Source organism: Desulfonatronum zhilinae (genome assembly GCF_900182865.1).
GTDB classification, from domain to species: Bacteria; Desulfobacterota; Desulfovibrionia; order Desulfovibrionales; family Desulfonatronaceae; genus Desulfonatronum; species Desulfonatronum lacustre.
Genome location: NZ_FXUJ01000005.1, coordinates 1 through 115,343 on the forward strand (window position 1 = coordinate 1; position 115,343 = coordinate 115,343).

At 59.7% G+C, this 115,343-nt stretch carries 97 protein-coding genes and 1 riboswitch (1 of these 98 running past the window's edge); of the genes, 41 read left to right on the top strand and 56 right to left on the bottom strand.

Features of this window, described 5'->3' with window-relative positions; translation table 11 throughout:
• Positions 1-53 precede the first annotated feature (53 nt).
• From AC559A_RS05855 to AC559A_RS05920, 14 genes are all read left to right on the top strand, one after another.
• On the top strand, positions 54-1,280 hold the full coding sequence (locus AC559A_RS05855) for a hypothetical protein (RefSeq protein WP_498816758.1): 1,227 nt from the start codon (positions 54-56) through the stop codon (positions 1,278-1,280).
• Between the two features lie 304 nt (positions 1,281-1,584).
• Entirely contained in the window at positions 1,585-2,214 is a 630-nt protein-coding gene (locus AC559A_RS05860) for a DUF3540 domain-containing protein (protein ID WP_498816760.1), read from the top strand.
• Positions 2,215-2,227: 13 nt separating this feature from the next.
• The gene (locus AC559A_RS05865; protein WP_498816761.1) at positions 2,228-2,623 is read left to right on the top strand and encodes a DUF4150 domain-containing protein; all 396 of its coding nucleotides are present in this window, start codon (positions 2,228-2,230) and stop codon (positions 2,621-2,623) included.
• Positions 2,624-2,687: 64 nt separating this feature from the next.
• The gene (locus AC559A_RS05870; protein WP_498816762.1) at positions 2,688-4,985 is read left to right on the top strand and encodes a type VI secretion system Vgr family protein; all 2,298 of its coding nucleotides are present in this window, start codon (positions 2,688-2,690) and stop codon (positions 4,983-4,985) included.
• A gap of 61 nt (positions 4,986-5,046) precedes the next feature.
• Positions 5,047-8,751 (top strand): DUF2169 family type VI secretion system accessory protein, encoded by a 3,705-nt coding sequence (locus tag AC559A_RS05875; protein WP_498816763.1) that lies wholly within the window; start codon positions 5,047-5,049, stop codon positions 8,749-8,751.
• The gene (locus AC559A_RS05880; RefSeq protein ID WP_498816765.1) at positions 8,748-9,824 is read left to right on the top strand and encodes a pentapeptide repeat-containing protein; all 1,077 of its coding nucleotides are present in this window, start codon (positions 8,748-8,750) and stop codon (positions 9,822-9,824) included. Before AC559A_RS05875 ends, AC559A_RS05880 begins: the two co-directional genes overlap by 4 nt.
• A 94-nt stretch (positions 9,825-9,918) precedes the next feature.
• The gene (locus tag AC559A_RS05885) at positions 9,919-10,635 is read left to right on the top strand and encodes a DUF3540 domain-containing protein (protein ID WP_498816766.1); all 717 of its coding nucleotides are present in this window, start codon (positions 9,919-9,921) and stop codon (positions 10,633-10,635) included.
• Between the two features lie 50 nt (positions 10,636-10,685).
• Positions 10,686-11,090, top strand: coding sequence for a DUF4150 domain-containing protein (locus tag AC559A_RS05890; RefSeq protein ID WP_498816768.1), 405 nt, complete (start codon positions 10,686-10,688; stop codon positions 11,088-11,090).
• A gap of 183 nt (positions 11,091-11,273) precedes the next feature.
• Positions 11,274-11,492 carry a type II toxin-antitoxin system RelB family antitoxin gene (relB, locus tag AC559A_RS05895; RefSeq protein ID WP_498816769.1) on the top strand — a complete coding sequence of 73 codons (219 nt, stop codon included), beginning with the start codon at positions 11,274-11,276 and terminating at the stop codon, positions 11,490-11,492.
• Positions 11,482-11,736 (top strand): type II toxin-antitoxin system RelE family toxin, encoded by a 255-nt coding sequence (locus AC559A_RS05900; protein WP_498816771.1) that lies wholly within the window; start codon positions 11,482-11,484, stop codon positions 11,734-11,736. Before relB ends, AC559A_RS05900 begins: the two co-directional genes overlap by 11 nt.
• Positions 11,737-11,926: 190 nt before the next feature.
• Positions 11,927-14,590, top strand: a complete 2,664-nt coding sequence (locus tag AC559A_RS05905) for a type VI secretion system Vgr family protein (protein ID WP_498816773.1) — start codon at positions 11,927-11,929, stop codon at positions 14,588-14,590.
• 6 nt (positions 14,591-14,596) lie between these two features.
• On the top strand, positions 14,597-17,137 hold the full coding sequence (locus AC559A_RS05910; RefSeq protein WP_498816774.1) for a DUF2169 family type VI secretion system accessory protein: 2,541 nt from the start codon (positions 14,597-14,599) through the stop codon (positions 17,135-17,137).
• Positions 17,134-18,138 (top strand): pentapeptide repeat-containing protein, encoded by a 1,005-nt coding sequence (locus tag AC559A_RS05915; protein ID WP_498816776.1) that lies wholly within the window; start codon positions 17,134-17,136, stop codon positions 18,136-18,138. Before AC559A_RS05910 ends, AC559A_RS05915 begins: the two co-directional genes overlap by 4 nt.
• 96 nt (positions 18,139-18,234) lie before the next feature.
• Positions 18,235-19,008 (top strand): DUF3540 domain-containing protein, encoded by a 774-nt coding sequence (locus tag AC559A_RS05920; protein ID WP_498816778.1) that lies wholly within the window; start codon positions 18,235-18,237, stop codon positions 19,006-19,008.
• 110 nt (positions 19,009-19,118) lie between these two features.
• Here AC559A_RS05920 and cydC read toward each other — a convergent pair whose 3' ends face one another.
• From cydC to AC559A_RS05950, 6 genes are read right to left on the bottom strand one after another with little or no spacing between them, the layout of a single operon-like run.
• Positions 19,119-20,825 carry a thiol reductant ABC exporter subunit CydC gene (gene cydC / locus AC559A_RS05925; protein ID WP_498816779.1) on the bottom strand — a complete coding sequence of 569 codons (1,707 nt, stop codon included), beginning with the start codon at positions 20,823-20,825 and terminating at the stop codon, positions 19,119-19,121.
• A complete protein-coding gene (cydD, locus tag AC559A_RS05930; protein ID WP_498816781.1) occupies positions 20,825-22,579 on the bottom strand; it encodes a thiol reductant ABC exporter subunit CydD in 1,755 nt (584 codons plus the stop codon). The genes cydC and cydD overlap by 1 nt, the downstream gene beginning before the upstream one ends.
• 60 nt (positions 22,580-22,639) lie before the next feature.
• Positions 22,640-23,023: a toxin-antitoxin system TumE family protein gene (locus tag AC559A_RS05935; protein WP_498816783.1), complete on the bottom strand. Its 384-nt coding sequence runs from the start codon at positions 23,021-23,023 to the stop codon at positions 22,640-22,642.
• Positions 23,013-23,297 carry a hypothetical protein gene (locus AC559A_RS05940; RefSeq protein WP_498816785.1) on the bottom strand — a complete coding sequence of 95 codons (285 nt, stop codon included), beginning with the start codon at positions 23,295-23,297 and terminating at the stop codon, positions 23,013-23,015. The genes AC559A_RS05935 and AC559A_RS05940 overlap by 11 nt, the downstream gene beginning before the upstream one ends.
• Before the next feature lie 28 nt (positions 23,298-23,325).
• On the bottom strand, positions 23,326-25,305 hold the full coding sequence (locus tag AC559A_RS05945) for a M48 family metallopeptidase (protein WP_498816787.1): 1,980 nt from the start codon (positions 25,303-25,305) through the stop codon (positions 23,326-23,328).
• A 12-nt stretch (positions 25,306-25,317) separates the two neighbouring features.
• A complete protein-coding gene (locus tag AC559A_RS05950) occupies positions 25,318-25,908 on the bottom strand; it encodes a LemA family protein (RefSeq protein ID WP_498816789.1) in 591 nt (196 codons plus the stop codon).
• Between the two features lie 291 nt (positions 25,909-26,199).
• On the opposite strand from AC559A_RS05950, the gene AC559A_RS05955 reads away from it, so the two are divergent.
• The 5 genes from AC559A_RS05955 (at position 26,200) to AC559A_RS05975 (ending at position 27,422) form a co-directional block, all read left to right on the top strand.
• Positions 26,200-26,454 carry a type II toxin-antitoxin system Phd/YefM family antitoxin gene (locus AC559A_RS05955; protein ID WP_028573271.1) on the top strand — a complete coding sequence of 85 codons (255 nt, stop codon included), beginning with the start codon at positions 26,200-26,202 and terminating at the stop codon, positions 26,452-26,454.
• Positions 26,447-26,707, top strand: coding sequence for a Txe/YoeB family addiction module toxin (locus tag AC559A_RS05960; RefSeq protein ID WP_498816791.1), 261 nt, complete (start codon positions 26,447-26,449; stop codon positions 26,705-26,707). Before AC559A_RS05955 ends, AC559A_RS05960 begins: the two co-directional genes overlap by 8 nt.
• A gap of 129 nt (positions 26,708-26,836) precedes the next feature.
• A complete protein-coding gene (locus tag AC559A_RS05965) occupies positions 26,837-27,070 on the top strand; it encodes a hypothetical protein (protein WP_498816793.1) in 234 nt (77 codons plus the stop codon).
• A gap of 17 nt (positions 27,071-27,087) precedes the next feature.
• A complete protein-coding gene (locus AC559A_RS05970; RefSeq protein ID WP_498816794.1) occupies positions 27,088-27,231 on the top strand; it encodes a type II toxin-antitoxin system PemK/MazF family toxin in 144 nt (47 codons plus the stop codon).
• A 17-nt stretch (positions 27,232-27,248) separates the two neighbouring features.
• A complete protein-coding gene (locus AC559A_RS05975) occupies positions 27,249-27,422 on the top strand; it encodes a type II toxin-antitoxin system PemK/MazF family toxin (RefSeq protein ID WP_498816796.1) in 174 nt (57 codons plus the stop codon).
• Between the two features lie 22 nt (positions 27,423-27,444).
• Here the strand turns inward: AC559A_RS05975 and AC559A_RS05980 are convergent, their stop codons facing one another.
• The 5 genes from AC559A_RS05980 to AC559A_RS06000 form a co-directional block, all read right to left on the bottom strand.
• Positions 27,445-28,356 (bottom strand): alpha/beta hydrolase, encoded by a 912-nt coding sequence (locus AC559A_RS05980; protein ID WP_498816797.1) that lies wholly within the window; start codon positions 28,354-28,356, stop codon positions 27,445-27,447.
• A gap of 10 nt (positions 28,357-28,366) precedes the next feature.
• Positions 28,367-29,236, bottom strand: coding sequence for a zinc dependent phospholipase C family protein (locus AC559A_RS05985; protein WP_498816799.1), 870 nt, complete (start codon positions 29,234-29,236; stop codon positions 28,367-28,369).
• 235 nt (positions 29,237-29,471) lie between these two features.
• Positions 29,472-30,596 (bottom strand): putative nucleotidyltransferase substrate binding domain-containing protein, encoded by a 1,125-nt coding sequence (locus AC559A_RS05990; RefSeq protein ID WP_498816801.1) that lies wholly within the window; start codon positions 30,594-30,596, stop codon positions 29,472-29,474.
• Entirely contained in the window at positions 30,593-32,140 is a 1,548-nt protein-coding gene (locus AC559A_RS05995; RefSeq protein ID WP_498816803.1) for a sodium:solute symporter family transporter, read from the bottom strand. Before AC559A_RS05995 ends, AC559A_RS05990 begins: the two co-directional genes overlap by 4 nt.
• A 1-nt stretch (position 32,141) precedes the next feature.
• Positions 32,142-32,450 carry a DUF485 domain-containing protein gene (locus AC559A_RS06000; RefSeq protein ID WP_028573277.1) on the bottom strand — a complete coding sequence of 103 codons (309 nt, stop codon included), beginning with the start codon at positions 32,448-32,450 and terminating at the stop codon, positions 32,142-32,144.
• A gap of 327 nt (positions 32,451-32,777) precedes the next feature.
• Here AC559A_RS06000 and AC559A_RS06005 point away from each other — a divergent pair, with 327 nt between their 5' ends.
• Genes AC559A_RS06005 through AC559A_RS06015 form a run of 3 tightly spaced genes read left to right on the top strand, consistent with a single transcriptional unit; the run spans position 32,778 to position 37,952 of the window.
• Entirely contained in the window at positions 32,778-34,679 is a 1,902-nt protein-coding gene (locus AC559A_RS06005) for an ABC-F family ATP-binding cassette domain-containing protein (protein ID WP_498816804.1), read from the top strand.
• A complete protein-coding gene (locus AC559A_RS06010) occupies positions 34,666-35,898 on the top strand; it encodes a D-alanyl-D-alanine carboxypeptidase family protein (protein ID WP_498816806.1) in 1,233 nt (410 codons plus the stop codon). Before AC559A_RS06005 ends, AC559A_RS06010 begins: the two co-directional genes overlap by 14 nt.
• A gap of 26 nt (positions 35,899-35,924) precedes the next feature.
• On the top strand, positions 35,925-37,952 hold the full coding sequence (locus AC559A_RS06015; protein WP_498816808.1) for a sensor histidine kinase: 2,028 nt from the start codon (positions 35,925-35,927) through the stop codon (positions 37,950-37,952).
• Positions 37,953-37,957: 5 nt separating this feature from the next.
• Here AC559A_RS06015 and AC559A_RS06020 read toward each other — a convergent pair whose 3' ends face one another.
• Entirely contained in the window at positions 37,958-39,547 is a 1,590-nt protein-coding gene (locus AC559A_RS06020) for a two-component system sensor histidine kinase NtrB (protein WP_498816809.1), read from the bottom strand.
• A gap of 91 nt (positions 39,548-39,638) precedes the next feature.
• On the opposite strand from AC559A_RS06020, the gene rimO reads away from it, so the two are divergent.
• Positions 39,639-40,985: a 30S ribosomal protein S12 methylthiotransferase RimO gene (rimO, locus tag AC559A_RS06025; protein WP_498816811.1), complete on the top strand. Its 1,347-nt coding sequence runs from the start codon at positions 39,639-39,641 to the stop codon at positions 40,983-40,985.
• 10 nt (positions 40,986-40,995) lie between these two features.
• Here rimO and AC559A_RS06030 read toward each other — a convergent pair whose 3' ends face one another.
• Entirely contained in the window at positions 40,996-42,210 is a 1,215-nt protein-coding gene (locus AC559A_RS06030; RefSeq protein WP_498816812.1) for a two-component system sensor histidine kinase NtrB, read from the bottom strand.
• A gap of 393 nt (positions 42,211-42,603) precedes the next feature.
• On the opposite strand from AC559A_RS06030, the gene AC559A_RS06035 reads away from it, so the two are divergent.
• The 6 genes from AC559A_RS06035 to AC559A_RS06060 all read left to right on the top strand — a co-directional run bounded on the left by AC559A_RS06035 (position 42,604) and on the right by AC559A_RS06060 (position 50,359).
• The gene (locus AC559A_RS06035) at positions 42,604-43,749 is read left to right on the top strand and encodes a TraB/GumN family protein (protein ID WP_498816814.1); all 1,146 of its coding nucleotides are present in this window, start codon (positions 42,604-42,606) and stop codon (positions 43,747-43,749) included.
• Between the two features lie 271 nt (positions 43,750-44,020).
• Positions 44,021-44,701 carry a DUF1956 domain-containing protein gene (locus AC559A_RS06040; RefSeq protein WP_498816816.1) on the top strand — a complete coding sequence of 227 codons (681 nt, stop codon included), beginning with the start codon at positions 44,021-44,023 and terminating at the stop codon, positions 44,699-44,701.
• Between the two features lie 15 nt (positions 44,702-44,716).
• The gene (locus AC559A_RS06045) at positions 44,717-45,682 is read left to right on the top strand and encodes a thiamine pyrophosphate-dependent dehydrogenase E1 component subunit alpha (protein WP_498816817.1); all 966 of its coding nucleotides are present in this window, start codon (positions 44,717-44,719) and stop codon (positions 45,680-45,682) included.
• 363 nt (positions 45,683-46,045) lie between these two features.
• Complete coding sequence (locus tag AC559A_RS06050; RefSeq protein ID WP_498816818.1) at positions 46,046-47,023, top strand: alpha-ketoacid dehydrogenase subunit beta; 978 nt, start codon at positions 46,046-46,048, stop codon at positions 47,021-47,023.
• Between the two features lie 130 nt (positions 47,024-47,153).
• Positions 47,154-47,975, top strand: coding sequence for a DUF169 domain-containing protein (locus tag AC559A_RS06055; protein ID WP_498816819.1), 822 nt, complete (start codon positions 47,154-47,156; stop codon positions 47,973-47,975).
• A 95-nt stretch (positions 47,976-48,070) separates the two neighbouring features.
• Positions 48,071-50,359 carry a molybdopterin-containing oxidoreductase family protein gene (locus AC559A_RS06060; protein ID WP_498816821.1) on the top strand — a complete coding sequence of 763 codons (2,289 nt, stop codon included), beginning with the start codon at positions 48,071-48,073 and terminating at the stop codon, positions 50,357-50,359.
• A 251-nt stretch (positions 50,360-50,610) separates the two neighbouring features.
• Here AC559A_RS06060 and AC559A_RS06065 read toward each other — a convergent pair whose 3' ends face one another.
• The 4 genes from AC559A_RS06065 to ilvN are packed head-to-tail and all read right to left on the bottom strand — an operon-like array spanning position 50,611 to position 54,265.
• Positions 50,611-51,633, bottom strand: coding sequence for a nickel/cobalt transporter (locus tag AC559A_RS06065; protein WP_498816822.1), 1,023 nt, complete (start codon positions 51,631-51,633; stop codon positions 50,611-50,613).
• Positions 51,634-51,669: 36 nt separating this feature from the next.
• Complete coding sequence (buk, locus tag AC559A_RS06070; protein ID WP_498816824.1) at positions 51,670-52,776, bottom strand: butyrate kinase; 1,107 nt, start codon at positions 52,774-52,776, stop codon at positions 51,670-51,672.
• 14 nt (positions 52,777-52,790) lie between these two features.
• Positions 52,791-53,741, bottom strand: a complete 951-nt coding sequence (locus AC559A_RS06075) for a phosphate acyltransferase (protein WP_498816826.1) — start codon at positions 53,739-53,741, stop codon at positions 52,791-52,793.
• 44 nt (positions 53,742-53,785) lie between these two features.
• A complete protein-coding gene (gene ilvN, locus AC559A_RS06080) occupies positions 53,786-54,265 on the bottom strand; it encodes an acetolactate synthase small subunit (protein WP_028573287.1) in 480 nt (159 codons plus the stop codon).
• 395 nt (positions 54,266-54,660) lie between these two features.
• Here ilvN and AC559A_RS06085 point away from each other — a divergent pair, with 395 nt between their 5' ends.
• Positions 54,661-56,844: a glutamine synthetase III family protein gene (locus tag AC559A_RS06085; RefSeq protein WP_028573288.1), complete on the top strand. Its 2,184-nt coding sequence runs from the start codon at positions 54,661-54,663 to the stop codon at positions 56,842-56,844.
• Between the two features lie 231 nt (positions 56,845-57,075).
• On the opposite strand, the gene AC559A_RS06090 is transcribed toward AC559A_RS06085, so the two are convergent.
• From AC559A_RS06090 to AC559A_RS06200, 23 genes are all read right to left on the bottom strand, one after another.
• Positions 57,076-57,576, bottom strand: a complete 501-nt coding sequence (locus tag AC559A_RS06090; RefSeq protein ID WP_498816828.1) for a HyaD/HybD family hydrogenase maturation endopeptidase — start codon at positions 57,574-57,576, stop codon at positions 57,076-57,078.
• Positions 57,577-57,692: 116 nt separating this feature from the next.
• On the bottom strand, positions 57,693-59,393 hold the full coding sequence (locus tag AC559A_RS06095; protein ID WP_084032138.1) for a nickel-dependent hydrogenase large subunit: 1,701 nt from the start codon (positions 59,391-59,393) through the stop codon (positions 57,693-57,695).
• A 55-nt stretch (positions 59,394-59,448) separates the two neighbouring features.
• Positions 59,449-60,408: a hydrogenase small subunit gene (locus tag AC559A_RS06100; protein ID WP_028573290.1), complete on the bottom strand. Its 960-nt coding sequence runs from the start codon at positions 60,406-60,408 to the stop codon at positions 59,449-59,451.
• 620 nt (positions 60,409-61,028) lie between these two features.
• Positions 61,029-62,231 carry an FprA family A-type flavoprotein gene (locus AC559A_RS06105; protein ID WP_028573291.1) on the bottom strand — a complete coding sequence of 401 codons (1,203 nt, stop codon included), beginning with the start codon at positions 62,229-62,231 and terminating at the stop codon, positions 61,029-61,031.
• A 67-nt stretch (positions 62,232-62,298) separates the two neighbouring features.
• Positions 62,299-62,457, bottom strand: a complete 159-nt coding sequence (gene rd / locus AC559A_RS06110; RefSeq protein WP_156932998.1) for a rubredoxin — start codon at positions 62,455-62,457, stop codon at positions 62,299-62,301.
• Between the two features lie 45 nt (positions 62,458-62,502).
• Positions 62,503-62,718 (bottom strand): rubredoxin, encoded by a 216-nt coding sequence (locus tag AC559A_RS06115; RefSeq protein ID WP_028573292.1) that lies wholly within the window; start codon positions 62,716-62,718, stop codon positions 62,503-62,505.
• A gap of 77 nt (positions 62,719-62,795) precedes the next feature.
• The gene (locus tag AC559A_RS06120) at positions 62,796-63,170 is read right to left on the bottom strand and encodes a desulfoferrodoxin (RefSeq protein WP_028573293.1); all 375 of its coding nucleotides are present in this window, start codon (positions 63,168-63,170) and stop codon (positions 62,796-62,798) included.
• A gap of 144 nt (positions 63,171-63,314) precedes the next feature.
• Positions 63,315-63,890, bottom strand: coding sequence for a rubrerythrin (gene rbr / locus AC559A_RS06125; RefSeq protein WP_498816831.1), 576 nt, complete (start codon positions 63,888-63,890; stop codon positions 63,315-63,317).
• 71 nt (positions 63,891-63,961) lie between these two features.
• A complete protein-coding gene (locus AC559A_RS06130) occupies positions 63,962-64,375 on the bottom strand; it encodes a Fur family transcriptional regulator (RefSeq protein ID WP_028573295.1) in 414 nt (137 codons plus the stop codon).
• Between the two features lie 248 nt (positions 64,376-64,623).
• Positions 64,624-66,636 (bottom strand): methyl-accepting chemotaxis protein, encoded by a 2,013-nt coding sequence (locus AC559A_RS06135; protein ID WP_028573296.1) that lies wholly within the window; start codon positions 66,634-66,636, stop codon positions 64,624-64,626.
• Positions 66,637-66,653: 17 nt separating this feature from the next.
• A complete protein-coding gene (locus AC559A_RS06140) occupies positions 66,654-67,130 on the bottom strand; it encodes a cytochrome c family protein (RefSeq protein ID WP_035261958.1) in 477 nt (158 codons plus the stop codon).
• Positions 67,131-67,257: 127 nt separating this feature from the next.
• Positions 67,258-68,031, bottom strand: a complete 774-nt coding sequence (gene trpA, locus AC559A_RS06145; RefSeq protein ID WP_028573298.1) for a tryptophan synthase subunit alpha — start codon at positions 68,029-68,031, stop codon at positions 67,258-67,260.
• Between the two features lie 109 nt (positions 68,032-68,140).
• Entirely contained in the window at positions 68,141-69,319 is a 1,179-nt protein-coding gene (gene trpB, locus AC559A_RS06150) for a tryptophan synthase subunit beta (RefSeq protein ID WP_498816834.1), read from the bottom strand.
• A 160-nt stretch (positions 69,320-69,479) separates the two neighbouring features.
• A complete protein-coding gene (locus AC559A_RS06155) occupies positions 69,480-70,169 on the bottom strand; it encodes a phosphoribosylanthranilate isomerase (RefSeq protein ID WP_498816836.1) in 690 nt (229 codons plus the stop codon).
• Positions 70,166-70,951 carry an indole-3-glycerol phosphate synthase TrpC gene (locus AC559A_RS06160; protein ID WP_498816960.1) on the bottom strand — a complete coding sequence of 262 codons (786 nt, stop codon included), beginning with the start codon at positions 70,949-70,951 and terminating at the stop codon, positions 70,166-70,168. The genes AC559A_RS06155 and AC559A_RS06160 overlap by 4 nt, the downstream gene beginning before the upstream one ends.
• A gap of 16 nt (positions 70,952-70,967) precedes the next feature.
• Positions 70,968-71,981 (bottom strand): anthranilate phosphoribosyltransferase, encoded by a 1,014-nt coding sequence (gene trpD, locus AC559A_RS06165; protein ID WP_498816838.1) that lies wholly within the window; start codon positions 71,979-71,981, stop codon positions 70,968-70,970.
• Positions 71,982-72,147: 166 nt separating this feature from the next.
• On the bottom strand, positions 72,148-72,744 hold the full coding sequence (locus AC559A_RS06170; RefSeq protein ID WP_498816840.1) for an anthranilate synthase component II: 597 nt from the start codon (positions 72,742-72,744) through the stop codon (positions 72,148-72,150).
• Positions 72,725-74,155, bottom strand: coding sequence for an anthranilate synthase component I family protein (locus tag AC559A_RS06175; RefSeq protein ID WP_498816841.1), 1,431 nt, complete (start codon positions 74,153-74,155; stop codon positions 72,725-72,727). The genes AC559A_RS06170 and AC559A_RS06175 overlap by 20 nt, the downstream gene beginning before the upstream one ends.
• Before the next feature lie 102 nt (positions 74,156-74,257).
• Positions 74,258-75,067 (bottom strand): prephenate dehydrogenase/arogenate dehydrogenase family protein, encoded by an 810-nt coding sequence (locus tag AC559A_RS06180; protein ID WP_498816843.1) that lies wholly within the window; start codon positions 75,065-75,067, stop codon positions 74,258-74,260.
• Complete coding sequence (gene aroA, locus AC559A_RS06185) at positions 75,064-76,425, bottom strand: 3-phosphoshikimate 1-carboxyvinyltransferase (protein ID WP_498816844.1); 1,362 nt, start codon at positions 76,423-76,425, stop codon at positions 75,064-75,066. Before aroA ends, AC559A_RS06180 begins: the two co-directional genes overlap by 4 nt.
• Before the next feature lie 35 nt (positions 76,426-76,460).
• Complete coding sequence (gene pheA, locus AC559A_RS06190; RefSeq protein ID WP_498816846.1) at positions 76,461-77,606, bottom strand: prephenate dehydratase; 1,146 nt, start codon at positions 77,604-77,606, stop codon at positions 76,461-76,463.
• Positions 77,603-78,574 carry a 3-dehydroquinate synthase II family protein gene (locus tag AC559A_RS06195; protein WP_498816847.1) on the bottom strand — a complete coding sequence of 324 codons (972 nt, stop codon included), beginning with the start codon at positions 78,572-78,574 and terminating at the stop codon, positions 77,603-77,605. Before AC559A_RS06195 ends, pheA begins: the two co-directional genes overlap by 4 nt.
• 9 nt (positions 78,575-78,583) lie before the next feature.
• Positions 78,584-79,378, bottom strand: a complete 795-nt coding sequence (locus AC559A_RS06200; RefSeq protein WP_028573309.1) for a 2-amino-3,7-dideoxy-D-threo-hept-6-ulosonate synthase — start codon at positions 79,376-79,378, stop codon at positions 78,584-78,586.
• A 453-nt stretch (positions 79,379-79,831) separates the two neighbouring features.
• Here AC559A_RS06200 and AC559A_RS06205 point away from each other — a divergent pair, with 453 nt between their 5' ends.
• Entirely contained in the window at positions 79,832-80,548 is a 717-nt protein-coding gene (locus tag AC559A_RS06205; RefSeq protein WP_051434770.1) for a LysM peptidoglycan-binding domain-containing protein, read from the top strand.
• 83 nt (positions 80,549-80,631) lie between these two features.
• Here AC559A_RS06205 and AC559A_RS06210 read toward each other — a convergent pair whose 3' ends face one another.
• Both AC559A_RS06210 and AC559A_RS06215 read right to left on the bottom strand, forming a co-directional pair.
• The gene (locus AC559A_RS06210; RefSeq protein WP_498816850.1) at positions 80,632-82,779 is read right to left on the bottom strand and encodes a peptidase U32 family protein; all 2,148 of its coding nucleotides are present in this window, start codon (positions 82,777-82,779) and stop codon (positions 80,632-80,634) included.
• Between the two features lie 142 nt (positions 82,780-82,921).
• Entirely contained in the window at positions 82,922-83,131 is a 210-nt protein-coding gene (locus tag AC559A_RS06215; RefSeq protein ID WP_028573311.1) for a hypothetical protein, read from the bottom strand.
• A 48-nt stretch (positions 83,132-83,179) separates the two neighbouring features.
• On the opposite strand from AC559A_RS06215, the gene AC559A_RS06220 reads away from it, so the two are divergent.
• The 3 genes from AC559A_RS06220 (at position 83,180) to AC559A_RS06230 (ending at position 88,541) form a co-directional block, all read left to right on the top strand.
• Positions 83,180-84,400 carry an aromatic amino acid transport family protein gene (locus tag AC559A_RS06220; protein WP_498816852.1) on the top strand — a complete coding sequence of 407 codons (1,221 nt, stop codon included), beginning with the start codon at positions 83,180-83,182 and terminating at the stop codon, positions 84,398-84,400.
• 276 nt (positions 84,401-84,676) lie between these two features.
• Positions 84,677-85,654 (top strand): bile acid:sodium symporter, encoded by a 978-nt coding sequence (locus tag AC559A_RS06225; protein ID WP_498816853.1) that lies wholly within the window; start codon positions 84,677-84,679, stop codon positions 85,652-85,654.
• A 304-nt stretch (positions 85,655-85,958) separates the two neighbouring features.
• Positions 85,959-88,541 carry a diguanylate cyclase domain-containing protein gene (locus AC559A_RS06230; RefSeq protein ID WP_498816855.1) on the top strand — a complete coding sequence of 861 codons (2,583 nt, stop codon included), beginning with the start codon at positions 85,959-85,961 and terminating at the stop codon, positions 88,539-88,541.
• Positions 88,542-88,708: 167 nt separating this feature from the next.
• Positions 88,709-88,899, bottom strand: a riboswitch (cobalamin riboswitch).
• A 452-nt stretch (positions 88,900-89,351) separates the two neighbouring features.
• Here the strand turns inward: AC559A_RS06230 and AC559A_RS06235 are convergent.
• From AC559A_RS06235 to AC559A_RS06245, 3 genes are all read right to left on the bottom strand, one after another.
• The gene (locus tag AC559A_RS06235) at positions 89,352-89,606 is read right to left on the bottom strand and encodes a DUF6868 family protein (protein WP_498816857.1); all 255 of its coding nucleotides are present in this window, start codon (positions 89,604-89,606) and stop codon (positions 89,352-89,354) included.
• A gap of 108 nt (positions 89,607-89,714) precedes the next feature.
• Positions 89,715-90,956 carry a hypothetical protein gene (locus tag AC559A_RS06240; protein ID WP_498816859.1) on the bottom strand — a complete coding sequence of 414 codons (1,242 nt, stop codon included), beginning with the start codon at positions 90,954-90,956 and terminating at the stop codon, positions 89,715-89,717.
• A gap of 198 nt (positions 90,957-91,154) precedes the next feature.
• Complete coding sequence (locus AC559A_RS06245) at positions 91,155-92,195, bottom strand: hypothetical protein (RefSeq protein WP_498816860.1); 1,041 nt, start codon at positions 92,193-92,195, stop codon at positions 91,155-91,157.
• An 82-nt stretch (positions 92,196-92,277) separates the two neighbouring features.
• On the opposite strand from AC559A_RS06245, the gene AC559A_RS06250 reads away from it, so the two are divergent.
• Positions 92,278-93,363 carry an IS91 family transposase gene (locus AC559A_RS06250; RefSeq protein WP_498816962.1) on the top strand — a complete coding sequence of 362 codons (1,086 nt, stop codon included), beginning with the start codon at positions 92,278-92,280 and terminating at the stop codon, positions 93,361-93,363.
• Positions 93,364-93,715: 352 nt separating this feature from the next.
• On the opposite strand, the gene AC559A_RS06255 is transcribed toward AC559A_RS06250, so the two are convergent.
• The 11 genes from AC559A_RS06255 to AC559A_RS06305 all read right to left on the bottom strand — a co-directional run bounded on the left by AC559A_RS06255 (position 93,716) and on the right by AC559A_RS06305 (position 107,711).
• On the bottom strand, positions 93,716-96,703 hold the full coding sequence (locus AC559A_RS06255; RefSeq protein ID WP_498816862.1) for a type I restriction endonuclease subunit R: 2,988 nt from the start codon (positions 96,701-96,703) through the stop codon (positions 93,716-93,718).
• Entirely contained in the window at positions 96,700-97,707 is a 1,008-nt protein-coding gene (locus tag AC559A_RS06260) for a hypothetical protein (protein WP_498816864.1), read from the bottom strand. Before AC559A_RS06260 ends, AC559A_RS06255 begins: the two co-directional genes overlap by 4 nt.
• 3 nt (positions 97,708-97,710) lie before the next feature.
• Positions 97,711-99,042 carry a restriction endonuclease subunit S gene (locus AC559A_RS06265; protein WP_498816865.1) on the bottom strand — a complete coding sequence of 444 codons (1,332 nt, stop codon included), beginning with the start codon at positions 99,040-99,042 and terminating at the stop codon, positions 97,711-97,713.
• The gene (locus tag AC559A_RS06270) at positions 99,042-100,838 is read right to left on the bottom strand and encodes a type I restriction-modification system subunit M (protein WP_498816867.1); all 1,797 of its coding nucleotides are present in this window, start codon (positions 100,836-100,838) and stop codon (positions 99,042-99,044) included. The genes AC559A_RS06265 and AC559A_RS06270 overlap by 1 nt, the downstream gene beginning before the upstream one ends.
• A gap of 101 nt (positions 100,839-100,939) precedes the next feature.
• Entirely contained in the window at positions 100,940-102,085 is a 1,146-nt protein-coding gene (locus AC559A_RS06275) for a hypothetical protein (RefSeq protein ID WP_498816869.1), read from the bottom strand.
• Between the two features lie 696 nt (positions 102,086-102,781).
• Positions 102,782-103,123 carry a helix-turn-helix domain-containing protein gene (locus tag AC559A_RS06280; RefSeq protein WP_498816871.1) on the bottom strand — a complete coding sequence of 114 codons (342 nt, stop codon included), beginning with the start codon at positions 103,121-103,123 and terminating at the stop codon, positions 102,782-102,784.
• A gap of 106 nt (positions 103,124-103,229) precedes the next feature.
• A complete protein-coding gene (locus AC559A_RS06285) occupies positions 103,230-103,385 on the bottom strand; it encodes a hypothetical protein (protein WP_498816873.1) in 156 nt (51 codons plus the stop codon).
• A gap of 517 nt (positions 103,386-103,902) precedes the next feature.
• Positions 103,903-104,118: a ferredoxin gene (locus AC559A_RS06290; RefSeq protein ID WP_498816875.1), complete on the bottom strand. Its 216-nt coding sequence runs from the start codon at positions 104,116-104,118 to the stop codon at positions 103,903-103,905.
• Positions 104,119-104,182: 64 nt separating this feature from the next.
• A complete protein-coding gene (gene selA, locus AC559A_RS06295; RefSeq protein ID WP_498816877.1) occupies positions 104,183-105,610 on the bottom strand; it encodes an L-seryl-tRNA(Sec) selenium transferase in 1,428 nt (475 codons plus the stop codon).
• A gap of 39 nt (positions 105,611-105,649) precedes the next feature.
• Entirely contained in the window at positions 105,650-106,936 is a 1,287-nt protein-coding gene (locus AC559A_RS06300; RefSeq protein ID WP_498816878.1) for a bifunctional folylpolyglutamate synthase/dihydrofolate synthase, read from the bottom strand.
• Positions 106,914-107,711 carry an MBL fold metallo-hydrolase gene (locus AC559A_RS06305; RefSeq protein ID WP_498816880.1) on the bottom strand — a complete coding sequence of 266 codons (798 nt, stop codon included), beginning with the start codon at positions 107,709-107,711 and terminating at the stop codon, positions 106,914-106,916. Before AC559A_RS06305 ends, AC559A_RS06300 begins: the two co-directional genes overlap by 23 nt.
• A gap of 329 nt (positions 107,712-108,040) precedes the next feature.
• Here AC559A_RS06305 and greA point away from each other — a divergent pair, with 329 nt between their 5' ends.
• The 6 genes from greA to AC559A_RS06335 form a co-directional block, all read left to right on the top strand.
• A complete protein-coding gene (gene greA / locus AC559A_RS06310; protein WP_028573324.1) occupies positions 108,041-108,514 on the top strand; it encodes a transcription elongation factor GreA in 474 nt (157 codons plus the stop codon).
• A 30-nt stretch (positions 108,515-108,544) separates the two neighbouring features.
• Positions 108,545-109,996 carry a 23S rRNA (uracil(1939)-C(5))-methyltransferase RlmD gene (gene rlmD / locus AC559A_RS06315; protein ID WP_498816882.1) on the top strand — a complete coding sequence of 484 codons (1,452 nt, stop codon included), beginning with the start codon at positions 108,545-108,547 and terminating at the stop codon, positions 109,994-109,996.
• A 101-nt stretch (positions 109,997-110,097) separates the two neighbouring features.
• Positions 110,098-111,438 carry a sialidase family protein gene (locus AC559A_RS06320; protein WP_498816883.1) on the top strand — a complete coding sequence of 447 codons (1,341 nt, stop codon included), beginning with the start codon at positions 110,098-110,100 and terminating at the stop codon, positions 111,436-111,438.
• Positions 111,435-112,067, top strand: a complete 633-nt coding sequence (locus AC559A_RS06325) for a hypothetical protein (RefSeq protein WP_498816884.1) — start codon at positions 111,435-111,437, stop codon at positions 112,065-112,067. The genes AC559A_RS06320 and AC559A_RS06325 overlap by 4 nt, the downstream gene beginning before the upstream one ends.
• Positions 112,068-112,158: 91 nt before the next feature.
• Positions 112,159-114,186, top strand: a complete 2,028-nt coding sequence (locus AC559A_RS06330; RefSeq protein WP_498816886.1) for an LTA synthase family protein — start codon at positions 112,159-112,161, stop codon at positions 114,184-114,186.
• A 48-nt stretch (positions 114,187-114,234) separates the two neighbouring features.
• A protein-coding gene (locus AC559A_RS06335) for an O-antigen ligase family protein (RefSeq protein WP_498816887.1) crosses the window boundary here: on the top strand, positions 114,235-115,343 show its 5' portion. It continues 199 nt past the right edge of the window; only the first 1,109 of its 1,308 coding nucleotides appear in the window; the start codon lies at positions 114,235-114,237; the stop codon falls past the right edge of the window.

Genomic DNA, 115,343 nt, shown 5'->3' on the forward strand with positions numbered 1-115,343 from the left:
ACAAGGGCACCGAGGTGCTCCTGACCTTCCTCGACGGCGACCCGGACCGACCCGTGATCCAGTCCGCGGTGCCCAATAGCGAAACCCCCAGCGTGATCACCTCGGCCGGACAGACCTCCAGCAGGATCGAGTCCGGCTCGGGCCACAAGGTCGTGCTCGAGGATCAGGAGGGCAAGGAGGGCGTTGGCCTTTTCGCCTCGGACGGGGCGGGTGACGGGAGCTGGATATGGATGGGCAAGCAAAGTCCTGATAGTTTTGAGGTCAAGTCCAAGGGCAACAAGCATGAACTGGTCATCGGCCAGGAAGATTCCTTTGTCCTGGGATCGGAGAGCTACTACACCTTAGGCTCGAAACTCGATTTTATGGTTGGAATGGCCACGGAAATCACTTTTGCTGAAAAATTCGCCTTTGAATTGTCCGAATCCCTGGAATTCAAATACGGCACCCACCTCGAATTCGGGAAATCCTCCGAGACCATCAAGGATTCCTCCGACTTACTGGGGGTGGACAAGGTGGAAATCAGGGCCGGGCTCGACCCGGCGAAAAAACTTCTGTTGACCAAGGTTCGAAAAGGCATGATGGGCGCTCTGGCAGGGGTCGGCGCAGCTTCGGCTATTATTGGGGGGGATATGGCCACATTAATCTTCCCGAAAGAAAAAGAGGGTAAGGAGGCATTCAACACCGTAGGCTGGACAAGTCTTGGATTTATTTCCGTGGGAATAATAGCCCAGGTAATTGCCATGCGCTCCATTTTGAAAAAATTGAACACCGCACTGGAACATGCCTATTCGGAGATTAATCTGGATAATAGCGGAATAAAAATTCACACCACGGTTGAAGCTAATCAAGGAATACACCTTGGGGCCGGAGGAGGAATCACACCTGAATCGTTTATTAAAATTAATCCCGCAAGCAACGACTCGATAGTCATCCAACGCCCTGAGACAACTCAAGGAGCCGGAGGAGGCAAGATCATCGTGGAGAAAGTAGGGGTGAGCCTGGAGAAACAGGGCGGAGGCTCGATCAACGTCAGCGAGGACAATGTCAAGCTGGCCAAAGGAACTGGTGATATCATCGTGAGCGACGGATTCGTGATGGCCGAGGCTGGCACCGGAACCGAAGGCCGGATTACCTTGGCAAGAACATTGGCCGAGATGGAACAGGGGGGGAAGAAGGTTTCCATCGACAATGGCTCCATTAAGATGAAATTCGGAGCCCAGACCTTTACGCTTAGTTCGGAGTCCATTGGTGTTCAAGGCAGTTTCATCAAGCTGGGATGAGCACATCCATTTGATAATCTGAGAGGGCCTAATGAAAACTTTTCTCCCAGACGACATGAATCTGACGGGCCGTAGTTTCCGTGAGTGAGAACGCTGTTACTCTCCCTGGCCGCATCGGCCTGCTTTTCACTGCCCGAGAGGCGGCAGGTCTTTTGACTTCCGCATCTTTCCAGCGGAAGTCAAAATCTCTACTTGGCTACCCTGGCGTCTTTAGCGAAGCGGGCGGTTCGATTTTGGAAGTGTCAACAGTTCTGAACCATCCCCCGAAAACGGACGGATAAAGACAAAAATACCAGGAGACCAAATGCTGAATGCAGTTGCTGTGGAAACCAACCGGGAGACCCGCCCCCTGACCCTGTCGCACGGACGGGTCAGCGGACGCGTGGAGGAACGCTTTCGTGTTGAAACCAATACGGGGTATGCGGTCTGGGCCCAAAAGGCGGACGGATGCCTGCTTGAACCGGCAATCCACGACCTCGTGCTCGTGGCCGAGGGCAGCGGGGCCGAAGCCTTTATTCTCAGCGTCCTGATCAAGCAGGGAGAACGGTCAACGGTCGTCCTGCCCGGACAGGCCGTGATCCAGGCCGACGGGATCAGTCTGGCGGCCCGGGAGTCCCTCTCCCTGGAAGCGCCCAGCGTGGAATTGGCCGGGGTTAACGGCAGGGTCAGCTTCCTGGACCTGTGCCTGCGGGCCGAAACATGCCGGGCAGAAGCTGGAAAGGCCTCACTGGTTGTTCGCTTTTTCGATTCGGTCATGGAACGGGTCACGCAGCGGGTCAAAAACTGTTTCCGGACGGTCGAGGACACGGAAAAAATCACTGCCGGAAGAATCTGTACCAAGGTCAGGCAGCGCTTTGCATTGAAGGCCAAACATGCCTCCGTCCAGGCCGAGGAAGAGGTCAGCGTGGACGGCAAACACATCCATATCGGATGACGAGGGACGCCCTATGTTCGCCACCACCAAGGAAAAGGGGCAGGCCTTCGCCATGCCCGACGTCTGCCAAACCCCGACACCCGCCGGGCCCGTACCGATACCCTACCCGAACACGGGCATGCCCCAGACCGGCAATCCCGCGTGCACCAAGGTTCTGATCAACGGCATGCCGGCCCTGAACAAGGCCTCCAAGATGCAACCCACCAACGGCGACCAGGCCGGGACCGCCGGCGGAGGCGTGGTGTCCGGCAAAATCATGGGACCGGCGGAGTTCATCATGGGCAGCACCAAGGTCAAGCTGCAAGGCAATCCGGCCGTGTTCATGGGCAACCCGACCAAGCACAACGACGGCAATGCCGTGGGCAGCAATGTCGCGCCCAGCCAGAACAAGGTCATGATCATGGCCTGACCACGGGCCGCGGATGGGTTATCCCCGGGAAGCCCGGATCGAACTTCAACCGACGAGGAAAACCATGCCGACCCTGAAAGAAAATGCCTTTACCTTTGTCAGTCAGGCCCTGCCCGAGGACACGTTCACGGTGGTCCGTTTTTCCGGAGAGGAGGGACTTTCGACGCTGTATTCTTTCGATATTCTTTTGGTTTCCGAACGGGAGGACGTTGACCTGACCGCGGTGCTTCAGAACCCCGCCACGTTGACCATCAAAGGTTCTCTCACCGGAGCCGGTGATCTGCCCTATCACGGCATTCTCTCCTCCTTCGAGCAGATGCATCAGGCCGGGGAATATGTCTTTTACCGGGCCGAATTGCGTCCCAGGCTGTGGTGGCTGACCCTGACCCATCACAACCAGATTTTTCTGAACAAGAAATTGAACGAGTTCCTGCCCGAAGTGCTGGAGGACGGCGGCCTGTCCCACGGGCTGGATTTCGAATTTCAACTACAGGAGAAAGAAACTCCCAGGGAGTACGTCTGCCAGTACGGCGAGTCCCATTTCGCATTTGTTTCGAGGTGGATGGAGTGGGACGGCATCTATTACTGGTTTGAGCAGGGCGAGCAGGGCGAGAAACTGATCGCCTCGGACACCTTGATCGCCCATGCCCCGCTTCCCAGCCACGAAACCATGACGTATGCGCCGCCGTCCGGCCTGGACGCTTCCGAGGCGGACCACGTGATCAAGCGCTTCACCCTGAAGCAGAATCCTCTGCCCAGGAACGTCCTGCTCAAGGACTACAACTACATGAAGCCCACCCTGGATCTGGAGGGCAAAGCCCTGGTTCAGGACAAAGGGCGGGGAGAAATCTATCTCTATGGGGAGCATTTCCAGGACAAGAGCGAAGGCGACCACCTGGCCAAGGTTCGTGCCGAGGAATTCCTCTGTCGGGAGAAGGTGTTCCGTGGCCTGTCCTCCATCCCGGCCCTGCGCCCGGGATACACCTTTCAGCTGCAACGTCATTACCGCGAGGAATTCAACCAGGGCTACCTGACCACCCATGTCCGGCACGAAGGCAGCCAGGAGCGCTATCTGCTCAGCGGGCTGGGGCTGACGGACCTGGATGCCAAGGATGATCTGTTTTACCGGAACACCTTCCAATGCATTCCCGCCTCGACCCAGTACCGCCCGGCCCGGGTCACGCCCAAACCGCAAATCGCCGGAACCCTTTCCGCCAGGATCGACGCCGCGGGATCGGGCCAGTATGCCGAACTGGACAAGTACGGGCGGTACAAGGTCATCCTGCCTTTTGACCTGTCCGGACGCAGCGGCGGCAAGGCATCGGCCTTTCTGCGCATGATGCAGCCCTACGCCGGGGAAGGCATGGGGTTTCATGCCCCGCTGCACAAAGGTACCGAAGTGCTGTTGTCCTTCATTGACGCGGATCCGGACCGTCCGGTGATCTCCGGCGCCGTGCCCAACCCGGAAACGCCCAGCCCGGTCCGGGACGAAAATCAGACCCAGGTCCGTCTGGTTTCCGGCAGCGGCAACGTCCTGCATATGGAGGATGAAAAGGGCAAGGAACGTATCCTGATGCACTCGCCCACGGCCGGGTCCTTCATCCGCGTCGGATTCAAGAACGACCCGGGCGACGACCACGAGAAAAACAAACTGGATGACGTGGAAGACCCCCAGGGCGACTGCATGCACGACAACACCCACGGCATCAAGATCAAATCCGAAAAGACCCTGACCTTCGAATCCGGCGATTCCTGCACCATTGTCCACGGCGACGAGTATATCCGTGTTGATGGAGAGGAGCGGTACATTATTGACGGAGCAACAACGGAATTCGTGGGTGGCGCCGAGACCACCATGGTCGCGGGGAACTCCTTTGACGGCAAGCTGCTTTTGGCTGAAGAAGTTTTTATCGGCGATAAAGTCGAATTGTCCCTGGCCGAGGCTTTTGCACTTGAAGCCGGTTTGAAAGCCGAGGTGGGGCTCGGCGTGAAGCTCACCTTCCATGAAATGGAGGAGGAGTTCATTCCCAAGAAGGATCAGCTGGAGGGAGTCAAGGAACATCTGCAAGGGGAAGTGAACAAACTCATCGCTGACCACAACAAGCTGGTCGGCAGCATGGCCAGCATGTCGGCATCTTCTGAGCACCTTTCCGCCCAGGTGTCGCGGCTGACCATGGCCACCCAGGACTTGAACGGCCAAGTCAGAAGAATCGCGGCGGAAGAGGATCAGGTGCTTGCGACAAGAACAGCCATGATCGGTGAGGCGTTATCCTCCATCCTCGATGAAACGGAAACCGCCGGAGCAATGATGCAGATTACTGGCGACAAAACCCAGCTGTTGGGCATCGAAGAGAAAATTTAAACTCTGAGCGCCCCCGGTCATCATTACCTATACTGTGGGGGATCAAGGAAACCGTGGAGCCATGAAAATCTTCAAGGAACGTCGGCACGCCCTGATCAATCGCCCGGTGGAAATCCTTGGCGTGAACTACTTAAGTCTTGGACTGATGCTTTATTTCGACCTCACGGCCCCGGACACCCTGCATACGGAACAGGAACTGTGGCAGGAATTGAGCCCGCTGCTGGGCAGGCACTGTCTGGACCAGGGCTGGCCCAAGCCCCACGGCGAAGTGATCTGCCTGGGGGCCTGCCATGCTCCGCGAGGGACCTCCGTGCCCGCGGCCCTGGTCCGGTTGCGAATCGGGCCCGTGGACAAACTGTTGCATGTCTTCGGCGACCGCTACTGGCTGGAAGGACCGGGAGGCCTGCCCCGGATGACCCAGGCCAGGCCCTTTGCCCGGATGCCTCTGGACTGGGAGCATGCCTTTGGCGGCAAGGAGTTCAAGGATAATCCCCTGGGCAGGGGCATTGAGCAAATCCAATTGTCGGACGGCGACACGGCAGTGCCCCTGCCCAACATCGAGGGCCGGACTCTGATCGGCGCGCCCACGGATCGGCCGGAACCGGCCGGCGTTCTGCCTCTGGACGTGATGTGGCCCGAGCGGGCCAGAAAAAACGGCACATATGACGAAACCTGGCTCAAGGAGCGCTGGCCGGCTTTGCCTGACGACATGAACATGGAGTTCTTCTGCGTCGCGCCGGAGGATCAGTTTCTGCCCGGGCACTTTGCCGGGGATGAAAAGATCCTGATCACGGGCATGCACCCGGATATGGCCGAAATCCACTCCCGCCTGCCGACCAGACGGGTGCGGGCCTTTGTCACCCGCCGCAGCACGGAAACTCCTGAAGACTTGGCCAGGGCAGCGTTCGAGGAAGTGGGGCTGAAGCCGGAAACCCTGTGGTTGTTCCCGGACGTGCTGCGCGGCGTGCTGCTGTTTCGCGGTCTGGTCCGCTGCGCGGACGATGAATATTCTGATCTGGCCCGGCTGTTCACCGCGGACGAAGATCCCTCGCAACCGCCCAAGCCCATTGAACACTACCGTGACGAGCAACTGAAGAAGGCCGATCTGACCGTCCCCTTTGACCCGGCCAAGCAGCAGATATACCAGCAGGAAATGGCCAGGGCGGCCAAGAAGGTCCTGAACCTGCCCAAGATGATCAAGCAGCGGTTGTCCGCGCACCAGGGCCGGAATCCGACCATGCTTTACAGCCCGGATGATCTGGGCCGCTTGATGGACGCCAACCTGACCCAGGTCCGCCAGACCATTGCCTCGGTGGAAATCACGGCCACGGACCTGCGCGGTCGGTTCGGGCACATGGTTCCCATCGACTTCTCCATCTTCGACCGCTTCCGGGCAAGGGCCGACGCCATGCAGGCCACGAGCGCCAAACTCGTGGCCATGGGCAGGAAGATCGAGCAGCAACGGGACGAAATGGTGGGCAAGACCAAGGACATCTTGAAAAGACCGGAAATCCAGCCATTGATCGTCAAGGGCGAGATCGATCCGGAGTCAATCCTGGGCAAGTCCGGTGAACCTCCCTTCCATGCCCGAGGCTTCCCTCTGCTGGTATCCTGGCGGCTGAACCTGAAGTTGGACCAGGACAAGCAGCGCCAATTGCGGGATCTGGGGCTGGAGCGGGAAACCATCACCAACCGCTGGCTGGCCTGGAACCCGGAACCGCTTCAGGAGCAGGCTCGTAATTGGGGGCTGGAAGCCAAGCCGGGCCAGGAAACCTTCACCATTCCCGCCGGTCTGGTCCTGCCTCGTTTCGACGGTCCGCATCTGGTCCGCCTGCTGATCCGCCCCGAGCCATTGGCAACCGCCCGGGAAGAACTGCTTGTTCCGGGATCTCTGGAAGAGCCGTTGTTTCTGGAAGCGGCCACGGAGCAAGGCGTGGTGGTCATCGTGCCGGACGAACTGTCCGCGGCCTTCGCGGAGCAGGAAGTGGGCGATTTCGCCCATGTCGCGACCTGCTCCGAGCCGGGCGGGACATTGCCCAAACCCGCGGACGATGCCCTAAAGAGCGGTGCCCTGGTGGTCGCGGTTTTGGCTGAACAGGGGATTTGGGCCGGATTGGAAAACGCCTTCCTGGAAGCCCTGCCCGGCTGCCGCTTTGCCCTGCTGCCCGAGGCCGGAGGGTTGCTTCGCCCCCACCACGGCCCCAAGGACCTGCGGCAAGCCGTGGTGGAGCAGTTGTCTCCGGAATTGGCCTCCCGGCATTCATTGATTTTTGACGCTCCGGGTGCGCCCAAACAGCCTGGAGCCAAAAAGCTGGAAGACGTCATTTCCGCCGATGGCATCAGCTCCCAGATCCGGGGCGGCTATGCCCAGGGATATGCGGCCAAGCAGGCAACATTCGACGCCCGCAAAGCCGACCTGCTGCAAAGGGCCGACGCTACCAAGGCCAGGATGGCCAAGGAGGGTTTTATCCCCCCGGAGACGCTGCCCGCCACCGCCCCCCGCTCCATGACCGAGGAACTCAACGCACGGGCCGATCAGGTTGAGGCCATCCGCGACAGGATGAAGAGCATGGCCGCGTTGACCCCGGAAAAGGAGGCCGAGTTCAACAAGGCCATTGCCAAAATGCGTGGGATAGGACCGCAGTGGGACGCCCAAAAATCCGACGGCATGGCCCGGCTCAAGGCCTTTCAGCCGCCGTCCGAGGCCCAGGCCGCCTTTGCCAAGGCCGGAATCGATCCGGCCAGGTTCCGGCCCCAGCCTCCGGAAATGGTGGCCAAGGCCATGGCCGGCGAGGCGGACATCAAGGGCGCGACCCTCAAGGGCCTTGATCTGTCCGGGCAGGACCTGACCGGCCTGGACCTGACCGAAGTCCGGGCCGACGCCTGCCTGTTCAAGGGCGCGACCCTTAAGGGCGCCAGGATGGATGGGGCTCTGTTCCAGAACTGCGATTTTTCCGGGGCCGACCTGTCCGGCGCGATCCTGGGCCGAACCGTATTCAAGCAGTGCGTGTTTGCCCAGGCCAGGCTGCGGGAAGCGCGCGGCGACATGCCCGTGTTTCAGACCTGCGACCTGAGCGCAGCGGATCTGACCCTGGCCCGACTGAACCAGGCTATTTTCCAGAAGGGCGTGTGCACGGGCCTGATCCTGGAACAAGCCGACCTGCGTCTGTCCGTGATCTCGGAAGCTGATGCCGCGGGCTTGCGGGCCAATGGAGCGCGATTTGAGAAATGCGTGTTCAAGAAGGTCAGCCTGAACAAGGCTTCTTTCGTGGGCATCACCACGGACGCGACCCTGCTGCATACCTGCACCGGGGAAAACGTGACCCTGTCCGGCTCGAATCTGTTCAAGTTTCGCATCTCCCACGATTCGGCCTTTCCCGGTCTGGACCTGACCGGCGTGACCTGGAAGCAAGGGTACTGCCGGAAGTCCGACCTCTCCGGAGCGGATCTGCGCGGCTCCAGCCTCGAACGGACCATTTTCGAGTCCTGCGATCTGACCCGCTCCAATCTCAGCAAAACCGGCTTGCAGCGCTGCCGCTTCCTGAAATGCAGCCTGGAAGCCGCGGACCTGCGCTTCGCCAACCTGCATCTGGCCTCGCTGCGCAAGTCCCGCCTGGTCAACGCCGACCTGCGCGGGGCCAACTGTTATGGCGTGGACTTCTGGCGGGCCGTGCTCGGTCAGACCGACATGGAGGGCGTGAACCTGAAACGCAGCCTGCTGGCCACCCATGAGCAGGCATTGCAGCGGGAGGGCCTGAGTCGATGAGCAGCGAAAAACAACGCATGAGTCTGACAGCCCTGCGCCAGGCCCTGGCCGCCAGGCAGGCCATCCTGGACGCGGACCTGTCCGGCATGGATTTGAGTCACGAAGACCTGCATCTGGCCAACTTCAGGGGGTGCAATCTGAACAAAACCCATTTTACGGGCATGCGCCTGGAAAAGACCGGATTCGCGGATTGCACGTTCCAGAACGCGGATTTTTCCGAATGCTCGTTCACGGACATGTTTTTGCGCCGCCTGGACTTTACCGAGGCGAACCTGAGCCATGCCTACTTTCTGCGCTGCCACTGCTCCGGCTCCATCTTTTCCCGTGCTGATTTCTCCGAAGCCCGTATCCACTGGACCTTCCTGGACAAGACCAATTGCGCCGGGGCCGTGTTCCGGGCCGGACGCTTTTTGAAATGCGTGGGATTGGAGGCCGATCTGACCGGGGCGGACTTTCAGGACGCCGTGCTGGAGCGGATTACCCTGCGCAAGGCCGTTCTGGAGGGCGTCAACCTGCGCGGGGTGACCTTCGACCGGGTCAACCTGTCTGCGGCCAAACTGGCCGGACATGACTTTTCCGGCCAGAAACTACGCTCCGTGAATTTCATGGGCGCGGACCTGACCGGCGCGTCATTCCAAAATGCCGATGTTTCAACGTGCGTGTTCCAGGGCGCGAACCTGACCGGCGCGCTCCTGGAAGGCGTCACGGCCCGGCAGTGCATGTTCTCCGGTGCCGTCCTGGCCGGGGTCCGGGCCAGGGGCGGCAATTTCGAACAGTCCTTTTTCGGCGAGGCAGACTTGACCCGTGCCGATTTGCGCAAGGCAAACCTGGCGGACGCCAAACTGCCCAAGGCCAGGATCATGGAGTCCCTGTTCATGGACGCCAACTGCTTCAACAACGACTTCAGCCATGCCGACCTGAGCGGTTCGAATTTTTCCGGGGCCAACCTGTTCCTGTCCTGCATGCACGGAACCATCCAGGACAAGACCGTGTTCACCGGAGCCAACACGCTTTACCAGCGAGGCCCGGACCCGGATCTGGCGCAATCCGAGGCATTTGCCCCGCCCGCGTAAGCCATCCTGACCGGAATTTTGCAATGCCGACAACCGCCCGCCGCCCCAGACGCCTATCAGACACCCATGACGTGCGGACACAAAGGAGACCGTGATGCAGACTTCATATTTCCCTGAGTATGCCCCGGACATCGACCAGGAGTTCAAGTCGTTGGATGACCCAACGCCGCAGGAACAGGAGCCGGCCCAATCCTTGGTCCGAACCCGGATTCTTGTTGCGGAACACGGCCTGCTGGTGGCCATGACCGAAACCGGTCCGGTCTCTTGCAAGGTCGCGGCCAGCTGTCTTGTTCAACCGGAGGCCGGGGATCTGGCCCTTGTCTCCCTGTCCGGGCGCCGCAAGGACGCGGCCTATGTGCTGGCCGTGCTGGAACGGGCCGCCCCGGACACGGTGATGCACATCGACCTGGCCGCTGGCGCGCGGATGAACGCCGCGCACGGCCCCGTGGAAATCATGGCCCGGACCGACCTGCGCCTGCGGGCCGGGGACAACCTGGAAGCCGAGGCTCCAAGCATGTCCTTTGCGGCCACCACCGCCCGCTGGCTGACGCATACCTTTTCCCTGCTGGGCAAGACCGTGGAAGCGGTCTGTTCGGTCTGGCGGGAGTCCAGCACGGACCGGGAGACCACTGCGGAAACCTGGACCCAGCGCCTGGGAGACTGCCACCGTCACGTCCAGGACCTGGACGAAACCCAGGCCGGAACCAGCCGCACCCTGGCCCGGGACACGGCCTTGCTGCACGGTCGCGTGAGCTATGTCCAGGCCGAGGAATTCGTCAAGGTGGACGGCCAGGAAGTGCATCTGGGCTGACGCCGCCAAGCCGGACACCAATCCCGAACCTCCAATCGCAAGGAGCAATCATGTTTCAACTGAACATGGGCTGCGGCATGGACATGGCCTTTCCCGACGTCTGCCTGACCCCCACGCCCGTGGGCCCGATTCCCATTCCCTATCCGAACATGGCCTATTCCGTGACCTCCGCGCCCGCGGCCTACAACATCCTCGTCGAATGCATGCCCGCCCTGAACCAGCTCTCCGAGGGACTGGTCAGCGTCGGCGACCAGCCCGGCGTGGCCCTGGGCGTGGTCTCGCACCTGGAGGCCGGGGAAACCGCATACCTCCTTGGCTGCTTCACCATTTTCGTGGACGGCCCTCCCGCGCAACGCCTGACCTCGGTCACCGGCCAGAACGCCATGGGCATGCTCCCCAACGCTCCGGGCATGTGCTCCGTACCCAGCCAGTTCACCGTGCTGACTCTGGGGTGACTTTCGGGCGGCGATACGCCGCAACCAAAATGGCCCCCTCTGACTGCCCATGCGCGGACTGCCGCAATACATGGGTGTGTCTTGGGTTCTCTCGATGACGGGACTGTTTGCGCTTTTCCTGTTCAAGTATTACATTGTATGACATTTGGATACAGCAGGGTCTGTTGATACAGGAGGAACCCGATGAGTGTAGCCGTTTCTGTTCGTCTTCCAGAGCGCCTGGCGGCCGAACTCGGTGAAGTCGCCAGCGCCACCGAACGTTCAAAGTCTTTCGTGATTCAGAAAGCGCTTGAAGCCTATCTCGAAGAGCAAGCGGATTTGCAGATTGCTCTCGATCGCCTGAACGATCCGACCGATGCGACCATCTCGCTTGAGGACATGAGGTCCGAGCTTGCTCTATAGGATCACATTCAAGAAGTCCGTTTCGCGTGACCTACGGAAGCTGGGCAAGACGGAAGCCGAACGGGTTCTGAGCGCGTTGGCTTCCCAGCTGCCGGAGGCCGCGGATGATTGTCCTGAGCTGAAGGGCAAGTTCGCCGGACTGAGGAAGTTCCGTGTTGGTGATTATCGTGTCATCTTTGCGATAGTCGGAGACTCAGTGTGCGTGACCCGGATCGGACACCGTCGGGATGTCTACCGGGGATAGCAGAAGAGATATGGCCGCACACAAGAAGGCAAACTTGGGTAAACATATTGATTCAATCGACATACGCGTGAAACTAAATTTTTTCCCGACCATGAATCAGTCAACGAGGCGCTTCGCAGCTTGACGACAATCATCAAGCGACAGAGAAGAACTGAAGTCCCCATGTAGTGAAAGGCGGTAACGAATCTCCATGCCACGTAAAACAGACAGCGCGTTCGCCTTTATCAGCCAGGGCTTTTCCGAGGAAACCTTCGACGTGGTCAGCTTTTCCGGTGAGGAGGAGTTGGGGGCGGCGTATCGGTTTGAGATTTTGTTGCGGTCCGGGGTCGCGGATGTGGACCTGGACGCGGTGATGCGCGAGCCGGCCCGGTTGGTGCTCAGAAGTCAGGTCACCCACGGGCCGGACATGGCCTATCACGGCATTCTGGCCAGCTTCGAGCAGCTGCACCAGGACGGAAAGACGGCCTTCTACCGGGCCGAGTTGCGGCCCCGGTTGTGGTGGCTGGGACTGATCCGGCACAATCAGGTCTTTCTGGACAAGCGGGTGGATCAATTCCTGGCCGAGGTGCTCAAGGACGCCGGGCTGGCCCTGAACCAGGATTTCGAGATGCGCTTCAAGGAACGCCAGCTGCCCTGGGAATACGTCTGCCAGTACAACGAATCCCACCTGGACTTCTTTTCCCGCTGGCTGGAGCGAGAGGGAGCCTATTACTGGTTCGAGCAGGAAGAACGGATGGAAAAGCTCCTGGTGGCGGACACCTACATCGCCCATGTACCGCTGCCGGGCTACGAACACCTGGATTATCACCCGCGTACCGAACGGTCCGACGCGCCCACGGGCAGGCACGTGAGCGCCTTTACCCTGAAGCAGACCTGTCAGCCCAAGAACGTCCTGGTCAGGGACTACGACTATCGCAAGCCCAGCCTGGAAATGGCCGGGCGGGCCCAAATCCAGGAACACGGGCGCGGCGAGGTCTATCTGTACGGGGAGCAGGTCCGCAGCCGGGCCGAGGCCGAGCGAATGGCCAGGGTCCGAGCCGAGGAGTACGGGGCGCGGCAAAAGGTCTTTCACGGTCAAAGCTCCCTGCCGGCGTTGCGGCCCGGCTACCTGTTTACGCTGCGGCGGCACTTCCGGGAGTCCTTCAACCAGCAATACCTGACGGTTTCCGTGCGCCACGAAGGTGGTCAGGGCGGGGGCCAGGGCGGCGGCACTCAGGGTGGCATGACGACCGGCCTTGACGGTGCAGAGCCCTCTTACCGGAACACCTTTTCCTGCATCCCGGCCACCACCCAGTTCCGCCCGGTCCAGGTCACGGCCAGGCCCCGGATCGCGGGGACCATCTCCGCGACCATCGACGCGGCGGGGTCCGGGCAGTACGCCGAATTGGACGAACACGGCCGCTACAAGGTCCGGCTGCCCTTTGACCGGGCCGAGCGCGGCGGGGGCAAGGCGTCCACCTGGCTGCGCATGGCCACGCCCTATGCCGGAGAGAACTGCGGCCTGCATTTTCCGCTGCTCAAGGGCACGGAGGTGCTGCTGACCTTCATCGACGGCGACCCGGACCGCCCGGTGATCGCCCACGCGGTGCCCAATTTCGAGAAGCAAAGCCCGGTCCGGGACATGAACAGCCCGGCCAACGCCATCCGCAGCGCCGGGGGCAACCAGATCGTCCTGGGCGACAAGAAGGGCCAGGAGTTCATCGGCCTGTACTCCCCGTTTCACGACAGCGGTATCGTCCTGGGCTCCCACGTGCCCGGAGGCGGGGGCAGCATCGGCGTGAGCACGGGCGGCGGCTACGAGCTGTTCGTCATGGGCGCGGCCAACCAGGCCGTGCTGGGGGCCAAGAACAACCTCACCGGCGGGGTGGTCAACGATATCTGCGCGGGGCTGAAGAGCGACCTGGCCGTGGCCATGCGCTTCGGGGCCACCCTGGCCACCCGCATCGAGTACGACAAGGGGCCGGAGTTCTATCTCGGGGAAAAGGCCAGCACTCTGAAGCAGGAAATCGCCACCGCCGGGATGAAGTCCTTCTCCATCTCCGGCGGCTACTCCGCCGAGATGAACAAGCAGGTCAAGGCGGCCCAGAAGGCCCTGGCCATGGGCATCGGCGGCACGGCCGCGGCCGGGCTGGGGATCATGGGCGTGTCCGCGCCCTTTGACGAGCACTTCCTCAAGGACAGCAGCATGATGTGGAAGAACGCGGCCTTTTTCGGGGGTCTGGCCGCGCTGTTGGCCGGGGGCTGGTTGTCCATGCAGGCGGCCAAGGAGGTCAAGAAGCTGGTCCAGGCCGTGGTGGATCAGGCCAAAGCCTTGAGCACCGCTGAACTGACCCTGGACCCGGCCGGCGCGAATATCGCGGTCAATTGCGACGTTAGCCCGGACGCGATCTTTTCCACCCGGGTCGCCGTCACGGACAAGTTCGGCCAGATCCAGGAATCCACCCTGTCCGTTTCCCTGGACGAGGAAAAGGCCGTGGTGCTCAAGAACACCATGAAGGCCGACGCCGAGGACGACGGGGAGGCCGCGGCGGTGCAGATCATCCTCGGATCCAAGGGCATCACCCTGATCAAGCCCGGCGGGGCCCAGGTGGTGCTGGACAAGACCGGGGCCGTGATGGAACGGCTGGAACCGGACGACGAGGACGCCAAGCAGCTCGTGGCGGACCTGGGGCTGGAAGACGTGGCCCTGGTCCCCGGCATCATCAGCGTCAGGCGCAACAGCGCCAAGATGGAGTGCGGCGAAAACTCCGTGGAGGTCACGCCACAAGGCGTGAAGATCGTCAGTCCCGTCCCCCCTGACGGAGCCATGAGCAACGTTCAGATCGACGCCGACGGCTTCATCAAGCTGGGCTGATCCGCCATGAAAGTCGTCAAGCCCGACACCCTTTCCCTGCTCTACGCCGCCCATCCCCGGCCATCCAACCAACCGAGGGCCGACGGGGACTTTTCGCTGGTTCTGGGGGCCATGGCCTGTTTTTCCTTTGCCGATCACGAACTGCTCCGGGAGGACGTCCTCTGGCGGCACGTCCAACAGAGCCTGCCCGAGGGCGAGGCCCTGGACTTCGGACTGCCCAAGCCCAGGGCGGAGTATCTGGTCTACGGCGCGTGCTGCTCACGCAATCCGGTCCGGGGCAAGGAAGTTCTCGTCCAGGTGGGAGGCCTGCAAAAGCGCCTGCACGTCTTCGGACCCCGCTTTTGGCGATCTCACGGCCCCACCGCCCCCCGCCCCTTCACCCGCATTCCCATGGACTGGCGGCATGCCTACGGCGGACCGGAATATCCGGACAATCCTCAAGGCCTGGGCCACGGCAGGCTGAAGCAAGGCGTCCATCCGCTGCCCCTGGTGGAAGCGCCCGGTCATTTTGTGGCCTTTCCGCGTCAGAAAACCCCGCCAGCCGGCCTGACGGCCATTCCGGCCCAGTGGCCCGCGCGGCAGCGTCACCTGGGTACGGTGGACGGTGCGTGGCTGGAACGCGACTGGCCAGGGCCGCCCAGCGACCAGAACCCGGAATACGCCTGCACCGCGCCTCCGGACCAGCGCTTTCCCGGTTTTCTGCGCGGCGGCGAACCGTTCCTGATCAAGGGCATGCATCCGGGCAAGGAGGTTCTTCACGGCCGACTGCCGGAGCTGCGGGCGCGAATCTTCCTGCTGAGGCGACCGCAAGACAGCGGAAAATTCATCGAAGCGCCCTCCCGCCTGGAAACCGTGTGGCTGTTTCCGGAGACCGAAACCGGCGTGGTTCTGTTTCGCGCGGTGGCCGGGACCAGGGACGAGGAATGCGCGGACATCGCCGCGGTGATGGTCGTGCTGGAAGGGCTGGACCAGGAACCGCTCCCGACGGAGGAATATAAAGAGCAATGTCTGGCGGCCTTGATCCCAGGGGGCAAGCTCCGAACCGAGTTGGACGTTCCCAACCCCGCGCCCGAGCCCTCCGCATCGGCGCCCCTCGTCGCGGCAGGCGTTGTGGGAGCAACCGGGCTTGGGCCGGCCGCCGCGTCGGCGAACGCCGGGGAGTCCAGCCTGCAAAGCCTGGTCGCGGTATTGGAGCAGGAGGTTTCGGGCTATCTGGACTCCATCGGCGTCAGCCGGGACCAAGTGGAGACCTTGCTTGCGGAAAAGGCCGCGGAATCAGGGGAAATCGAGGCCGGGACGGTGCCCGACGATCTGCTCCAGGGGCTTCAGGAGACGGCCCGGGCCGTGGAAGCCGAGACAGCGGCCCTGCTGAGCCGCCACGGTCTGGATCCGGAGATGGCCCAGCGGATGCTGAGCGACGCGGCCACCACGGCCCAGGGTTCGGAGGACGACTGCCTGGCCGGGCTGCACGCCCTGATGGCCAGGGATGACCTGCCGCCCGAGGTCCGCCAGGGCGTCGGGTCGGCCCTGAGCGGTTTTCAGGAAGTCCAGGCCGCGTTGGGCGTTCTGGCCGCGAAGCTGGGCGCTCCGTCAGGGAAACGCGCTGAGACTCCCTCTGTCGCCGAGAAAACAGGTCCGGACGACCTTGGCCGCCTGACCACGGAACAGGCCCTGGAACGGCATGTCTCCGGCCAGGGCCTGGCCGGTTGCGACCTGAGTGGGTGCGATTTCGCGGGCCATGACCTTGCCGGGGCGGATCTGCGCCGCGCCATCCTGGATGGGGCGGCCTGGCCCGGAGTGATCCTGACTGGGGCGGACCTGACCGGGGCCATGGCCAGGAAGGCGGACCTGACCGGGGCGGACCTGAGCCGGGCCAGGCTGAACGGCGCGGTCTTCGAACAAGCCCGCCTGACCAGGGCGAACCTGCGGGAATGCCTAGCGCGGCGGGCGCGATTTCAGGGCGCGGACCTCTCCGGGGCCGACCTGAGCCAGGCGGACCTGCACGGTGCTGACTGCACCCAGGCCAATCTGCGCAAGGCCAGGATGGATAGCCTTCACGGCCGGGACCTGCGCCTGAACGGGGCGGACCTGCGGGAGGTGGAGTGCAGTGGTGCGGCCTTGCCCGGCTCCCGGGCCGACCTGGAGACCGACGGTACCGGAGCCGTGTTCCGGGACGCGGACCTCAAGGACGCCCGCTGGTCCGGCGCGATCCTGGCCCGGACCGATTTCAGCAGGGCCGATCTGGACGGGGCGGACCTGTGCAAGGCCGACTTGTCGGAGGCCGATCTGTATCAGGCCACGGCCCGTCGCGCTCGCCTGATCAAGGCCATACTCCATCGCGCCCGCCTGGTGGGCGTGAACCTGTTTCAGGCCTCGCTGCGCTTCGCGGACTGCACCGGGGCGCGTATGGAAGACCTGAACCTGTTCGGCGCGGACCTGTACCGCTGCGTCCTGGATCCTCCGACGCTCCAGGCCCTGCGGTCCCGCTCGGACGTCAACCTGGACCGGACCCCGCTGCGACCGGGAATCCTGGAGCAGACGGCGTGAACACGGCGGACGTGCTCAAAACACTGCGTGAACAGCGCCATCTGGAGGGCGTGGACTGCTCGGGAATGGACTTTTCCGGCCAGGAACTGCGCGGGGTGGTCCTGGAGCGGGTCCGCCTGGACCGGGCCGTGTTCCGGGGCGCGGACCTGCACGGCGCGCACTTCACGAACTGCTCGGCCCAAGGGGCGGTCTTGGCCGAGGCCCGGATGAGCCAGGTCTGCATGCTCGGCGTGAACCTGGAGGCCGCGGACCTGAGCGGATGCCGGGCCCGCTTGGCCTCCTGGCGGCGCGTGGCCTGCGACCGGGCCGACTTTTTCCGCGCCGACCTGGAGCGGGTCGTGCTCCAGGGCTGCACCCTGGCCGGAGCCCGTTTTTCCGGCGCGAACCTGCACCGGGCCAGCCTGATATCCATGGACTGCACCAGAACCATTTTCCGTGATGCGAACCTGTCCATGGCCCTGCTGGGTGGTTCGGACTTCTCGGGTGCGGCCTTTGCGGGCTGCGACCTGCGCAAGGCCATGTTCGCCAAAGCCCGGCTGGACAGGGCCGACCTGAGCGGCCAGGACGTCACCCAGTGCGACTTCAGCAAGGCTTCGTTGCGCGAGGCCGATCTGCGCACGGCCCACGGGCGATACGTCGCCTTCATCGAGGCCGATCTGACGCTGGCCCGGCTGCAAACCGCCCGCCTGCACGGGGCCGACTTTTCCGGAGCCGTTCTGGTCAAGGCCCGGCTGCGCGACGCCCGCCTGGAGGAGTCCCGGTTGTGCGAAACGGACTGCACCCAGACCGACTTTCATCACGCCGGACTGGATTTCGCGGATTTCTCCCGGGCCGTGATCACCGAAGCGAATTTCACCAGGGCCCGGATGCACAGGACCAACATGCACCGCACGGACCTGCGCGCCGCCTTTTGGCAGGGCACGGACGCCTCCACCATCCGCCGCACCGACGATCCCCTGGCCGCTGCCGAGACTTGGCGGTCCAAACCGTTGAAGCCGTAACGCCAAATCTCCATTAGCCCCTGTTTTTCCGTGATTTTCCGTGTATTCCGTGGACAATCAAAACGCATATCCACGGCAACCCTTCAGGAGGAACGCATGCCCAATCCCGCCGAATCCCTCGACCACGGCCAGGAAAGCCCGTCCCAATCCCGACCGTCCTCCCGCCCGGCCCTGCGGGTGGTCCAGGGACGTCGAACCGCGGTCCCGCCGACTCGAACACGTCCCCAAAGCCATCCGGCAGGACCGGAACTCCAGGTCTGCGTGATCCTGGACGGCCCTCACGACCAGGACGGCGGACAGGTTTGGCGGGTGTCCCCTACCGACGCTTCGGCGGAACTGACGGCCCGGCGGGCCGACGGCTGCCTCCTGGAGCCGGCCTCTGGAGACGTGGTGCTGGTGATGCGCCATTCCGGCGGCGTCCATTATGTGCTCAATATTTTAGAAAAGAAGGAATCGGCCCGGGCCTTGCGCTTTCCCGGAGACCTGGAACTGGACGTCTCCCGGGGGCGTTGCGCCTTGCACGCCCGAAGTCTGGACCTGACGGGCCGGGAGACGGCCATGGTTTGCGGGGAAGAGGTGACCCTGGCCGGAAAGGAGGGCAAGCTGCGCTTCGCCCGCCTGGATGTCCTGGCTAAGGCCCTGGAGGCCAGGATGCAGTCCGTTCATGCCCTGGGCCAGACGATCCGCCTCGCCGCCGCGCACCTCACGTCACGCCTGGGCCGGGTGCTGCGCCTGACCGGCTTCGAACTGCACCGAGCCGAAACCATCCGCACCGAAGTGGAGCAACGTTTCACGGTCCAGGCCGGACAAGCCGACATCCTGGCCAGGGAAGAAGTCACGGTGGACGGAGAGAAGATCCATCTGGGGTGAAACGGAGCGGGGAGGGGCGAGCCTGGATCGAGCCCGAGATCCGGGGGGTGGAATATTGCCCGGTGGGATTGGAGTTGGCGGTGGTAATCGGCCTGTCGCAAGCCGCACAGCTAAATATTCCGGCGGAAGGGAACCAACCGTCCCTGCTCCAGCCGATACACCCGCTCCATGTATTCCAGCCCCGCCGGGCGATGGGTGATCAGCAGCACGGAACGGCCCTGCATCAGAGGGAGCAGTTCCGCCCACAACTCGGCCTCGGTCCCGGCGTCCAGCCCTTCGGTGGGCTCGTCCAGGATCAGGATCGGGGCGTCCTTGAGCAGGGCCCGGGCCACGCTCAGCCGCCGGGCCTGACCGCCGGACAGCCTGGCCCCCAACTGACCGACCCGGGTGTTCAGCCCCTCTGGCAAGGACGCGGCGAACTCATCCAGCCGGGCCGTGCGCAGTGCCTCCCAAAGCTGGGCCTGCGTGGCTTGGGGACGCCCCAGGCGCAAGTTCTCGGCAATGGTGGCGTTGAACAGGAACACATGCTGGGAGACCACGGCCATCCGGGCCCGGACTTCATCGCCGGATACGCTGCGCAATTCCCGCCCGGCAAGCCGGATCTCGCCGTGGTCGTACTCCCAAAATCTGAGCAGAATCTGCTGCAGGGTGGTCTTGCCGGACCCGGCGGATCCCACGATGCCGACCCGCCCGCCCTGAGGCAGGTCAAGATTCAAGCCGCGCAGCGTCGGTTTATCGCGGTCTGAGGTTCCTCCTGGATAGGTGAACCACAGATCGCGAATCACCAGATCTCCTTCCGACGGCATTTCCCGCGGCTCCAGAGGTTCGGTCACCGGAGCCCTGGCCTCGGTGATCTCCAGGATGCGTCCCGCGGCCATCCGGATTTGGCCCCACATCCGCCACGCTCCGGGCAGGGGCAAAATAGCCTCGAAGCTGACCAGAGCCAGGACGGCCAGCATGGGCAACGTGGCCGGGGACCAATCTTCCGAGCCCACCAGGGAAATGCCTGACAACAACACCAGCCACATGGCCAGCCCGGAGGCCAGCCCCACCATGCCCTGAGCCATGCTCTCCAGCCGGGCCGTCCGGGTTTGCAGCCGGATCAGCCGGTCATTCTCCCGCTGAACCAGTTCCCGGTGCCTGGGTCCGGCTCCGTAGACCAGCAACTCCTCCATGCCCCGCAGGCCGTCCACCACCAGGCAACGCAGCCGGGAGGCCGCCTGCACCTGTTCCGCGCCGTCCGCCGCGCCCCGATACAGACAAAATGCCGGCAGAACGGCCCCGGCCAGCAGCCAGAGTCCGGCCACGCCCAGAGCCAAGCCCGGATCAAAGAAAAAGAAAAAAAAGAAAGCGACCCCGGCCACGCACACCGCCGTCCCGGCTGGCAGGAGCAGACGTAGATAGAAGTTGTCCAGCAGGTCGATGTCCGCCCGCAACCGGCTGAACAAATCCGCGCTGTGCATCCCTCCTCGTCCGTCTTTTTTGCTCAGGCCAGCGGGCACCAGGGGCACCAGACGCTGGAAAAACCGCACCCGCAGATCGGCCAGAAGGCGCAACGTGGCGTCATGGCTGACCAGCCGTTCGAAATAGCGCCCCACGCTGCGGACAATGGCCAGGGTCCGGATGGCCCCGGCCGGCAGGAAATAGTTGAACAGCACTCCACTGACCCCGGCCAGGGCCATGGAGGCCAGAAACCAGGCCGCCAGGGCCAGCAAGGCCATGTTGGCCAGCACCGTGACCACGGAACAGAGCAGACCCAGGAGCAGCCAGGGCCACTTGGCCCGAGCCATGGAGAGCAGGAGTCGAAAAACGCGCATCACCCACCGTCCCGGCATGCTTCTTGTGAACGCGCATCCTTCGGCGACGCGAGTTCCACCACCATGTCCGCGAACTCCCGAACTCTGGAATCATGGGAAGCGACAATCACGGTCCGTTTGCCCGAAAGTCCGCCCAAAAAACCGCCTGAAAGTCCACCGGAAAATCCACCGGACACTTTGCACAGCGCGTCCAACACCACCTCGACACCCTGGTCGTCCAGGTGCGCCGTGGGCTCATCCAGAAGCAGCAACGGCGCGGGGTTGGCCAGAGTTCTGGCCAAAACCCGGGTCAGGGCCAACCGCTGGCGCTGCCCACCGGACAACCCGGTCCCACCCTCGCCGACCCGGGTTTGCCAGCCCTGGGCCATGGCGGTCAGGTCGCGATCCAGGCCGGTCAGCGCGGCGATCTCGTCCAGGGCGTCCCAGTCCACCGTGTCCTGCATTCCAGGCTGTCCAGCCGGTCCGGAAGCACCACCCGGCAGCACGTTCTCCCACATCGTGGTCGGGGCGATATACGGATTCTGAGGCATCCAGGCCACATGCCGCAGCCAGTGTCCCAGGTCCATGTCCGCCAGATCCGTCCCGTTGGCCAGGATGCGTCCGCCCTCCGGGCGGGCCGTGCCCAGAAGCAACCGCAACAGGGACGTCTTGCCCACGCCGCTGGGCCCGATCAGGGCCACGCGGCTTCCGGGCGCAACGCGCAGGGAAAAGCCGCGCAACACCGGTCGGTCCGGTGCATGACTGAAATCCAGATTCTGAATGTCCAGGTCCACGGAGGACCATGCCGGGCAGCGCTCAGATTGGCGGCCAGACACCTGAGGCTGCTCGGCCAGCAGGGCCGTCAGCCCCTCGGAAGCGGCCATGGCCGAAAGCCGGGAATGATAATGAACGCCCAGGGTGCGCAGAGGGAGATAGAATTCCGGGGCCAGCAAGAGGATGAAGAACCCGGCCTGGAAAGGCATGGTCCCGGAGAGCAGCTTGAAGCCGATGATCACGGCCACCACGGCCAGACTGACCGTGGAGAAGAACTCCAGAACCAGGGCGGAGAGAAAGGCGATCCGCAGCACGGACAACGTCGATTCCCGGTAATCGTCGGTGATCTCGGCGATGATCCGGGCTTCCCGACGGGTGGCGTTGAACAGCCGCAGCGTGGTCAGGCCTTGCAGGCTGTCCAGAAACCGGGCGCTCAGCAGCGCCAGCCGCCGCCACTGGCGCTGGTTCAGCTTCTCGGCCCGGGAGCCGATCAGGAACATGAACAGGGGGATGAACGGCGCGGTGAACAGCAGGATCAGCCCGCTGATCAGGTCCAGAGGAAAGACGAAGGCCAGGACGGCCAGGGGAAGCAAAGCAGCCAAAGCGGCCTGCGGCAGATACCGGGCGAAATAGGCCTCCAGCCCTTCGATCCCGTCCACCACGTGATGGGCCAGATCGCCGCTGGAGCGCCCGCGCAGCCGTTCCGGTCCCAAAGCCGCCAAGTGGTCCATGACCCGCATCCGGAGCTGGCTCTTGACCCGCATCGCGGCCCGAACCCCGAACTGCTCCCCGCCCCAGACCAGCCCGGCCCGGATCAGCATCAGTATCGGCAGGGCCACCAGCGCTCCGAAGACGTCCTCCAGCCCGGCCGCCTCAAACAGGACCTGATGCACCACCCAGGCCAGCAACCCGGCCTGAACGATCACCAAAACCCCGGCCGCCGCCGCCAAGCCGATCCCCGCCAGCAACAGCCCGCGCACCGACCGTGCATTCGCGCGCAACCAGTCCTTCGGAGCCGGATGGTCGGCCCTTGTGTCTGTTTTGGAAGCGATCACGAGAGGTCAAGCGGAAAGGTTCGATGACGGATGGACTGACTGAAGAACGAGGGCGACTTCTCTCAGGACTTCATGCAAGTCAGCCCCCTTGGAAGGCAAGACATCAATTACTCCATCACGAGCAACGTGCTTGTGATGAGGAAAAGTGGCGACGTCAGGCCAATGTTCCGCGTTGTCCCAGCGGATGATTAAGGCATCACCCTGTGTCTGCCAATGGTAGGCATATTTAAGCATAGCCCCATTGACCACCACCTGACGAATAAAGAGCAAACTGCCGTCAATAAAAACTATTGACGCCTTCAATCGAAGGTTTGCGCCTTCCCTGTCGAAATGCGTTACTGTCCAGGATGCGATAATCTCCTTGTGCTGTTCGACAATGTCAGCCAACATGGCGAATTTCTTCCAACTTGTCTTTCCACCAGGACAGGGCGGTGTGAGCGAATTCCCAATCCATCAAGTCGTCATCCATCTGAAAGTCTTCTTCGTTCAGCATCGACCGAACACGTTCCTTGAAGGCATGGAATGGTTCCGCGTATTTTTCCTCGAACAGCGCACATTCTGCTTCATATCGACTCATTTTAGACAAAGCCAGTAACGTCGCGTGCTCTCTCAAGACATGATCCTCACACTCTCCGGCTTGCTTCAAAATTTCCACGACAGTCATGGTCTTCTCCGGCAGATGATTAAGGATTTTATGCCCCCGCCACCTGCCCGGGCAACAGCGGCGGCATGGGGCATTCCAGGGCGTCGCTAACGGCCCGCAGTATTTCGGCCTGGGCGATGGAGACCTGGCCGTCGGCCACGATGACCGCGGCGCAGGCCGTGATCAGGTCGCGCTTGGAAGATTCGCGCAGGCGGACCAGCTTGGTCAAAGCCGTGTCCAGGGCCTGGATGCCGCACTGTTCTCGAGTGCGCAGCCCCAGGCCGGGCAGGCGCAGTTCCTTGGCCCCGGCCTCGAAGGCCATGGCCGTGTCTTCGGCCCGGGCCCCCACATGGGCCAGGGCGGAGAGGATCAGCGAGGTCTGATCCACGGCCTGGTGCAGGGCCACGTGACCAAATGCCGAGGGCCGACCCGGCTCGAAGGACGGCTCCAGATGGCGCAGTACGGCCCGGTGTACGGCCCACTCAAACAGCCCGACCCGTCCATCGGCCTGAATCATCCCGTGCAGCGCGGAACGAAACGCCGGATAGCGATCAAACGGCATCCGGCGCAGGGCCGGGAAGCAGATATCCATCAACGGAAGGCGCAGTTCCCTGGGAAGTTCCAGGCGTGCCAGATTGGCCACCTCCCGGGCCAGGGACGGCCCGAAAATCTTGTCCAACAACGCAAGCTGGGCCTTGGCCACGCCTTGATCTCGACTGAGCAGCATGGCGAACAACACCCAATGGGCCTGGGACGTGTCGTGGGCCGCGTCCAGGAATACGCTGGGGATGCGCTCCCGGATTCGACGGGCCTGGGCGACATGGACATCGTCCAGCCGCCCCACCGAGGCGGTCAGGTCACCGGCTGTCGGAGCGCTGGACCGGGCCGCTGTCCGCGGGGAAGGGGGGCGTTGTTTCGGGTGCTGTTCCGAATTCAGGGCGGAAAAACCGAACTCGTCGGCGGACACGCCCGTTGACGTTCGCGCTTGTGATCGGGGAATGTCCGACGTGACTGCTGGCAGGACCGGATACGTTCCGTCCCAGCCCGGTTCCACCCGCCGGATGCGCTCCTCCAAGGGGGGGTGGGTGGCGAACAGGGAGGTCATGAGCACGTTCACGCCCTGGGCGAAAAACATGTGGCTGGCCTGGGCCGCGTTGGCGTGCTCCAGGCGCGACCCCTGGGAAATCGCGCCGATCTTCTTCAGCACCCCGGCCATGGCCCGGGAGTCGCGGGTGAACTGGACCGCCGAGGCGTCGGCCAGGTACTCCCGTTGCCGGGAGACCGCGGCCTTGATCATGCTCCCGAAAAACATCCCCAGGGAGCCCACCAGGATGAAGCCCACGCCCAGCACCAGGGGCAAGGCAGCACCCCGACGATCCCGGGACCGCCCGCCATAGACGGTCATCCGCAGGATCACCCGCCCGGCCAGCCCCAGGATGATCAGCCCGTGGATCACGCTCATCAGCTTGATGTTCATGCGCATGTCCCCGTTCAGGATATGGCTGAACTCGTGCCCGATCACGGCCTGCAACTCCGAGCGGGTCAACAGCCGGGCGGCCCCGCTGGTCAGTCCCACCACCGCGTCGCCGGGGTTCTGGCCCGCGGCAAAGGCGTTGATGCCGCTCTCCTGGTCCAGCATGTACACCGGAGGCACGGGCAGACCCGAGGCAATGGCCATTTCCTCCACCACGTTGAGCACCTTGCGCTCATCCGGGTTGGCGCTGTCCGGCATCACCAGCCGTCCGCCCAGCAGTTCGGCCACCGCGGCCCCGCCACGCCGGAGCTGGACCATCTTGAAAATGGTCCCGAACCCGATAATGGCCAGGATCAGCGCACCCAGCATGGCCAGCAGGTCGGCCATGCTCTTGAACTCCCGCCAGGCCTGGGCCGCGTTGGGCGCGTCGGTCAGTAGCAACAGATAGATCAGGGCATAGACCGTGAACACGATGCCGATGGTGGCCAGAATGAACAGCACCACCAGCACCGCGCTCTTGCGTCGAGCCCGTTCCTGGCTCTCAAAAAAATCCATGATGTACCCAGCCTAGAATTGAACCTTGGGCGCTTCCCGAAACTCCCGACCCTCGAACTCCAGCAATGTAGCCGGGCTGAACCCGAACATCCCGGCAAAGATGGTCTGGGGAAAGGACTCCCGGTAGGTGTTGTAGGTCATCACTCCGTCGTTGAAGGCCTGCCGGGCGAAGGCGACCTTGTTTTCCGTGCTGGTCATCTCCTCGCTGAGCTGCATCATGTTCTGATTGGCCTTCAGGTCCGGATAGCTCTCCACCAGGGCGAAGAGCTTCCCCAGCGCCCCGGACAGCATGCCCTCGGCCCCGGCCAAACCGGCCATGGCCGCGGCCTGCCCCGGATTGGCCGACGCTGCCTGCATGGCACCGTAGGCCTGGTTCCGGGCCGCGATCACGGCTTCCAGGGTCTCCCGTTCATGGGCCATGTAGGCCTTGGCCGTCTCCACCAGATTGGGAATCAGATCGTAGCGCCGCTTGAGCTGCACGTCGATCTGGGCAAAAGCGTTCTTGTACCGGTTCCTGAGGGCGACCAACTGGTTGTAGATGCGCATCACCAGAAAGCCCAGGGCGACAATCAAGACAAGGGCGACGATCAGTGACGTGGACATGATGGATTCTCCTGTTTGAAGGGCGAAAAGGAAGCGGCAAGCGTAGCCAATCGGCTGCTTCGGCAAACACCTTGTGAAGTTGATGAAAACGACGGGATTGTCAACGGCTGGGATTGACCGCTCCTCGGAGTCTTTCGCCGGGATGCCGATCCGGCCTCTTTCCAGTCATGTCCAGTCGAGCGCTCCCACACCCGACTGGACATACCTCAACGTCACTGTCGGGCAGGGATGAACGTTGACGCGAGCAAAGGCCATGTACTATATCTTGTACATCAACTAGGAGAAAGAACCATGCGCATCGTATCCTTTTCCGAGGCCCGCAACGGATTGAAAGCCGTGCTCGACACCGTGATCAACGACGCGGACTGCACCATTATCAGCCGGCGAGACGCACCTGCCGCCGTGATCATGTCCATGGACTCCTACAACAGTTTGATGGAGACCGTGCATTTGCTGAAATCTCCGGCCAACGTCGACCATTTGCGGGAATCCATCCAGCAGTACAGGGAGGGTCGGCTGGTCGAGAGAGAGACGACCGATGAATAGGCGCCTGGCCTGGACCATCGCGGCCTGGACTGACTATGTGTTCTGGCAAACCCAGGATAAAAAGACGCTCAAAAGGATCAACAAACTCATTGCCGATGCGCAACGCTCTCCATTCGAAGGAATCGGCAAGCCTGAAGCACTCAAGGAAAACCTGGCCGGATTCTGGTCACGGCGGATCGATGAGACGAACCGCTTGGTTTACGCGGTGGACGACACCTTCATCACGATCATTTCCTGCCGGTATCACTACTGAGACGCACCGCAAGGTCAAGCTGCCTATCGAGCAGGTCGTTTACACCGCGAAACTGCTTGACGGCCCAACTTCGGGGGCCTAAAATCGGGGTTGTATTTTGGCCTCTCAAGGCAACAAGAAGGAGGATAAATGCTTCAAGCCAAATTCAGCCTGGACAAGCCGCAACACAGTTTCATTGAGCAATACAAAGAGTTGGGGTTTAAGGACAAAAGTCAGTTGGTCCGGGTAGCTCTGGACCGCCTGAGCAGTGACTTGGAGCAGCAGCGGCTGCGGGAATCCGCGGATCTGTACGCCGAGACGTATTCCCACGATGCGGAAACACGAGAATGGAACGATGACGTGGTGGTAAAGTGGCCGGAGTGATGCTTTTGAAACGAGGGATGGTCATCGACGTCAACCTTGATCCTGTCAAAGGTTCGGAGACCGGCAAGGTTCGTCCCTGCGTCATTGTCACCAATGATACCTACAACGCCCGCGTTCCGGTGATTCAGGTCACTTCGATCACTGCTTTCACCGAGAAATAGGGCGCATCGTCACCAACGTGATCATCGAACCCACGGAACAAAACGGACTGTCCAAGCAATCCGTGGCCGACTGCCTGCAAACCCGTCCAATCGATTATCAATCCCGTTTCGTGGCCGTTCGCGGCGAACTGGCCGCGGAGGTCATGGCCCAGGTTGATCAGGCTTTGCGGCGGGTTTTCAGCCTGGCCTGATCGCGATTTCCGCTCACCTCCCTCACTCCACCTCGTACCGCTCATCCCGTTCATCAGCGTCTGATAGCTCTTCAATATCCAAACCGCCAACCGCGTCACCGTACTTTCTCGAAACCTGCCCTTCCAGAAACGACCGCAACCCCTCCACATACCTCGCCCCGGAAGTCAGAAAACCCGCATTGTGCCCTCCGGAGATTTCCAGGAACATCTTTGGTTCGGGCGCGGCGGCGAAGAGGGCCTGGCCATGGGCGTAGGGGATGATGTCGTCTCCCGGGCTGTGCACCACCAGCACCGGTGAATGGACGTCGCCCAGTCGGCCCAGGGTGTTGTAGCTGTATTTGGCCAGCCAGCGCACCGGAAGGAAGGGATAGAGCCGGGCGGCCATGTCCGGCAGGGAGGTGAAGGTGGATTCCAGGATCAGAGCGCCCGGAGCCTTCTCCCGGCCCATCTGTGCGGCCAGGTACGCGGCCACGGCCCCGCCCAGGGAGCGTCCGAAAATAATAATCCGCTCGGGCTCGACGCCCTTTTCCTCGACCAGAAAGGCCCAGGCCGCCTGAGCGTCCAGATAGGTGCCGGCCTCGCTGGGCCGTCCTTCGCTGCGACCGAAGCCGCGGTAGTCGAAGATCAGCACGGACAGCCCCAGGTCGCGGAAGATGCGGATCGAATCCAGGCGGTGGCCGATGTTTCCGGCGTTGCCGTGGCAAAAGAGGACCACGCCCCGAGCTTCCGGGGCCGGAACGAACCAGGCGTTGAGGTTCACCCCGTCCGAGGCGGTGAGGGTCAGATCCTCATAGTCCAGGCCATAGATCGCCGGGGTCTGGGTAATCTCGGCCATGGGATGATAGACGAGGGCGTCCTGGCGAACATAGACCCATCCGGCCAGCCCCAGGTAGAGCAGAACCAGGATTACGGCGATGGTCAGGGTTGAATGCATGGCCGACTCACTAGTCGCAGGGTTGGTGGGGAAGGCCGCGTCGGAATTCTGATTCGTTTAGGCGATTCGTCCAGTATCCGGAACAGAGACCGAAAAGCCGCCAGGCTTCCAGTTCGGCCCGTTCAAACAACTTCGACCAGTTCACGGCATGAAAGTCACGCCAGAACCCCTCCCTTCCGTCGTGCCCCGGGTCCGTGAAACCGGGCTCTCGGTCCAGTTGCGCGTAGCACAGATTGAGCAGAACCGAGAGATCCAGCACCGGCGGATGGTGCAGTGCGCGGACCAGGGCGTGGGCGGTACGCCCCTGGACGAGTCGATTGACCAGGAGTTGAACGGACAAGGCCGCGTGGACGTCGCCGCGTCGCAGGCCGACCTCCGCGGCCAGGCGATGCAGCACCCCTACTCTTTTGGCCGGATAGGGCCAGATAATCCGCGGATAACGGCAGCAGCGGTTGATTTGCTGATCCAGGGCCGTTTCCACCAGCCGGTGCAGGGCGATGCTTTGTCCGGTGGAAGCCTGGCCGGGACGCTTGCCGGACAGGGCGTCCACCACGGGATGCATGACCCTGTCCAGGGCCACGTGGGACAGGTAGCCCAGAATAAAGGCCTTGTCCCGTCCGAGATCGTCCTTTTGCGCCCAGGCCGCCATGCGGCCAAAGGCCTCGGTCCGGGTTCGAGGGTCTGAGCCGTGCAGCACACGGGCCATCCGCCGCCCGCGAGAGAGGGGGTGATAGAAAAAGGCATCCGGGATGATCGAGCCCAGGGAGAAGAACAAGGGGTAGGCCTGGACCAAGGCCTCGGCGGATCGAGCGCCCTCGCCTGTTCCAGCCGAGCGCCAAAGCCGTCGGGCGAACCAGAGATGGGTGTTTTCCTTGGGCATGCGATACCTCCGCGGCGCATCGAAATCGCAGGTTCCAATCGCGCGGCTGAGCAATTATACCATTTCTAATTCAAAGCTTCTCTTTCGGTATCGGTATCGGTATCGGGGTCGAATTAGGATTATTGGCGAACAAACAGTATCTATCCCGATCCCGATCCCGATACCGACGCCGACCCCGATAACTGCATTTTCTCAAGCGAAAAACGCATTGCCGAAGTAGAATTGGTATTACGTGTCAGGTCAGCAAATGCAGTCCGTACTTTTTGGACACCAGGGCCTGAAATTCCGTCACGGTGGCGAAGCAGGCCTTGAGCCTCTTCCGCTCCGCCGCGGAAAGCCGATCCGGCATGATGAAATTGTCCGGCTTGTCCCTCTTTTCGATCATTTCGGCCTGATTTCCGGTGCGCAGAACGTGAAAAAAAGCATAGGCCTCCCGCATCCTCGCCCCAAATTCGGCGGATAATGCCCCTGCCTCCAGCAGACCCGTGATTCGTTCCTCGGTGGAGGTCGACAAAACGCTGTGCTCCGCGGCCAAGGTTCGGATTCCCTGGGTCAGGGGAAAAATTCCGCCTTTTTTTACGTCCACCCCCCCCTTATGTGCCCCGCTCTTCTGAACGACGAAATTGTTGAACAAGCCCAGGGGCGGGCTGAAGCGCACGGCTTCGCGGGCCAGGTAGCGCAAGATCAGAGGACGTTCGGCGATCCGCCGAAGCAAATGCCGCCGGAGCTTCCAGCCCGGTTCCGGGGCTCCGGCCACGGGGCGCATGTCCAGCAGCACGGACATCTTCAGGATGCCCTGCTCATCCATCTCGTCGCTCATGTGGTCCACGGCCCGCTCCCAATCGGCGGCGCTCAAACGCCACTGCGCGGCGTTGATCATCACCCCGTGCGGACAGGGAGGAACGCCCAGCTCCAGAAGCATCCGGACGAATCGATGGGCGAAGACCTCGAAAAAAATCGCCGCCTCGTCCCCCTCTTCATCGTCATAAACCAGGGCGTTGTCCTGGTCCGTGGCCAAATATTGCTCCTTGCGCCCCTCGCTGCCCAAGGCCAGCAGACAAAAAGCCGCCGGAGGCGGTCCGGTCCCGGCCAAAACCAGGTCATGCACCCGGACCAGGATCATGTCGCGCAAATCGGCGATCCGCCGACCAAGAGCGAAGACCCCATCTCCACCGTCGGAGAAACGGCCAAGGCAGTGGACAGCGGAACGGGCCGCGAACTCCTGGACCGAGCCGAAGGCCCGGGCCAGGTCCGCAAGGCTCTCGGCCCGGGCGATTTCGCCGGACAGGTTGTCCGGGTCATCGCTCCGAGCCGAGGGCCGTCGTCGTTTTTCGTCGCTGTCTGTGGGTTCGTGGGTCATTCAGCTCCGACGCCCAGATAGTTCCTGATCTTCTGTTCCTCGTACCTGCGCGACGCTTCCGGGTCGGGCCTGAGCTTGGAGCCCAGATATCCGGCCGCGAATGCCGCGGTCATGGAAATGATGGCCGGGTTGCGCAAGGGGAAGATTGCCATGGGATTATCAAGGATGTCCACCCAGACCGTGGGGCTGATGATGATCAGGCCCACGGCCAGCGTGGTGCCCGTGCCGATGCTCAGGGCCGCGCCGAAGGTGGAGAAGTTCCGCCAGAGGATGGACAGCAGCAAGGCCGGGAAGTTGGCGCTGGCCGCGATGGCGAAGGCCAGGCCGACCATGAAGGCCACGTTCTGACCCTTGAAGGCCAGGCCCAGGGCAATGGCCACGACTCCCAGACCCAGGGTGGCGATCCGGGCCACCTTGACCTCCTCTTCCTCGGAGGATTTCCCGGAGCGGAAGACGCTGACGTACAGATCGTGGGACAGCGTGCTGGCCCCGGACAGGGTCAGCCCGGCCACCACGGCCAGAATGGTGGCAAAAGCCACGGCGGCGATGAAGCCCAGGAAGATGGTTCCGCCGGTGGCCTCGGCCAGCAGCAGTGCGGCCATGTTGCCGCCGGAATCCATGGCGGCGATGACATCCTGGCCCACGATGACCATGGCCCCGAAGCCGATGGTGAAGGTCAGAATGTAGAAGTAGCCGATCAATCCCGTGGCGTAGAACACGGATTTTCGGGCTTCCTTGGCATCGGGCACGGTATAAAAGCGCATCAGGATGTGCGGCAGCCCCGCAGTGCCGAACATCAGGGCGATGCCCAGGGACAGGGCGTCCCAGGGGTTGGTCACCAGTCCGCCCGGAGACAGGACACCGTCGCCGTAGGTCAGGGCCGCCTGCTTGAACATCTCCCCGTAGCTGAACCCGAAATGGAGCAGAATCAGAAAAACCATCAGCGTGGCCCCGCCCAGCAGCAGGACCGCCTTGATGATCTGCACCCAGGTCGTGGCCAGCATGCCCCCGAACAGCACGTACATGATCATGACCATGCCCACGATGACCACGGCCAGCTCATACGGCATCCCGAAAATCAGCATGATCAACGAGCCGGACCCGACCATCTGGGCGATGAGATAGAAGCACACGGTCATCAGCGAGCCGATGGACGCGGCGATGCGGATCGGCTTTTGGGACAGCCGATAGGCCACCACGTCCACGAAGGTGTACTTCCCCAGGTTGCGCAGCGGCTCGGCGATCAGGAACATGATGATCGGCCAGCCCACCAGAAACCCGATGGAATAGATCAGGCCGTCGTATCCCCGCAGGGAGACCAGGCCGGCAATGCCCAGAAACGAGGCCGCGCTCATATAATCCCCGGCCAGGGCCAAACCGTTCTGCCAGCCGGTCACGCTTCTGCCCGCGGCGTAGAACTGGGAGGCGGAGCGGCTTTTCTTGGCCGCGTAATAGGTAATGACCAGGGTGGCGCAGATGAAGAAAAGGAAAAAGACGATGGACGTGATGTTGGGCTGGCCGATGGAGGTGACGATCTGGTCCATTTTAGTCCCTCCTCATGCTTTTCAACACGTCCTTGACGGACTTGTCGTAGGAGGAGTTGGCCCAGAACACGTAGACGCCGGTCAGGACCCAGGCCAGGACAATGAGCAGCATCCCCACGGGAATGCCGATGGTCAGATGTTCTCCGATCTTATACGCCAAAACGTCCTTGGCGAATGCCAGGACGAGAATGAATCCATAGTACGCGACCAGCATGATCGCGGCCAGAGTGAGGGAAACCTTCCATTTGCGGACGACCAGTTTCTGGAACTTTTCGGCGTCCAATGAGCCTTTGGGACGATCAGTGGGCATGGGCAATCTCCTTGAGAGGTGAAATACGAACAGGATTGTTCGGGTACAAAACCCACGAACCATGAACCCCCTTGTTCGATTTTGCACATGCTCCTCGCCGAACGGCGCGATTGGGAAGGTCAGGGAACGGGAGACCATAAACCTACCGATCCCGACTCCGACCCCGACAACGGCATTACTCTATGCTGAATAGTTACAGCTTATTTTGAACAAAAATATCTCTCTCGTCCGTGGATAGCATGCTGGGCAATCACCATGCCGTAATGATGAATTTGCCTCGCCAGGCCTCTCTTCCAGTCCGTTCGTTTGTGGTGTACACGCCATACCATGGCTGCGCCGATTCTCATTTCCTTCACCGGTCTGACCAAGGCCTTTACCGCCCACCCGCTGTTCACCGGCATCACCCTCGGCCTGTTCGAAGGCGAGCGCACGGGGTTGATCGGTCCCAACGGCTCCGGAAAATCCACCCTGCTCAAAATCATCGCGGGGTTGGAAGAACCGGACCAGGGCGAGGTGCATCGGCGCAAGGACGTGCGCGTGGTTTATCTCGCCCAGGAAGAGCGCTTCGCTCCTGGAAGCACGGTGGAACAGGTTCTGCTGGAAGCCCTGACCGAAAAATCGCCTGGAGGGTCAGTCGAGAAACCACCTGAGCGACTCCTCGAAAGCCATTCAGCCCCGGAAGCCTTTCAGCGCGTCTGGGAGATATCCAGCCGCCTGCATCTGCCCGACGGCTCCACCCCGGTGGACACCCTGTCCGGAGGCTGGCGCAAGCGCCTGGCTCTGGCCCGGGCCCTGATCCAGGAACCGGACCTGCTTCTGCTGGACGAACCCACCAACCATCTGGATCTGGAAGGCATCCTCTGGCTGGAAAAGTTGCTGCTTCAGGTTCCCTTCGCCTTTGTCCTGGTCAGCCACGACCGGGTCTTTCTGGAAACCGTCACCAACCGGATCGTGGAACTGAACCGCGTTTATCCCGAAGGGTTCCTGCGGGTGGAGGGCAACTACAGTACGTTTCTCGACAAGCGCGAAGCTCTCGTCGCGGCCCAGGAGGTTCAGGAGCAGGTTCTGGCCAACAAGGTCCGTCGGGAGATCGAATGGCTGCGCCGCGGGCCAAAGGCCCGAACCACCAAGGCCCGGGCGCGCATCGACGAAGCCCATCGCCTCCAGGACGAACTGGCCGATGTCGGCGCCCGCAACGCCCTCAAGCAGACCGTGGATATCACCTTCGACGCCACGGGCCGCAAGACCAAACGGCTGTTGGAGGCCCGGGATGTGAGCCTGTCCATGGGAGGGCAAGTGCTTTTTTCCGACCTGGATATCCTGCTCTCCCCCGGAACCCGCCTGGGAATCATGGGACCCAACGGCGCGGGCAAAAGCAGTCTGATGCGGCTGCTGCACGGTTCGCTTCAGCCGGACCAGGGGACGCTGCGCCGGGCCGACGGTCTGCGGATGGTCTACTTTGATCAGAAGCGCGAACAGCTCGATCCCGAAGCCACCTTGCGCCAAGCCCTGGCGCCCACCGGGGACACCGTGGTCTTCCAGGACCGCGCCCTGCACGTGGTCACCTGGGCCAAGCGCTTTCTGTTCCGGACGGACCAACTCGGGCTGCCGGTGTCCCTGCTTTCCGGCGGGGAACGGGCCAGGGTGCTTATCGCCCGGCTGATGCGCACCCCGGCGGACGTCCTGCTCCTGGACGAACCCACCAACGACATCGATATTCCGACCCTGGAAGTGCTCGAGGAAGGGTTGCGGGAGTTCCCCGGGGCCATCGTGCTGATCACCCACGACCGCTATTTGCTGGATACCCTCTGCGACCGGTTGTTGGCCCTGGAGCCGGGAAAAGACGGACACGGTCAGACGCGCTATTTTTCGGATTATGCTCAGTGGCTGACGGCGCGTTCATCCTCCGCCGTATCCGCCGTATCCATCGAATCAGGGGACAAACCCGTTGCTGCCAAGCCGTCCGCCCCCAAGCCGCGGCGTCCGGTCAAGCTTTCCTACGGCGAACAGCGGGAACTGGACGGCATGGGGGAACGGATTCGGGAGGCCGAGGTTTTGGAGCAGGAGCTGCGCCAGGCTTTGGAAGCTCCCAAAAACGTCTCCAACGCCGAGGTTCTGGCCGACTTGGCCGCCCGACTGGACCGGGCCGAGGCCGACCTGCTCGGCCTTTATGAACGTCTTGACGAACTGGAAACCAAGCAACGGGAATATGAACATGCCCCGACGTGACCAATTCGCAGTACCGCTGTACCGGGCCGCGCGGGTCGCTTTTGCGACGGCGCTTTTCCTGTTCTTGAGTCTGCTTCCGGGCCTGCTTCCGGGCCTGCTTCCGGGGGTGAGCACCGCCCAGGCCCAGGGCTTCATCCCCTCGTCCTCCGCGGCGGCGGCCGCCTATCTGCTCATGGACGCGGACAGCGGGCGACTTCTGGTGGCCCAGGACATCGACGCCCCGAGGGAGCCGGCCAGCCTGACCAAAATGATGACCGTCTACGTGGCCGGACAAAAGTTGCTCCAAGGGGCCATCTTCATGACCGACGAAGTCCGGGTGAGCCAAAATGCCTGGCGGATGACCGGATCCCGGATGTTCCTGGATCTGAACTCCACCGTGTCCGTGGCCGCGTTGCTGCACGGGATCATCGTCCAGTCCGGCAACGACGCCAGCGTGGCCCTGGCCGAACACATCGCCGGTACTGAGGCCGAATTCGTCGAGCTGATGAACCGCACCGCCCAGGAACTGGGCATGACCCGGACCACCTTCGCCAACGCCACCGGGCTTCCGGCTCGGGCCGAAGTCCAGACCACGGCCCAGGACATGGCCACCCTGTCCCTGGCCCTGATGCGCGACCATCCCTACCTGTACAGCCTGCATTCCATCAGACACTTCGAGTATAATAACATCAACCAGACCAACCGGAACCGCCTGCTTCACCACGACCCCACCGTGGACGGCATCAAGACCGGCTACACCCGAGCAGCGGGCTATTGTCAGACCACTTCGGCGATGCGCGGCGAAATGCGGCTCATCGCCGTGGTTCTTGGCGCGGGCTCCACGGCCGCCCGCACCCGACTGAACCAGGAACTTCTGGACTACGGTTTCAGCCACTACGAAACCCATCGGCTGCATACTCGCGGAGAGCCCCTGGGCGCGATCAGGGTCTGGAAGGCGCGTCAAAGCGAGCTGCCCTACGGCCTGGACACGGACATCGTGGTGACCATCCCCAGGGGACGACTTCCGGATCTGGACCGACGCGTCTCCCTTTCCCTGACCGAGCCGGTGCTCGGCCCGATGCTTCGGGGCCAGAAGGTCGGCGAACTGCAGATCGTCCTGGGCGATCAAATCCTGGCCAGAGAGGACCTCTTCACCCTGGCTGAGGCGGCTCCCGCCGGTTTTTTCAGCCAAGTGGTGGACTCCGTCCGCCTGCTTCTGTTACGCACCAATCTGCTCTGACTCCGCTGACCACATCCCCGCCAGCCATGGACCAGGACCACGCATCTCACCTCCAAGCCGCCTTGGATGAAGCCCACGCCGAAATCGCCCGTCTTCGCGACCAGCGGAAAGACGACCGGCGCGAACTGGAAGCGTTGCGTGAAGCGCGGGACAACCTGCATGCCCTGTTTCACCACGGTCCCGACGCCATATTCATCTGTTCCTCGGCCGACCGAATCATCGACCTGAACCACAGGGCCGCGGACCTGTTCGGTTTGCCCCGCATGGAACTCATGGCCCTGAGTCCGCGCGCGGATCTGCTTCGCCCCCGCGGCCCGTTGGACAAGTTCGAGGACATCCGGGCCAAACTCCCGGACGGGGACGTCCTGAACTTCAACTGGGTGGCCAAGCGCCCCGGAGACGGCAAACTGTTTCCGGTGGAAATCTCCCTCGCCAAGACCATCTGGGACCGCCAAGACGCCATGCTGGTCTGCCTGCGGGACATCACCCAGAACCGCCGGATCAAGAATCTGCTCCGTCGACGACGCAAATTGCTGGCCGTGATCCTGGACGGCACCCCCATCGCCACCTTTGTGATCGATACGGAGCACCGGGTGATCTTCTGGAACAAGGCCTGTGAAATTCTGACCGGCGTGCCCAGGAGCGAATGCCTGGGCAAGCCGGTGGACTCTCGTATTTTCTATCCCGAGCCGTCCAGGCCGGTATTGGCCGATCTTGTTCTGACCATGGACCGACCAAAAATCGCCGCCCTCTACCGGGATAAAAATCTTTCCCCCAGCGCGTTCATCCCGGAGGCTTTCGAGGCCTCGGACCGGTTGGCCATCCAGGGCGCGGCGCGTTCCATGTACTTCCTGGCCGCCCGGTGCCGGGACGAACGCGGCGAAATCGTCGGAGCCATCGAGACCATCCAGGACATTACCGAACGGACCCAGGCCGAAGCCGAGCTCCGGGCCAGCAAGCGCCTGCTCACGGAGATCACCGCGAACATCCCCGGAGTGGTCTACCAGTATCAGGCTTCCGGCGAGGAACAGGGGAGCTTCACATTCATCAGCGAGGGCATCTGGAACCTGTTCGGGCTGCCCGCGGAAAGTACGCTCCGGAAACCGGAACTGTTTTTCGAGCGCGTCGATCCCGAAGTTCGCAAGCGCTTTTCCACGTCCCTGACCTGCTCCGAACCTCCCGAGCACCCGGTGGAGTTCGAGTTCTCCATGCGTCGGGACGAAGGCGGGATACGCTGGTTCAAGAACAGCTCCCTGGCGTCCAGAAACCGGGATGGAACGGTGGTCTGGAACGGGATGCTCACGGACATCACGGAAATCAAGCGCGTCGAATCGTTGCGGGCCGACGTGGAGCGGATGGTTCGCCACGACCTGAAGTCGCCCCTGACCGGCATAGGCGGACTGGCCAAGGTGTTGCTGCGCGAGGAACTTCCCGACCGCCAGCGGGAGATCGTGTCCACGATCTACCAGAGCGCCATGAAGCTTTTGCACATGCTCGGCCATTCCATGGCCCTGTTCAAGATGGAGGAAGGCGCTTACGAACTCCAGCCGGAACCCTTCGACCTGATCCGGATGCTGCATGGCCTGCACGAGGAGTTTCTGCCGTCGGCCATCGCCAGGTCCTTGGAGTTCGCCTACCTGTTGGACGGCAACCCCCTGCCCTGGGACGACCGATACATGCTCTCCGGAGAGGCGATCCTGCTCGAATCCCTGTTCGCCAATCTGATTCAGAACGCCGTGGACGCCGCTCCGGAAGGCACCCGGATCACCATTGCCGTTCGCTCTCCGAAGAACAACGGATCAGACCGCCATCAAGGGAGTCTCCGAGGTGCGATGCATGAAATCGACATCCACAACTTCGGCGCCATACCGGAAGACATCCGCGATCATTTTTTCGATCGCTACGTAACCTACGGCAAGGAGCACGGCTCCGGCATTGGAACCTACAGCGCCATGCTCATCGCCAAGACCCACGGAGGGACCATCCGGTTCACCACCTCCGAAGCCGAAGGGACCCACCTGGTCGTCTCCCTGCCCCGGCGCCATCCCGCCTGACGTTCTTATCTGTTCCACGTTTCTTGTCGCGGTTCTTGGTCGAAATGCCCGGCAACAGGCGTTTCCATGTCCACGTAGGGTTGCAGCAGCAGGTCGACCTGGGTGCCCTTGCCGGGTCGGCTGCTCAGGCGCAGGTCGCCCCCCAGGTCGCTGAGGATTTTCTTGGTCATGGCCAGCCCCAGGCCGGCTCCGGACCCGGTTCGCTTGGTGGTGAAGAAGGGGTTGAAGATCTTGTCCTGGATCTCCACCGGAATGCCGTGACCGGTATCTTCGATGCTGATCAGGACCTGGCGGCGTTCCATGGCCGTGGTCACCGTGAGCCGCCCGCCATCGGGCATGGCCTCCAGGGCGTTCTTGATCAGATTGATCAAGCACTGTTTGAGCAGTTCGGCGTCGGCCCGGATCCTGGGCACTTCCTCCCCGAGCCGGACGTCCAGGATCACGCCGCGTTCCTGACTGCCGATCCCGAGAACCTGTACGGTTTCGGCGACGACCTGATTGGCGTCCACTTCCGCCAGTTCCGATGACGTGGGGCGGGCGAAGTTGATGATGTTCTTCAAAATTTTGTCCAGGCGTTTGGACTCTTCCAGAATGATCCGCACCTTTTCCCGGCTGTTCTCGGTCAGTTCCTGGGAGCGCAGCAGGGAGTTGGCGAACCCGCCGATGGCAAACAAGGGGTTGCGGATTTCATGGGCGATGTACGTGGACAATTCACCGATGGCGGCCAGCTTTTCGGCCTGCTGCAAGCGCTTCTCCATTTCCGTGCGCAACGTGACGTCCCGACGCACTTCGATCATCCGGTGCATCCGCCCGGTTTCGTCGAACACCGGGTAGGCGGTCACCTGGTAGTAGTGGACCCGGCCCTGCTCATCCATCCAGGTCTGCAGCGTCTCCTGCTCCCGCCGATTCGCAAGGGTCGTCAACACCGGCCAGTCCCGGCGCGCCGGACCGCAGGCCACCTGGCCCGGTCCGGCGGGGACCGTGCTGCTGGATTGATGCAGCAACGCCTGCTTATCCACGCCGTGCCGCTGGCAGACCTGTCTGTTCACGTCCAGAATGCGGCCCTGGTCGTCCAGAAAGAAAATGTCGTCCGGCAGTTCGTCGACAATGGTGTTCAGCAGGGTTCGGCTGCCGCGCAGATCGGTCTGGCATTGACCGGAAACCTCGTTCATCACCAGCAGACAGCACAGAAAGATCGCGCAGGCGCGGTCCAATAAGGCCACCGAGGGCGGCAATATCCGGCGCAGGGTGCGCACGGTTTCCGAGTCATCCGATAGATTCACCACCAGATTGATGTCCGGATGGGCCGCCATCATGGCCGCCGGGTCCGTGAACCGGAGGATGCGCCGCTTCGTCAGTTCCTGCTCGTGCGCCGCCGGAACCTGACCTATGCACGCCGCGAGGCGCATGCGGGGAAGATGCGTTTCGTGCGCCGCATGGTCCAGCAGTCCCAGGATCGCGGCAAAGATCGACGAGAGGGCCGCGTCGTCTCGCGAAACCGATCCAGCCTCCGGGCAGACCAGTCCGACCAGAAAGTCTCCTTGGGCCGCTTCCAGGACGCGAACGGCTTCATTGTAACCTGCTGAAAGATGCATGGATTCCTCGTGGGGTTGACGGGCCATGAGTTCCGTGCCAAGCGCTGGGCGCAATTCCCAAAAGTCCTCAAACCGTGAGCAACGGACCCGAATGCCAAGCCATACCCTCAATCCCATTCCGACTTCAAGCGACCCCGCGGACTCCGCCGGGCCGGGCGTCTGGTGCGTCAGCCTGGGCTGTCCCAAAAACCGCGTGGATACGGAGCGCATGCTCGGAGCGCTCGGCCCCGGGCGGGAGGTGCAGGACATCCATCAGGCCCAAATCGTGTTGATCAACACCTGCGGCTTCATCGCCCCGGCAGTAGAGGAGTCCACCCGCGTGATTCTGGAAACCGCGCAGGACATCGCCGGCCTTCACCCCCGGCCCCTACTGGTGGTCGCGGGGTGCCTGGTTTCCCGGTTCGGGGCGGAACTGCGCGAAGCCGTCCCTGAAGTGGACCTCTGGCTGAACGTGGACGAGGAAGACCAGTTGATTCCACGTCTGGCCGATCTGGGCCACGCTCTTCCCCATGCAACGCCGTCCGGCCGGGTCGTCAGCACCAGGCCGGTCTACGCTTATCTGAAAATCGGCGAAGGCTGCGACCATCGCTGCCGCTTCTGCACCATCCCGTCCATCCGCGGCCCGCTGAAAAGCGCGCCGCCGGACCTGATCGTGGCCGAGGCCCAAGCGCTTCTGGGGCAGGGCGTCCGGGAACTGATTCTGGTGGCCCAGGATCTGACGTCCTACGGCCGGGACCTGGGCTCACGAAACGCCTTGGAATCCCTGCTCGCCCGGTTGGCCGGACTGCCTGGACTGGACTGGCTGCGGCTGATGTATCTCTATCCCGCCGGCCTGACGCCGCGCCTGCTGCGTTTTCTGGCCGAACTCGGACCGCCTCTGCTGCCCTATTTCGACATCCCCTTGCAGCACGCCCACCCGGACATCCTCCGGGCCATGGGCCGCCCCTTCACCGGAGATCCGCGCTACGTGGTGGACCGGGTCCGGGAGCATTTTCCGGAAGCGGCCCTGCGCACCAGCCTGATCGTCGGCTACCCCGGCGAACGGCCCCACCATTTTCAACAGCTCTCCGATTTCGTCGCCGAAACCCGGTTTCACCATCTCGGAGTCTTCGCCTTCTGCCCGGAGCCGGGAACCAAGGCCGCGGCCCTGCCCGGCCAGGTCGGTGCCAAGACCAAGGCTCGACGCCGTGAAGGGCTGATGAAGCTGCAAGCCGACATCAGCGCCGAAATCCTCGCGCAATACCAGGACCGGGAAATGGACGTGTTCGTGGAACGTCCCAGCCCTGAATGGCCGGGACTTCATGAAGGCCGGGTCTGGTTCCAGGCCCCGGAAGTGGACGGCATCACCTACATCAGCGGCGAAACCATCCGCCCCGGCGAATTGGTCCGGGCCGAAATCACCGATACCAAGACCTATGATCTGGCGGCTTTGGTTTGATAAGGAGGCGTCAATCTCGCGCTTGTTCCCACGCCCTGGGAAAAATCATGGCGACCCTGGCGCCTTTGCCCGGTGAACTCGTGATCTCCAGATTGCCTCCGTGCAGGGCCATGATCCTCTGCGCGACAGCCAATCCCATTCCGGTCCCCACCGCCTTGGTGGTGAAGAACGGGTCGCGGACAAAGGGGATATCCTGCTCGGAAATTCCTCGTCCTTTGTCCACAACGAGCACGACGAGGGCGTCCTCGTTTGCCCGTGCTTCGATGGTCACAATCTTGTCTTGATCGGGCGCTCCGCCATAGGACTCGAAGGCGTTTTCCAGGATCGCGTCCAGGGCCGCGGCCACTTGTCCGGAGTCGGCCTGGATTGTCCAATCCGGGGAAAGCGAGTCGGATACTTCGAGTATTCTTTCGGGATGCGCGGCGCACTCGTGAACACGTTGGACGGCTCCGAGCAGCACGTCTTGCACGGCAAGACGCTCGAACGTCCCCGGGACGATGGAGACGTACTCCCGGACGGCGGCGGCCATCCGCTCCAGACGCTGGGCCGACTCCATCACGCTTCGGAGATACTCCGCGACCTTGTCCGGGTTGTCCGTGTGCTTTGCGGCGAGCCCCGCGAACCCGCCGATGGTCATGATCGGATTGCGGATTTGGTGGGCAATGGACAGGGCCAGGTTGTTCAGGCTGTCGGCCCGCTGCTGCTCCGCGAGACGCTTCTCTTCCAGAGCGGCCTTTTCCCGCTGGTGCATCAGGTGCAGCTCGGTCAGGTCCTGAACCAGGACGACCAACCTCCAGTCGTCCCCGCCGAAACGCAGGAACGAAGAGGTGATCTTCAAGAAAAACCACTGGCCGTCCGGCCTCGCGTACCAGACTTCCCGGCTCTCCCGAACCCGCGCCTCCTGAATCACGTCCAGGATCGCGTCGTTGAACTCGTTGTTCTCGGGATGGTCGATAAACAAAACGCTCCATCCCTGCTCCAGCAGCGTGTCTTTGGAAAAGCCGAGAATGGCGGCCAAAAGAGCGTTGACCTGAAAAACCCGTCCTTCCTTGCCCACGATCATCAAACCGGCGGGCATGCTTTCCAGCACGTTTTCGACAACGCTCTCCCGGATCAACTCATTCGGATCGTTGTCCGGGACGACGCTCCGCTTGCCGGATTCTTGCCAGACCTCGGAGGGAGACGTTTTCGGCTCCAAAAGGGATTTTCGAGAAGGAGGGGGCATCGGGAATTTCTCCATTCGACTCGTCCAAGATCGGCAAGCCGCGGTGAAGGTCGAAGTCGACCCTATATCGCAACCTCGGCGTTTGCCAAGACAATGCTCGGGGAATGTTAGGGGAAGCGTCCTCGAGCCTTCTTTGTGGAGCAGCGCCTTCAACAAAATTGCCAGGGCCACATGACGTTTCTAAAAACGGCGCCGTGCCGCCCGCTTGCCCTCCAATCCGGCACGGTGTAGACAATTCCATTTTTTGCCGTGCTCAAAATGAACTGCTGCCCGGCTTCATCCCTCTTTCCAGAACCAAATCGAATGCACCCAGAATCATCTTCCCCGTCATCTCCCCCTGTCGAAGCGGCCGAAACGGACCAACAGGCCCAACCCCTTGAACTTCCGTCCTGCGTGAAACACATTCGGGTGGGCGGGAAGGACGTGTATCTCGTGGGCACGGCCCATGTGTCCAAGCAGAGCGTTGAGGACGTCCGGACCACGGTGGAGATGGTTCATCCGGACACCATCTGCGTGGAACTGTGCCCGTCCCGGCATCGGGCTTTGATAGACCGGGACGGCTGGCGCAAGATGGACATCATGCGGGTGATCCGGGAGCGTAAGACGCCGTTTCTGCTGGCCCAACTGGTCCTTTCCTCGTTCTACCGCAAGCTGGGCGACCAACTGGGCATCCAGCCCGGAGCGGACATGGCCGAGGGCGTGCGCTTGGCCAAGGAGACCGAGGCCCATCTGGTCCTGGCGGACCGGGAGGTGGAGATCACCTTGAAACGGACTTGGCGGCATCTGGGCTTTCTGGAAAAATTCAAGATGGTCGGGCAACTGCTGATGGGCCTGCTCTTTGCGGGCAAAATCGACGACAGCGTTGTCGAATCCCTGAAGCAGAAGGACCAGATGGAAATCCTGATGGACGCCTTTGCGGACGAATTCCCCCAGGTCAAGCGTCGGCTCATCGACGAGCGCGACCTGTTCCTGGCCCAGAAGATCCGCGAGGCCCCAGGCCAAACCGTGGTCGCCGTGGTCGGAGCCGGGCATATGGCCGGGATAGAAAACCACATTCACCAGGATACGGACCTCGGCCCTCTGACGGTCCTGCCGCCAAAATCCAATATCGGCTCCTTCCTGAAATGGGCCATTCCCATCGCCATCGTGGCCCTGATCGCCTGGGGATTCCTGAAAGAAGGCCAGGCCCACGCCATGGAATCGGCCATCATCTGGGTCGCCCTGAACAGCGTTCTTGCCGGGCTGGGCGCGGTGCTGGCCTGGGCCCATCCGTTGACCGTACTCACGGCCATGGTCGCCTCGCCGTTCACCAGCCTGAATCCGATGATCGCCGCCGGATTCGTGGCCGGATTCGTCCAGGCCCTGATTCGGCGGCCCACCGTGGCGGACCTGGAAGACCTGCCCCAGGCCATCACCTCCCTGAAGGGCTTCTGGACCAACCCCCTGTGCCGGATTCTGCTGGTGGTCGCCCTGGTCAACCTGGGCAGCTCCCTGGCGGCCTTCATCTCCGGCGGCTGGATCGCGGCCCGGACGTTTTGATCAAAGGCCGCCATCCCCGGCGGCCTTTCGCTCTTCCATCCGCCTCCACGCGGCGCTCACCGGACTCCAGGCCGCCTTTCCCTTTCTCCGATACCCGCGACGAATCCGCTAGCGCGCCTTGCGCGCCACTCATTGACTTCGGCCCTGATCCACATTTCGATTACGACCTGCTGATCCCGGCCTTGCGAGGACATTCTCCGAGAAGGTGTTCTTGTTGACAAATTCGAACAGTTGTTCGAAACTGCTGTTCGAACAGCATGGAGGACAAGAAATGGCAAACACGGAAAGGCGCAATGGAGACGTCAAGGAGCGGCTGATCGCAGCCGCCGGGGAACTCTTTGCCGCACGGGGGTACCAGGGCGCGACCGTGCGAGATATCTGCAGGAAAGCCGACGCCCATGTTGGCGCGGTGAACTACCATTTTCGCGACAAGCAAGGCCTTTTCGCCGCTACTCTTGAACACGCCCATCAGTGGTCCGTGCGGAAGTATCCGCCGGATGCCGGACTCGGCCCAAAAGCGTCCGCAGAAGAGCGCTTACGAGCCTTCATCCGCTCGTTCCTGCTGCGCGTGGTGGTGGGAGACGCGCCGGACTGGCACGGTCGGCTGATGGCCCGAGAAATGGCCGAGCCTTCGGAAGCCTTGAGCCGGATGGTCCGCAACTCCATCCATCCCTTGTATCTCTACTTGGCGGACATTGTCCGGGAACTGCTGGCCATGCCACGGGACGAGGACAATATCGACGAGACCATCTTCCTGTGTTCCATGAGCGTCACCAGCCAATGCCTGTTATATTTCACCAGTCGCCACGTCATCGCGGCCCTGTATCCGACGGACGTCGTCGTCACGGACGTGGAGCGCCTGACCGACCACATCACGCGATTTTCCTTGGGGGGTATCCGGGCCGTCGCCGATGGCCCGTACCGTCGCGCGGTATCGCCCGCGATCATTTAACCACACGGAGGTTTCATGAAGATCAGCGCGGAAAAGCAGAGGGAGATGCTCTGGACCATGCAGCTGTCCCGCCGGTTTGAGGACGAGCTGGCCGAGTTGTGCAAGATCGAAGGCAAAATCCCCGGAATGACGATCCTCAGCACCGGACAGGAGGCCGTGGGCTCCGGGGCTTGCGCGGCCCTGGCCCCGGAGGACGTGATCATCTCCAACCACCGCAGCCACAACCACCTTCTGGCCAAGGGGGCCGATCCCAACTCCCTGATGGCCGAGATCTACTGCAAGCGCACCGGCTGCAACAAGGGCAAGAGCGGCACGCTGCACCTGGCCGTGCCCGAGGTCAACGCGCCCTGTACCTCCACCGTGGTCGGCGCCGGGCCGCCCATAGCAGTGGGCCAGGCCTTTGCCCAACAGTACAAGGGCGAACAGCGGGTCACGGTCTGCTTTTTCGGCGACGGCGCGGCGGCAGAGGGATCAGTGCACGAGGCCATGAACCTGGCCGCGCTGTGGCGGCTGCCGGTGATCTTCATCTGCGAGAACAACGTCTACGCCGGGGCCCAGCGCTATGAAGAGCACGCCCCGAACCCGAGCATGGCCGACCGGGCCACGGCCTACGCCATGCCCGGCGAGGCGGTGGACGGCAACGACGCCCTGGCCGTGTATCGGGCCGTGCGGGACGCCAGGGAGCGTGCATTGGCCGGAGAAGGGCCGAGCCTCATCGAGTGCAAGACCTACCGCTGCCGGGGCCACGCAGAAGCCGATCCCCAGCATTATCAGCCCAAGGAAGAGATTTGCGCCTGGCAGGAAAAATGCCCCATCCCCCGCCTGCGGGACGACCTCCTGGCCCAAGGGCTGATCACCGCCGCGGACGTTCAGGCAATGGACGACCGGGTCGAGGCTCTCGTGAAGGAAGCGGTCCGTTTTGCCGAGGACAGTCCGTACCCCACCCCGGAGGAGGCGCTGGAGGATGTTCTGGTGGCGTGACTGATTGGAAAAGCCGCGGTAGAGGATCGCCCTTTCAGGGCTCTTCTTGTTGGACCATCTCCGTCCCAGGGCGTTGCCCTGGGATTCAGGAAGTATTCTACGTAGCCTTGAAGGGGCGGCCTAAAAGGAAGAGACTCTTCCAAAAAGGCAACTACTCAGCACAGAGAAATTCTGTTGCCGGGGTCGGGGTCGGGATCGGGATCGAAAACGCTGGGATGCGTTCTAAATTCTTTCTGTTTCGATTCCGACTCCGATAGCGAAGCGCCGACCCCGACACCGATTGCCGGTGCAAGATCGGACACAAAATGTACTGAGTAGTTACCCAAAAAGAACATTATGCTCCCTCATCAAAGGAAGGACACCATGCAGAAACTCGGAATGGGACAAGCCATAAATCAGGCCTTGCGTGAGGAAATGCGCCGCGACCCCAACGTGTTCATCGCCGGGGAAGGCGTGGGCGTGAGCATTCACTTGAACCCCATGTTTCCCACACACGGCCTGCTGGAGGAATTCGGGCCCGGGCGGATCAAGGACACCCCGGTATCCGAAGCAGCCATCGCCGGATTGGCCGTGGGTGCGGCCGAAGCCGGGCTGCGGCCGGTGGTGGAGATCATGTTCAATCCCTTCTTCACCCTGGCCTCGGACATGATCGTCAACCACGCGGCCAAGCTGCGTTACCTGTCCGGCGGCAAATCTACGTTTCCCCTGGTGGTGCGCATGAAATCCGGCGCGGGAATCGGCGCCGGATGTCAGCATTCGCATAACCTGGAGGCCTGGGCGGCCCATTGCCCCGGCCTGAAGGTGGTCATGCCGGCCACGGCGGCGGACGCCAAGGGACTGCTCAAATCAGCCATCCGGGACGACAATCCGGTGATCTTCATCGAGCACATGGGCCTGTACTTCGCGCCCATGCCCGTGCCCGAAGGGGAATATCTCACCCCCATCGGCAAGGCCGAGGTCAAGCGACCGGGCACGGACGTGACCGTGGTCACCTGGTCCGGCATGCTCGGCGTGGCCATGGCCGCAGCGGAAAAGCTGGCCCAGGAAGGCGTGGAGGTGGAGATCGTGGATCTGCGCACCCTGGTTCCCCTGGACAAGGAAGCCATCCTCGCTTCCGTGGCCAAGACCGGCCGACTGGTGGTCCTGCACGAAGCCACCCGCACCGGAGGCTTCGGCGGGGAGATCGCGGCCGTGGTCATGGAGGAAGGCTTCAACCTGCTCAAGGCCCCGCTGCGCCGGGTCACCGGCCCGGACATCCCGGTCCCGGCCAGCCCGCCGCTGGAACGGTTCTATCTCCCCAACGACGAACGACTGGTCACGGCCATCAAGGAGATTTTGTAACTCCGGGTCATGGACATGATGTGAATGACCACCAATCTGTTTTTCTCCTGAAAAACTAAGTAAATGAATGGCTTTTAAGGCGTTCGAATAAATTTCGCCACCCACATGTAAACAAATTGAGGTTACACAGATGAAATCGCGTATTGCTCAATCAATTGACCTGAAGCTCAATCCCGTGGCCATAATCCTGGCCGATGAGGAACCGAAACAGTCCCTGCGTTTCAAGCCCGGCAAATTTGGCTGTGTTATGTTTCTGTTCGCCAATGCGGCCAAAGGCAAAACCGTTGCATTCGAAAAAGAAACCTACGGATGCTGGGGCGGCGGAGTGGGACTGGGGTTTGGCAACGCCTATCAACAGTTTCCGGGCGGAGAGGTATGTTTCGCCCATTTTCTTTCGTCAGGCAATGAGCAATGGGAAACTGGCCGGGCCGTGGGCAAGGCTGTTGAAGAGCACGCGGGCAAGGCCTTTGCAGATGATTTCCTGAAAGGTGAACGGTATCGCAAAACTCCAGAGTTGGTCCACGACTTCATCGCCGCACTGCCCATCACCGAGATCCCGGCTAAGTATGTCCTATTCAAGCCCTTGGGCGAAGTCGACCTGGACCGGGAGACCCCGCGAACCGTGGTTTTCGTGGTTGATGCAGATCAGTTGTCCGCCCTGGTCATTCTGGCCAATTATGGCCGCAAGGGCATCGAGAACGTGATTATCCCCTGGGCTGCGGGCTGTCAGACCATTGGTATCTTGCCCTACGCAGAAGGCGACAGGGAGCACCCCAGGGCCGTGGTGGGCCTGACGGACATGTCAGCCCGCAAAGCTGTGCGGAAGACGCTGGGCAAGGACCATCTCTCCTTTGCCATGCCCTGGCGGCTCTTCCAGGAAATGGAGGAGAATGTTCCCGGCAGTTTTCTGGAATGCCGGGCCTGGGCGAGCTTGCAAGATCCGGAGCAGTAAGCGGCATCATCAGGCCTTTTGGTCAAGCCCGAAGTAAAACAGGCCTGATGGCCGACCGACAGTCATCCATCGAACCGCAACGCACGGGAGGAGCCATGCGCATCAACCGACGGAAATTTCTGCACTACTCGACCCTGGTGGCCTCGTCCCTGGCCCTGAGCGGCCTGCCCCTCTACGCCTACAACCCCCAGTCCGGGGCCGGTCCCCGGGACGGGGTGCGCCGCAGCTATTGCGGCCTGTGTCACCCGCGCTGCGGCACCCTCTTGCACATGAAGGACGGCAAGGTCTTCGAGGTCAGCGGTGACCCGGACCATCCGGTGACCCGTGGCCTGATCTGCGAGCGGGGGTTGCTCATGCCGGAGCATATCCATCACCCGGACCGGATCAATCATCCCTTGAAGCGGGTCGGGGCTCGGGGCGAGGGGAAATGGGAGCGGATTTCCTGGGATCAGGCCCTGGACGAGGTGGCCGCCAGGCTGAGTCGGCTGCGTGACGCCCACGGGCCGGAAACCCTGGGCTTCACCCACGGCACCAGCCGGACCCATCACTGGGACTGCCGCCGGTTCTACAACCTGTTCGGCTCGCCCAACGTCTGCGGGGCGAACAACATCTGCATGTGCCCGTCCTACGCCACGGAGTTCGCCACCTACGGCGGCATGGCCCGGGGCAATGCCCGGCAGGCCAAGTGCCTGGTGGTCTGGGGCAAGGCCTCGGCCAATTCCTCGCCCATCCAGGCCTGGCCGGCCACCCAGCAGGCCAGGCGCAACGGGGCGACGATCATCGTGGTGGATCCCCGGGAGATCGAGGAAGTGGCCCTGGCGGACATGTGGCTGCAGATCCGGCCGGGCACGGACCTGGCCCTGATGCTGGGCTGGATCCGGCTGATCATTGAAGAAGAGCTGTACGACGCGGACTTCGTGGCCCAGTGGACCGTGGGCTTCGACGAACTGCGGGACGCGGTGCGGGAGTACACCCCGGAAAAGGTCAGCGGGATCACCTGGCTGCCCGTGGAGCAGATCACTGCCGCGGCCCGGATCTACGCCACCTCCAAGCCGGCCCAGCTGCCCTATGCCTACGGCCTGGACAAGCAGGGCATCAATTCCACCCAGTGCGCCCGGGCTCGGGCCATTTTGCGGGCCATCACCGGCAACCTGGAGATTCCCGGCGGTGAGACCTTTGGCCAGACCCCGGAGGTGGCCCGTGTACGCGGGGAATTCGACCTGGTGGCCGCCGAGGCCATCGGGCCGGAGCAGCGGGCCAAACAGCTCGGCGCGGACACATATCCCTTTTTCGGCTTCCCCGGCTGGGAGCGCAACCTGGCCAACAACCGGAAGCTGCCCCGGGGCCAGGTCAACCCGCCGTCCATGTACCGGACCTGCGTGGCCCACATCCGGGATGTGTTCCAGGCGGCGATCACCAAAAAGCCCTACCCGATCACGGCCATGCTTTCCGTGGCCAGCAACCCGATGCTCTCCTTCCCGGACCCCAAAATGGTCTTCGACGCCCTGACCGCCCTGGAACTGTACGTGGTCATGGAATACTACATGACCCCCTCCGCGGCCCTGGCGGACTATGTCTTCCCCTCGGCCACCACGGTGGAGCAGCCCGAACTGTGGGTCACCGGCGGGTTCTGCATGGCCTGTCCTCCGGGCATCGAGCCGCTCTACGAACGCCGGGACACCTATCAGTTCTACCGCGGCCTGGGTCTGCGCCTGGGCCAGGAAAACGACTGGCCGTGGGAGAACCTGGAGCAGGCCTGCGACTTTCGTCTGGAGCCCACGGGGCTGACCTTCCGGGAGCTGACCGAGCAGTACGGTTTTTTCGGCACGCCCGAATTCAAGCGCTACGAAACTTCAGGCTTCGGCACTCCGTCGGGCAAGGTGGAGCTGTATTCCAGCATCTTCGAGGAGTTGGGTTGCGAGCCTCTGCCCACGTACAAGGAGCCCCTCTGGAGTCCGGCCGGGAATTCGGATCTGGCCCGGGAGTTTCCGCTGATCCTGATCACCGGCAGCCGGTTCATGCCCATGTACCATTCCGAGCAGCGCCAGATCACGTCGGCCCGGAAGGTGAATCCGGATCCGCTGGTCCTGCTGCACCCGGAAACAGCCCGGGAACTGGGACTGGAGAACGATCAGTGGGTGCTCGTGACCTCGCCCAAGGGCAAAATCCGGATGCGCCTGCGCACCTCCACCCGCATTCATCCGCGAATGGCCGACGCCCAGCACGGCTGGTGGTTCCCGGAGCGCAGGCAGGAGCTTCCGGAACTCTTCGGGGTCTACGAATCCAACGCCAACATGCTCTGCCCGCTGGAGCCGGAACATTGCAGCCCGGAAATCGGCTCCTGGCCGCATTCGGCGTTGTTGTGTCGGGTTGAGGCCGCGTAATACCAATTCTACTTCGGCAATGCGTTTTTCGCTTGAGAAAATGCAGTTATCGGGGTCGGCGTCGGTATCGGTATCGGTATCGGGATAGATACTGTTTGTTCGCCAATAATCCTAATTCGACCCCGATGCCGATACCGAAAGAGAAGCTTTGAATGAGAAATGGTATAACGGGTCAATCCGTCCCAACGCCTAAACGCCTGAACCGCCCGGAACCATAGGTTCCGGGCGGTTCAGGCGTTTTTGGCCGACAATCAAACATACCCGGCGCTTAGCAGCAGGCTCGCGCCCAGGATGATTATCAAGGCCGCGCCCAGGCAGGCCAGGGTGCGGTGCAGGATGGCGAAGAGGCGTTTAGAGCGACGGCTGACGCCCAGCACGGCGTTGGTGGAGCCGACGGTGATCAGTCCCAAGGCCGAGGCGGTCAGGCCCATGCCCAGGGCCAGGGGGATCATGGCCGCCAAACCGGCCCAGAAGACGTTCAGACTGAGGGTGAAGAGCAGGATCAGGGCCGCGCCGGGGCAGGGCATCAGGCCGGTGGCCAGGGACAGGGTGACGATGTCCCTGGGGCTGGAACGCGGGCACTCATCGGCCTCTTCACCGGATTTCCCCTTTGCCGCCCGCCACCAGTCGAGCAAGGTCTTGCCCAGGAGGAAGAAGCCGATGAGTACGATCAGCGCGTAGCTGATGGACTCCAGCCTTCCTTCCACGGAGTGGAACGCGGCGATGTTCGCCCGCCCCAGAGCCCAGGAAAGCCCGACGATGATCACCACCGCGGAGAGGATGTGGGTGGCGGTGATCAGATTGCCGAAAAGCAGGGCCTGTCGCCAGGTTCCCCGTCGGGAGACGAAATAGGAGCAGACGATGGATTTGCCGTGCCCCGGCCCCAGAGCGTGCACCACCCCGTACAGAAACGAGAGCAGCATCAGCTGCCAAGTGGCCGCGCCAAAAGGCCGTTCCTGGATCTGGCGGGCGTAGCTGGTCATTCGCTGGCGCAGCTCGCGTTGCAGGGCGATCATCTCGGCGAAAAACGGAGGCGTGATGCGCGGGCCCGCGGACGAAGGGCGGGCCAAAGGACGGTCCGGAGGTTCGCGGGAGGTCTGCCCGAATTGCTCTTCCATGGCCGGATGGTGGTCCTGGGAGGGCTGTTCCACGGACGGAGCGGCGGGCCGTTCCCGGGACGGAGGCGTGAGAAACGGATTTTGGGCCAGGGCTTGGCCGATCCAGAGCAACACAAGCATGGCCGTAATCAGGGCGGTTATGGTGGTGCGGATCATGCCGTGGACGCGCTTCCGGAGCGGGAAGCGGAATGGCTACAGGTGATGGGTTTCAAAATCATTGCCGACGTAATCCTGGACCTCGACCCTGCCTTCCAGGGCCGCCAGGGCACTTTCAGCCATAACCCGCGCCTCGGTCAAGCCCAGGACCACCTCGATCCGGGCCCAGGGCGCGAGCCGGGCTGTCAGCTCACGCGCCAGCAGCGCGCTGTGGGCCAGGCCGCCGGCGAGCACGATGGCGTCCAACGGGCTCGGATCGTTTGTGGTGACGAGGACCGGCAGCAGCGACGCGACGTGCTTGGCCGTTGCGTAGATAAAAGCGGCGACCACGGACTTGGCCCCGGCGTCCCCTTGTCGGACAATCTCCTCAATTTCCCGGAAATCGTTGGTCCCCAGGTGCGCGAACAACCCGCCTTCGCGGAGCACGGCGCGGCGCAGATCGGGAATATCCATGACGCCGTCCTCCAGAAGCCGGAGCAGAGGCAGGATCGGCAGAGCCCCGCTGCGCTCCGGGCTCATCGGCCCCTCGCCGTCCAGGGCATTGGTCACGTCCACCACCCGCCCGCGGCGATGTGCGCCGATACTTATGCCGCCTCCCAGATGGGCGACGATGAATTTGCCGTTTTCGTAATCAACTCCCAGACGGCGGGCCGCCTCCCGGGCCGCGCCGCGCTGGGACAGGGCGTGGAAGGTACTCCGGCGGCGGATGCGCGGCAGGCCGGTCAGCCTGGCTTCCGGGCACAGCTCGTCCGTGACCACCGGATCCACGATCAGCGCCTGGCCTCCGCAGCGCTGCGCAATCTCCAGTGCCAACGGCGCGCCCAGATTGCAAGGATGCTCCCCAAAGCGTCGCAAGCGCAAATCCCCAAGCATCTGCGCGTCAATCCGATACACCCCGCCGGGCAACGGGGCCAGCAACCCGCCCCTGCCCACCACGGCGTCCAGCCGATTTTCACCCGCCTGGTCGAGAACAGCGAGGATGGGTTCCAGGCGCAGCGCGAACTGGCTCCAGACGTCGGGAAACCCGGCCAGCTCGGCCTTGGAATGCTGAACCTCGCGGGACAACGTCGGCTCCAGGTCTTGGAACAGGACGACCTTCGTGGAGGTGGAGCCGGGGTTGATGGTCAGGATGGTCTTTTTCATGAATGTCCGGGGGGTCAGAGGTCGACTGGATGATGATGTTCCGAATCGTGGCTCACGGCTCGCACCAGATAGACCGCCAGGGCCATGGAAAGCAGCTTGGACCTGGGAGAGTCGCCGCGGGAGGGAACGACGATGGGCACGGAGCTGCCCACCACGACTCCGGCCACGTCCAGGCCGAGCAGGGTGTTCAGGCATTTGTAGAGCACGTTGCCGCTTTCGATGTCCGGCGTGATCAGAATGTCGGCCTGACCGGCGACTTCGTTCTGGAAACGCTTGCTGGCCGCGGCCTTGGCCGAGAGCGCGAGGTCCAGGGCCATGGGACCGGCCACATGGGCGTCGCCGAGGGCGCCTTCCCGGCCCATGCGCGCGATCAGATCTGCGTCCAGGGTGGACGGCATGGCCGGATAGTTGACCTTTTCCGTGGCCGCGAGCATCGCCGCCCTTGGAGCCGCAATCCCCAGGGCTCGGGCCACGGTCAGGGCGTTGCGCAGGATTTCCACCTTGCGCTGCAGGTTGGGGCGGATGTTGACCGCGGCGTCGCTGAGCAGCATCAGCTTGCCGGAATGCGGGTTCTCGAACACCGTGACATGGCTGAGAATGCCCTGGGGCGGAACGCCGCCGGTCTTGTCCAGCACGGCCTTGAGCAGCGTACTTGTGGAGACGGCTCCCTTCATGATCAGCGCGGCCTCGCCCTCCCGAAACATCCGGACGGCCTCCCGCACCGCGGCCTCGTCGTCCGGAAGGTCGACGCCGCGCAAGTCCGAAATGTCCGCGCCCAGATTCTCGGCGATGCGCCGGGTGGCGTCCATGTCGCCGATAAACACGGGCTCCACCACGCCTGCGGCGTAAGCCTGCATCGCGGCCTCCAGTACGAAGGCGTCCCCGGAACGGGCAATGGCCAACTTTGGGCTTTGGTCAGCCGTGGCCGCCGAACGGATCAGATCGTCGAGGGAAGTGATGGTCATGGGAGTCATGGGTGTCATCGGTGTCAACGAAACGGCCGAAGATATCATTCGTCCCCGCGCTTGAGGGCGATCATCCCGGAACGGCACAGGCTCTTGATGCCGTGGGGCTTGAGCATGTTGATCAACCCGTCCACCCGTTCCCGGTCCCCGCTCATTTCCACGGTGATGGTCCGTCGGCCCATGCCCACCACGTTGGCCCGGAACACCTCGAAGATCTGCATGATCTGGGTGGTGGTGGCCGGGTCCATGGCCACCTTGACCAGGATCAGCTCCCGGTCCACGAATTCCTTGCGTCGCAGATCGTCCATGCCGATAATCACGTCCATCGCGGCCATGTCCTCGGTGATCCGCTGGACGTCCTCGTCGGTCCCGTCCAGGCCGATGGTCAGCCGGGAAATGTCCGGGTCCTCGGTCTCCCCGGCGGAGATACTGCGGATGTTGACGTTGTATTTCCGGATGGCCTGGGCCATGTCGGCCAGGACTCCCGGTTTGTTTTTGGTCAAGGCGGATATGGTCTGGGTCATGAAGGAGACCTCCTTGTTCTGGCGGAATGCTGCCTGTTTAAATATTTATACATAAATGTAATATTAGAAGCTAAACTGATAAAAAAATGAGCATTGGAATACAAAAATGTAATAAAATTGTTTCCTGCCTTGCGGAGAGATTTGTAATCTCCTAATATATCATGCAATATTTTCTTGGAACGACTTTTGCTAAATTGCGTGCAAATGGAACAGGCCCTGAGGAAACAGAGGGGACGAGCCACGGGAGAGGCCTTTATGGAGAGTGCTCGTCTCCCGCGCTGGTCGCCGCGCTTTCTGCCGGGGACGATTCTGAACAGGACGTCAGGTTTGCAAGTACGTTTTTTCTTGAGGCCGGATATTTGTCAACACGAGAAGAGCTACAAAGGAGAATTTTCATGAGCGGAATCCAGTCACGTCTGAACGCCATTTCAGCGGTCACCAACTACGTACCCTCCGCGGCACCGCTGAACTTCGCGGAAACCAAGCCCACGGATCTGTTCGGCTGCAACGTCTTCAACGACAAGGTGATGAAGGAACGACTGCCTTCGGATGCTTACAAGTCTTTGAAGAAAACCATTGAGTACGGCGAAAAGTTGGACCCGGCCCTGGCGGACATCGTGGCCAACGCCATGAAGGATTGGGCCATCGAAAAAGGGGCCACCCATTTCACCCACGTATTCTACCCGTTAACCGGCCTGACCGCGGAAAAGCACGACGCCTTCCTGGTCCCGGACGGCAGCGGCGGGGCAATGGCCCAGTTCAGCGGCAAGCTGCTGATCCAGGGCGAGCCGGACGCCTCCAGCTTTCCCTCCGGGGGGTTGCGAACCACCTTCGAAGCCCGCGGTTACACGGCCTGGGACGTGACCAGCCCGGCCTACATCCTGGAAAACCCCAATGGAACCTTCCTGTGCATTCCCACGGCCTTCGTCTCCTGGACCGGCGAGGCCCTGGACAAAAAAACGCCGCTTCTACGCTCCTTGCAGGCCCTGAACAAGCAGGCCAAGCGCGTGCTCGGCCTGTTCGGCGTGGAGACCAAGCTCCCGGTGACCTCCTATGCCGGCCCGGAGCAGGAATACTTCCTGATCGACCGCAACTTCGTCTTCACCCGCCCCGACCTGCTCATCGCCGGTCGCAGCCTGTTCGGAGCCAAGCCGGCCAAGGGCCAGGAATTCGAAGATCAGTACTTTGGAGCCATCCCGCGCCGCGTCCTCTCCTTCATGATGGAAGTGGAGCGGGAGCTGTACAAGCTGGGCGTGCCCGTGAAGACCCGACACAACGAAGTCGCTCCCGGACAGTATGAAATCGCGCCGATCTTCGAGGCCGGCAACCTGGCCACGGACCACAATCAACTGGTGATGACCGTGTTGCGCAACGTGGCCAAGCGCTACGGCATGGAATGTCTGCTGCACGAAAAACCCTTCGCCGGGATCAACGGCTCCGGAAAACACCTGAACTACTCCATCGGCAACGCCGAACTGGGCAGTCTGTTCGATCCGGGGGAAACCCCCCATGAAAACGCCCAATTCCTGATCTTCTGCGCCGCGGCCATCCGGGCCATGCATAAGTTCGGCGCGTTGTTGCGGGCCACCGTGGCCACGGCTTCCAACGACCATCGTCTCGGCGCCAACGAGGCACCTCCGGCGATCATGTCCGTCTACCTGGGCGCGCAACTGACCGACGTGTTCGAGCAGATCAAGGCCGGAGCCGTAAAAGGATCCAAGAAGAAAGACGCCCTGACCGTGGGCGTGGACACCCTGCCGCCGCTGCCCATGGATCCGGGCGACCGCAACCGGACCAGCCCCTTCGCCTTTACCGGCAACCGCTTTGAGTTCCGCGCCGTGGGTTCCGCCCAGTCCATCGCCGGGCCGCAGGTGGCTTTGAACACGATGATGTCCGAGTCCCTGGACTACATGGCCACGGAACTGGAAAAGGCCACCAAGGGCGATCCCGGAAAGCTGAACAACGCCGTCCAGGCCCTGCTCAAAAAAGTCATCATTGAACACGAGGCCATTATCTTCAACGGGGACGGCTATTCCGAGGAATGGCACAAGGAGGCCGAAAAGCGCGGCCTGCCCAACCTGAAGACGACCCCCGAGGCCCTGCCCGAGATTACCAGCAAGCCGGTGATCGAGCTGTTCAAAACCTACGGCGTGCTCTCCGAGGCGGAACTGCATTCACGCCAGGAGATTTATCTGGAGCAGTACAGCAAGACCATCAACACCGAGGCCAACCTGGCCATCCGCCTGGCCAAGACCGTGATCTTTCCGGCCGCCGTGCGCTACCAGGGAGAGTTGGCCGCCACCTGCGCCAACCTCAAGGCCATCGGCCACGACGTGAAGATGATCACCCTGGAGGACGTGACCGCCAAGCTGCGTTCCCTTCAGAAAGCCGTGGGCGATCTGGAGGGTGCGCTGGGGAAGGTCCCTCATGGAGATACCCTCAAGGAAGCCAAGTATTTCTGCGAGGCGATCCTTCCGGCCATCAACACGGTTCGTGAATGGGCCGACTGCCTGGAGACGTTGGTGGCCGACGATCTGTGGGCCCTGCCCAGCTATCAGGAGATGTTGTTCATCAAATAGCCGGGACCCCACGCCTACTGGAAACGAAAAAGGCCGCCCATTGGGCGGCCTTTTTCGTGGTGAAATCAAATTCAACGACGCGGTTCCGTTTTAGAAAGTAACCGCGCGTTATACCATTCTAATGCAAAGCTTCTCTTTCGGGGGCGGTATCGGTATCGGCATCGGGGTCGAATTAGGATTATTAGCGAACAAACAGTATCGATCCCGATCCCGATACCGACGCCGATAGTATTATTGCGAAATCGGGCGATACTCGCCGCCCTGGTCCGTGATTTCCTGGAGTACGGCCTGACAGATATCTTCCAGGCGGGCCTGGCAGGGTGGGGTCAATTCGGTGCCCCAGGGGTCGAACTCCTTGGGCTCCATGCCGATGACCACGGCGTCCGGGCAGTTGCCCAGAACCTTGCAGGTGGCCAGGGTTTCCAAAAGGTCGGTCTGGTGCATGGAGTTCTTGAAGGCCACGCTCTTGCCCATCTCCACGCCGGCCAGACGGTACAGCGTTCCCGGGTCGCCGCCGTTGACCACGGCATCCACGACGATCAGCCGGTCAAACTCCATGATCGGTTCCATCAAGGCCATGCCCAATGTACCGCCATCCATGAGTTCGACGTTGGCTGAAAAGGAGTACTCGGCGCGCAGTTTTTCCACGGTCTTGACGCCGACGCCTTCGTCCTTGAGCAAAATATTGCCCACGCCAAGAACCAGAATTTTCGGAGAGTTCTGTTCGTTCATCGGATTTTCCAAATACGGAGAGCGAAGATTCCCCGACCCTCGGGGTCCCTTCGCTCTCCGTTGATGCATATCGTCCGGCGTCGCGAAAGGCAACGCCGGACGTTCATGTTATGTGGTTACAGGACCTTGAACTCGTGGACCTGGTTGGTCTTGGAGTCGATGACGTGCACGCCGCAAGCAATACAAGGGTCGAAGGAGTGCACGGTGCGCAACAGTTCCACGGGACGCTTCGGATCGGCGATGGGCGTGTTGATCAGCGCCTCTTCCACCGGTCCCAGCTTGCCCTTGTCGCAGCGCGGTCCGAGGTTCCAGGTGGAGGGGACAACCAGCTGGAAGTTCTCGATCTTGCCGTCCTTGATCTTGATCCAGTGGCTCAGCGCGCCGCGAGGCACGTCGGCGAATCCGACACCCTCGGCCTCGTCAGGCATTTCATGGTTCTCGGCGATCTTGTTGTTCCCGCTCTTCAGGTTGTCCACCAGTTCGTCCAGCCAGTCTTCCATCTTCTGGGCGATGGTCAGGGTGTGGATACCGCGGGCGGCAGTCCGACCCAGAGTGGAGTGCAGGGCTTCGGGGCCCACGCCGAGGTGGTTCAGGACCAGATCCACGGCGGCGACGGTTTCCGGCTGGCCTTTGCCGTAGGCCACCAGCACGGCTGCCAGCGGGCCGACTTCCATGGGCTCGTCATTGTACCGCGGGGCCTTCATCCAGGAGTAGCGCTCGGTATCGCCCAGCTTGGTGTACTTGGGCTCGGTCACGCCTTCGTAAGGATGCCGGGCTTCGGAACCTTCGTACCAGCTGGCGGCAACGTGCTCGTAAATGGCGTTGGGATCAACGTCATGCACGGTGGACAGGTCGCGATTCATGATCACGCCGGGCGGCAGCCAGCGGCTGTTCAGGTCTTTCTCGATTTTCGGATACTCGCCGAAGGCCAGGTAGTTGGTGCATCCGCCGATGCCGGCCCAGTCCTTGTAGTAGGAGGCCACGGCCAGCAGATCCGGGATGTATAGCTGTTCAATGAATTCCCGTGTTTCGCGCAACAGGGAGCGGTACTCTTCCAGCCGCTCGGGTCGCAGGGATTCGTAGCAGGTCACCCCGCCGCTGATGGTGAACTGGGTGTGCGGGACCTTGCCGCCGAAGATGGCGATGGCCCGGGTGGCCTTGATCTGCAGGCGCAGGGCCTCCAGGTAGTGGGCCGTGGCGATCAGGTTCACTTCCGGCGGCAGGTAGTAGGCCGGGTGTCCGCCCAGGAAGTCGGCGTTGGTGAAAATACCGAGCTGGCCCTGGTTGACGTAGGTGGTCAGCTTTTCCTGAACGGCCTTCAAGTCCTCGGCCTTGGTCGGACGCGGGGAGATGTTGTTGGCGATCTTGGCGGCCTTGATCGGGTCGGCCTGCAAGGCGCTGGTTACGTCGACCCAGTCAAGGGCGTGCAGGACGTAGAAGTGGATGAAATGGTCGGCGACGGTTTGCGAAGCCATGACCAGGTTGCGGATGATCCGGGCATTATCGGGAATCTCGACGCCCACGGCGTCGTCCAGGCATCGGGTGGATGCCAGGGCATGTACGTAGTTTCAGACCCCGCACGCGCGAGCGGTGAAGTGCTGCGCGTCTCTTGGGTCGCGACCCTTCAGAATGGTCTCCAGACCACGGTACAACTGGGAGCTGGAACGGGCGTTGACGACTTTGCCGTTGTCCACTTCCACTTCCAGACGCAGATGGCCCTCGATCCGGGTCAACGGATCGACGACGATCGGCCCGGAGTAGGCGCTTTGGGGCGTCACCGGAATGACCGGTGCGGCTTGGGGCTTACAGCCTGACATGGTATGTCCTCCTTACGATAGGTTTCGGGAATCGCGGTTTACGAATCGAGACAGCCTAGACCGGCTTGTAGAACGGGCTCAGCTGATCCCAGAACTTCGGCTCGCTGCAGCCGATACAGGGGTGGCCGGCTTCCACGGGCCAGTTGGTCTCGTTGAACTTGACCTTGGGACAATTGTTGTAGGTGTCCGGCCCCTTGCAGCCGACTTCATACAAACACCAGCCCTTTCTGGCTTCTTCGGAGTCAAAGGACGGGGCGAATTCGTAATTGAAGAAATGGTCCAGGCGCTCGCACAGTTCGTGGACCGACTCGCCGTAGAACATCTTCGGGCGATTCAAACGGTCCAGCTCGGGCATGCCCTTGGTCAGCAGGTGGACCACTGTGCCCACAAAGTTGTACGGGCTCGGCGGGCAGCCGGCGACGTTGATGGCCCGGGTCGGCAAGCCGAGGTGTTCCATCAGCTCGTTCACGCCCATGGCGGCGGTTGGGTTCGGGTCGGCGGATTGGACGCCGCCGAAGGTCGCGCAGGCGCCGATGGAAATCACGGCCTGGGCTTTGGGCAGATACTTTTGGGCCATTTCCAGCATGGTATGTCCGCCGACCATGCCGTAAATGCCGTTGTCCTTGGTGGGAATGGCGCCTTCGACTACGGCAATGAACCCGTGAGGCGAGTTCACGGCCTGTGCCAGGGCGTCCTCGGCGGCGTCGCCGGCCGCGGCCATCAGGGTTTCGTGGTAATCCAGGGAAATGGTGTCCAGAAGCAGTTCGTCAATGTACGGGTTGACCGTACGGACCACGGCCATGGAACAGCCGGTGCACTCCGCGAAGTGAAAGTAGACCACCGAGGGCCTGCGCGGATCGGTCAACGCAGCCGCCACCTGTTTGGCGAACGAGGCTTCCATGCCCATGACCGCGGCGACCGTCGCACAGAATTTCATGAAGTCGCGGCGATTCACGCCACGGCATTCGAGCCGTTTCTCGGCTCCTTCCTTTGCCAGACCAACACTGAGTCTCATAACCCACCTCCGTTTAAACGGTTAAACAGGAAGAAATCGCCTTTGGTGAAAAGCATTAAAGGTAAAGGTTTTCAGACATTGAAAAATTGTCGTTTCCCAGGGCCGGGTGGAATCGTCGTTTTACGACTCCAGGGCCTGTGAAAAAAAGAACATTTCAACACAATGCTTTTCCAAAGTATGGTGAATTACCTAGCCCCGCGACAGGAGCATGTCAACCAAAAGGGGACGAGAGCACACTTTTTTGTTTCATCTTACGAAAAAGCAACGGTTTGCCAAGGAATGATACTGATCAGTCGAGATCTCTCGATCATAAACGTGAAGTAACTACTCAGCACAGAGTAATGCTGTTGCCGGGGTCGGGGTCGGAATCGGGATCGGAATCGAAAACGCTGGGAAGCGTTCTAAAATCTTCCTGTTCCGATTCCGACTCCGATACCGACCCCGATTGCCGGAGCAAGAGCGGGCACAAAATGTGCTGAGTAGATACAACGTGAAAAGGCAACCGTCATACTCTTGGAACGCACCATGTGAAAGGGCGCTCATTGAGAGCGCCCTTTGCTTTCGTTCGATCCGCCTTCGCCCGGAATGAACGGGGCGACCGTGTATGATCCGCGAAAAAATCACTCTGGAACGCGAGCGATCACCTCCCGTCCGATCTTGCTGCCGAATTCCTGGCAGGCGTCCAGATCCTGGTCCGTGGGGACGTTTTTAACGCGCAACGGTTCGGCAACGATCTCCACCTTGGCGGATTGCAGGAACTCGGATATCTGTTTGGCCGCCTCGCCGCTCCAACCGTAAGAGCCGAAGGCCGCGCCGATTTTGCCTTGTGGCTTGAGTCCCTTCATATAAGTCAACATGTCCGCGAGTAATGGGAGCATGCCGTTGTTGTGGGTGGGGGAGCCGGCGACGATGGCCTGAGCATCCATGATAAACGGCATCACGTCGCTGTGATGGGCCGATTTCAAGGAAAACATCTGCACGCTGACGCCTTCGGCCATCATCCCATCGGCAATGGCCCGGGCCATCCGTTCCGTGCTTTTCCACATGGTGTCGTAGAAGACTACGGCCTTGCGCTGGGGCTTTTGGGCGCTCCACTCTCCATATTTGGCCAGTATTTCCGGAATATGGGTCCGCCAGATCAGCCCGTGGTCCGGTGCGATCATGTCGATGTCCCAGCCCACCTCCCCGACCTTTGCCAAAAGCTTTTGAACCAGAGGAGAGAAGGGCAGAATGATGTTCGCGTAGTAACTGGCGGCCAAGTCGAACAGCAGACTCTTGTCAACCTGGTCGTCGAACCGTTCGCTGGAAGCCAGGTTTTGACCGAAAGCGTCGCTGGAGATGAGCAGCTTGTCCTCCGGCAGGAAGGAAAACATACTGTCCGGCCAGTGCAGCATCTTGGTTTCCAGAAAGGTGACCGTACGCTTGCCCAGGCTGATGCTCTGGCCGGAGGCGACGACCTCGTAGGGCCAGTCCTCACGGTGATAATGACTGATCAAAGCCTGCTTGGCGATGGGCGAGCAGAACACCTTTTCCGGTTTGACGATCTCCATGATCTTGGGCAACGCCCCGGAGTGGTCCGGCTCCACGTGGTTGACGATAAGATAGTCGATTTGTTCCGGATCAATGGTGGCCTTGAGGCAACGTAATAATTCGTCCACATGGTTCGCCGGGACCAAATCGAACAGGGCGATTTTTTCGTCCTTGACCAGGTAGGCGTTGTAGGTGGTGCCGCGAGGGGCAAGGGAGTAGCCGTGAAAATCCCTGAGGTTCCAATCCACGGAACCGACCCAGAAAATATCCTTTTTGATTTCGACTGGCAGCATTCGTGTTCTCCAATAAAAAAGCCCTCTCCCGGACTTCTGGAGAGGGCTTGGTAGGTGATGGTCCGGGTTACCCTTCCGGCTCGAAATTGTCCTTGGACGCTCCACAGACCGGACAGGCCCAGTCAGCGGGAACATCGTCGAAGCTGGTTCCCGCGGCGACGCCGCTGTCCGGATCGCCTTCCGAGGGGTCGTAAACGTAACCGCAGATACTGCACACATATCGCATAAGCGACTCCTTAAGTTGGGCTAAAAGGTGGGCAAAAGATTTCAATCATCCTTTGGGAGCTTCCTCAACGGCCGAACCGGGCCCGGCCAAAGGGCGGAACGATTTGGTTCCGGCTCCGCAGACCGGGCATTTCCACGTATCCGGCAGATCCCGAAACGCCGTTCCGGCAGATATCTTGCCGCGCTTGTCGCCCCGGTCGGGGTTGTAGATGCATCCGCAATTCGTGACTTGGCACTGGTACATGTCTTCCGGGGTAGCCATGCTTTCTCCCTGTGTTCCCCGCCGTTAGGCGGGTTAGTCGTCAAGCGGGATGCCGAGTTGGAAATCAAGCAACTCGGCTAGGCCTTCCAAAGGCCGTGCAGATTGCAGTATTCGCGAGCCGTGACCTGTTCGGCCTGAATACAGAATTCAGCCACGGGCTCTTGGCCGGGTTGCAGGAACTGCTTGTACGACTTGCCGTCCGCGATGATTTCGATCCATTCGATGTAGTGCTTGGCTTCCATGGGGTGAAGAGTGCTTCCCACGGTCACCTTGTAACCGTTGGCCGTCTTTTCCACCACGGGCACATGCTTTTCCTTGGCGGCGTCCACGGTGTTTTCAGTCATCAACTTCATGGGTTCGCCGCAACAGACCAGCTCTCCGCCACCTCCGTGCAGGACGTCGATGATGTTGCCGCACAGGTCACACTTGTACACTTCATGTTGTTGGGCCATTCCTACGCTCCTTGTCTGATTCATGGGGAATAAGGATAAGTTGAAGCCTATTCGGATACGAACCGCCCGTCAAACCATTTCCAAATACTTTCGCCCGGCCGGTGGAGCTTCCGGGTGGTACTTCCGGCCGGGCGCGGTTGAACGCTACCAATTTTCCTTAAGGACTTCAAAATGCGACTGGGGATGGTCGCAGGCCGGACACGTGTGCGGAGCCTTGGTTCCGGAGCCGACATACCCGCAGTTGCGGCAACGCCACGTCACGGAAAGGTCCTTCAGAAAGACTTTCCCGGATTGAATGTTCGCGGCCAGTTCGCGATATTGCTTTTCGTGCTGCCGCTCGGCAATGGCGATAGCCTCCATGGCCGCGGCGATTTCCGGAAAACCTTCTTCCTTGGCGACCTTGGCGAAACTCGGATACATTTCGGTCTGCTCGTGGTGCTCGCCTTCGGCCGCGGCGATCAGGTTCTCATAGGTGTTGCCGATCACCCCGGCCGGAAAGGAGGCCGTGATTTCCACCTCGCCGCCTTCCATGAACTTGAACAGACGCTTGGCATGTTCCTTTTCCTGGTTGGCCGTTTCCTCGAAAATAAAGGAAATCTGCTCATACCCTTCCTTCTTGGCCTGCTTGGAGAAGTAGGTGTACTTGTTGCGCGCCTGGGACTCCCCGGCAAATGCGACCAGCAGATTTTTCTCGGTTTGGGTTCCTTTCAGTCCGCTCATGATGATGTCCTCCATGGTTTCGTAGGGTTTCGTGGTTTTCAAAACAGGTCGCGCATCGAGAGAACGCTTTGTCAGCCGTTTTCACGCGCTGTCATGCAATCCGCGCAAATGCCGTACAGCTCCAGCCAGTGCCCGGTAATCCGGAATTCACTCTCGGCCTCAAGGGCGGGGTCCCGGCGCATGACCACCGAAGCGGCGTCCGAAGGCAAATCTCCAACCTTTCCGCATTCAACGCAGCAGACGTGCAGATGCGGGTCCACGAACGCGTCGAAGCGCATTTGCGAACCGATCTTGTCCAGCTTGCGGATGAGTCCCTGGGAGTGCAAAAATTCCAAGTTGCGGTAGATGGTCCCCAGGCTGACATGGGAAAGGCGCTTGCGCACCAAGTCGTAGACCTCGTCGGCGGTGGGATGTGTCCGAGTCCCGCGCAGTTCTTCAAGGATGATTCTTCGCTGTGGCGTCAAACGAGGGTTGGATTTCGGCATGATTGGCGTCCTTCTGTTGCGTAAACGAGAACTATTCCTATTAGCTGTTGGTGCAGTTTGTCAAGCCCGCGGAATGAACAAGGGCCAACCTTATCGTGCTCAGCGAAGCGAAGCTCGTTCTCGTGCCCGGAATCGAGAAAAATCGAGCGGAGTGAGACCGCGCGTAAAACATAAGGGGGCGGCCCCGGCAATGTCCGGTCCGCCCCCTTCCTTTCCTTCGCGTCGAAATACGTAGAAATCGTGTCCGGTCAATTGTCCTGAAACTTCTTGACCAGTTCGTTCAGTCGCTCAGACATTTGCGCGATCTCCTGAATGCCCCGATCCGCCTCCTGAATGTCCCGGCTGTTGGCCGTGGACAATTGACTGACCTGTCCGATGCTTTCATTGATTTCGTCGCTGGTCACGGATTGCTGCTCAGCAGCGGTGGCGATGGTCCGGATCATGTCCGCCATGGATTCGGACCGTTCAACGATTGTTTGCAGGGCTTCCCCGGCGACCAGGGCCTTTTCGGCCGTGTTTTCAACCACGGACCTGGTTTGCTCCATTTTTTCCACGGCGTTCCGGGTGCTGGACTGGATCGTGGTGATCACCTCCTCCACCTGCTTGGTGGCTTGCACCGTACGCTCAGCAAGCTTGCGAACCTCGTCGGCGACAACGGCGAAACCGCGTCCGGCATCTCCGGCCCGGGCCGCCTCAATGGCCGCGTTCAGGGCCAAGAGGTTGGTCTGGTCGGCGATATCATTGATCACGTTCAGGACTTGACCGATGTCCTCGGCCCGTGAGGCCAGATCGTTCAGGGAGCGGGCCAAGGCATCCGTATCCTGAGCCACGCGTTTCACGTCATCCACTGTCTCCCGGACGCCTTGGCCGCCTTCCTGGGCGCTCTGCGTTGCCTGGGCCGCGGCTTCGGCTGTTTGAGCCGAACTGCGGGCGACTTCGATGACCGTGGCCGTCATCTGGTTCATGGCCGTGGCCGCCTGGGTGGTCTGTGACTCGGTCATCCCGATCCGATCGCTGACCGTGATCATCTGGTCCGAAAGTCTTTGGGCCATGTTCCGCAGAGAGTTCGACACCTCGGTTACATCGCGGGCCACGACAAGCAAATGGTCTTGCTGTTTCTGTATCCGAGCCTTGGCTTTTTCCTCCTGGGTCAGGTCGATGACCACACCAATGGCGCCGATCACCTGACCCTGAGCGTTTTTGAGCGGAGAAACTTCACGGTATATCGGCACAATGTGTCCGTCGGGATGGGTGTATTCCCGCTTGCCTTTGACAATCGTGCCCTCGCGAATAACCTGTGAGGCGGCGCAGGAGCCTGGGGCCACCCCCATCATCTCGCATGTTGGGTGCCCGAGGATACTTTCTCTGGATTTGCCAAGCAATTCGACTGCTTGGTCGTTGATAAAGGTGACTTTTTCTTCATGGTCCGTCACGTAGAGGGGGACGGCAATGCCCTCTAAAACTTCTTTGTTGTACTCCAGTTGATCCTGGATGCTTTTGACCATCGTCCCCAGGTTGCGGGCCAGCCGCCCCAGTTCGTCGGAACCGGTGATGTCAAAGGTGACGGAGTAGTCGCCTTGACTGATTTTTTGGCTCGCGCCGCTCAATGTCGCTATTTTTCCGACAACGGCTCTGCGCATGAAAATCAACAGGCTGGCCAGTAAAATGGCGAATCCGCCAAAGGAAAGCGCCGCTCCTTTGACTTGATGGTCCCTGAGCGTCGCCATTTCCACGCCCACGTCTTGAAAAACGAGCATGGCGCCCAAAATGGGCTGGGATCGACCATGGCAATGGTAACAGGCTGGTTCATTGGGGATTGAACGGAGGCGAACATAGTATGGCCTCTCAGCGGTATCCAAAAGTACGGCCCGGTCCGTCTCCCGGCTCAGGCCCTCTTGCAGGATTGCCCGTATTTCCTGCTGACCATACACCGTGAGCATATCCTCCCGCACCACTTTCGGCCGAGTCGCGTAGGTGATGTTGCCTCGAAAGTCGGTCAGATACACGTCGATATCAGTGTACAGGTTCTCGACCTTGGCGAACTGGTCCCGGGTCCCCTCGTCGTCACCGACGATCATCGGTTCTTCGATAGCCATTTGCAGCAGATCCGACACCCGCGTGCCCATGGAATCGATCTGATGCATGGTGTCGGTGCGTTGCCAATACGAATTGACGAGCAGGAGGGCCACGAAAACCGATGCCGTCAAGATGGTGACCAGAACGAGAATCTTTGCTCCCAGGGAGTTGCGCAGCATATTCATGATTGTCTCCCTTGCGGTCAATGCGCCCCGCTGTAGAGCAGCGGCTTGTAGTTGATCACTTGGACTCGTTCGTCTTCATGGCACGGGCGGCAGACGTCGAGGGACAGACTGCCGAGGATGTCGTCCTGGTGGCCTGTCCTGGCATGCACGGAGCCCGGGCCATGACAGCTTTCACACCCCACATGGGCCATTTCCGGAGTTTCTTCGAAGCTTCGAAATCCTCCTGGCTGCCCATACCCGGTAGTATGACACCCGTAGCATTCTCGAAGTTCCTCCGGTGTCAACTTGGGAGCCATCAGCCGGACGCTGTGGTCGGAGTTGGCTTTGTTGGCGTGCTCCATGAACCGTTCATACTCATCCGGATGACAGTATGAGCACTCCTTGGACCCCACGTAGCTTGTTCCCGACGGTCCCTGCGCGCCGATCATCAGCGGCAGAAGAAACGCCAGGGCGAACCATAGGATCAAAAAGATCCCGAACGTTGCCTTTTTCATCGTCGCCTCCAGTTTCGATCCAACATACAAAAATGCATGACAAAAATGAAAAATTTCAAAATATACAAGACCTTTTTGGTATGCCTCTAGTCAAGGTTTGTGAAAAAAGCAACGTATATTGGAATTATCAAGGTATCATCCAGGGGCTCAAAAAATCACCAACCTTACCGGTTGCTTCCAGGTGCCGGATCAAAGCGCTGCCCATGACCACCCCGTCCACGGCGGATTCCACGCCCTGAAGCTGAGTCGGGGAGTGCAGGCCGAAGCCCAAGGCCAGGGGAATGGAGAAGGTTTGTCTGGCTTGGAGCAGGGCCTCCCGGAGTTCCTCCGGCAGGGCGTCCCGGACCCCCGTGGTCCCCATGACCGAGACGAAGTAGACGAAACCCGAGGCCTTTTCAGCATGAAGTGAGAGCCGCTCCATGGAGCTGTTCAGGCCGACCAGCGGGATCAGGGCGATGCCGTGCTTCTGAAGAATATTACGAATCTCGACGTTTTCCTCCAAGGGCAGATCGGCAATGATCAGCCCGTTCACCCCGGCCTGCTCCGCGTCCCGAGCCAGTTTGGGAATGCCGTACTGAAGAAAGGGATTCATATAGCCCATCAGCACGATCCCGGCCCGGATGGTCGAGCGCCTTCGAGTCAGTTCCTCCAGTATCCAACCCAGCGTGACGCCCTGCTCCAGGCAGTGCAGGGCAGCCTGCTCCACCACCGGTCCGTCGGCCACGGGATCGGAAAAAGGCACGCCGATCTCGATGATGTCAGCACCCGCGGCGTCCAGATCCTGAATGTGCTTCCAGAAAGCATCCTTGGTCGGATATCCGGCGGGCAAGTAGGGCATCACGGCCTTACGACCCTGGGCCAGGGCCTGATTGATCTTATCGGTCAAATGACTTGTGGACATTAGGGTTCTCCGGAAAGGTTAGAAGGAGTGGGTATTCAAAAGTCAGGAGTCAGGAGTCAGAGAGAAAGGCTGTTGCATTCAACCCCTAAACCGTATTTCCTCTCAGGTCTCAGCCATCTCTCTTCGCCAGCGCCTGTCGCACGATCTCCAGATCCTTGTCTCCACGACCGGAGAGGCAGACGATGACGTCGGTGGTGGCGGGCAGGGTTCCGGAGAGGCCGAGGACGTGGGCCAGGGCGTGGGAGCTTTCCAGGGCCGGGAGGATGCCTTCGGAGCGGGTCAGGCGCATGAATCCGGCCAGGGCCTGATCGTCGGTGACGCAGACGTACTCGGCTCGGCCCAGGGCCTGAAGGTGGGCGTGTTCCGGGCCCACGCCGGGGTAGTCCAGGCCTGGGGCCAGGGAGTGGGAGGGCAGGATCTGGCCCTCGGGGGTTTGCAACAGCTTGGTCATGGTACCGTGCAGCACTCCGGGGGTTCCGGTGCTGAGGGTGGCGGAATGACAGCAGCCCGGCGAACCGTCCCCGGCGGCTTCCACGCCGATGAGGGCCACCCGATCATGGGGCACGAAGGCATGGAACATCCCGATGGCGTTGGACCCGCCGCCCACGCAGGCCACGACCCGGTCCGGCAGCTTCCCGGTGCGTTCTCGAAACTGGGCCAGGGCTTCCCGGCCGATCACGGCCTGCAGTTCGCGCACCAGCAGGGGAAAGGGGTGCGGCCCCACGGCCGAGCCCAGACAATAATGCGTGGCGGTCTGCTCGGCGATCCAATGGCGCATGGCCGCGTTGATGGCGTCCTTCAGGGTCCGGCTGCCGGACTCCACGGGCCGGACCGTCGCGCCCAGCAGTTCCATGCGCTGGACGTTGTGGGCCTGGCGGACCACGTCCTCCGCGCCCATGTACACGATGCACTCCAGACCCAGCAGGGCCGCGGCCGTGGCCGTGGCCACGCCGTGCTGCCCGGCCCCGGTTTCGGCCACCAGCTTGGTCTTGCCCATGTGCTTGGCCAGCAGGGCCTGACCCACGGTGTTGTTGATCTTGTGCGCCCCGGTGTGGGCCAGATCCTCGCGTTTCAGCCAGACCCCGAAACCGACTTCCCGCGAGAGGTTCGCGCAGTGATACAAGGCCGTGGGCCGACCGACGAAATGGGTGAGCAGGTCGGTCAGTTCGCGCTGAAACGCCACCCCGGCCATGATCCGCCCCATGGCCTCCTCCAGTTCCAACAGCGGCGGCATGAGCAGTTCCGGAGCGAACCGCCCGCCGAAATCGCCAAAATATCCTTTTTTCATGTGATGTTCCTTTGATTTTGGTTCATGAGTGTGACGAATGGAGTCCTGGTTGCCGTTAGTATCTCTCGATATCAGTGTCGAAATCGCAATCGAAATCGGAGAGAAATACGCACCACTACCGCATGTCCGCCGCCTTTGATGTTTTTTCTTTCGATTTCGATCACGATTTCGATTTCGATTTGGACAACTCGCTGGGCATGGCTTTGATGCGTTCCATGACCGCACGCAGGCGAGCCGGACTTTTCCTTCCCGGAGCCTCCTCCACCCCGGAATTCAGATCCACGCCCCAAGGACGGCACCTGCCCAGGGCTTCCTGGATATTTTCCGGGCCCAGGCCCCCGGCCAGGAGCCAAAGCTGGGGAAAAGCCAGTCCGGCCAAAGCCGTGAAATCCAGGCTGACCCCGTGGCCGCCCACCGCGGTTCCGGCATCCAGGAGCACGGCCCGGCACGAGGACGCGAACGCGCCCATGTCTCGTTCCAGGTCTGCTAAGTTTGGATAGCGCAAGGGCCAGAAGACCTTGACCACTCGTTCCGGCCCGACCTTTTCGCAGAAACGTCGGTCCTGACCTCCGTGAAGCTGGGCCAGGTCCAGATCGGCCTGGTCCATGATCTCCCGAACCTCTTCAGCGGTTTGGAGCACGAAGACCCCGACCCGTGCGGCCCGGCCTCGGGGCAGGGCCGCGACATGGTCCGGGCTCACGTTTCTGGGGCTGGGCGGGTAGAAGATGAAGCCGGTCCAGTCCACGCCCAGCTCCTCGCACAGCGCCACATCCTCGGGGCGCCGCAAGCCGCAGACCTTGACCAGGGGGCCGTCGATCCTTGAACTTCCTTGGCGGACTTGCTCACTCATGGGGACTGTTCCTTGCGCAAAGCCCGCAGCAGTCCCGCCAGGGCCTGTCCGGGATCGGGCTCCTGCATCAGCCGGGAGCCGATGAGCAGGCCGTGAAAGCCGGCGTTGCACATCCGGGCCATGTCCTGGGCCGTGCTCATGCCGCTGGCGCTGATCCAGACCTCGCCTTCGGCCTTGTGCCGAATCAGGTTCTCGGAAACGCGCAGGTCCGTGGTCAGTCGATCCAGATCCCGGTTGTTGACCTGGATCAGCGTCGAACTCGCCGCTTTGGCCTTGTCCAGATCCTCCTCGTCAAAAACCTCCACCACGGCTTCCAGGCCGAACGTCCGACATTCGGCCAGCATGGATTCCAGTTCCGCCTGGTTGAGCATCCGGGCGATGAGCAACAGGGCCGAGGCCGGAGTGGCGGCGGTTTGGCGAACCTGCAGAGGGTGAAGCAGGAAGTCCTTGCGCAGCAGGGGCAGGCCGAGGGCGGCCATGACCGGGAGAAAGTCCAGGCTGCCCTGGAAATAGGCTTCCTCGGTGAGCACGGACAAGGCCGCTGCTCCGGCCCGGGCATACCCGGTGGAGGCCTGCTCCGGAGTCCAGCTTGCATTGATCAGGCCCCGGCTGGGCGAGGCCCGCTTGTACTCCGCGATCACCGCGCCCGGTCCCCGCTCCAACAAGGCTTTGGCCAGAGACGGACGAGGAATGGTGGACGGCTCGGGCAGGCGGTCCGCGGATTCCAGGGAGATCAGCTCCCGGATTTCAGCCTGCTTGGCCTGGCGAAAGCGCTCAAGCATGGAGCTAGCCATGGAGCTAGCCATGGAGTCCCCCATGAAGTACTCGGCCGCTCACGCCCCGCTTCATCGCGGCCCGGGCCAATTCCGCGCATTCCACCAAGGTCTTGCCCTCTTCCAGCAGAAAAAGGCAGGCCGCCAGATTCAGGGCCGCCATCTGGACCATGGCCGTTGGGCCGCCGCCGCCAAGAATTTCCCGCAGCACGCCCACGGCATGGTCCTTGTCCCGGACCGCCACGTCCTCCGGCGCGTGGCGGTCAAAGCCCAGCCGTTCCGGGTTGATGGCCGTCTTTTCCATGATTCCGTCCTTGACCAGATAGCAGCGAGCCGGGCCAAAAGTGGTCAGTTCGTCGAATCCGCCGGCCCCGTGGACCACCAGGGCTCGCTCCACCCCGGTGAGCAGCAGGGCCTCGCCCATGGTGAACAGGGTCTCCGGGTCGCCCACACCGATGAGCTGATGGGTGGGCCGGGCCGGGTTGAGCAGCGGTCCCATCAGGTTGAACAGGGTCCGGATGCCCAGATCCCGGCGCACGGGCATGATGTGCTTGAAGGCCGGATGGTAGGCCGGAGCGAAGAGGAAGACGAACTTGCCGACGGCCAGTCGTCCGGCTACGTCCTCGGGATTCGTCTCCAGGGGCACGCCCAGGGCTTCCAGCACGTCCGCGCTGCCGCAGGAGGAGGACACGGCCCGGTTGCCGTGCTTGACCACCTGGTAGCCCAGCTCGGCCAGAAACAGGGCCACGGCCGTGGAGCAGTTGAAGCTGTGGGCATTGTCCCCCCCGGTGCCGCAGGTGTCGATCCGCGGCCCGGAAAGGCCGGGAATTTGTTTGGCATGGGCCAGCCCGGCCCGTACTCCGGCGGCCAGGTCCGTGGAGTCCTCGCCCTTGGTCCGCAGCCCCATCAAAAAGGCTCCGGCCTGGGCCTGGCTTAGTTCGCCCTGGAGCAGGGCGTTGAACATCCGGTCCGCCTGCACGTCGGTCAGCGGCTGTCTGCGGGCCAGTTGTTCGAGGATGTCGCTTATGCGCGTGGTCATTGGCTCTTACCTCCGGGTTCAGCGATTAATACCATTCCAATTCAGCGGTTCTTTATCGGCGTCGCTATCGGAATCGGTATCGGGGTCGAAGTCAGGCTATGCGCATTCAGACATCATCGATTCCGATGCCGATTCCGCCCCCGACCCCGATAACTGCATTACCAAATCAGAATTGGTTTAAGGCGTGCATCTTCAGGAAATTCTCCAATAATTTTGGACCATCCGGGGTCAGAATGGACTCCGGGTGAAACTGCACCCCGGCCCAGGGCCGGTCCGTGTACCGCAGTCCCATGACCTCGCCCTGGCCCTCGTCATCATCAGTCCAGGCCGTGCGCTCCAGCAGCTTCGGTGCTTCCTCCACCCGGACCAGCAGGGAATGGTAGCGCCCGCACTCCATGGGCTGCGGCAGCCCGGCGAACAAGCCTTCGCCGGTATGCCGGACCGGAGATGTCTTGCCGTGCATGATCCGCTGGCCCACCACCACCGACGCTCCGGCATGATGTCCCAAAATCTGATGTCCCAGACAAATGCCCAACACCGGAACCGAGGTCGGCAGCAGCTTCAGGAACTCCAGGCACTGTCCGGCCAGTTCCGGACGACTCGGCCCCGGAGAGATGACCACGGCCTCCAGATCCGGCCTGGTCGCCAGGCCCAACAGCTCCGGATGGTCGTTGCGCACCACGTGGGGAAAGCGGCCCAGAACCTGAAAGGCCTGGACCAGATTGAAGGTGAACGAGTCGTAGTTATCGATAAGTAAAAACATCGCTTCCTCCCTGGCGGCTGAAGGCTTCAAAGAGCACCCGGGCCTTGTTGTGGCATTCCTGCCATTCCTTGTGTGGATCAGAGTCGTGGACGATCCCGGCCCCGGCCTGAAAATGGACCTGGCCGTCGCGCACCCAGAGGCTGCGGATGGTGATCCCCGTGTCCAGATTGACTGCATCCCGGTCCGGCCCCTCCGCCGGGTTCAAGCCCAGCCAACCCACGGCCCCGGCATAGGGCCCGCGCGGCAACCGCTCCTCTTCGGCGATGATCTCCATGGCCCGGATCTTGGGCGCGCCGCTGACCGTTCCCGCCGGAAACGTGGCCTGGAGCACGTCCAGGGCGTCCTTGCCCTGGGCCAGTTGGGCCTGAACGTAGGAGGTCATGTGCATCACGTGGGAGAAACGCTCCACCTGCATGTACTTTTCCACCGTGACGCTGCCCGGCGCGGCGATCCTACCCAGGTCGTTGCGGCCCAGGTCCACGAGCATCACATGTTCGGCCCGTTCCTTGGGATCGGCCAGCAACTCCTCGGCCAGCTCCCGGTCCTGGGTTTCGGTCTCGCCGCGGAGCCGGGTTCCGGCGATGGGCCGGGACTGGAGCAGACCGCCCTGGCAGCGAACCAGCAATTCCGGAGAGGAACCCAGCAGGGTCAGCCGAGGCAGGCGCATGAAGAACATGTACGGCGAGGGGTTGATCTGGCGCAAGCGACGGTAGAGGATAAAGGGCTCGCCGGAAAAAGGGGCCTCGAACCGGGTGGACATCACGGTCTGAATCACCTCCCCGGTACGGATCAGCTCCTTGGTCCGCCGGACCCGCTCCATGAACTCCCCGGCTTCGGGAATATGTCGTACCTGCCCCATCACCGGCGGTTCGTCCGGAGCGCTTTGCTGCAGCTCGTCCACTGCGGATCGGTCCGGGTCCAGGCTGAGCACGCAGCAGCGATGATGCAGGTGATCGAACAGGGCCACCCGCCCGGGCAGAACCAGACAGGCATCGGCCTGACTTGGAGGAAGCTGCTCGGCCAGTTTGGGCTCGAACAGCCCGGCCATGCCGTAGCCGAAATAGCCGTAGAGCCCCCGGGCCAAGGCCGGCAGCCCGGCGAACTCGTCCTGGGGCGTGATCCGCACGGTGGTCAAGATTTCACGCAGTGCCGGGATGAACTCTTCCCCGTCGAGCTTTTCCAGGCTTTTCAGCCGAGCGTCCTGAGCCTGGACGTCCATGCGTCCGTCCCGGCAGCTCAGCCGCAGCCGGAAGTCCCAGGCGATCAGACTGTAGCGGCCCAGCCGCCCGTCCACCTCCGCGCTCTCCAGCAAAATCCCCTGCCGCTTGCCCACCAGGCCGAGAAACAAGCTGATGGGCGTCTGCACGTCCGCTGCCAGCCATTGACCGGTCTGGGACAGGTCGATTGACATCGATGGCTCCTTTGGTTTTTGGTTCATCAACGAAAAAAAGCCGCTCTCCCCTGGGGAGAAGCGGCTTTTATTATCTTGGCACACCCTTGCATGCACCTGGACTCACGGGCCGGTCTTCCCCCCTTGCTCTGAACTTCGCCACCACCAGCCGGCCCGCTGGGCCAGGACGTCCACGTCCCCGCCCGCGGCGAGGTTGAGATGGGAGCGAAACAGCCGGACCGCGTCCTGGCTGTAGGGGTTGGCCTCGAACAGGTCCGCGAACAAGGCCGCGTCCTCGGTGAGCATCTTGCGGGCCGCTTCCAGGCGACGGCGGAAGGACGGGGTCAGGAAATCCCGGATGTTTTCGTCCCCGGCCAGAGCGGCCAGATAGGCGCAGGTGGTCACGAAGTTCAGCCCCTGGACTGCGGCCATGGCCCGGTCGTGGGTTTCTGCGGTGGTCAGGAAAGGGATGAAGCCCAGTCGCTCCATGAGGATGGACACGGTTTGGGCCGCGGAATCGTCCCGGCCGGGAGTCACGGCCACCCGGGGATCGTCGCCGGGCTCTTGGCCGAACAAGGGATGCGTGCCCACCACCGGGCCGGAATGATGGCGGAGCATCAGGGCCAAAGGCTGGACCTTCACGGAACAGACGTCCATCACGATGGTCTCCGGGGAACAGTGCGGGCAACATTTTTTCAAAACTTCGTCCATGGCCGGGGCCGGAACGGCCAGGAGCAGCAGGTCGTGGCCGGGCACCATCTCGGCCAATCGGGCCGGCTCCAAAGGCTGGTCCGGGGGCTTATCCAGCCCGGTCACCGCGACCCCTGCGGCCTCCAGACGGGAGACGAACAACCCACCCATCCGCCCGCGGGAGCCGATCACGCAACACCGGGAAATCGTCCCGGCCTGGTTTATTGTATCCGCCTGGTTCATGTCGTTTCTCGTCCCGCACCGACAAGACCGGCTTTCAGCTCATCCCAACGCTTCCAGAACTCCGGAAAGGATTTGGCCACGCAGCCGGGCTGGTCCAGGTCCACGCCGATGCCGCCCAGTTCCAGCAGCGACAAGCTCATGGCCAGGCGATGATCCGCATAGGTCTTGAAGGCAAAGCGTTTTCCCACAGGCAACGGAGCCGGTTCGATGCGCAACCCGTCCTCCAGGGCCGTGGTTCTGCCCCCGATCCGGGCCAGCTCCGTGACCACGGCGTCCAGGCGGTCGCTTTCCTTGATCCGCAAATGGGCCACGTTGCGGATGGTGGTCGTCCCCTTGGCCTGGGCCGCCACCGCGCCCACCGTGGGCACCAGGTCCGGGCAGGCGCCCATGTCCAGATCCACGCCGTGCAGCTCGCCGCCGACCACGGTCACCTGATCTTGATCCCAGGACACCACGGCCCCCATCCGGGCCAGGATGTCCACGATGGCCCGGTCGCCCTGAAGAGACTCAGGATTCAGGCCGCGCAGCCCCACCGGAACGGCGCTCAGGGCCCCGGCAGCCAGAAAATAGGACGCATTGCTCCAATCTCCCTCCACGGCCATGTCCCTGGCCCGATACGCACCGGGCTGAACCCGGATGCGCAACCGGCCCGGAGCAATCTCGCCGGGCTCGCGCCAGTCCACGTCCATCCAGCGTTCATGGTGCAGGGTCTGCACCTGGAAGCGAATGCCGAATCGTTCCATGATGTCCAGGGTCAGACCGACATACGGCCAGGAAACCACCTTGCTCCCGCCCACCAGAATGGTCATGACCGCACGGGCCAAAGGCGCGGCCAGAAGCAGGCCGGAGAGGTACTGGCTGGATTCGTCCAGGTCGATGGTCACTTCGCCTCCGGGCAGCCCGGCGGCATGCAGCACCAGAGGCGGGCAGCCGGGCTGCTCCAGGTACTCCGCCTCGGTTCCCTGGGAAGCCAGGGCCGTGACCAGGCTGGCGATGGGCCGGGCGTGCATCTTGCCTCGCCCCTGAATCCGAAAGGACCCATGCCCGGCGGCCAGCACCGCGGTCAGCAACCGACAAGTGGTCCCGGACTCGCCCACGTCCATGACCAGCGGCCCCAGGCCGTCCCGGCGTTCCCGGCCCAGAGGGCCGTGCGGCATGCCCGAGACAACGTACCTGCCGGGAGCGTCGCGCTCGATCAGGGCCGAAGCCCGAGCCAGAATGTCACGGGTCCGCTCCAGATCCTCGCTTTCCAGAACATTGCTCAAATGTGACCGGCCAGGGGCCAGTGCCGCGGCGATCAGGGCGCGGTGGGAGAGGGACTTGGAGGCCGGGGCCTGGAGAATGACGGGGGTCGGCATAGGTTGTTCCTGAAAAAGATTGAGAAGTGAAAAGCTCACCCTTCACTGACGTCCAGATACGGCCCGGACGGGTAGCTGCCGAGGATGCGCAGGGTGTGGCAGTTATTGCGCAGGTCGGTCAGGACTTGTTGGTATTCCTGGCGACTGACGTCGCATTCCAGATCCACGAAAAACACGTACTTCCATTTTTCGCCGCGAAAGGGCCGGGATTCGAGTTTCTTCATGTTGATGCCTTCCCGTGCCAGCAGATTCAGGACCGCGGCCAGGGCGCCGGGCTTGTCCGGCAGGGTGAACAGGATGGACGTTTTGTCCTGGTTTCCGGCCCCGGCGGGAAGGGAGCCGATGACCAGGAAGCGGGTCCAGTTGTCCGGCTGGTCCTCGATGCGCCGGGCCAGGGCGGTCAGACCGAGCATCCGGCCCATACGGACATGGCCGATGGCCGCGCTGGTCGGCTCCTCCAGCACCCGACGACCGGCGGCCGCCGTGCTTTCCGCGGGCACGATCCGGGCCATGGGCAGGTGGGAGCGCAGCCAGGTCGAGCACTGCTCCAGGGCCTGGGGATGGGAGTAGACCGTGGTCACGTCGGCCAGTTGGCGGGCCGTGGAGAGCAGGGCATGGCTGATCTTGCAGTAGATTTCCGCCTGGACGTGGACCTCGAATTGCAGGAACAGGTCCAGGCTCTGGCCCACGGTGCCTTGCAGGGAGTTTTCCAGGGGGATCACGCCCAGCTCGGCCTCCCGGGCCACCACGGCCTGGAAAACCTCGTGCAGAGTGGGCTTGGGCTGGAATTCCGCGCTGTGGCCCAGGTATTCCACCCCGGCGAAATAGGAAAAGGTCCCCTCCGGACCAAGATAGACGATGGTCTGCGGGCGTTGCAGCCGCCGGGAAGAGGAGAGGATTTCCCGGTAGATGTTACGCAGGTGTTCTTCCGGGAGCGGACCGGAATTGGCCGCGGCTAGGCTGGTCAGCAGCTCCTTTTCCCGGAACGGTTTGAAAATGATGTCCCGTGAATCGCGCTTGATCCGCCCCACTTCCAGGCTCAGGGCGGCCCGGCGGTTGAGGGTGGCCAACAGTTCCTGGTCAATGGCGTCGATGCCGTGACGCAGCTCGGCCATGCGGGTCTGGGCCTCGGGTGGCAGTTCGGATGACAATTCGGACGGGTCGGAATGGTTCGGGCTCATGCTTCGCTGATCTCCTCGCTGATGGCCATGCCGAAATGGCGTCCGGCCGCGTCCAGCCGGCAGAGAATTTCATCGCCCGGAGCCAGGGCCACCACGCTCACCGGCGTTCCGTCGGGCCGGACCAGGCGGATGGTCTCCGCGTTCTGCAGAAAGATCGTGCCGGCTTTGTCCCCGCAGGTCGCGGAAATCAGGATCAAGGGCCGGATTTCCACCTTGGAGCGGCCGACCACGGCCAATGATGTCCGGCCCTCGGCGTCGACGATCAGCACTTCCCGTCCGGAGGCGACTTCACCCAGATAGGCGGTCCGGTTCCGCGGCAGCAGGGTGTAGGCATGCACGGCACCGGCGTTGATCCGGAAGGGCCGGGCCGCGACATACGGATTTTCCTCGGTCTCGGCATGCACCAGAAAGGTAAAGGCGCTGGAATTGCCCACGAGCATGCCCTGGCCGGTGCGCAGCAGGGAACAGGTGTCCACGCAGACCCGATGCCCCAGCCCCACGGGGGTGATGGCGTCGATCCGGGCCGTGCTCAGTTCCAGCCGGCCCTCGGAGAGCTTCAGGGCGGCCACGATGGCCTTCAGGTCATGTATGGCCTCGGGCACGACCACCACGAAATCCACGCCCCGCTCCAGAATGCCCGCGGCCAATCGGGCCTGCTCCAGGGAGGCCACTTCCACACCCAGGCCTTCCCCCTGAGCCAGGATGTTTTCCACGGGAATGATCTCCCAGCCCAGGCGTAACAATACTTTGCCCTGGGAGCGCATGCAGCGCGTCGCGGCTTCCTCGTCGGCCTTGCTTTCCAGGCAAATCGCGTCCACCTCGTCCTCGGCGAACACCACGACCCGCCCCAGGGCCTTGATTGCATCAACCTTGTCCGCCGGGGCGATCAGGGCGTCCACCCCGGATTCCAGGGCCAGGGTCACGGTGGTTTTGTCAAAGGGTACGGCCTTGAACCAAACTTGGATCATGATGCGCTCCTACTGTAACAGTTCCATGGCCTGGGCCACTTCCCAGTCGTCGTGGACGATGCCGTGCAGGGCCTGGACCAGCCGGGCCGGCTGGGCGGCCTGAAAGATGTTCCGACCGATGGACAACCCCGCGCCGCCGGCTTGCAAACTGTCGTAGACCATGCGCACCAGGTCCTCGCTGCTGTCCAGCTTCGGTCCGCCGGCAATGACCACCGGCACGCAGCAGCCGTCCACAACCCTACGAAAGGACTCCACGCTGCCGGTGTACGGCACCTTGACCACGTCCGCGCCCAGTTCCACGCCCACTCTGGCGCACTGGGCCACCACGCCCGGATCGTATTCGTTGCCGACTTTCGGCCCCCGGGCATAGATCATGGCCAGCACCGGCATGCCCCAGTCCATGGCCGTGGAGGTCACCCGGCCCATCTGTTCCAGCATGTCGCGCTCGGTCTCGTCGCCAATATTGACGTGCAGGCTGACCGCGTCCGCGCCCAGCTTGATGGCGTCCTCCACCGTGCCCACCAGGGTCTTGGCGTTGGGAAACGGCGACAGGGACGTGCTGGCCGAGAGATGGACGATCAATCCGATGTCCGCCCCCTTGCCTCGGTGGGAGCAGCGCACCAGCCCCTTGTGCAGGATGATGGCGTTGGCTCCGCCCTCGGCCACCCCGTTGATGGCGTCGCGCATGTCCACCAGCCCGTCGATGGGCCCCACGCTGACCCCGTGGTCCATGGGCACGACGATGGTCCGCCCCGTGTTGCGGTTGAAGATCCGTTCCAGACGGACGGCTTTTCCCAAGTGCATGTTCTGCATGATCGTTCCCCTCCCCCGGCATTGTCGCCTGGTGTTGTCTCGGGGGGTCGCTTCCACCGATTCAGCCATAAAAAAAGGGCCGCCGGCGGTTTGCCTGCGGCCCTTTGAGAGCGGTTTTGATAGAGTTTCCTACTATTTCGGATACACCGCTTCCCTCTGACCACAGGCCAAACCACGCCAAAAATAAAAAAAACCAAAATAAAAGTTCGTGGTGAGGAAAGTAGTGGAGGAATGCATGGGGAAGAGCAATAATGAAATTTTCCGAAACGTGTCAAGCGTTTTTTTTCAAGTTTTTTCGTTCGTCGGTTCGCGACATGATTCGTTCAAGGGAAAAGTTCGGCGTGAAAGGATGAGAAACAGCGGGGAGGCGGCAAAACACTTGCAAGTTGAAAGGTTTTTTGAAAACATGAGAAGAAACGTCACCGCCAATGGGAGTATAGTGTTATGGATAAGAAAAGCTGGTTGCAGAAATTGGAATCCATGGAGCAAGAGCGCCAGGAGGTCGAGGTCCCTGAGGAGGAAGAGCGGGGTTCGCTACGCGACGCTCTCGAAGGGAGAGGAAAGTATGTGATCCTGGGAGGCATCGGTCTGTTCGTGCTGGTCCTGCTGGTGATTATCGCCTCTTCAGGCGGCGGGAGCAAGTCGGATCGCGATTTTCATGACATCCTGGCCCGACTGGAGGTCATTGAGACGAAACTGGTCGGGTTGGAAAATCAAGAGAGTGGGCGGCAGCAGGCCCTGGTGCGGATGCAGGGCGATTTCAGCATTCTGACCATGCGGGTGGACAAGCTTTCCCGCGAAATGAAGGAACAGGCAGCCGAGACCGCGCCGAGCCAGGAACAGCGCCAGGAACAGCGTCAGGCCGCGGCCCAACCGGCTAGGCAACCCGCTCCGCAACCTGCGCAACAGCCGACTCAACAACCGACCCAGCCCCGACAACAGCAGCAGACCGCCGCGACCCCGGCTCCCGCGCCCCAGGCTGCCCCAGCCGAACAGCCACGTCCGGCCGCGTCCAGGCCGGTGACCCACGAAGTGCAGCCCGGCGAAACCCTGTTCCGGATCAGCCAAACCTACGGGGTGAGCGTGGACGATTTGCGTCGTCTGAACAATATTTCCGGAGATCGGATCAACCCCGGCCAAGTCCTCAAGGTGCGACCGTAATTTTCATTTTGATGGAAGATTGTCCGTCTTCCTCCAAAACCAAAACGCCGAGCACGGTTACCCATCGTGTTCGGCGTTTGTTTTTACAACAACCGCAGGTTCCAGTTGAACGGCGAAGTGCGGGGGCGTTGTCCCAGGCCGGAGGGGAGTTTTTCCTCCAGTTCCACGAATAGGCGGTAACCGACGGACTCCAGGCGGGGCAGGTGTTGGCGCAGGTCCAAGGCCCAGTCTGGAAAAACCCAGAGATTCGATCCGTATTCGCGGGCCCAGGCGATTTCCTGTTTGGGGCTGGTCAACGGGATGTCGACGCGGAGTTCTTCGGCCCGCCAGCGGGAGACGCACAAGGGCCAGAACCCGGCCGTGACGATTCCCAGGGGCAGAGGACTGTGCTCTGGAAGGTCCAGGATGGCTTGCTCGTCCAGTTCCGGGCTGACCACCGCGCCGGTGAACCCCAAATCGGCCAGCCGGTCCAGGGCCAGGGCGTTGGCCGTATTGCAGAACGGTCCGGCCCAGAGGCGGGCCGGGCGGAAACCTTCCTGGCCCTCGTTGAACAAAGCCATTTGCCAGGGGGCGTTGCACACGAACACCTCCGCGCCCGCGGAGCGAACCTTGCCCAGGGCTTGGTGCCAGACTTCCTCTTCCTCCGGCCAGATCACCGGGGGCAGCCACCAGCAGAGATCGCGACACGTGGCGCTGGTCATGTGCTCCAGGAATTTCGGGTCCAGCCACATGGCCCGGGTTGCGTCCTTGGCGCGGCGTTGCGGCCTGCGGGCGACCCGCATCAACCAGGGGCGGCCTTCCGGACGGCGCGTTTCGGGCAGGGCCGGGGTGAACGTTGAGGCCGGGATGGACGCTTCGGTCCCGTGCCTTGTCTTGGATGCGGCCATGTCCGCGACCTCTTGCTCCAACTGGTGCAGCAAACGATGCAGTTCCGGTTCCCGGCGGTCGATCAGCCAGACCGGGGTCCCGGCGGGCGGGTGGCCCGGGGTATCCATTCCGTATTTTCCGCCAGGCTTGTCGCTTCGTGGGCGTCCTCCTCTGTCCCGAACTTTTGCCCCTTTACTCTCTTGATCAAAACCGCCGATGGCCCGTTTTTTACCGGGCCCGGTCGCCAGATCGAATCGCCCGCCCTTGGGCAGTGGCCGGGTGACGCGGATGACCCGGTGCCAGGGTTGATCCTCGGAGCCCAGACGGAGCAGGTCCCCGGGAAGCAGCGGGATGCGGGGGCGGATGAACGGGCTTTTGGCGTCCTTGGGTACGTGGCCGGCCAGCAGGCCGGAGCCAAGGTGACTGTCCGGGGCCAGAGGGATGTACCGGCGTTGAGGCAGAAAGCCGGCATGGGACCCGGGTCGGCCCAGGGCCATTTCCAGCAGGGCCGCGGCCTCTTTCCTGGAGCGTACGGAAACGGCCTCGTCCCGGAGCAGGCGATAGGCGGTGGTGGTGTAGAAGACATAGTGAGCGCTTTTCTTACGGCCCTCGATCTTCCAGGTGCGCACCTGCGGGATGTCCAACAGGGTCTTGACCAGGACGTCCAGGCTCAGATCTTGGCAGGAGAAGAATCCGCCCCGGCGGTTTTCCTGGGTGTAGCGGCGGCGGCAGGGCTGGACGCATCGGCCCCGCAACCCGCTCTTGCCGCCCATGTAGCTGCTCCAGTAGCACCGTCCGGATACGGCGTAGCAGAGCGCTCCGTGAACGAACACTTCCAGGTGCATCCCCGGCGGGCAGGCCTCGGCCATCAGCTTGATTTCATCCAGGTGCAGCTCCCGGGGCAGGACCACCTGCCGAACTCCGAGACGCGCCGCGGCTTGCAGCCCGGAAACCGTGCTCATGCAGGCCAGGGTGGACAGGTGCAGTTCTCCGGAAAAGCCGCACTGTCCGGCCAGGGCCAGCAGCCCCAGGTCCTGTACGATCAGCCCGTCCGGGCGCACATGGCGTTGCAACTGGTCCACCAGCCGACCGGCAGCGGCGAGATCTCCGGGCTTGACCAGAGTGTTCATGGCCACCAGCACCTTTCGTCCTTTGGCATGGGCCAAATCCGTCAACCCGGCCAGTTCGTTCAGTGAGAAGTTCTCCGCCTCCATCCGGGCCGAGAAATGCTTCAAGCCGCAATAGACGGCATCCGCACCCGCGGCCAGGGCCGCGAGAAACGCCTGCCGGTCCCCGGCGGGGGCGAGGATTTCCGGAGTCGCGGTCAAAGAAGGGGGGGAGGAAGGGGAGGCGGTGGTTTGCATACGTGGTCCGAGGGATGAAGGGTGAAGGGCATGCATCCGTAAAACAAACTTGCCGGGCGTACAAGCCCGGAATGCGCCCCTTCAGGGCAATTTTGTACTCTGTAGAATTTCTATAATTTCGGGCTGATAAATAGCATGGTGTTCAAGGCGCCCCCCCCAGGGTGGGCCAGTAATCATCGAAATCGAAATCGTGATCGAAATCGATTTCTGGTAACTTTCCGATTTCGATAGCGATTTCGATTTCGATACCGATCCAGAACGTTCGTGGTTCGAGAACAAATCCGCCCCATGCGCCCTCGGAGTACAATGGATTGCCTTTTTGCGGGTTTCGAGCGTAAGGACGGCTTTTCATGTCAGGGGCTTCAATTGACCGCTGAAACCAGCAAGCAGGAGCATGGCCATGGATCATACTCGTTCGACGGGACTGGGGGCCGGGGCGACCATCGCGGCGGCGGCGTTGATCGCCGGAAACCTCGTGGGCGCGGGGATTCTGGGGCTGCCCATCAACACCGGCCTGGCCGGGTTGTGGCCGTCGCTGGTGGCCATGGTCGCGGGTGGGGCCATGATGTTTCTCACGGCCCAAATCCTCGGCGATCAAGCGGCCAAAAGCCGCAGCGAGACCTTCGACTATCCGTCCCTGTATGAGACGTTTCTGGGTTCCACCGGCAAATGGGCGGCCATCGCCGCGAACATGATCATCCTGTATGGATTGCTGACCGCGTACTTCACCGGCGGCGCGAAGATCGTGGCCAGCCTGCTGGGCATGGAGGCGCAACAGACCCTGGTCACCCTGCTGTTCGCCGTCCCGCTGATCACCCTGACCTGCATCAACCTCAGTCTGATCCAGCGCTTGAACACCATGCTGGTGCTGATCCTGGCCGGGACCTTTGCTTTGTTGGTGTTCATGGGCAGCGGACATATCGACGCCACCGGCATGCGCTACACGGACTGGGCCTTTCTTCCCGCGACCCTGCCGATCATCGTCACCGCGTTTCACTTCCATAACATTATTCCCACGGTCACCGCGAACCTGCAATGGGACATGGCCATGTTTCGGCGGGCGGTGTTGTTGGGAATGCTGCTGGCTTTCGTAATGAACGCCTTGTGGGTGACGGTGGGCATCGGGGTGATCCCCCTGACCGGGGAAAACAGCATCCTGGAGGCCTGGAAGACGAACACCCCGGCCACGGTGCCCATGGGCGCGATCATCCAGAGCGCGACGTTCACCCTGTTCGCCTCGTTCTTCGCCCTGGTGGCCATCTGCACCTCGTTTCTGGCCAATGGGCTGGGCCTGCTGAGCTTTCTGCGCGACCTGACACTGAACACCTTCGGGGTGAACAACCGCCTGTTGGTGGTCGCCCTGACCTTTCTGCCGCCCTTGGCCATCGGGCTGATCTATCCGGACATCTTTTTGAAGGCCCTGGACATCGTGGGCGGGGTGGGCATCGTGATCCTGTTCGGCATCCTGCCCACGCTGATCGTACTCATGGACCGGCGGCGAGGGCCGATACTCCGGCTGCTTTGCCTGATCGGGCTGCTGTTCGCGGCGGCCATTCTGGGACTGGAGGTTATGAGCGAGACCGGCCTGTTGCGCCTGCATCCTCACGCGGCTGGGTTCTGAGATCAGCCCGGTTCCTCGGGGGCAATCGTCGCTTCGAGCTTGCGGATTTCGGGGGCATGGAGCGATGATTGCGTCAGCAAGTATTTGGCGCTAAGGACACGCCCTTGGCCTTGTCATACTTCTTCTCATTCAAGCATGCTTTATTTGCTCGAGATAATGCAGTCGTCGGTGTCGGCGTCGGAATCGCTATCGAGACCGATATTTTCTATACGCCAATAACCTGGATTCGATCCCGATTCCGATCCCGATAGCGACACCGAAAAAGAATCTACCAACATGATCCCCTTCCTCAAAAAACATTGGTTCTTCGTCGGCATGGCCGTTGTTTCGGTCCTGGCCTTCGTGGTTCCCGGCCTGGGCGTGTTCGTCAAGGAACATCAGATCCTCAATTACGCCATTTTTCTGACTTTCCTGATCACCGGATTCAGCCTGGATACGCGTACCATCCTGGAACAGATCAAGAACGTTCGAGTGCTCATGGCCTCCTTGATTTCGGCCCTGATCCTGATCCCCGTGCTCACGGCCGTGCTGGCCTCGATGTTTTTCGGCAGCAACGTCGACTTCATCATCGGGTCGATCATCATCGCCGCGGCCCCGGTGACCGTGGCCTCGGGCACGGTGATGACGGCCATGGCCCTGGGCAACGTCCCCCTGAGCCTGTTCATCTGCGTTCTGTGCAACTTCTTCTCCCTGCTGACCATCCCGCTGGTGCTCAACGCCATTCTGGGATTCATGGGCGACTTTCTCCACTTGGAGGAAGCCGTGTCCCTGCCGGTGCGGCAGATTTTGATCACCCTGAGCAGCATCGTGCTCCTGCCCACGGTGCTCGGCCAATTTCTGCGACCGTGGATCAAAGATCACGTCGCGCCCTACAAAAAGGTGTTTTCGATTTTCTCCCAATCCGTGGTCCTGTTGATCATCTTCAACGCCGTATCCAGTTCCGTGGGCGTGATCGGCGCGGTGGGCCTGGGATTCATCGGTTTGTTCGGGTTCATGATCGTCCTGCACATGCTCATTCTCGTCCTGAACTACGCCATTTCCAAAGGCATTCGCCTGGACCGGCCCTCCACCTCGGCCTTTACCATCCATACCTCTCAGAAGACCTTGACCATTTCCTACCTGGTCTGGGCCGGCTACTTTGCCCACGCCTTTCCCCTGGCCATGGTCCCGGGCATCGCCTACCATCTTGTGCAAATGGTCATGGACGTCTTTGTCGCGGACTGGTTCCGGAAGCGGGCCGAACTGCAACAGTGAGGGCGTTCGATAGCCACGCTCAGGGGGATCGGTATCGAAATCGTGATCGAAATCGAAGATCCTATCCAAGATAGATGGCGTAATCACAGGGTGATGCACAACATTTTTCGATTTCGATCGCGATTTGGATTTTTGACGAGAACAGATTTGCCCTGTAACCGCGCTCGGTCACCATGGACAATTTTCGCCAAGGCGACTACGTTTCCAGCCCAAAACGTGCTACCTTCTCTCCCTCGGTGGAGATGACGGGCCGCCCTGGCGGAAAATTTCCGCCCGGCCCGGCGGTGGTTCAGGATCTTTTCGGATGTTCATCAAGACACCAGATACGTCGGAATCAAACATTCGCCTTGAGCGCCAGGATTTGATCTCCCTGGAACCCGAACTGCGCCAAGCCATGGCCGGGTTCCTGTCGTTCTCCTCCTACGGCCTGTACTTTCCGGCCCATCCGCCCCAGGACATGCTCGTCGCCGACGATCAGGGGCAACGCCTCGTTCCCGTCTATCACCCTCAGGAAAAGAAGGCCCTGCTGCCATTGCATCGCCATGGGGAGCTTTTGGGCATTTTCGTGGCCCGTAATGTGCCCGGCCGGGTGACCAAGAACACCCTTCACCTGTGGTCCTGCCTGTGCCATCAGATCATGGACAATCTGCTGCTGCACAAGAAGACCCAGGTGGACCCGCTCACGGGCCTGGCCAACGCGGCGTGTCTGGAACAAAACCTGAACCGGGAGATTCGGCTGGTGCATCGCGGACTGTGGCCGGACACTCCGGGCAGTCTGGAGGACGGGTTTTCCGAGTTCAGTGCCAGCGTGGGGCTGATCTGTCTGGATGTGGACGGTTTTTCCCGGATCAACGAGCGCTGGGGATACCAGTTCGGCGACTTGGTGCTCCAGGATTTGGCGCGGCTCGTCGTCCGCATGGCTCCGGAACAAGCCATCTGCGCGCGGTTGCGCGAGGATACCCTGGCCATCTGTTTTTCCGGAGCCACCACGACGAAGTGCCATCAATTGGCGTCGAACCTGGTCCGGGAAGTCTCGGAACTGCGCTGTGAAAACAAGATCAACGGCGAACGGGTCCGGCTCTCCGTCAGCCAGGGGTTCGTGACCTATCCTCAGGACTTTCATGGTCGGCAACTGCGGCGCTCGGTCCGGGAGCAGACCGGGTTGATGCTGGAAAAGGCCCGAAGGGCCCTGCGCGACGCCCAGGAGCACGGCCCGGGAAGAATTCGGGGCTTTTCCGGCATTCTCCGGGAAAGCGGGATCGTGCTGGACGTTTTGCCCATGAACCGCGTTCTGGTCAGCCTGGGCCGCTCCGTGGACGCCCGGGAAGGGCAGCGCTTTCTCGTCTGGGCTGCGCCCGGGGAGAATGGTTTCGGTGCCGCCGCGCCCTTGGAGCCGGGAGGAAAAGAGGTGCCGCCGTCCCGGTTCTGCAAGGCTGAAATCCAGCTGATCGAGGTCCAGGGGGAGACCTCCGTGGCCGAGATCGTCCTGTTGCACGACCCAGCAGGCTGCGCCATCTTGCCGGAAGACCAGTTGACCATCCTGCACCCGGGAAGCTGGCAGGACGTGTTCGGCACCGTGAACGAGAGGAGGCGGGAACACCGAGCGATTCGTCAGGAAGACCAGCGTCAGGAAGATCAGGTTAGGGGCGAGGGCCCGGGGCCTGTTTTAGGGCTTGGCGTCAAGGTGCGCGAACAGAAGGCTCGGGAGGCCGACGGCGAAGGTGAGCCGTCTCCCGAGGACGCGCGGGCTTGGATGCCCTTGCGGACCCAAGACTTCTCGCGGCATTGGACGGACTTTCGTCAGAAGCATGCGCGGTTTGCCGTGATGTTGGCCTTTCTGGAAGGGGGCTCCGTGGAGTCGGAGCCGCTGGACCATGGCGACGTGGAGCGCAAGATGCATCAGCTCGGGACCATGGCCGCGGAAAAACTGGGGCCGGATATGCTCCTCGGTCGGTTCAGCTTCAGCACCCTGGCCTGCCTGATTCCGGAGTCCGGCGCTCGGGACGTGGAGGATTCGGCAAAGGCCCTGGTCCGGGACGCCGAGGAAACGCTGCGCGGATCGGTTTACGTGGGCTTGGCGGAGTATCCCTGGCTGAACTTCAACAAAGTGGATACGTTGGAGAACTGCCGCAAGGCCCTGGAGCACGCCCTGATGCTGCCTAAGCCCAACGCCGTGGTCTTCTGTTCCACCTCTCTGACGGTCAGCGCGGACCGGGCATTTTCCAGCGGAGACATCTATTCCGCCGTGGAAGAGTACAAGCTGGCCCTGCTGGCGGAGGAGACCAACCTCATTGCCAGAAACTCCCTGGGAGTTTGCTATGCCCGGCTGGGCAAATACGGCGAGGCGTCGGCTCAGTTCGCGGCCATTCTGCGCCAGGCTCCGGACGACATCATGGCCACCTACAACCAGGGCCATACCCTGCTGAAGCAGGGCGAGCCCGACCAGGCCCGGCACTTTTTCGAGCGCTGCCTGGAACTGGACCCGAAACACATCTTCAGCCTGATCCGCCTGGGGCAACTGGCCGAGCAGAGCGACGACATGGAGGCCGCGCGGGATTGTTACGCCCGGGCCCGCTCGCTCCCGGGCGGCGAAGGGCTGACCCACCGTCACCTGGCCCGGCTGGAATTGCGGGAAGGCAATCTCGAACAGGCCCGAGAGCACCTGCATCAAGCCCTGGTACATAACCCCAAGGACGCCCTGGCCATGCACCTGCTGGCCAAGATGTATCTCGAACAGGGCGAGGACGCGGAAATCGCCGAAACCCTGGCCAGGCAAAGCGTGGCTCTGTTTCCGGAACAGGGCGCGTACTGGGATGTGCTGGCCAAGGCCCTGGAAAGCCAGGGACGCCACGAAGAGGCCGGTTTGGCCCGTGAACGGAGCGGTTAAGGCTTGTTCATGAAAGAGTTCTCGACGTCTCGGCGAATGAACAAAGCAATCTCTCCCTCATCAGACCGGCGAGGTGTCGCAGGTAGAAGACTGAGGAGGCTTCGAGGAAATGGGGCCGCCCCCTAAAGGGGACGACGTGAATCCGGCTTGTGCCTCGAAGCCGCGAAACAATGCAGCTCCATCAGGCAGGTCTCCCGGCTTGAGGATCATCCTACTTGCCACGCCTTCCCATCCGGCGGCAAAATGCCGGACAGTGGCATATCGTGGCGTTCGTCCCCTTTCACGGTTGCGGGCCAGCGCCGGACTTTCACCGGACTTCCCATTTCATCCTTGCGGAACCTGACGGAGGAAAACGCACGGCCGGCGTTTGCGCAGGCCGTGAGTTGCGTTATAAAATACAGGTACTTTTTTCTGTCAAGGGATTATTTTCCCACTTGCCGCTGAAATAAGAATACCATCCGCCAACCCGGATACGCATTCAAAGCCGGCTCACGCAGTTTAATGACCAGGTTCTCCTTCACTTTGCGGTTGGCCATGCAGATGTCATTGTGGGTCGCCGACAGGCAGCCGTTTCGAAATGGGATTCTTGGAATCGCGAACGCGATGATTCCAGCCGTTTGAGGAAAGCCGCTCTGCTGCCAGCCCGGCCGCTGGGCGAACAATAGTCGGCATGTACCACACCGCCCCCCTGTCAGATCGAAAAGGCTTTACCCTGATAGAAAATAGCCGTGCCAACGCGACTGGCTTCTTGAACAATGGATTGAAGCGGGCCTTCAGGTCGTGTCAATCCTTGTGGGATAGCCTTATGGGTTAGCTGCCACCACGCCCCATTAGCCAGAGGGCCAGCAGCGGGGCGGCATTGAATAGAATGATTCCGAGCTTGTAGGCACCCATGAGGCCATAGTGAATGGCGTCAAACTGCTCCGGCTGAAGCCGAAACCACTTGCCATGAAGCCTTTGAATTGAGTCTCGCGCAAACAGAAAGGCGATGAACCAGAAAAGCAGAACGCCGTAATTGATCGCCAGTGAGTACAGCAGGAAGTTCCAGAGGAATGCATCGTGCATGAGTCTCTCCTGTGGCAGTTAACGGGTTCCCGCGACGCGGAAACGTCGCGGGAACATTGCGCTTAAGCGGTGAGCGCCCTTGTGGCGCGAATCCCCTTGAAGCGCTTGTTAGACTTCCTGGACACCAGCAATTTTCCATGAGCCATTTCCCAGACTTGGTACTGCAACACCATCGTCATTGGGCTGGTAAATCAATCGGAAATTTAGTTTTTTCCCGTCTGCTTCTGCGTAAATTTCAGTAATCGCGGGCGCTTCATTAATGACTTTTTCAAATTTAAGTGATCTGTAAACTTTCCCACCAAATTCTTGCTTGATATCTGATATTTTAGTTTGTTTTGAATAAAATCTCTTCTCCCAAAACAACTCTGATAATTCCTTGTAGTTTTTCTTGTTTAACCACTTGATGAATAGGACCACAACGTATTCTGGAAGTAATTTATCGATATTCTCTTGGTTAGAATTTATTTGATGATAATATTGCTCGCTATACTCCTTTGCCTTCCATTTTGATAACGTCTTTTTTACAATTTTATTGTTATGCAATTTTAAAAACACTTCTTTCATATCTGGTGGAGCACTATCTTTTATGAATTTTTCATGTCTCTCTTCTTCAGTCATTTTTGATTGAGCCCAATCGCGTATGACGAATAGATAGTGCCAGCACTTTAAAGCGACTTTATGATTTGCGTATCCTAAATCAAGACCATGAAGAATTCCATTTCTATACGGCTCTTCAATTTCATCCTCTCTTGTTTTAAATCTTCCTTTTCGAAATACGTTATGTATTACGCCAAGCCCATTATCAATTGTTGTTATCGAATTCCAAGCATCAATATCTTCTTTATCAGAATGAAATCCTTTCCCTACTACGTCGTTTACGACACCATCAATCATCATCAAAATAATTGGTATTGTTGCATGATATCTATTTTCTTGATAATCTAGATAAGCTTTTTCGATTAGAGGAATTCTTTTCCTCGTTGTTTCGGTGTGATTTAGCCACAGTAGTTCGTATCGCATTCTTTCGGCATCATAATAGTCAGCGAAATTTGCTATTGCTTTTTCGCTCTCGCCAATCTTTGCAAGTTCGATTTGATTCTTCATGAATTCCATACTAATGGAATCATAAGCAATCCAGCCGTATTTCGAGAAATAGAAATTAAACTCGTCTGGAGTCGTTTTTATTTCTTCTAGTTGTTGCTTCAACTTTTTCATTTGCTTTTTTAGTTCCTTTATTTTTTCCCGGCCACCCAGTAGGAGCGGCATAAAGTCTGCTGCCTGTAATAGGAGATTCATGCCTACAAGTTGTTCTTCAAATTTTCTGATCGATACAAATTCTGAATATTTCATATTCTTCCGCCCGAAGGGTCAGTATAACGGGCCGGGACAGGCCGAAGTCCGGTCCAGTCGGTTGTACTCGACGCGGCTTCCGCGTCGCGGGAACGCTTAAGCTCAGCGTGGCCGGAGCGCGAAGCGCGGAGGGAACCCAAACTGCGCAGCGGTTTGGGCGTCCGCTGCAGCGCTTTGTTGGGCGCCGCCTCACGCACGCTACTGGTACTCATTCAACACCTTGCAACATTGCCGAATAGACCTGATGAACTTAGTGACTCCGCTTACTGAGCGTTGACCGTTGTGCACAACGTTCTGTCTTTGCTCAATCGCTTTTCGGCAGCCGCTGAGTGTCTCCTCAGGCAGTACTTCCTCAGGCAAGAGGAGCGGCAAAAGATACCTAATTGTTCCACTCAGCCCCATATGATCGATCTGCTTGTCGAGGTCAGCCACCCCAAGTCTGGCGCCGTATTTGGACGCAAGATCAGGGTTCTTTTTGTGCTTCCGACCAAATTTAGCAACCGCCACCTCCAAAGCTGCTACTGCCTCCATCAACGCGCTTCGATCATAACCATTGCCTACCAACTGCTCTGCGGTGGCTAGAACTTCATTGACCAGAGGGGCTTTATGGTCATTGCGCACGAAAGCGATGACATCTCCCCACTCGTCTTTTCGAATGTACTCATCCTCTGAACGCATGATCACGTTGATAGCCATCCGGTTTGTGGGCTGGAACCTGAAAGTTTTCCCCTGATTTATCGATGCAGTTGCTTCGAAATGCTGAAACTGGCTGTACATCGAGTTTCGGTCTTGCTCGTATGGTTGCAACCAAAATTGATTCTTGATTGACCTGGCGAATTCAATCAGCCTGTTGTAACGATGAACTACTATGCGAAGCACTCTCCATCCAACGTCTTCATATTTTTTCTGCAATGCCTTCTCACTTGGCAGTAAATCTCGCTTATAGTCAAAAGTCCGTATGTGGGCTGCGAGGGCGTTGTCAATGTTACGAACGGTTACCTCTGCCCAAATGTAGTGAGCTAGGACGTTGACGTGATTTTTCAGATCTTCTGCTTGCGGTTGCGACGCCCACCAAGTGGATTGCAGATCAAACCAAAGAAGTAGCTCAATACCATCTTCTTCAAGCTGGATTCCTTGATCTCTTCCGATAGGAAGCCAGCGAGAAAACGTCAGATTGGGAGTGCCAATCAAAGGTTCGGCTTTGATTGGGATTTTCATCTTGATGCGAAGAACTGCCATTTACCACCTCTGCAGCACTGGCGCCCAACGACTCGCGGCTCAGCCGCGGCGCGTCACCGATCTAAACGCTAGCATCAGCGATATCTTCCGCGAGCACGGCCCGGAGTACCTGCGGCGTTTTGCCGAAACCATGCCAAAGGAACACAAAAAGGTGATCGCCGCGATTATCAAGTGCCGCACGGAGGTGTGCGGAGCCGCGATCTATTACTGCGAACACTGCGACCAACTGCATGCCGTCCCAAGAGGATGCGGCAACAGGCATTGCCCAGGATGTCAGAACCACAAAAGCCGCCAGTGGCTCCAAACGCAACTGGAGCGACAATTGCCTGGCCATCACTTCATGCTGACCTTCACCGTGCCCGAAATCCTGCGTCCTTTTTTGCGCGGCCACCAGCGGGTCGGATACAGCGCTCTCTTCGCCGCGTCCTCGAAGGCGATCAAAAAATTGGCCGCGGACCCCAGGTTCGTCGGCGGCGATACGACGGGATTCTTCGGCGTGCTCCATACCTGGGGACGCCAACTCCAGTATCACCCCCACATCCATTACGTGGTCGCCGGAGGCGCGCTCGACAGCCGCGGTGGGCGGTGGCTTCCAAGCTCACCCAACTTTTTCCTGCCGGTGCGCGCATTGTCAAAGATCTATCGAGCCGTCTTTCGAAAGCTCATGGCCAAGGCAAACCTTCTTGGCGAGATACCCAAGGAAGCCTGGACAACCGCCTGGAACGTCAACTCACAGGCTGTCGGGAGTTCGGAGGCCTCGATCAAATACCTCACGCCCTACGTCTTCCGGGTGGCCATATCCAACAACCGAATCATCAAGGTCGAAGACTGCGGGGTCTTCATCCGCTACCAAAAGACCGGGAGCAACAGACCGAGGACCATGGTCCTCGACGTCCTGGAGTTCATCCGGCGCTTCCTCCAACACGTCCTCCCTTCAGGTTTCATGAAGGTGCGCTACTATGGACTGCTCAGCCCATCTTTCAGGCTTGGCCTGAAAGAGGTTTGCGCCAGAATCGAACTCGCATTCGGATTCGCCGTCGCCACTGTGCACGTGGAATCCGTCCCCATGCCGAAAATGACGTGCCGCCGTTGCGGACATGCACTGACCTATCTGTACTCGCTGCTTCCGTATCGAAGCATGGCCATGGAAGGAGGACCGCCGGGCTAATCTGAACCGGCTCAGGACAATCACGCTCCGACAAGGAAGCATCAAGCCCGGCCGAAGATATTCCGGTAGCGGGACGGGAGGGTTGCGTCCAACCAAGGAAAAACGCCCCGGACATGCCCGCAGCCAGCCTCGCCAACCACGGAGGAGTATCTCAAATAACTGCTGAACATGGCTCATTGACCCCGCTCAACGTTCAGATCAATCAACCGCCCAGCACGTAACCTTCCTCCCCCCTGTCAGACCGAAAAGGCTTTACCCTATAGCAAAAAACCGTGCCAACGCGACGGGCTTCTTGAACAATGGATTGAAACGACCTTTCAGGTCGTGTCAATCCTTAAGGGTTATACATTTTTTATTCATTCATTTTTTTATAAACCTTTTTCATCATCAATTCTTTCACTAAGTTTCCAAATACTTTGTCTTCAAGGATTTTTTCAAATATCTCTTGGTTTTGGTCCATTCTGTCAATTAGTTTTGTGATGAACAAATCCTCAAAAGCGTATTTAAACGTGTCAATCTTATTTACTTTTGCTTGTGTTTGAAGTGTTTTATCTTCCATTAATTCCGCTTCTATTTGGTCAAAGAAAAGTTTGTCGGCTTCTTCAAATTCAGTTCCAAAACGGTCGTTTAGTACATTGATAATTTCAGAAAGCAAAGCTTCTTCATCTTTTGCTCTTTTCAATCCGGCTTCTGTTGTTCCGCTTAATTCTCCTGTTTCGCCAGTTAACAAATCAATTGAGCCTTCTTTGATTTTTTGTAAGCGATAATATTCCAAAGCCACTTCATCGTCTAAGTGCAAACTTTCAGAAAGCTCTCGCTTTGGCAATCTTGTTTGCAAAAGTTTAGCATAAGCATAAAAACGCTCAAAATCTGGGTCAACAAACGGCATAATTTGAGCCAAGAAAGCGTAAAGATTTGTCCAGGTGCGTAATCCTTTTTTAAACTCGTCTTGTTTTTCCTCTTCTTCTATTTCTTTGAACCTATCAACAGCAGGGTCAGTAAATGAATACAGGTATTTTTGTTGTTTCGGGTTGTTCAGTTTTGTTTCAGGATTGAAATAAACATTTGCAAAGGCTTCAATTTCTGTTTCCCAATAAATTTGAAATTCATCTAATCTTGCTTTTAAGTCGTACAAGTGATTGATGTCTGTTTCTTCTGTAACCGTTGTTATTTCATAATAAGGTTGAAATGATGCAAAAATAGTTTCACGGTCATTTACAAAGTCTAAAACGAATGTATCTTCTTTGCCTGCACAAGTCCTGTTTAACCGAGATAATGTTTGTACTGCTTTTACTCCCGAGAGTTTTTTATCTACATACATTGTTTGTAAAAGTGGCTGATCAAATCCTGTTTGGTATTTATCTGCCACAATTAAAATCTTGTATTCTTCCTTGTCAAAAATTTCAGGTAATTCTTTCTCGCTATATCCTGTCATTTGTGGTTCAGAAACGCCATCAGGCGTGTTGTCGTCTATCACTTTACCCGAAAATGCCACAAGGATTTTAATATCATTTTGATAGCCTTTTTCTTTTATGTACTTATTAAATTCTTCAAAATAGCGTTTGGCGTGTAATCTTGAACCACAAACCAACATTGCTTTGGCTTTTCCTCCAATTTTATGAGTAACAATTTGCTTGAAATGCTCAATAATGATTTCTGTTTTTTGAGCCAAATTATGCGGATGCAAGGAAACGAATTTGCCAATTGCTTTTGCCGCTTTCTTTTTGTTTAAATTGGGGTCGTCTTCAATGGCTTTGGTCAGTTTAAAGTAAAGTTCGTAAGTGGTATAATTTTTTAAGACATCTAAGATAAAACCTTCTTCAATGGCTTGACGCATTGAATACAAATGAAAGGGTTGTGGTTTGCCTTTGGCATCTTTATGGCCAAAAACCTGTAATGTTTTATATTTTGGGGTAGCAGTAAATGCAAAAAACGAAATATTACTTTGCTGACCTCTTGACTGTGCAGAACGCTCTATTTGCTCTCTTACAAAATCATCTCCTGTGTAATCGTCTGTTGTGTCTTCCGTTGTTGCTTCTTCTAAGGTTTTTGCCGCTAAAACCTCTTTCATTTTTTTACTGGCTTCGCCACCCTGTGAACTGTGAGCTTCGTCAATAATGACAGCATAATTTCGGTCGGGCAACTCACGAACTTTATCCACCACAAAAGGAAATTTTTGTAAAGTGGTAATGATGATATTTGTTCCATAGCCCAAAGCAGAAGCTAATTGTGTACTGTCTTTATCTATTCGCTGTACAACGCCTGTTTTATGCTCAAATTGATAAATGGTATTTTGCAATTGTTGGTCAAGTACTTTTCTATCCGTAACCACAATCACCGAGTCAAAAATCCGCTTGTCGGTGGCATTGTGCAAACTTGAAAGCCTATAAGCCAACCAAGCAATGGAATTACTTTTACCTGAACCTGCCGAATGTTGTATTAAATAGTTTGTGCCTGCTTCTACTTCGAGTACATTGTTACTGATTTTACGAACGGCATCTAATTGATGGTATCGTGGAAATATTAATTTTTCTTTCTTGTAAATTTTGCCATTAGATTCAAATTCTTCCGTTTCTAAATGCAAGAAACGTTGCAAAATTTCCATCCAACTATTTTTTTGTAAAATGTATTCCCATAAATAAGCTGTTCGGTAACCATTTTCATTTTTTGGGTTTCCCTTTCCGTTATTTGCACCTTTATTGAATGGTAGCCAATAGGTTTTGCTACCATCTAATTTGGTGGTCATAAATACTTCATCTTGGTCAACGGCAAAGTGTACCAAGGTTCGTTTTTTAAAAGCAAACAACAACTCTTTATTATCTCTTGTAGTGCTGTATTGTTTTAAAGCATTGCCAACATCTTGACCTGTAAACTGATTTTTGAGTTCTAATGTAGCTACAGAAATGCCGTTAAGTGCCAAGACCACATCTACCGAGTTTTTATTTTTGGTGCTGTAATAGATTTGGCGGTACACTTTTAGGCTGTTTTTATTGTACAAATCAACCGCATCAGGGTTGAGACCCGAAGCTGGTTGAAAATATGCCATTTGAAAACGCACGCCATAATCTACAAATCCATTTCTAAGCACATCTAAACTGCCTCTTAAATCGAGTTCTTTGTAAAGGCGTTGTATAATTCTATTATCGGTATCGGCTCCGTGAATGGCAGAAATTTTAGCCCATCTTTTGGGTTGAGATGCTTGCAGAAATGCAATCACTTCATATTTAAACATTCCCAATTCTTTGCTGTAATCTTCTGCATTTCCTTGTGTGTAGCCGCCTTGCTCTACAAGGGTTTGTACAAGGGCAGTTTCAAAAGTATTTTCGGTTGTAATGCTCATAATTCCTCTATTTGTGCCGTTTGCTCGTCCTCTTGTTTCTTCACAAATTGCCTGTAAGCAACATCTTTAAAAATCAGTCTTAATGTATGCTTTTCTTTTTCGGAAACGGTTTCTTTTAGATTGCCTGTTTCATCGTAGCAATCTTTTATAAATTCATAATCGTTTTGATAATCTTCTTCTGAAATATTGATTAGTTTACTTGGTAAATCTGATTCTAAAATTTCAAAAGTGTCAGGGTCAAAATAGCGAACCAAAGGTTTGTTTATCTCGTTGTATTCTCTTCCCTGAAAACAAGGTTTTCCTTTGCTCGATTCCCAATAAATGCCAAAAAACTCTGTGCGGTTTGATTTATATATTTTGGCAATTTGCAAACTGCCGTCAACTTCTCTTATATTTTGATCGAGCGATATGGAACTCAATATTCGTAATGGTTCCATATCTAATTTTTTACCAAATTTATCTTCGTCAGAAAGCAATTTTTTAAATCTCTCTTTGGCTTCTTTTTCTACATCAATATCGGCATTACCCAAAAATGTGTAGAAAATTGTTTGGTCACTTCCATTTGTAAGTTCATCAAATACAAAGCCTTCTGCATCTTTCGTATAGTGCAATTTCCAAACCCGATAAACTCCTTTTTGCCAATCCCAGCCACCAAACAAAAATTGAGCAGAGCCTCTTTCTTCGTGTATTCTTTCTTTGTCAATCTCCGTAATGGTTTTTACCAATGTCGTAAACTGCTCAGACAAAAATTCCAAAACTTCTTCGAGCGTAGCAGAGGGCGATTGCAAATATTTATCTAAGTGTATGGAAGAAACCATATTTAATACCAATGGATAGGCTCTAAAAGTATCGCCTGCAAAACATAGCAAACAGTCTTTGCGTGGCAGTTCAAACAACTTAATACCGTGTTTCCATTTTTCGCCACCCGTAAGGCAACTATCGGTTGCAAAAACCAATTCTTCGGTGTCGTTTACTTGGCGAATATGTGCTGTACAAAGTGTCATATCTTATTCCGTTACTTTTATTTTACCTGTTACTACTTCGCTGATTAAGGCGGTGCGGTATTCGGTAAGTAAGTCGATTAGTTTGTTTACTTTTTCTATCTGTGAATTAAGCAGTATAAGCTGAACTTTAATATGTTCAACTATTTCCTTTTGTTCATTAATACTTGGCAAAACCATTCGGATGTTTTCAAGAACTTTCATCCCAATATTCTGTTGAGTCCCATAATTCCAACCTATTTCAATAGCTGAGAAAAACGATTTTGACTTCATAAAATAGAATAGAAACTCACTTAACAATACATCATAATTTGGTCTCATTGCGGCAAGTGGTGACCAAATATTAAATTCAATATCTGTTTCAACAATGGCAAGATTACCTGTTGTTGCACCTGATTTAATCATATAAACGTCACCAATCTGGGGTTTATATTTTAATGAAAATCTCTCGTGTTCTTCTCTTGAAATAAATCCCCTTTTCTTATTAAAATCAATCTTATCATTTTTTATTGCTTCAGCTGAGATAAATGGAATTCCATCAGGCAATAATTCAGGTGTTTCGTGAGGTCCATCAGTAATTGGTTTAGATAGAGTATATTTTATAGGCAAAACTTCCCAATGCTCAGGAATTTCGCCCAACCATTCAATCCCGCTATCTTTCATTGGCACATTGGGGTTAATGCCTTTGGTAACCGCTTGGTTGATGATGGCGGTTTTTTCTTCTTCGTAGAGTTCGAGCAGGCGTTTTTTGTCGGCTATCAGTTCGTCTATTTCGGTGGTTTTGCGGTCGAGGTAATTGGCTATGGCGGTTTGTTCTTGTAATGTTGGACGAACCATTCTAAGGTTTTCCAATACATTCATTCCGATATTTTGTTGTGTACCATAATTCCAGCCCAATTCAATAGCCGAAAAAAAACGACTAGACTTCATATAAAAAAACAAGAAATCTGTTGTTGTTTTGTTTGGGGCAGGTCTAAATGCAGCTAGAGGTGACCAAATATTAAATTCTTCATTGGTTTGTACTCGAGCTAAATTTCCAGTAGTTGCACCAGATTTTATCATATAAACATCACCCATTTGGGGTTTATATTTTAAAGAAAATCTCTCGTGTTCTTCTATGGAAATAAATCCCCTTTTCTTGTTAAAATCAATCTTGTCATTTTTAATTGCCTCAGCAGAAATAAATGGAATGCCATCAGGTAATAATTCGGGTGTTTCGTGAGGTCCATCAGTTAATGGTATTAAAAGAGAATATTTTATTGGAACTATTTCCCAATGCTCAGGAATTTCCCCAATCCATTCAATGCCTGTATCTTTATAGTTGTCGTATTTCTCCATTAGTCCAGCACCGTTTTTTCAGTTTCCAAAGTCTTTTCTTCCAACGCCAAAATATCGGCTTTAATCTTATCTAAAGGTCGCAGTGGTTTAAACTCATAGAAATATTTGGTAAAGTTTATTTCATAACCAATTTTGGTTTTGGTTTCATCAATCCAAGCCGTTGGTAAGTGTGGTTTTACTTCTCGCTCAAAGTATTCCTCAATGGTTTGCGGTACAAGATTTCCGTTTTGGTCTGTTTTCAAAAAAGGGATGTTTTCATAATCTCGCAAAGAGCTGTCAGGCTTTGGTTTACCTTTGCTTTTAACTACTTTGTCATTTTCTATGAGTGGCTGTTCTACCGTAACACGGTAATAGGCAAAATAATCATTGGGTACTATTTTAGAAAACTCGTTTTCTTCAAAATTGCCATATATCTGAGTGATAAAACCAATGCCTTTTTCGGTGCCGTTTTCTATTATCTTTTTACGTTTATTTCCAAGGCTTTTATCCATTTTCTGCCAAAAACGGTTGTGGTCGAGCTTGCCCTCTTTCATCAATTCTTCATCTTTTACACCTGTGGCATTTATCAACTGCACTTTCCCTTTTCGTTCTGCATTTTTCTTATTGGTAACAATCCAGATATACGTTGAAATACCTGTGTTGTAAAACAGTTGGTCGGGTAGTGCTATGATGGTTTCTAACCAGTCATTTTCAATTATCCATTTTCTGATTTCACTTTCTCCGCTTCCTGCTGCACCCGAAAACAAAGGCGAACCATTAAACACAATTCCAATTCGTGTTCCGCCTGGTTTCATTTTAGAAATCATATGTTGCAAAAAGAGTAGTGAACCATCGTTTATTCTTGGTAAACCTGCTCCAAAACGTCCTCGCATTCCTTTACTGTCTGCTTCTGCTTTAATTATTTTCTGTGCTTTTTTCCAGTCCACACCAAAAGGCGGATTGGAAAGCATATAATCAAACTTTTCCTCTTCCAGACCGTCAACCGTAAAAGTGTTTCCAAACTTCACATTGGAAGGATTTTGCCCTTTAATCAGCATATCAGATTTGCAGATAGCGTAAGATTCAGGGTTTATTTCTTGTCCGAAAACTTTTAGTTCGGCTTTTGCGTTGAGTTCATTCAAATGCTGTTCTGCAACCGAAAGCATACCGCCCGTTCCGCAAGCAGGGTCGTACATTGTTTTTACAATTCCCTCTTTGGTCAAAGTCTCGCTATCTTCATTGAATAGTACATTGACCATTAATCGAATTACTTCTCTTGGCGTAAAGTGTTCCCCTGCGGTTTCGTTGGATTGTTCAGAGAATTTACGGATAAGGTCTTCAAAAATGTAACCCATAATCATTGGGTCGTCTTCTGAAAGGTCAATTTCTTGAAATGCTTTTACCACCCGAAAAAGAATGTCCGCCTTTGGGTCGTCCATCCTGTCTATTTGGTCGTCAAAATTGAAATATTCGATTATTTCTCTGGCACTTGTGGAGAATCCGTTGATGAAGTTTCTTAGGTTAGCCGCTACATTGTTTGGGTCGGCAATGAGTTTGTCAAAGTCAAATTGGCTTCGGTTATGGAAGTTAAAACCTGCTTTTTTATTCAAAGCAATGTCCTTAGCACTTTCTTTTAAACTGTCAACTTTTGGCAAATAGTCAAGAACATCTTGTTTGGTGCTTTTTAACACACAGTCCAAACGCCTTAGCACTGTCATTGGCAAGATTACTTTTCCATAATCTGCTCTTTTGTAATCGCCTCTAAGAAGATTTGCAACTTCCCATATTTTATCTGACTTTTCTTTAAAGTTCTTCACTTGTAAATGTACTCCTTACGAGTTGATATTTTCATGTATAACGCCGCGCTCTGCGGCAAATTTGGAGCGCAGCGTAAAATTTATCCGACAGCAGCGCTTTGTTAGCCACCAACTCGCTCCCCCACCCATTCTACGGCTTCATTGATGTCAGCAATGACCACACATGGATAGTCGTTCGCCAATTGGAGATGCTTTTGCTTAAGAAGTGACCTTAACGGTTTCTCCGTCATGAAAGCTCTACAGTATCCAACTGCGGCTGCCGCATGGTAAAAATCGTAGAAATCATTCGCTACCAATTTCCTCCCTTTATCCCAGCGAACCGCAGCATGACATAGGGCAGAAACATGCAGACTCGGCAATCTCAGTGCCACGGACCTCTTTGTGACTAAGTTTCCGAATACTGTATGCCATTTCTGTTCACGCTCCTGCATTTCATGGTCCGAGCACGCAGCCGAAACGCCCGATACCCTCTCATATTCATTTTCCGACCACATGCGGGGCACATGCATGAACAGACTCAACGCACCGCGGATTTCGTCAAGATAGACCTGCTTGAAGTTCTTCACCTCACCTTGATGATTTCGATTGAGCACATTCAGCTTGCCTGCCGTTTCACCAAACTTCTCTGGTGAAAAATATGCTCCGTCCTCCAGATAGGAAAGCACTTCAACCAATGGAATCTGCCACATATGGTCGAAAAATGACTTTTGAATGTCGAGTTCCTCTTCCGGAGGAAAGGCTGTCTCGGAAGGGTGCACTACGCCCAACACATAGCTGAGCTTCGACCACACCAGGTCTTTGGGCTCATGATACTGAGCTCCGTTGGGTGTCGGCACGGCAATGACACTAACCAACTCCTGCGCAACCCGTTGTTCGTACGGAACCAGCGTTATGCCATGACTGAATTCATCAATTAGCTCTGCTGTGGCTTGCCGGGTTGTTAGATCTTGCTGCTTCAGCAACTCCAGAAACACGGACTCACTAATCGGACAGAGAACTTTTCCGCTCGTTACGGCGCTTCTTATCTTGCCGAGCAGCTCATAGGCAGCCTGAATTTTTGACCGACCCATGTGGGCATCACGAAGCAGCACCCAAAAGCGTTTATCGAGATATATCTTCTCCAAGCCCTGAATTGACTCAGCAAGCTCCAGTGCTTTTGCTTTGACGTGTTGATCTATAGAAATCTCAGGATGTCGCCTGTGGAATTCAAATGAAGCTGCTATATCAGGAGCAGTGGGTTCTTTCATAGGATGGCCTTGGTGGCTAACAGTGTTATTATGCGGAACTCACAAAATCCCCCTCCAAATTCACGGCCTTCACACCTGCTGATTTGGCAAACACTTTCTGGAAATTGGCCAACATTTGCCGCATTATTCCAATGTGTTGATGGACGTCTGTCAAATCCTTCATGACTCCGAAGTCAGCTTTATGCCTTCTCCTGAGGTCAGCTTTATGCAGCAGCCATAAGTTCATCCAACATACGGGACATAAAGCCAACCTCGGATAAAAAATGATGGGCGCATCGGGATGGTTCAGAAACTGTTGACACTTACCAAATCGAACCGCCCGCTGCGCTCAGGGCGCAAAGGTCGCCAAGAAGAGATTCTGTCTTCCGCTGGAAAGATGTGGAAGCCAAAAGGCTCGCCGCCTATCGGCGTTTTTGATTCCTCCCGATCGGGATCGTTCCACGCACATCGTCAACCATCGACAAATTCCAGCGCTGGCTTGAAAAAACTGATGAATACCAAATGTTGAGTCCCATAAACCACATCTGGAATGGAGGCAATCGGAATGGTTCGGAGAACTGAAAACCAAAAAGCCCGACCTTGAATATCAAGGTCGGGCCGTCATGCATATGATCTCTGGAGGGTCGGGTTGAAGCAAGGGGGAAGGGAGAGATGGCTGCTGAAAGTCAGGGCACGAAAGCGACAGCGCCCAGGGCCTCAGTGGGATAGAAAACGCCGAGGCTCCACGTTCAGAACCTTGCCCAGCAACTCCGCATGCCCGTGGCCGATAGGTCTCTTGCCCTGCTCCATCTCAAACAAATGCCGCCGCGAAATGCCGGTCAGATCCGAGAGCTGCTTCTGCGTCAGGCTTTCCCTGTAGCGAGCCCCGGACAAAACCGTCCGAGGCGTCAACGGGGGAAGGATCGCGGTTGCGTCACAGGAGTCGTCGTCAACGATGCACCCCTGTCTTGCAAGGTATTCCTTGATATCATGCGTCTTTTCAGCGGGACAGATGACCCGGAATAGATCAATAGGGGGCTTTTTCATGTGTTCCGACATAGGTCACCTCGACAAATCAAATAACGCCGCGTCGAGTGCATCCGACGCGGCGTAAAGATTCAAGCCCGCCGAATAAAACCCGGCGTTAAAGAGTAATCAACCCGAATCAGGCCACCTCGACCACTTCCAGGTCAAAGGTCAGGTTTTCTCCGGCCAGAGGGTGGTTGGCGTCCAGGGTCTGGCAACGGATTGTTCCACCCTCCAGCGTGTCTACACGGACTAGGCGCTCCAGCGCACCGTTATGGCTCGGGGTGAACGACAAACACCGATCAGTCAGGGCTATTCGGGAGCTTCCTGAGAATGAAAAGACCACAAATGCTCAATAATATCCAAAGAGCAGGGTTTCATCGGTTTCCAATTCGCGACGCTGGAGCGTCGGGAGCTGCGTTTCCACGCTGGAGCGTGGGAACGATCCTGTTCCTGTACAGCCTGTGGGTGCAGTTCGGGCGGAGAAGCAGGAAGCAAGGAGAAACATGATGGGCAATCAATCACAACATAGGAGGGTGTTTTTCTATGGCCAGCGGTACTCAGCGCAGTCATCAACGAACCGTTTGCAGTCATTTGCGCTGCTTTTTTGGCCAGCACCGACGAATCGGTACCAGTCAGGTTCTTCGACGATAATCGCAACATGGCGAAGTGAAGCCACTCCGGTAAGTACTCCCGCGGCCAGGAGCAAACGGTCGCTCATTTGGTGTGGGTTGGCCTTTCGTTGTTGCGGGAAGTACCTTCTTCCTCCCTATTTCCGAAAGTTTAACGACCGGAGCGATCTGGGGTGAGCCTCAGAAACCAGCATTCACCTGGATGCAATCCTTGGGACAGTAGGCAGCGGCCTTGCGCAGGTCCTCTTCGGGGCCTTGGTTTGTTTTCAGATAGGGGAGTTCCGTAGTTTCATCCCAGCCGAACACTTCCGGGCACAGCTCCACGCAGGCTTGGCAACTGGTGCAGTGTTCCAGATCAAGGTTCGCTTCGGCAAGGGGAAGAGAAGGGGCGGGCATGGTTGCTCCGAATGGGAAAGTGTTTGGGGTCGCGAGAGCGGATGATCCGTTTGTGATGCTTTTTTCAGGCGGCTTGCGAGGCCAGAACCCGGGACAAAACTTGGCCCGCCAGGGCGTGTTCCGCGTCGTCCAGGGTGCGGGGGTCCAGGCAGAAGGCGTCGTGTTCGATGCGACCGATCAGGGGCGGATCGGTGTCCAGAAGGGCGTCGCGCAGTGCTTCCACCCCGATGTCCGCATTCTGAGGGCGGACAGCCACCAGGGTTGTGGGCAGATCCCGCTCCGGATACGCCCCGCCGCCCACTCGGGAAGCTCCGGGAAGCAGTGTGATTTCGGCTTTTGCGCCCCCCCCAGGTCCTCTTAACGTCCGGCGCAAGCCGCGGGCCAGTTTGCTTGCTTGCCGCCGCAGCTCCTCGGTCGACGCGGTGATCATCCGCAGGGTCGGGATTTCCCGGCGGGCCAGTTCCGGGTCCAGGTAGAGGCGCAGCGTGGCCTCCAGGGCGGCTAGGGTCATTTTGTCGATGCGCAGGGCCCGGTTCATGGGATTCTTCTTGATCGGGTCGATGTAGTCCTTGCGTCCCACGATGATTCCGGCCTGGGGGCCGCCCAGGACCTTATCTCCGCTGAAGGTGACCACCGCGGCCCCGGCGGCCACGGCCTCCTGAACCGTGGGCTCGTGGTCCAGACCGTAGGGCGTGAAGTCGAACAGGTTGCCGCTGCCCAGATCCTCCAGCACCGGCAGTCCGTGCTTCTCGCCCAGCGCGACCATCTCCCTCAGCCCGACCTCCTTGTGAAAACCGATGATCCGGAAGTTCGAGGTATGCACCTTGAGCAGGGCCGCGGTTTCCGGAGTGATGGCCCGTTCGTAGTCATGCGAATGGGTGCGGTTGGTGGCCCCCACTTCCCGCAGTATGGCCCCGCTCTTGGCCATGACGTCCGGAATGCGGAACGAGCCGCCGATCTCCACCAACTGCCCCCGGGAAACCACCACCTCCTTGCCCTTGGCCAGGGTGTCCAGCATCAGCAGCACCGCCGCGGCGTTGTTGTTCACCACCAGTCCGGCCTCGGCCCCGGTCAGCCGGCACAGCAGCTCCTCCACATGGGCGTAACGGCTGCCGCGCTGGCCCGTATCCAGGGAAAATTCAAGATTCGAGTAGTGGGCGCAGGCTTCGGTTACGGCCTCCACGGCTTGGCGGGCCAGCAGGGACCGGCCCAGGTTGGTGTGCACCACCACGCCCGTGGCGTTGATCACCCGCCGAAAATGCGGTCTGGAGGCCCGACCCAGAAAGGCGTGCAGCGGCCCCTCCAGGGCGGACCATTGCAGTTCTTCGGAGGCGGTCAGCTTTTGCTCGCGAATGTCCACCCGCAGTTGATCCAGGTGCATGTTGACGAGATCCTTGAGCAGGGGGCGCGGCAGGCGCGCATAACGACCGGACTCCGAGACCCGTTGCAGAATCAGGTCCACGGAAGGGAGCAAACGATACAGTTCAGACATGGAATCTCCGGTGTAGCGACAAAGTGCTCGGAGCGTCGGTCACGCTTTCAACCACTCCGGGTGCAAGGCGTAGATTTCCGCCAAGAGATAGAGCGAGCCGCAAATGAGAATGGAGCCACGGGGCCGGGCCTGGGCCAAGTCCAAGGCCGTTGCCGGGTCGGGCGCGGTTTGGGCCTGGGGACCCAGTTCGCGGGCGATCTCCCAGGCTGGGCGGCTTCGCGGCTGCGTGGGCAGTTCAGGAACAAAGATCGGCCCGGATGTCAATTGCCGGACCAGGGGGGCCATGCCTGCCAGGTCCTTGTCCCGCATGCAGGTGAAGATCACCGCCTCGGGGCGGATGTCCAGGGAATTCAGGGCCGTGTTCAGGGTTTCCAGGGCCGGGGGGTTGTGCGCGCCGTCCAGAATGATTTCCGGTGAGCCTCCCGGTGAGCCTCCCGGTAACATGGAAACGCGTTGCAGGCGGCCGGGCCAGGCCCTGGAGGTCAGGGCGCGTTGGCAGGCATCAAGGCGCACGGGCCAGCCTTGGGCATGGGCCAGGCTCGTCCATCCGGCCAGAGCCAGGCGGGCGTTGTCGCGCTGGTGGTGGCCGGGCAGGGTCGGGGCGATGGCGCTGCATGCCTGTATATGGGCATGCATTTCTGCGGACATCCCGGCAATGTCGTTCACGGTGTGCACGACCACTCCCTGGTCCTCGGCCTCCTGTTCCAGGATGTCGCGGACCACGGCGGCCTGGGAGGCCGAGACGACCACCATGCCGGGCCTGATGGCCCCGGCCTTGTCCCGGGTGATGTTTTCCAGGCCCGGGCCGATGATCTGGTCATGGTCCAGGCCGATGGGCGTGATCAGGAGCAGGTCCGGGGTCCAGGTGGAGGTGGCGTCGTTGCGTCCGCCCAGTCCGGCTTCCAGCACGATCAGGTCCACGCGCTCCGCGCTGAAGCCGACCATGGCCATCAGCGTGATGGTTTCGAAATAGGTCAGGCCGAGGTCGTGGCAGACGGGGTGGACGGTATTCGCCCAGGTCAGGATGCGCTCCTCCGAAGCCGGAAGGCCGTTGAGGCGGACCCGTTCCCTGAGGGTCAGAAAATGGGGCGAGGTGAACAGCCCGACGGAAAAGCCGTGCTCCATGGCCAGCCGGGACAGAAAAAACGCGGTGGAGCCTTTGCCGTTGGTCCCCACCACCTGGGCCAGGGGCGCGGGCGGGTGAACGATGTCCAGCCGCCTTGCGGCCTCGCGCATCCGTTCAAAGCCCAGGCGCATGTGGAACATGCCCAGGGCGTCCATATGCCGCTGGAAATCCGCGAAATCAGAAAACGATTTCTTCGCCATCGCGCAGCAGGTGGTAGGTGTATCCGTCCAGGGCCTGGTGTAACTCCTCCTGGATTTCCGTGGAAAAGGTGGACTTCATGTGTGAAATGTAGATCTTGGGGCGACCATTGGGTCGGGCATGCAGCTTGTTCAACTCGGCGCGGAGCAGCCTGGGCGTGAGGTGTTTGGAAAGCAGGGCCAGTTCTTCCATGGCGTCGGGAAACGAGGCTTCGATGATCAGGTTTTCCAGGTCAAAGGGCAGCTCGTTCAGGAACGTCCACCAGTCGTCGGTCGGGCCGGTGTCCCCGGTAAAGGCGAAATGACTCCCGGAGGTCGGGTCGCGGAGCACGTAGCCGGACGCGGCGGTGGCGTGGTTGACCGGAACGGTGACCGCCCGCAGACCGGCCACGTCCTCCCAGACTCCGGGTTTCAGCGGCGCGTACGTCAGGACCGGGTTGGCGAAGGTCGGCAGGATGGTGAAGTCCGGCCAGATGGTGTCGTTGAGCAGGTGGGTCCGGATGCTTTCCAGTACCGGGGCCAGACCGCGGAGGCGTACGGCCCCGTGCTCGTTGCGGGCCACCAGCTCGATCAGGTTGTCCGCCAGAAACAAAATGTCCTTGATATGGTCCAGGTGGGCGTGGGTCACCAGGATTTCCTGGATCGCGGCCTGTTCCGCCAGGGGCATGGACGAGGTCACCGACCCGGCGTCCAGCAGAAGGGTCTTGTTCACCAGAAAGGACGTCAAATTGTATCCGGGCAAATCCGAGCCCGAACAGCCGAGAACGTGCAGCCGCATGGCAGTACTCCGTTAATGGGAAGGTGATGCCCGGGAAGTCCTCCGAGCCGGAAAATCTCTTGCACAGGGCCGAAGGGTTGGTCAACCGAAACAAGGATTCAGCAGTCCGGCTCAGGCCGACTTGACCACCGCCCGGCCATGGGGTAGCTGGGCGGAAAAACATATTCGATATTCCCCATGGGGGGAATTTTCATGGCCAGGGCGACCCAACCTCTGCGAACGGGTGTCCTGGCCTTTCGTCATCCATGACGTCGTCGTTTCGAGGACCGTGCTTCGCGTCGTTTTTTGACGCGACGACGTCCGCAACCATCAAACCTGAGGATAACGCGATGGATTCTATCCCTATCACCGTTGAAGGATTCAGGAAGCTGGAGCGAGAGCTGGACCGACTCAAGCGGGAGCGGCCGGAGATCATCGAGGCCATCAAGGTGGCTCGTGAAGAGGGCGATCTGCGGGAAAACGCCGGCTACGAGGCGGCCCGGGAACGGCAGGGCATGCTGGAGGCCAAGATCAAGTACATCGAGTCCCGGATGGGCCGGTTCAACGTCATTGACCCCAAGACCCTGGGCGGTTCGCGAGTGGCCTTTGGCGCCACGGTGGAACTGGAGGATCTGGATACCGAGGAGATCAAGAAGTACACCCTCCTCGGTCCGGACGAGGCCGATCCCAATGAAGGCAGCATCTCCATCGCCTCCCCCGTGGGCCGGGCCCTGCTGGGCAAGGAAGAGGGCGACGAAGTGGTGGTGGACGCGCCTCGCGGCAAAATCCGCTATGAAATTATTTCATTGAACTACGATCTTTGATCCGAGCTGCATGAGGGCGGGAGACGGCACATGGCTGTTCACGACGGACAAGAACTGACCTTGGATGTGGTCAAGCCCGTGCTGGGCGGGGACGGGTTGGCCCGGCACGAAGGGATGGCCGTATTCATGCCCGGCGCTCTGCCGGGACAGCGGGTGCTTGCCCGGATTGTTTCGGTCAAACCCCGGCACGCCAGGGCGGAATTGGTCCAGGTTCAGGAGCAGTCCCCGGAATACACACCGCCGCTCTGCCCGCATTTCGGAGTTTGCGGCGGATGCGACTGGCTGCACATGGAGTACGGTCGACAGCTGCACTGGAAACGGGAACTGGTCCGGGAAACGCTGCGCCATCTCGCCGCCGAGGACGTCCAGGTGATGCCGACCATTGCCTCGCCGCTGCTCCACGGCTACCGCAACAAGATGGAGTTCGCAGCGGCTTCCAGGATCGTGACCGGCCCAAGCGACACGCCCTACACGACCGGCCCGAGCGACACGACCGCCGGCCTGGCCGCGGTCAAGGCCGGCGTGGCCGTGGGGTTGCGTCCACGAGGGCTGGCCAACGCGGTGGTTCCCATTCGATCCTGTGCACTTTGTCCTCAGACTATGGTCGACGCGGCAAATCTGGTCGGCAAATGGGCCGGGGAAGCCGGACTGTCGGCGTACGATCCGGACACGGGGCGAGGTTTCTTGCGGCATGTGGTTGCGCGTCATGGAGCCGATCCCGGCCATTTGATGCTTTCCGTGATCACCGGCAGCGACCCTCAAGGCAGGGAGGTCGGGCCGCGTCTCGAGGAATACCTGTCTTACAATCTGGCGCATCATTCCTTGACGGCTCTCTCCGTGGTTCACGAGACGCGCATGGACCGCGCCCTGGTGGCCCAGGGCGAACGGACCGTGTCCGTCACCGGGCCGAAAGAATTGATCCATGAATTGGGTGGTCTGAAGCTGGCCATTTCCAGCCGGGCCTTTTTTCAGGTCAACTCCGGGGCTGCGGAAAAGCTTCGGGACATTGTCGCGGATTTCGCGGAACTGAAGGGGCGGGAGACCGTATGGGACCTGTATTCCGGGGTGGGTGCCATGGCGCTGAGCTTGGCCGCAAAGGCGGCCCGGGTGGTCGGCTTTGAAACCGAACCGCAAGCTGTGCGGGACGCCCAGGCCAATGCCCGACGGAACGGGATAACCAATTGCCGCTTTGAGGCCGGAGACGTAAGCCGGACCATTCCCCAGGTTCTCGGTGGTGCTTCCTCGGAGCGTCCGGACGTGATCGTCGCCGATCCGCCCCGGGCCGGAATGCGGGCCGACGTCGTTGACCGGCTGCTGGAAATCGGCGCGCCAAAACTGATCCTGGTCTCCTGCGACCCGGCCACCCTGGCCCGGGACGTCAAGCGGCTGGCCTTAGGCTATCATCTGTGCCGCGTCCAACCGGTTGACATGTTCCCCCACACCTCGCATATCGAGTGCGTCGCGGAGCTGCGCCCGCGTTGAAATTCGGTTTATCCTGAGGCGGGGCGGTCAACAGCATGAACCATCCGCTTCGCGCAAGGCTCCAGGGACGCCAAGCAAGAATTTTCGCACCCCCCCCATCCATGACAACCCCCCGCACCTTTCGTTGGATCTCGGCATTCTGGGCGCTCTTTTTCGTCGGCTCCCTGCTGGTCGCGTTCCATCACCAGGTTTCGACCAGAGGCTTTGCGGATGCGCCCTTCGCGATACACTTCGAGTCTGAAGCCGCACCCGGGACCGAAGAACCGATTTACCAGGTCCGCTTCATTTCAGACGGCCTGACCCGGTTGGTGCATGCGGCTACAGCCGTGCAGCGCCCGGACGGCGCGATCCAGGCGTTCTGGTTCGGGGGCAGCCGGGAGGGGCATGCGGACGTGCGGATTTTCACGGCGGCCTTTGATCCCGATCTCCAGCAATGGACCGAGGAGACTCCGCTGCTTACCAGGCAGGAAACCGCCGGAGCGGAGCGCCGCCATGTCCGCAAGCTCGGCAATCCCGTGGCGACCGTGGACCCGCAAGGCCGCATCCTGCTCTTCTACGTCAGCGTGTCCTTCGGCGGCTGGAGCGGGAGTTCCATCAATCTGGTCGTTTCCGAAGACAACGGCCAAACCTGGAGCAAGCCGCGCCAACTGATCACCTCTCCGTTTCTGAACGTGAGCACCCTGGTCAAGGGACCGGTGGTGCACCACGCCGACGGAACCATGGGCCTGCCCGTTTACCATGAATTTCTGGGCAAATTCTCCGAGTATCTTCGCCTGGACGATCAGGGCCGGGTGCTGGGCAAAAGCCGGATCACCCACGGCCGGTTCGCGATCCAGCCCGTGATTTTTCCTCTCGATGCGCACAGGGCCGTGGCTCTGATGCGCAACACCGATTCGGACAAGCCGCGACGGGCCTGGGCCAGCCGGACCAAGGACGGCGGGCGGACGTGGTCAGCGCCGGAGCGCACCAAGATTATGAATCGCAATTCCGCCCTGGGAGGCACCTTGGGCGACGTCACTATTCTGCTGACCGCGGCCAACGTCACGGAGTACAATCGGTCCTCGCTTGCTCTTCTGCGGTCCACGGATCAGGGGCGGGGCTGGGCCGTTGTTCATGACGTGGAACCGCATCAGCCGCCGCTTTCGCCCGAAGAATTTCCCGAGGCCGTGACTCGGGACACGCCCGTCTTGGAAGAGGACATGCCGCTCAGCCCTGAAACGGTGTCCGCGGCGGCCACGGAAATCCAGTGCGAGCCCGGGCGTCCCATCTGCGACTTCCGGTTTGACTACCCGTGGCTGCTCAGAGACGCCAAGGGGCGCTATCATCTTTTTTACACCTGGAACCGGGCCTTCATTCGCCATGTAACCTTCAGTTCAGCCTGGCTGAAATCCCGGCCTGACCTGCCCCTGGAAGACCGGGCGTACCAGGAGCCCGCGTCATGAACGCGTTCGCTCCGGAAATCGGCCTTGCGACCAGCGCCGTGGTCGCGGCCTGCTGCGTGACCCTGGTTGCCTCCAGCCCCGCACTTCCCTCCCGTTTTTCATGGGGAGTGCATTGGTCGCCGATCAAGCTTGGGTTGCTGTTTCTTGCGACTCTGGCCGCGTTGTTCCTTCCTCTTGGCGAAGCTCCGCCGGTTTATAGGCTGCGAGGGCTGCTGGGCGAATTCAGCGTGACCACTCTGGTTCTGGCCTGCGCGGCCCTGACAGGACGGTTTCGTGGTCGGGCCGTGATTGATCCGTCTCAGAGTCTGATTTTGCTGGCGGGCATCGGCGCGGTCGGCCTGGTGCTCTATCCCACGGCCCTGGGGCTGACCCGCTTCGATCTCTACGACTGGGGCTACTTTTCCACGCCCATGCTCGCGGGGATCAGCCTGCTCGGGTTCGTCGCCCTGGCCTTGCGTCTGCACGGGATCGTTTTTATCCTGGGCGCGGCGCTTCTGACGGCCGGCCTGGAACTGCTGTCCTCCAGCAATCTGTGGGACCATCTGACGGATTTGCCCCTGACCCTTTTCGCCTTCGGAGCCCTCTGTGTTCTCGCCGTTCGACGGGTGACCGGACGTGGTCAAGGATAGGACCGAACCTCTTTCAATACCGCCTCGCGCTTCCACCATAGAAGATCGCCGTTTTTGAACCTTATACCCAGAACTGTTTTCGAGTCGGACCATGCTCCACCGCATTCCACCCTTGATCCGTTTTTATCTGGCCGTCATACTGTTTTATCTGGCGGTCTTCAGCGCTGCTCGGCTGGCTTTCTGGCTGGTCTTCGACAATCCCCACGACCCCCTCGGAGTAGGCGAACTCTTTCCGGCCCTGTACGTCGGCCTGAAGTTCGATCTGCGGCTGACCCTGCTCATGCTCGCGCCGATGTTTCTGCTGGGCTGGGTCAAGTGGATCCACCCCCTGTTTACTCGGGCCGGGCGGAGGTTCTGGGGGGGGTATCTGGGGGTGGTCACCCTGGGGGCGGCCGGATTCTACGTCACGGATTTCGGCCACTACGCCTACCTGCTCACCCGCCTGGACTCCACGGCCCTGCGGTTTCTCTCCAACCCGCTGATCTCCGCGCAGATGGTCTGGGAGAGCTATCCGGTCCTGCCCTGGCTGGTGGGGCTGCTGGTTTTGTTCGCTTTGCTGGGCCTGCTTTACGCCTGCCTGGCCAGGCGTTGCGCCGGGGCCGAGTACGCTCCTCCGCGCCTTTGGCAGCGGGTCCTGATCATCGTGGCCTGCCTGGGGCTGTTCGCCGGCGGAATCTACGGCAAGCTTTCCTGGTATCCGCTGCGCTGGAGCGACGCCTTTTTCTCCACCCATGTCTTCGCCCCTGCCGTGGCGTCCAACCCGGTTCTCTACTTTTTCGACACCTTCAAGACCGGGGCCCTGGAGTACGACGAGGACGCCGTGCGCGCCGCCTATCCACTGATAGCCGGGTATTTGGGCGTGGACCATCCCGATCCGGACCGCATGGACTTTGTCCGCCGCGTCGAGCCCATGTTTCAGCCGGACCGTCCGCTGAACGTGGTCATCGTCCTGCTGGAGTCCTTTACCACGTACAAGACCGGCTGGTCCGGCAATCCGCTGGACCCGACGCCGAATTTCGACCGATTGGCCTCGGAAAGCCTGTTGTTTCCGAACTTCTTCACCCCCACCGCCGGAACGGCCCGGTCCGTGTTCACCGCGACCACCGGCCTGCCCGACGTCCAACTGCGCAGCACCGCCTCCCGCAATCCCACGATCATCAACCAACATATGATCAGCAACGCTCTGGAAGGTTACGAGAAATTCTTTTTTCTGGGCGGCAGCGCCAGTTGGGGGAATATTCGAGGGCTGCTCCAGGGCAACATTCAGGGCCTGCAAATTTATGAAGAAGGCGACTACGCCTCTCCCCGCGGTGATGTCTGGGGCATCTCGGACCTGGACTTGTTTCGGGAGGCCCACGGTGTTCTCCAGGAGCAGACCAGCCCCTTCCTGGCCATCCTCCTGACCTCGGGCAATCATCGGCCCTATACCATTCCGGAGAATAACGACGGTTTTGAGATTCGCGACGACGTGTCCCAGGAAATGCTGGTCAGCCATGGCTTCCATTCCCTGGCCGAATTGAATTCCTTCCGTTTCATGGACCATGCCGTGGGCCGGTTCATGGACATGGCCAGGTCCGCGGACTATTACCAGGACACGGTGTTCTTCTTTTTCGGGGATCACGGCCATCTCACCGAAGCGGCGGTGCATTCTTACCCTTCGGAGATTCAACTGGGCTTGGCCCAATTCCGCGTCCCCCTGGTAATCCACGCCCCGGCTCTGTTTCCCGAGGGTCGGGTCCTGGACGCCGTGGCCAGCGAGATGGACGTGATGACGACAATGGCCAGCCTGACCGGGCATGCTCACGTGAACACCACCCTGGGCCGGGATCTGTTCAATCCGCGCTTTGACCAGGATCGCCACGCCTTTGTGATGACCCACGGCGCGGTCCCGAACATCGGCGTGATCAACGACCGGTTCTACTTCCGGATGCATCTGGACGGGGCAGGACAGTCCCTGCACCTGATCCATGCCGAGGATTCCCGGCCCAACCTGATGGACCAGCACCCGGAAACCGCCGCCGGGATGCGGGATTTGACCCGCGGCCTGTACGAGACCACGCGCTATATGATGAACCACAACCCCCATCGCGATCACGGCTCGGGTTCTGTCGACAAGTAAGTCGACCCCGTTCTCCCCCGCTTTCCGGCCGCACCTTCCAGTCGCACCATGCAGCACCACGTCGCCTCCCTGACCCATGCCCTGGATTCCTTGCGCCGGATTCTTGCCTCGGACCGGGCCAGGATGCTCTGGGCCGGAATATTCTGTCTGTTCCTGTGCTCCCTGTTCGTCACGGACAAGGTCCGGCTGCACCGCAATATCTACTACGTCCTGGTCCTGGCGCCCTTCCTGATCCAGGTTGGACGGAGGTACTGGGCCGATCTGCCCGGTTCGCCGGTCTTCCTCGCGGCCCTGGCGTTTCTCGGCTACCTCTGGATCACTCTGTTCTGGTCCTCGGCGTCCGGGGGATACGTCTTCTACAACGAGGCCCGGACCCTGGTCATCCTGTTCAGCTTTCTGGCCATCACCGCTTTTTACGCCCTGAACGTGGACGACTTCCCGCGCCTGCTGGCCAAATGGCTGGCCTGCGTGGCCGGGGTCGCGGCCTTGCTATCCGTGTACGTGTTCTACTCCGGCAAACACATCCCCATGCTGGGCGGGCTGGAGAGCCGGGCCGTGGACATCGGCCTGGCCGGGCATCCCATTGATTCCGCCGGGCTGTATGGTTTTGTGGCCGTTTTTTTGGTTTTCGGATTGATTGCCCGAGGGGGGACAAAAGCCAGGAGTCAGGAGTCAGGAGTCAGGAGTCAGGAGGCGGAAGGCGGAACCAACGCTCTCTGGAGTTGGATCGGTGGGGCGGCGTTGGTGGCTGTTTTGGTTTTCGTGGTTCTGACGCAGACCCGGGGGGCCTTGGTGGGCATTGCCCTGGTGGTGGGGTTGGGATTGCTGATTCAGGGCGACCGGCGGCTGGTGATGGTCCTGGCCGTACTCGGCGTGGCCATTCTGACCGTGATTGTGTTTTCTTTGCACCATCCCGAGGGGATGATCGGGGTGGAACGGAGGCTGGGCGTGCGCGGCGAGATATGGGCCCTGGCTCTGGAGCGGGCCTGGGAGCGGCCCTGGTTCGGATTCGGGCTGAACGAGCACCAGGACTTGATCTCCGCCAGCGGAGAGCTGCACGGCGTGGCCCACAACCTGTACCTGGAAAATCTGCATTTCGGAGGCCTGGTCGGGACCTTCCTGCTCCTGGCCCTGGCCGCTCTGGCCCTGCGCGGGGC

Coding starts and splice junctions, on each gene's coding strand:
- rbr (WP_498816831.1), bottom strand. CDS start 63,890: ATGAGCGGACTGAAAGGAACCCAAACCGAGAAAAATCTGCTGGTCGCA.
- AC559A_RS06075 (WP_498816826.1), bottom strand. CDS start 53,741: ATGACCATCACTTCCCTCGACGATCTGATCCGTTCGGCGGCCACGGCT.
- AC559A_RS06085 (WP_028573288.1), top strand. CDS start 54,661: ATGAGCGGAATCCAGTCACGTCTGAACGCCATTTCAGCGGTCACCAAC.
- AC559A_RS06195 (WP_498816847.1), bottom strand. CDS start 78,574: ATGATCCAAGTTTGGTTCAAGGCCGTACCCTTTGACAAAACCACCGTG.
- AC559A_RS05880 (WP_498816765.1), top strand. CDS start 8,748: ATGAGCAGCGAAAAACAACGCATGAGTCTGACAGCCCTGCGCCAGGCC.
- AC559A_RS06105 (WP_028573291.1), bottom strand. CDS start 62,231: ATGCTGCCAGTCGAAATCAAAAAGGATATTTTCTGGGTCGGTTCCGTG.
- AC559A_RS05940 (WP_498816785.1), bottom strand. CDS start 23,297: ATGACTGTCGTGGAAATTTTGAAGCAAGCCGGAGAGTGTGAGGATCAT.
- AC559A_RS05980 (WP_498816797.1), bottom strand. CDS start 28,356: ATGCATTCAACCCTGACCATCGCCGTAATCCTGGTTCTGCTCTACCTG.
- rd (WP_156932998.1), bottom strand. CDS start 62,457: ATGCGATATGTGTGCAGTATCTGCGGTTACGTTTACGACCCCTCGGAA.
- AC559A_RS06065 (WP_498816822.1), bottom strand. CDS start 51,633: ATGATCCGCACCACCATAACCGCCCTGATTACGGCCATGCTTGTGTTG.
- AC559A_RS06280 (WP_498816871.1), bottom strand. CDS start 103,123: ATGTCGGAACACATGAAAAAGCCCCCTATTGATCTATTCCGGGTCATC.
- AC559A_RS06275 (WP_498816869.1), bottom strand. CDS start 102,085: ATGAAAGAACCCACTGCTCCTGATATAGCAGCTTCATTTGAATTCCAC.
- AC559A_RS06115 (WP_028573292.1), bottom strand. CDS start 62,718: ATGGCTACCCCGGAAGACATGTACCAGTGCCAAGTCACGAATTGCGGA.
- AC559A_RS05950 (WP_498816789.1), bottom strand. CDS start 25,908: ATGTCCACGTCACTGATCGTCGCCCTTGTCTTGATTGTCGCCCTGGGC.
- AC559A_RS06170 (WP_498816840.1), bottom strand. CDS start 72,744: ATGTTTTTACTTATCGATAACTACGACTCGTTCACCTTCAATCTGGTC.
- AC559A_RS05990 (WP_498816801.1), bottom strand. CDS start 30,596: ATGACCCACGAACCCACAGACAGCGACGAAAAACGACGACGGCCCTCG.
- AC559A_RS06240 (WP_498816859.1), bottom strand. CDS start 90,956: ATGAAATATTCAGAATTTGTATCGATCAGAAAATTTGAAGAACAACTT.
- AC559A_RS06220 (WP_498816852.1), top strand. CDS start 83,180: ATGGATCATACTCGTTCGACGGGACTGGGGGCCGGGGCGACCATCGCG.
- AC559A_RS06030 (WP_498816812.1), bottom strand. CDS start 42,210: ATGCCCCCTCCTTCTCGAAAATCCCTTTTGGAGCCGAAAACGTCTCCC.
- AC559A_RS05860 (WP_498816760.1), top strand. CDS start 1,585: ATGCTGAATGCAGTTGCTGTGGAAACCAACCGGGAGACCCGCCCCCTG.
- pheA (WP_498816846.1), bottom strand. CDS start 77,606: ATGAGCCCGAACCATTCCGACCCGTCCGAATTGTCATCCGAACTGCCA.
- AC559A_RS06305 (WP_498816880.1), bottom strand. CDS start 107,711: ATGCGGCTGCACGTTCTCGGCTGTTCGGGCTCGGATTTGCCCGGATAC.
- AC559A_RS06000 (WP_028573277.1), bottom strand. CDS start 32,450: ATGCCCACTGATCGTCCCAAAGGCTCATTGGACGCCGAAAAGTTCCAG.
- AC559A_RS06320 (WP_498816883.1), top strand. CDS start 110,098: ATGACAACCCCCCGCACCTTTCGTTGGATCTCGGCATTCTGGGCGCTC.
- AC559A_RS05870 (WP_498816762.1), top strand. CDS start 2,688: ATGCCGACCCTGAAAGAAAATGCCTTTACCTTTGTCAGTCAGGCCCTG.
- AC559A_RS06100 (WP_028573290.1), bottom strand. CDS start 60,408: ATGAGACTCAGTGTTGGTCTGGCAAAGGAAGGAGCCGAGAAACGGCTC.
- AC559A_RS06055 (WP_498816819.1), top strand. CDS start 47,154: ATGAAATCGCGTATTGCTCAATCAATTGACCTGAAGCTCAATCCCGTG.
- rlmD (WP_498816882.1), top strand. CDS start 108,545: ATGGCTGTTCACGACGGACAAGAACTGACCTTGGATGTGGTCAAGCCC.
- AC559A_RS06135 (WP_028573296.1), bottom strand. CDS start 66,636: ATGAATATGCTGCGCAACTCCCTGGGAGCAAAGATTCTCGTTCTGGTC.
- trpA (WP_028573298.1), bottom strand. CDS start 68,031: ATGTCCACAAGTCATTTGACCGATAAGATCAATCAGGCCCTGGCCCAG.
- AC559A_RS06325 (WP_498816884.1), top strand. CDS start 111,435: ATGAACGCGTTCGCTCCGGAAATCGGCCTTGCGACCAGCGCCGTGGTC.
- greA (WP_028573324.1), top strand. CDS start 108,041: ATGGATTCTATCCCTATCACCGTTGAAGGATTCAGGAAGCTGGAGCGA.
- AC559A_RS06290 (WP_498816875.1), bottom strand. CDS start 104,118: ATGCCCGCCCCTTCTCTTCCCCTTGCCGAAGCGAACCTTGATCTGGAA.
- buk (WP_498816824.1), bottom strand. CDS start 52,776: ATGAAAAAGACCATCCTGACCATCAACCCCGGCTCCACCTCCACGAAG.
- AC559A_RS06300 (WP_498816878.1), bottom strand. CDS start 106,936: ATGGCGAAGAAATCGTTTTCTGATTTCGCGGATTTCCAGCGGCATATG.
- AC559A_RS06155 (WP_498816836.1), bottom strand. CDS start 70,169: ATGAGTGAGCAAGTCCGCCAAGGAAGTTCAAGGATCGACGGCCCCCTG.
- AC559A_RS06120 (WP_028573293.1), bottom strand. CDS start 63,170: ATGGCCCAACAACATGAAGTGTACAAGTGTGACCTGTGCGGCAACATC.
- ilvN (WP_028573287.1), bottom strand. CDS start 54,265: ATGACCCAGACCATATCCGCCTTGACCAAAAACAAACCGGGAGTCCTG.
- AC559A_RS05955 (WP_028573271.1), top strand. CDS start 26,200: ATGCGCATCGTATCCTTTTCCGAGGCCCGCAACGGATTGAAAGCCGTG.
- AC559A_RS06255 (WP_498816862.1), bottom strand. CDS start 96,703: ATGAGCATTACAACCGAAAATACTTTTGAAACTGCCCTTGTACAAACC.
- AC559A_RS05935 (WP_498816783.1), bottom strand. CDS start 23,023: ATGTTGGCTGACATTGTCGAACAGCACAAGGAGATTATCGCATCCTGG.
- AC559A_RS06265 (WP_498816865.1), bottom strand. CDS start 99,042: ATGGAGAAATACGACAACTATAAAGATACAGGCATTGAATGGATTGGG.
- AC559A_RS06235 (WP_498816857.1), bottom strand. CDS start 89,606: ATGCACGATGCATTCCTCTGGAACTTCCTGCTGTACTCACTGGCGATC.
- cydC (WP_498816779.1), bottom strand. CDS start 20,825: ATGCGCGTTTTTCGACTCCTGCTCTCCATGGCTCGGGCCAAGTGGCCC.
- AC559A_RS06005 (WP_498816804.1), top strand. CDS start 32,778: ATGGCTGCGCCGATTCTCATTTCCTTCACCGGTCTGACCAAGGCCTTT.
- AC559A_RS05945 (WP_498816787.1), bottom strand. CDS start 25,305: ATGGATTTTTTTGAGAGCCAGGAACGGGCTCGACGCAAGAGCGCGGTG.
- AC559A_RS05965 (WP_498816793.1), top strand. CDS start 26,837: ATGCTTCAAGCCAAATTCAGCCTGGACAAGCCGCAACACAGTTTCATT.
- AC559A_RS06330 (WP_498816886.1), top strand. CDS start 112,159: ATGCTCCACCGCATTCCACCCTTGATCCGTTTTTATCTGGCCGTCATA.
- AC559A_RS05910 (WP_498816774.1), top strand. CDS start 14,597: ATGAAAGTCGTCAAGCCCGACACCCTTTCCCTGCTCTACGCCGCCCAT.
- AC559A_RS06130 (WP_028573295.1), bottom strand. CDS start 64,375: ATGCCGAAATCCAACCCTCGTTTGACGCCACAGCGAAGAATCATCCTT.
- trpB (WP_498816834.1), bottom strand. CDS start 69,319: ATGAAAAAAGGATATTTTGGCGATTTCGGCGGGCGGTTCGCTCCGGAA.
- AC559A_RS06230 (WP_498816855.1), top strand. CDS start 85,959: ATGTTCATCAAGACACCAGATACGTCGGAATCAAACATTCGCCTTGAG.
- AC559A_RS06010 (WP_498816806.1), top strand. CDS start 34,666: ATGCCCCGACGTGACCAATTCGCAGTACCGCTGTACCGGGCCGCGCGG.
- AC559A_RS06215 (WP_028573311.1), bottom strand. CDS start 83,131: ATGAAAAGCCGTCCTTACGCTCGAAACCCGCAAAAAGGCAATCCATTG.
- AC559A_RS06160 (WP_498816960.1), bottom strand. CDS start 70,951: ATGCTTGAGCGCTTTCGCCAGGCCAAGCAGGCTGAAATCCGGGAGCTG.
- AC559A_RS06040 (WP_498816816.1), top strand. CDS start 44,021: ATGGCAAACACGGAAAGGCGCAATGGAGACGTCAAGGAGCGGCTGATC.
- aroA (WP_498816844.1), bottom strand. CDS start 76,425: ATGCCGACCCCCGTCATTCTCCAGGCCCCGGCCTCCAAGTCCCTCTCC.
- AC559A_RS06090 (WP_498816828.1), bottom strand. CDS start 57,576: ATGAACGAACAGAACTCTCCGAAAATTCTGGTTCTTGGCGTGGGCAAT.
- AC559A_RS05875 (WP_498816763.1), top strand. CDS start 5,047: ATGAAAATCTTCAAGGAACGTCGGCACGCCCTGATCAATCGCCCGGTG.
- relB (WP_498816769.1), top strand. CDS start 11,274: ATGAGTGTAGCCGTTTCTGTTCGTCTTCCAGAGCGCCTGGCGGCCGAA.
- AC559A_RS06015 (WP_498816808.1), top strand. CDS start 35,925: ATGGACCAGGACCACGCATCTCACCTCCAAGCCGCCTTGGATGAAGCC.
- AC559A_RS06260 (WP_498816864.1), bottom strand. CDS start 97,707: ATGACACTTTGTACAGCACATATTCGCCAAGTAAACGACACCGAAGAA.
- AC559A_RS05970 (WP_498816794.1), top strand. CDS start 27,088: ATGGTCATCGACGTCAACCTTGATCCTGTCAAAGGTTCGGAGACCGGC.
- AC559A_RS06205 (WP_051434770.1), top strand. CDS start 79,832: ATGGATAAGAAAAGCTGGTTGCAGAAATTGGAATCCATGGAGCAAGAG.
- AC559A_RS06020 (WP_498816809.1), bottom strand. CDS start 39,547: ATGCATCTTTCAGCAGGTTACAATGAAGCCGTTCGCGTCCTGGAAGCG.
- AC559A_RS06060 (WP_498816821.1), top strand. CDS start 48,071: ATGCGCATCAACCGACGGAAATTTCTGCACTACTCGACCCTGGTGGCC.
- AC559A_RS06200 (WP_028573309.1), bottom strand. CDS start 79,378: ATGCACTTGGGAAAAGCCGTCCGTCTGGAACGGATCTTCAACCGCAAC.
- AC559A_RS05960 (WP_498816791.1), top strand. CDS start 26,447: ATGAATAGGCGCCTGGCCTGGACCATCGCGGCCTGGACTGACTATGTG.
- AC559A_RS05865 (WP_498816761.1), top strand. CDS start 2,228: ATGTTCGCCACCACCAAGGAAAAGGGGCAGGCCTTCGCCATGCCCGAC.
- selA (WP_498816877.1), bottom strand. CDS start 105,610: ATGTCTGAACTGTATCGTTTGCTCCCTTCCGTGGACCTGATTCTGCAA.
- AC559A_RS06050 (WP_498816818.1), top strand. CDS start 46,046: ATGCAGAAACTCGGAATGGGACAAGCCATAAATCAGGCCTTGCGTGAG.
- AC559A_RS06045 (WP_498816817.1), top strand. CDS start 44,717: ATGAAGATCAGCGCGGAAAAGCAGAGGGAGATGCTCTGGACCATGCAG.
- trpD (WP_498816838.1), bottom strand. CDS start 71,981: ATGACCACGCGCATAAGCGACATCCTCGAACAACTGGCCCGCAGACAG.
- AC559A_RS05920 (WP_498816778.1), top strand. CDS start 18,235: ATGCCCAATCCCGCCGAATCCCTCGACCACGGCCAGGAAAGCCCGTCC.
- AC559A_RS05890 (WP_498816768.1), top strand. CDS start 10,686: ATGTTTCAACTGAACATGGGCTGCGGCATGGACATGGCCTTTCCCGAC.
- AC559A_RS05905 (WP_498816773.1), top strand. CDS start 11,927: ATGCCACGTAAAACAGACAGCGCGTTCGCCTTTATCAGCCAGGGCTTT.
- AC559A_RS05985 (WP_498816799.1), bottom strand. CDS start 29,236: ATGCCCAAGGAAAACACCCATCTCTGGTTCGCCCGACGGCTTTGGCGC.
- AC559A_RS06140 (WP_035261958.1), bottom strand. CDS start 67,130: ATGAAAAAGGCAACGTTCGGGATCTTTTTGATCCTATGGTTCGCCCTG.
- AC559A_RS06180 (WP_498816843.1), bottom strand. CDS start 75,067: ATGAACCAGGCGGATACAATAAACCAGGCCGGGACGATTTCCCGGTGT.
- AC559A_RS06225 (WP_498816853.1), top strand. CDS start 84,677: ATGATCCCCTTCCTCAAAAAACATTGGTTCTTCGTCGGCATGGCCGTT.
- AC559A_RS05885 (WP_498816766.1), top strand. CDS start 9,919: ATGCAGACTTCATATTTCCCTGAGTATGCCCCGGACATCGACCAGGAG.
- rimO (WP_498816811.1), top strand. CDS start 39,639: ATGCCAAGCCATACCCTCAATCCCATTCCGACTTCAAGCGACCCCGCG.
- AC559A_RS05995 (WP_498816803.1), bottom strand. CDS start 32,140: ATGGACCAGATCGTCACCTCCATCGGCCAGCCCAACATCACGTCCATC.
- AC559A_RS06175 (WP_498816841.1), bottom strand. CDS start 74,155: ATGTCAATCGACCTGTCCCAGACCGGTCAATGGCTGGCAGCGGACGTG.
- AC559A_RS06210 (WP_498816850.1), bottom strand. CDS start 82,779: ATGCAAACCACCGCCTCCCCTTCCTCCCCCCCTTCTTTGACCGCGACT.
- AC559A_RS06245 (WP_498816860.1), bottom strand. CDS start 92,195: ATGGCAGTTCTTCGCATCAAGATGAAAATCCCAATCAAAGCCGAACCT.